Genomic DNA, 109916 nt, shown 5'->3' on the forward strand with positions numbered 1-109916 from the left:
AAGCTCAAACAGCATCCTTTGTTAGTCGCGGGCGTCGTAGCCGCAGCGGTCATTGTCAAACCGCGCAGGCTGTTCTCCATTTTCAACAAGGGATTGATCGCCTGGCGCATCTGGCAGGGCTTGCGGCCCCAGGATAAAGCCGGCACAGATGCAGCGCCGCGGCAGGCCGAAGCGAAGTAGTGCCACGAAAACCTGCTCCAGCCCCACTCCCGATTACTGCTGTCCGAACTCATCCCCCAGCTCTTTGCCGCGCGCCGCGGCGGCCTTGATGGCCTGCACGATTGCCGCTTTGACGCCGCTGGATTCCAGGCTGGTCAGCGCGGCATACGTCGTGCCGCCCTTGGAGGTCACTTTCTCACGCAAGACCGATACCTGGTCCGCCGATTGCGCGGCCAGTTCGGCGGCGCCGGTAAAGGTGGCGATTGCCAGTTGCGTGCCCTGCTCCGCATTCAGCCCCAGTTCGGCGGCCGCCTGCTGCATCGCTTCAATGAAATAAAACACGTAGGCCGGGCCGCTGCCGGACACTGCCGTGACGGAATCGATCAGTGCTTCGTCGTCCAGCCACACCGTGGCGCCGACCGCGCGCATGATATTGTCTGCGGCCTGGCGCTGCTCTGCGCTGACGCCGGCCATCGCCACCATGCCCGTCACGCCCTTGCTAATTAACGCGGGCGTATTCGGCATGCTGCGCACGATGGCATCATAGCCGCCCAGCCAGCGCGAAATGTCCTCAGCCCGGATACCGGCAGCGATCGACAGCAGCAGCTGACCGGACAGATGGGGACGCAGCTGAGTGACCACGTCGCGCAACTGCTGCGGCTTCACCGCCAGGATGATGACATCGCAGGGCGCCAGCGCACCGTCTATCGCCAGTGCGGTGTTCACGCCGAACTGCGCTTCCATCCTGGTCAATGAATCCTGGTTCAGGTCGATGACGTGGATATTGTTCGGGCTGGTCAGCTTTACTGCCAGGCCGCCCACCAGCGCGGTGGCCATATTGCCGCCGCCGATGAAACCTATTTTCAATTCATTTTGCATAAGACCTCTTTCCAAAAATCGCAGTTCCTATCCTGACCATGGTGCTGCCTTCGGCGATGGCTACCGGCATGTCGGCGCTCATGCCCATGGACAGCGTATCGAGCGCAATGCCGTGCGACTGTATCGCGTCCTTCAGTTCCCTCAATTGCCGGAATGCGGCGTGTTGTTCCGCAACATCGTCGGTGTGCTCGGGCACTGCCATCAGGCCGCGTAGCCGCACACCGGGCAGGCCCGCGATTTTCCTGGCAAGTTCAACCGCCTCCGCAGGAGTGGCGCCGCTCTTGCTGGCTTCGCCGCTAATGTTTATTTGCAAACATATGTTCAGCGGCGGCAATCCGGCGGGGCGCTGTTCTGATAATCTTACTGCAATTTTTTCCCTGTCCACCGAGTGCACCCAGGCGAAATTCTCGGCAATAGGACGGGTCTTGTTGCTCTGTATAGGCCCGATAAAATGCCATTCCAGCGCCAGTTCCGGGGCGGAAGCGTGCACTGCTGCCATTTTGTCGGCGGCCTCCTGCAGGTAGTTCTCGCCAAAGGCGCGCTGCCCGGCCTTGGCGGCTTCCAGCACCTGCTCCGGGCTGCAGGTCTTGGATACGGCCAGCAAGCTCACCTCGGCGGGCTCGCGGCCCGCTTCGCGGCAGGCGGCGAATAAGGCAGCCTGTACAGTTTGCAAGTTGTCAGATATTGAGATTGAGGACATAATCAGGTTACTTCCAGTACATTATTTTGGCGGGGGGCTGTTGTGCTTGGAGCGGGATCGGCGCGGTCTGGCCGGCATCCTGCGCACCAGCCCGCCGCCTCGTTTGCTTGCAATCTATCTTCTATCGTTATCGGATTATAAATGGACATTTCAGAACTACTCGCCTTTTCGGTCAAGAACAACGCTTCCGATCTCCATTTATCGTCAGGCCTGCCGCCGATGATACGGGTGCACGGCGATGTGCGCCGCATCAACCTGCCGCCGCTGGAACATAAAGACGTGCATTCGCTGATCTATGACATCATGAATGACTCGCAGCGCAAGGCTTATGAAGAAGTGCTGGAATGCGATTTTTCCTTTTCCATCCCCGGCCTGGCGCGTTTCCGCGTCAACGCGTTCAACCAGGAACGTGGCGCAGCAGCGGTCATGCGGACCATTCCTTCCAAGATCCTGAGCCTGGAACAATTGAATACGCCGAAGATTTTTGCAGAGCTGGCAATGAAGCCGCGCGGACTGGTGCTGGTGACCGGCCCTACCGGCTCCGGCAAATCGACCACGCTGGCGGCGATGGTGAACCACCTGAACGAAAACGAATACGGCCACATCCTGACGGTGGAAGACCCGATTGAATTTGTGCATGAATCGAAAAAATGCCTGATCAACCAGCGCGAAGTCGGCCCGCACACAATGTCTTTCCAGAATGCGCTGCGCTCGGCCTTGCGTGAAGATCCGGATGCGATCCTGGTTGGCGAGCTGCGCGATCTGGAAACGATACGCCTGGCGCTGACAGCGGCGGAAACGGGCCATTTGGTGTTCGGCACGCTGCATACTTCGTCTGCGGCAAAAACCATTGACCGTATCGTCGACGTGTTCCCGGCGGAAGAAAAAGAAATGGTGCGTTCAATGCTGTCCGAATCGCTGCAGGCGGTCATCTCGCAAACCCTGCTGAAGACCAAGGACGGCAGCGGCCGCGTCGCTGCACATGAAATCATGCTCGGCACGCCGGCGATCCGCAACCTGATCCGCGAAGCGAAGATTGCGCAAATGTATTCAGCGATCCAGACCGGCAGCAATATCGGCATGCAGACGCTGGACCAGAACCTGACCGACCTGGTGCGCCGCAACGCCATCTCGGCAGCAACCGCCAGGGCCGCGGCGAAGATCCCCGACAATTTCCCAGGTTAACCCCTGAACAGACAGTTCAACCCGCTTTTAAAAGGCTCTGAGAAATATGGAACGCGATCAGGCAACCAAATTCATGCACGACTTGCTGCGGCTGATGCTGACCAAGAACGGCTCGGATTTGTTCATTACTGCAGAATTCCCTCCCGCCTTCAAGATAGACGGCAAGGTAACCCCCGTATCCAACCAGGCGCTGACGCCGGCGCACACGGTGGACCTTGCCCGGGCCATCATGAACGACAAGCAGGCGGCGGAATTTGAAGCCACCAAGGAATGTAATTTTGCGATCAACCCTGCGGGCATGGGACGCTTCCGCGTTTCTGCATTCATGCAGCAGGGCCGCGTCGGCCTGGTGCTGAGGACCATCACCACCGCGATTCCCAAGTTTGAAGACCTGGGCCTGCCGAGCAATCTGAAAGAAGTGGCGATGACCAAGCGCGGCCTGGTCATCATGGTGGGTGCGACCGGCTCCGGTAAGTCGACGACGCTGGCGGCAATGATAGGCTACCGCAACGCCAACAGCTACGGCCACATCCTGACGGTGGAAGATCCTATCGAATATGTGCATCCGCACGGCAATTGCATTGTCACGCAGCGCGAAGTGGGCATCGATACCGAGGACTGGGGTGCAGCGCTGAAGAATTCGCTGCGGCAGGCGCCGGACGTCATCCAGATCGGCGAGATCCGCGACCGCGAAACCATGGATTTCGCCATCGCGTTTGCCGAAACAGGCCATCTTTGCCTGGCTACCTTGCACGCGAACAGTGCCAACCAGGCCATGGACAGGATGATCAACTTCTTCCCGGAAGAACGCCGCGCGCAGCTGCTGATGGATTTGTCGCTGAATCTGAAGGGCGTGATTTCTCAGCGCCTGCTGCCTATCAAGGGGAAAAAAGGCCGTGTTGCCGCGGTCGAGATCCTGCTCAATACACCGTTGATTTCCGACCTGATCTTCAAGGGCAATGTGCACGAGATCAAGGAAATCATGAAAAAGTCGCGCGAGCTGGGCATGCAGACTTTCGACCAGGCGCTGTTCGATCTGCATGAAGCCGACCTGATCACCTATGAAGATGCGCTGCGCAATGCCGACTCGGTCAATGAGCTGCGGCTGGCCATCATGCTGCAGGGCAAAGACGCCAAAGACCGCGACCTGAGCGCGGGCACCCAACACCTAGGAATTGTATGAGCAACCTGGATTTCACCGCCAACAGCCTGCAAGGCAGCCAAGTCGACCTGAAACAGTATCTGGGCAAGGTGCTGCTGATCGTCAATACCGCCAGCAACTGCGGCTTTACGCCCCAGTACAAAGGCTTGGAAGCGGTCTACCAGCAGTTCAGGGACAAGGGCGTGGAAGTGCTTGGATTTCCGTGTAACCAGTTCGGCCATCAGGAGCCCGGCAACTCTGACGAGATCGGCGCCTTCTGCGAGAAAAACTACGGCGTCAGCTTTCCATTGTTTGAAAAAATCGATGTCAATGGCAGCAATGCACATCCGCTGTACAAGCACCTTAAAGCAAAAGCGCCCGGCCTGCTGGGCAGCGAAGCAATCAAATGGAATTTCACCAAATTCCTGGTGAAGAAGGACGGCACAGTCTTCAAGCGCTATGCACCGGCGACTGCCCCCAAGGAGCTGGTGGAAGATATAGAAAAGCTGCTGGCAGAGTAACACCGCCTGCCTTGGCCCCGTTTAAAAACTGCCTGCGCCGCCAGGCAGTTTTCATATCAGGCCCAGTAATTTCAGCGCAAGCGGCAATAGCAGCGCCGTCAACAGGCCGGAGATGCCCATCGCCAGCCCGGCAAAAGCGCCCATTTCTTCACTGAACTGGAATGCGCGCGCCGTGCCTATGCCATGCGCACTGACACCGAGCGCAAAACCGCGCACGCTATCGTCTTTTATCTTCAGCACATCCAACAGCCCACGCGCCATGGTTGCACCGGCGATCCCGGTCAGCATCACCAGCACCGCCGTCAGCGAAGGCAGGCCGCCTATTTTTTCCGATACACCCATTGCAATCGCCATCGTTACGGATTTAGGTGCAATCGACAGCACCGTCGCCGGCGATGCGTCCAGCGCCCATGCCACACCCATCGCGGTGGCTATCGCCGTAGCGCTGCCGAGCAGCGAGCCCATCAGGAACGCAAACCAGTTACGCCGCAGTTTGCCGACTTGCTGGTACAAGGGAATCGCCAGCGCCACGGTGGCCGGCCCCAGCAGGAAGTGGACGAACTGGGCCCCGGCAAAGTAAGTTTTATAGGAAGTGCCCGTCAGGCTTAACACCAACACCAGCATTGCCACGGCGATGGCGACCGGATTGGCCAGTGAATTGAACCGCGTCTTTGCGTAGATGGCGTAGGCAAGCTGGTAGGCGATCAGTGTGGCGGTGAGTCCCAGCAGCGGCGAGGCAGCCAGATAGACCCAGATATCGGTCAGGCGGCCCGTCATTTCTGCAGCCAGCGCACGACCAGCGCAGTCACGGTAATCGAAACGGCGGTACTGGCCAGCAGCGCGACGGCCAGCGGCAGCCATTCAGCCAGCACCTGCTGTCCCAGCACCATGATGCCGACTCCGGCAGGGATGAACAGCAGCGACAGGTGCTTCAGGAATTCCTGCACCGTGGGGGCCAGCTTCTGGGCCATGTCCTTTTTCAATAACAGGTAACAGAACAACAGCAGCATGCCGATCACCGGCCCGGGAACAGGCAGGCCAAGCAGATACGCCAAGCCTTCGCCCAGGCTCTGGAAGATCAGCAGGATAGTGAATGTCTGTATCATGCGCCCAGCTTAGCGCTAGTCACAGCAGGCGTCCAGCAACCCCGCAAGAATTTTCACGTCAGGACAACGCCTGATCCACCAGTTCTATCCAATGCCGGACCGGCACCTCGGTCCCCGATTGCAAATGCGTCAGGCAGCCGATATTGGCCGACAGGATCATCTCCGGCCCGGTATCCAGCAGGTTGCGCAATTTGTTGTCGCGCAACTGGTAAGACAATTCCGGCTGCAGCACCGAATACGTGCCGGCCGAGCCGCAACACAGGTGGCTGTCGGCGCATAACTGCACATCGACACCGGCGCTGCGCAGCAAGCCCTCTACCTTGCCGCGTATCTGCTGCCCGTGCTGCAGGGTGCAGGGCGGGTGCCAGGCCACGCGCTTGCCGGCCTTGCCCGCGAGCTTGCCGGATAGCTGCGCCTCGAACTGCGGCAGCACTTCACTGAGGTCTTGCGTCAGCGCCGAGATGCGCGCAGCTTTTTCTGCATAGGCGGCGTCATGCGCCAGCAGGTGGCCGTACTCCTTGACGGTGACGCCGCAGCCCGACGCCGTCATCACGATCGCTTCTGCGCCGGCTTCCACATAAGGCCACCAGGCTTCGATATTGCGCCGCATATCATCGAGGCCTGCCTCCTGCTCATTCAGGTGATAGCGTATCGCGCCGCAGCAGCCAGCCTTGGGGGCAACGATCAGCTGCACACCCAGCGCATCCAGCACCCTGGCGGTGGCGGCGTTGATGTTGGGCGACATCGCCGGCTGCACGCAGCCGTCCAGTAGCAGCATCTTGCGCGCGTGCTGGGCCTGCGGCCATGCACCGGCAGGCTGCGCCTGCGCCACCTTGTTCTTCAGCGCCTTGGGCAGCATTGGCCTCAGCATCTGCCCGGCCTTCATTGCAGGCGTAAACAGCCATTTGCGCGGCAGCAGCTCCTGCAAGGCCTTGCGCTTGAGGCTTTGCCCCAATGGCCGCGGCACCTGCTCATCGACGACCTTGCGGCCGATATCCACCAGGCGACCGTATTGCACGCCGGACGGGCAGGTGGTTTCACAGTTGCGGCAGGTCAGGCAGCGGTCTAGGTGCATCTGGGTTTTTGCAGTAGCGGGCTTGCCTTCCAACACCTGCTTGATCAGGTAGATACGGCCGCGCGGGCCATCCAGTTCGTCACCCAGCAATTGGTACGTGGGGCAGGTCGCGGTACAGAAACCGCAATGCACGCACTTGCGCAGGATCTGGTCTGCCTCCTGGCCTTCGCGGGTGTCTTTGATGAAATCGGCGAGATTGGTTTGCATGGTCAGAAGTCTTTATACATCCTGCCGGGATTGAATATCCCTGCCGGATCGAAGGCGCTTTTCAGCTTGTGGTGGATCGCCGCAATGGCCGGCGCCAGCGGCGTGAATACGCCCTGCCCCTTGTCGCCGCCGCGGAACAGTGTGGTATGGCCGCCAGCCCTGGCCACTTCTTCGCGTATCGTTCGTGGCTCCATGTCGCTGTACAGCCAGCGTTGAGCGCCGCCCCACTCTATCAGTGACTTTCCCTTCAGCACCATAGGCGGCGTGGTGGACGGCAGCGACAGGCGCCACAGGCCGCGGTTGTCATCCTGCGTAAAGAAATCGTGAGTCTGCTCGCGCAGCGATGTCCAATAGGCGTCGGCATGGTCCACTACCTCGCCGCCCAGCTTTTGTTTTGCAGCACGCACTGCCGCTTCCGCACCGGACAGGCGCAGCATCAGGCGGCCCACGTGCCAGGCGCTGGCGGAGATAGGCAGCGCCTGGCCGCCCCACTGGTTCAGTCGCGCCAGCGCATCCGTTTCCGACAACGCAAATACCAGGGTGGTTTCAGCAAAAGGTTTCGGCAATACCTTGACCGACACTTCCGTGATCAAACCCAGGCTGCCCAGCGACCCCGTCAGCAGGCGCGACACGTCATAGCCGGCCACATTCTTCATGACCTGGCCGCCGAAATGCAGCAATTCTCCCTTGCCGTCCAGCAGGCTGACGCCCAGCACAAAATCGCGTACTGCTCCCGCAGCAGGACGGCGCGGGCCGGACAGGCCCGCTGCCACCACGCCGCCTATCGTCGCGCCTTCGCCGAAGTGCGGAGGTTCAAATGCCAGCATCTGGTTCTGCTCCGCCAGTGCGGCCTCTATCTTGGCCAAAGGCGTGCCGCAACGCGCCGTGATCACCAGTTCGGTAGGGTCATAGGCAATAATTCCTGCGTAAGCGCGGGTATCCAGCAGCTCGCCGCGCGGCGTCTGCCCATACCATTCCTTGGTACCGCCGCCCTGTATGCGCAGCGCGGACTTCGTTGCACCGGCGGCCAGGATGCGTTGGCGGATGTCTTCCAGTAGTTGATCCATGTCTCGGTTCATTTTTTTAAAAGCGTTCCAGCTCAGGGAACGGCAGTGCGCCACGCTTGACGTGCATGCGGCCGTATTCCGCGCAACGGTGCAGGCTGGGAATAGCCTTGTCCGGGTTCAGCAGGAAGGGCGTATCGAATGCACGCTTGACCGCAAAGAAGGCCTCACGTTCGGTTTCGGAAAACTGCACGCACATGGAATTGATTTTTTCTATACCCACGCCGTGCTCGCCGGTGATCGTCCCTCCCACGGCAACGCATAGCTCCAGGATGTCGGCGCCGAACTGTTCGGCGCGGTGGAATTCGCCCGGCTGATTGGCGTCGAACAAAATCAGCGGATGCAGGTTGCCGTCGCCTGCGTGGAAGACGTTGGCGCAGCGCAGTCCGTATTTTTGCTCCATCTCCGAAATGCTGATCAGCACCTGCGCCAGGTTCTTGCGCGGTATCGTGCCGTCCATGCAGTAGTAATCCGGCGAAATACGGCCTGCCGCCGGAAAAGCGTTCTTGCGGCCGGACCAGAATTTCAGGCGCTCCGCTTCCGACTGCGATACCGCTATCGCCGTTGCACCGGACTCTTGCAGCACCGCCGTCATGCGCTGGATTTCCTCTTCAACTTCGTCGACGGTGCCGTCGGATTCGCACAGCAGGATGGCTTCGGCATCGATGTCGTAGCCCGCCTTCACAAAAGGTTCCACCATGCGCGACGAGGTCTTGTCCATCATCTCCAGCCCGGCAGGAATGATGCCGGCTGCGATCACATTGGCGACTGCATTGCCGCCCTTGACCACGTCGTCAAAGGACGCCATGATGACGCGCGCCGCCTGCGGCTTCGGCACCAGCTTGACGGTCACCTCCGTCACCACGCCCAGCATGCCTTCGGAACCGATGAATACCGACAGCAGGTCCAGGCCCGGCGCATCCAGCGCGCCGCTGCCCAGTTCCACCGCTTCGCCTTCGATAGTAATCATCCGAACCCGCAGCACGTTGTGCACGGTCAGTCCGTATTTGAGGCAATGCACGCCGCCGGAATTTTCGGCAACGTTGCCGCCTATCGTGCAGGCAATCTGCGACGACGGATCCGGAGCGTAATACAGGCCGTGCCGGGCCACCGCATCTGAAATCGCCAGGTTGCGCACACCGGGCTGGACGATGGCGGTGCGGGCATAAGCGTCCACTTTGACGATGCGGTTCAGTTTCGCCGTGGACAGCACTACACCGTCGGCAATCGGCATCGCGCCGCCGGACAAGCCGGTGCCGGCGCCGCGCGGCACGATCTGCACCTGCAACGCGCGGCAAACGTTCAGCACGGCGATGACCTGTTCTTCATTCTCAGGCAACGTCACCACCATCGGCAGCTGACGATAGGCCGCCAGGCCGTCGCATTCGTAGGGACGGGTATCTTCTTCCTGAAACAATACGCACTGCGTGGGAATCGCGGCACGCAGCGCGGCCACTACCTCGCGCTGACGCTGGCGGTACATGTCGCCTGAACTTGTCTGCTCCATAGTCATTCCTTTTTTATCAGGCTTCCAGTTTAATGAATGTCGGACAAGCAGTGGTGAATTGTTGCGGAGATCAGCGCTGAATTAATTTCAGGCCATAAAAAAAGGACGCCGCAGCGTCCTTTTTGCACAACAAGCTACGATCAGGCCGAGAACGAGGAACCGCAGCCGCAGGTAGTTGTCGCATTCGGGTTCTTGATCACGAACTGCGCGCCTTCCAGGTCATCCTTGTAATCGATCTCTGCACCGACCAGATACTGATAGCTCATCGAGTCGATCAGCAATTGCACGCCGTTCTTGGTCATGGCAGTGTCGTCTTCGTTGGTGATTTCATCAAAAGTGAAACCATACTGGAAGCCGGAGCATCCGCCGCCTTGCACGAACACACGCAGTTTCAGGTCGGGGTTACCTTCCTCTTCAATCAATTGCGCGACCTTGGCGGCGGCGCTATCGGTAAAAATAATCGGTGCTGGCATTTCGGCTATGGCGTTCATCTCTTGCTCCTACAATTCAGTCAGGCCTTATTATAGACCCTAATTCGATATCGCATGTTTTGCCGCCCAAAAAACGGGCAGCGGCTTCAGGTTGTTTCAGTATACGATGAAAGGGTTTGTGTTCATTTATTCAACAAACCCCTGCGTACGGACTAGGCTCCGTTGGACGACGCCAGCTTCAGCATCGGCTCGGAAAGCTGGTCATGCGCCAGTTTGCCGGCAACCAGTGCGCCGCTCATCATTTCCAGTGCCTTGTAGTGCACATCTCCAGATATGCGGGCTTTCGGCTGCAATTCAATCAGCTCGGCGGAAAATACCGGGCCATTGATCTCGCCGTTGACAACAATGTGGCCGGCGCGTACTTCGCCGTCTATTTTTGCCTGCTCGGAGATCACCAGCATGCTGGCTTCGCCCGGCTCGGCAATTACATTGCCTTTGACATAACCGTCAATACGCAGGCCACCCTTGAAGTGCAGGTTACCCTCTATGGTCGTGGCGACGCCAATCAGACTATCAATCGTACTCTTGTTTTTGCGGCTGAACATGGACAAGCTTCCTTACAGATTAATCGATTGTTGAGCGCGTACCTGGCCACGATCCACCACTTTTGCCTGCACTGCCTTGACCGTCGCGCCGTCCGGCAAGGGAATCAGTCCTTCCAGGCGCTGATAGTGTTTGAATGACAATTTTAGCTTGGCAGAATCACCAGCCTTGGGATCGGGGAATTGCATCATAACACTTTTGCCTGCCTGCACAAGCGTCAGGTTATATTGCAATTCTCCATTGAAATCATTGCTGCCCTTGCCACCCTGCATGACCAGGATGCGGTAGCGCAACTGATTAGGTGCGGCCATATCCGCCGCCAGTCGCTGCACGGTGATCCCCTCCGGCCCGGTGGCCGACGGCATCAGGCTTTCAAAGAAGGAAAGGTCGTCTTTCAGCTTCAGGTTGTCTGCGGTCAGCGTCTTGATCTGGTCGGTCAGTTGCTTTTGCATGGAGCGGTCGATATTCATCTGGCTTTCCACCGTGTTGGCGGATACGGCCAGCTTGTCGCGCTCGGCAGTCAGGTCGTCGACCTGCTTTTGCAAGACTTGCAATTTTTCCTTGCTGGCCTTGGGTTCGAACCCCGTCAGGCTGCGACCCAGGTCATAGGTCCACATTGCCATTGCCCCTCCCAGACCGACCACCAGCGCTACCATGGCCACCGTCACAGGCCACGGCCGCTGTTGCTTGATCGTCATTTTCGACGCTGCGATGCGCCGCTTCCATGAAGACGTCTTAGCCATGGGCACGGGTTATGGCATCACCGGCACATGCATCAGGCCGGTAGTCTCTTCCAGCCCGAACATCAGGTTCATGCACTGCACTGCCTGGCCGGATGCACCCTTGACCAGATTGTCCTGCACCACCAGCACAACCACGGTATTGCCGTTGTCCGGACGGTGCAGCGCCAGCCTCAGCATATTGGAGGCGCGGGTGGAGCGGGTTTCAGGGTGGGAACCGAACGGCATCACGTCCACGAAAGTTTCATCCTTGTAGGCATCCACAAACAGGGCCTGCAATTCTTCATTGCTGATATCCCGTGCCAGGCGGCCGTACAGCGTCGAGTGCATGCCGCGTATCATGGGCACCAGGTGCGGCGTGAACAACAGGCCGACCTTATCTGCCGTCATGCGCTGCAGCTGCTCTACGGTTTCCGGCGTATGCCGGTGGCCGGATACGCCATACGCCTTGAAGGTATCGCTGGTCTCCGAAAACAGCAGACCCAGCTCGGCTTTGCGGCCTGCGCCGGACACGCCGGATTTGCAATCGGCAATCAGGCTGCCGGCATCAATGACGCCCGCTTTCAGCAGCGGATAGAAACCGAGCTGCATCGTCGTCGGGTAGCAACCCGGATTGCCGACAACGCGTGCCTTTTTGATCGCATCGCGATTCAGTTCCGGCAGGCCGTACACGGCCTCTTCCAGCAAATTGGTGCAGCTGTGCGGCATGCCGTACCATTTTTCAAACTGGCGCACATCCTGCAGGCGGAAATCAGCCGCCAGGTCGATGACCTTGACGCCGGCAGCCAGCAGTTCCGGCGCCTGCGCCATCGCCACGCCGTGCGGTGTCGCAAAGAACACGACATCGCATTCGGTCAGCCTGGCTTTGTCGGGAGAAGAGAAAGCGATATTTACGCGGCCACGCAGCGAAGGATACATGTCAGCGACGGGCAAACCGTCTTCCTTGCGGGAGGTAATGGCCGTTATCTGCACCTCCGGATGCGTCGCCAGGATGCGTAGCAACTCCACGCCGGTATAACCGGTACCGCCAACAATGCCAACCTTGATCATACTATGTCCTTTTCACAATAAGACGATAAGCGCCTAGTGCCTTTTACCCGACCACCCGGTGCCGCGAAATTTTGCAAGCTTTCCGGGCGAGCAACGCAGCCGCAGCCACATTACCTGAAAGAAATTTTGTCCGTATTCTAGCAGGAGTTTATCCCGCCTCAAGCATGCAGACTATTGGTTTTACAAATTGAGATATCGCGCAGGCGAAGACATTACTTTAGTAAGGCAAGACCGCAGCAACGCCGTTATCGCTTCAACTAACAAGTGCAACCCAAAATAAAAAAAGCCGCCAGGTTGTAACCTGACGGCTTTTTGAGCAGATATCCGCAGATTAACGCTTGGAGAACTGTTTCGCGCGACGTGCTTTGCGCAGACCAACTTTTTTACGTTCAACTTCACGTGCATCACGAGTAACGAAACCGGCTTTGGACAGCTCTGGTTTCAGTGTTGCTTCGTAATCGATCAGCGCACGAGTGATACCGTGGCGAACTGCACCAGCCTGGCCGGACTCGCCGCCGCCGTGTACATTGACCATGATGTCGAATGTTTCGAGGTGGTTAGTCAGTTCCAGAGGCTGGCGAATGACCATCAGGCCAGTTTCACGAGAAAAATATTCGTTAGCTGGTTTACCGTTTACAACGATCTTGCCGCTGCCGGATTTCAGGAAGACGCGAGCTACTGCACTCTTGCGACGGCCGGTTCCGTAATTGTAGTTACCGATCATGTCTTATCCTTACAGGTCGAGTACTTTAGGTTGCTGCGCAGCGTGCGGATGGGAACCATCTGCGTACACTTTGAGCTTCTTGATCATCGCGTAGCCGAGTGGGCCTTTAGGCAACATGCCTTTGACTGCCTTCTCGAGTGCGCGACCTGGAAAACGCTGTTGCATTTTCTGGAAATTGGTTTCATAGATACCGCCTGGATAGCCAGTGTGACGGTAGTATGTTTTGTTCAGGGCTTTAGTGCCCGTCACGCGCAGTTTGCCTGCATTGACAACAACGATAAAATCGCCCGTGTCGACGTGAGGAGTAAATTCCGGTTTGTGTTTGCCGCGCAAACGGAGTGCCACTTCGCTGGCAACACGTCCGAGTACTTTATCTGTCGCGTCAATCACGAACCAGTCGCGCTGCACTTCGTGTGCTTTAGCGGAAAAGGTTTTCATGATGAATCCTAAATTAAAAGTAAAAACGCTCTTTCGGTGGTTCCGGCACTTACCGCCTGCCGGACTCGCCCTTTTATTACCTCTCCCCTGAGCGTACAGGAGAGCCCTAAATTATAGTATTTTCAAAGACTTACTGTCAAGGCCTGTATAAATATTAGGCACACGGCAGGTTTTGAGGGCGGAGGGGGGCAAAAAAAACCCGAAGCGGTTGGCTTCGGGTTCAATCCACTTCATAGGAGGAGGTGGAGGAGACAAACTGCGTGGCTAGCCCGGAAACCGGGAGACAATTAACCGATAGGTCAATAATAGGATACAAAATTGTGCAGTGCAAGATAATTTCCTAGTCGGCTGTCACTAAAAAGCGGCAATTCCCGGGGCAAACGTTTCACCTTGCGCCGCAACGCCGGCGGTCTACGTCCCGCGACTGGGCTACAATATAAAAACGACTGTTAATTACATATTGTTTTATAAGGAAAAGCATGGAAGCTACCGTACGCTGGACCGGATCATCCGGCATGACCTTTCTAGCCGAGACCGGTTCAGGCCATATTGTCACGATGGATGGCGCGCCAGATGGCGGCGGCCGTGATCTGGCGCCGCGGCCCATGGAAATGGTGCTGGTCGGCACCGGCGGCTGCACCGCCTATGATGTCGTGCTGATTTTACGCAAGGGCAAGCAGGACGTGCGCGGCTGCGACGTCAAGCTGACGGCAGAGCGTGCCGACACGGAACCCAAGGTATTCACCAAGATCAACTTCCACTTTACGGTACGGGGCCGCAACCTGAAACCTGCGTCGGTGGAGCGCGCCATCAAGCTATCGCATGAAAAATACTGCTCGGCGTCGATCATGCTGGAAAAGACCGCGGAAATGACGCACAGCTTCGAAATCATTGAAGATCTCGATCTGCCCTCAGAGCATGCTGCCTGATTAAACAGGTAGCCAAGACGGCAGCCTGGGGCAGCGATCAGACGCTGTCGTCAGGCGTGCCGAATATTTCCGTGTAAGTCGGATAAAAAGACAGGTACATGACGACCGTCAGCACCAGGGTGATAGGGATAACGATCATCACCACCACAATCGCCTGCCCGACTATCACCGCCACCAGCACGCTTAGCAAGGTCGGCAGCAGCACGCTCAGCACCGCCCAGGCCAGGCCGTAGACGGTAAAGGCGCTGCCTGCGCCGCGTACGGCGAAGAAGCTGTAGAACACAGCCTTGCCGACCGGCATCTTGTTCCATGCGATCAGCGGCGCGGCATACCAGAAAGCCATCATCGCAGGCAGGTAGGCCAGCGCCGCCACCAGCATGCCGGTAAACAGGCTGGATTCCCGCATTGTCTTGTTGTCCATCGGCTTTTGCCCGAGGATGAAATCCCATAACGCACCGCCGTCCACCAGGCTGGAAATCGCAATCGCCGCGACAGCTGCCACGATGTACAGCAAGCCGAGCTGCAATAGTTTCAGGAATGCAGGGGAACGGAAACCCGTCAGCAACAGGTTGGGATAGACGCGCTTGCCCTGCTCTACGTGCCTGCAGGCCTGCATGAAACTCATGGCAAATACCGGGATCAGCATCAGCGGCAAGAATTGCCCTACTACGGGCAGGATCCCTATCGCCATGCTGAGAAACATATAGGCAAAAAACAGGGTTAATAATTCCGCCGGCTGCTTGAGGAAGAGCTTAAAGCCCTGTTTGACCCACAGCCAGCCGGTTTTTGCATTCGGCTTGTTCATACTAAATCATCAATTCCCAGGTAAAGCAGGCGCAGGCAAGGAGACACGCAGGCGTAGTATGCGCTCAAAATGGCCGGGATCGTGCGGCGTCAGCATCTCTGCGTCGCGCGGCAAATGGTAGTCGTACAGGCGTGACAGCCAGAAACGCAGCGCCGCGGCGCGCAGCATGGCCTGCCAGCCGCTGCGCTCGGCGCCGGTGAAAGGACGCACCGTGTGGTAGGCCAGCAGCATCGCCTCCACTCTCGCTAGGTCCAGCGCGCCGCTGGAGACGTCAATGCACCAGTCATTGACGGTGACGGCTACGTCGAACAGCCAGGTATCACAGCCGGCAAAGTAAAAATCGAAAAATCCGGTCAGCCGGTCGCCGTCGAACATCACGTTGTTGCGGAACAGGTCGGCGTGCACTGGGCCGCGTGCAAACGCGGCGTATTCCGGCCCCGCGGCAAAAGCTTGCTGATATTGCATTTCGTCGCGCAGCAATTGCTGATTAGACCCAGACAGGAAGGGCAGCACCACCGGCGTAGTCGCCTGCCACCAGTCCAGTGCGCGCAAATTCGGCTGGTGGAGTGGAAAGTCCTGCCCTGCCAGATGCATGCGCGCCAGCATGGCGCCGACTTCAGCGCAATGCGCAGGCTGCGGCGACATTTGCGAAGAACCTTCCAGCTTGCTGACAATCGCCGCAGGCTTGCCGTGCAGCGATGCCACCAGCTCGCCCTGCGCATTGGCAATCGGCGCAGGCACCAGCACGCCACGGTCTGCCAGGTGGCGCATCAGCTTCAGGTAAAACGGCAATTGCTCGAAACTCAGGTTTTCGAAGATGGTCAGTACGTATTCGCCTGCGTCAGTCCGGATGAAGAAATTGCTGTTTTCGATACCGGAAGCAATTCCCTTGATCGCCAGCGCTTTGCCTAGCGGGAATTGCGTCATCCATGGCCCCAGGTCGTCCAGGCTAACCGATGTAAATACTGCCATATCTATAAAAACGTCTTAAAGCGGGTGAAAGGAAGGCTGGCCAAACACTGCAGGCGGCCATGCATTTATGCGGGGTGCCAGGAAGCGGCCCGCATAAAGGCCGCGCCAGGCCTGGCGTTGTTTATTTTTTTGTCGCTGCCGTGCTGGATGCCGGCGCAACGGCGGCCGGGTTGGGCGGCAAGGTATCGATAGGGTCTGCGGCTTCCTTGGTTTCCTTCGGTCCGCCGAATTCCTTGATGGTCCACATGGCGGGCCGGTTGGCATCGCCGTTGGCCGTGCCCTTGGCGGTATTGCCTATCGAAGGGTCGCCGCGCAGCGTGTAGGTGCTTTTACCTGATTTAACTTCCACCTCGTTGACTTTGCCCTTTTCGCGCTTCTCGGTAATCTTGTTGCGCGGCTCAGGCTTGACGATAGTGACGCCGGTATCCGGGCCTTCATCCAGTCTTTCCAGTTCGGGAGGGGGAGGTGCTTTGGCTTTTTCCTGTGCCAGCGCCAGCGCCGGGGTAAAAATGGATGCCAGACCTGCAAGCATCCACAGCGCAAGCATCTTTTTGGACATTGTTTTCATGATAATTCACTTTAAGTTTGCTGACAGTCTTGCGAGCATTGTAACAAATGCCGGGGTGACTCCCAGAAATATCATTGATAAAACCGCGAGCGGCATAGCCTGCAACACACTATCCCGCACTCTTGCCACTGTACTATCATGCCGTGGAGCCGATAAACTCTGCGATAATCATTATTGGTCAATATATGCGATGATTCGCGCGCTTTCAGTGTGGTAACACGCTCATGCCTGGCAATCGCGGCGCCTATCTATATCCACGCACATCCACTCTTTCCTGCCTTCACTCTTATGCAAAAAACCCTGTTACTCGTCGATGGCTCCAGCTACCTGTACCGCGCATTCCACGCCCTGCCGGATCTGCGCAACCCGCAAGGAGAGCCGACCGGTGCCATCTACGGCATGATTAACATGTTACGCCGTTTGCGCACTGATTACCCTGCTGCCTACATAGCTTGTGTCTTCGACGCCAAAGGCAAGACCTTCCGTGATGATTTGTATCCGGAATACAAGGCGCAGCGCGCGTCGATGCCGGAAGACCTCGCCAAGCAGGTGGAACCCATCCATGAAGCAGTACGCCACATGGGCTGGCCCATCCTGATGGTGGACGGCGTGGAGGCCGACGACGTGATCGGTACGCTCACAGTCGAAGCGGTAAAGCGGGGATTGAACGCCATCGTCTCCACCGGCGACAAGGACCTGGCGCAACTGGTCAACGACAAGGTCATGCTGATCAATACGATGAGCAATGAAAAACTGGACGAACCCGGTGTACTGGCCAAATTCGGCGTGCCGCCCAACCGCATCATCGACTACCTGACGCTGATAGGCGACACCGTGGACAACATCCCCGGCGTCTCCAAGGTCGGCCCGAAGACTGCGGTCAAATGGCTGGCGCAATACGACTCGCTGGATGGCGTCATTGCCAACGCAGACAAGATCACCGGCGCAGTAGGCGAGAACCTGCGCCAGGCGCTGGACTGGCTGCCGCAAGGCCGCGTGCTGATCACAGTCAAGACCGATTGCGACCTGTCCGCCCACATGAAATCCATCGTCGAATCGCTGGTGTCCGTTCCGGAAAACAAGGACGGCATGATTGCGTTTTATTCCCGCTACGGTTTCAAGACCTGGCTCAGGGAATTGAGTGGCAATCCTACCGCCAATGCCACGCCGCTGGCAGGGGCAGGACCGGCGCAAGGCGGCCTGTTCGGCGATGACAGCACTGGCGCAGCATCAGGAGCCACACCACAGACACCGCAGATACCGGCGGCGCCGGCAGTCACGCGCTATGAAGCCGTCTTGACTGAGGCGGAACTGGACGCCTGGATAGAAAAAATTTCCGCCGCTGCGCTGACGGCCGTCGATACAGAGACCACGTCGCTGGAACCAATGACAGCGCAGATGGTGGGCATCTCGCTATGTTGCGAGCCCGGCATCGCTGCGTATATCCCGGTCGCCCACAATTACCCGGATGCGCCGCAGCAGCTGTCGCGCGAACTGGTGCTGGCAAAAATGAAGGCATGGCTGGAAGACCCCGCCAAACCCAAGGTCGGCCAGAACCTGAAATACGACAGCCACATCTTCCAGAACCATGGCGTGCGCCTGCAAGGCATCGTGCACGACACGTTGCTGGAATCCTATGTGTTTGAATCGCACAAGTCGCACGACATGGACAGCCTGGCGCTACGCCATCTGGCGCACAAGACCATCAGCTTCGCTGAAGTGTGCGGCAAGGGTGCATCGCAGATCTGCTTCGACCAGGTCGCGGTTGACAAGGCCACTGCCTATGCCGCAGAGGATGCAGACATCACGCTGCAGCTGCATAACGCCATGTGGCCGCAGATAGACGGCAACGACAAGCTGATGCACATCTATGGCAAGATAGAATTGCCAACCTCCGTTGTCCTGCAAAAAATAGAACGCAACGGCGTGCTGGTGGACAAGGACCTGCTGGCCAAGCAATCGAATGAACTCGGCATACGGCTGCTGGACCTGGAACAGAAAGCCTATGAGCTGGCGGGCCAGCCCTTCAATTTGAATTCACCGAAACAGCTGGGTGAAATTTTCTTTGAAAAACTGCAACTGCCGGTCGTCAAAAAAACCCCGTCCGGCTCGCCGTCCACCGACGAAGAGGTTCTACAGAAGCTGGCGGAAGATTATCCGCTGCCGAAGATATTGCTGGAATACCGCGGCCTGGCCAAGCTGAAATCCACCTACACCGACAAGCTGCCGAAGATGGTCAACACAGAGACCGGCCGTGTGCATACCAACTATGCACAGGCGGTGGCCGTTACCGGCCGCCTGGCGTCCAACGACCCCAACCTGCAGAATATTCCTATCCGCTCCACCGAAGGCCGGCGCATCCGCGAAGCCTTTGTCGCCGGGCCGGGCAATGCCATCATTTCCGCCGACTATTCGCAGATCGAGCTGCGCATCATGGCGCACATTTCGGGCGACGCCAGCCTGCTGCGCGCATTTGAACAGGGCGAAGATATTCACCGCGCCACTGCGGCAGAGATTTTCGGCGTACCGACCACCGAAGTCAGCAGCGAGCAGCGGCGCTATGCGAAGGTGATCAACTTCGGGCTGATCTACGGCATGAGCGCATTCGGGCTGGCCGGCAACCTGGGCATAGAGCGCAGCGCCGCACAAAGCTATATCGACAAATATTTCATGCGCTATCCGGGCGTGGCGCAATATATGGCCGACACGCGCACGCAGGCCAAGGCGCAGGGCTACGTGGAAACCGTATTCGGCCGCCGCCTGTGGCTGCCGGAAATCAATTCTCCGAACGGCCCGCGCCGGCAGGGCGCGGAACGCGCGGCGATCAATGCACCTATGCAGGGCACTGCCGCCGACCTCATCAAGCTGGCGATGATCGCCGTGCAGGGCTGGCTGGAAAGCACGCAGATGCAAACCCGGATGATCATGCAGGTGCATGATGAACTGGTGCTGGAAGTGCCCGATGCCGAGCTGGAACTGGTCAAACAGAAGCTGCCGGAACTGATGGCGAATGTCGCGCAGTTGAAGGTGCCCTTACTGGCCGAAGTCGGCATGGGCAAGAACTGGGATGAGGCGCATTAAGGAAAATCAATTCCGTGCGCTGCGCATATCGCCTGGCCCCAGGCTATATGCGCAGCTTTCCGAACAAAAACATGAAGAAGACAATACGATGATGACAATCTTTGCCGCGCCGGTGTTCGACGCAACGGTGATATTCGAGGGACAGGAATTATTCAAGGGCAAAGGCTCCGCCAGCCTCTGGAGTGAAAAACTGGCGGCCGAACTCGGCATCGCTGTGGGCGTGCAGAAAGTCGGCACCGGCTGGGCACTGTGCGGCGCCGTCGACGGCGAGGATTGCCTGTGGGGCATACACGGGCAGCGGCTCAAACGCATCAGCACCAACCCGGCCGGATAAGACGGCATGACTAGCCGCTCTCATCCCCTATAAAGGCGGCTTGTTCACCATCAGGAAATACACGCCCAGCATCGCAATGAATGCCGGATAACCGAGACGCTCCCAGTATCTCGCATAGCGCCAATAAACATCCGGCAAGGCGTTGCCGCTGGCATAGGCCAGTTCAGCCAGCCTGCGCATGCGGATTTGCAGCCAGACCACCGGCAGCCAGCACAGCCCCGCCACCACATACAGCAGGATGGACCAGCCCAGCCAGCCGCTGGCCAGAGGCCAGCCTGCCATGTGCGCCATTGCGATGCCACTGGCGGGTTGCACAATGACCGCGGGCGTTGTAAATATCCAGTCCGCCAGCACCACGAGGCGTGCAACGACGACCTGCGCTTCCAGGCTCTTGCTGCGATTGACAAAGAACATGTAAAACGCGGATCCGAAACCTGTGCCTACCAGCAGCACGGAAGACAGGATATGTACGGTTTTAAGCAACAGGTAGGTGTTCATGCTTTCCCCTTTCAAGCGGCGGGTGCAGTCGCCAGCCTGGGGCGGGCCCGCTCGCCCGCATACAGCACCACCAGGATCGCAAGGACCGGAATGTTTTTGAGGATGGGGCCAAACGGGTGCAGCCAGAACTGCGGCAGGTAGACAGTGATCAACGCCGTGTAGGCAAGTATTACTGCCATTTGCAGCAGCCACAGACCGCGCCGCGGGTAGAACAGGCAAGCGGCTCCCATGAGGATGTCAAACCCCGCGGCGGCGTATAAAGCGGCAACCGCAATGTTCCCGTGCAAGCCCAGAGGCGCCAGCAATTCCAGGCTGGACGGCACAGGATACACGCCCAGCGACAGGATGCCGGTTGCCAGCCACAGCACTGCAAGCGCGATGCGGAATACCGCGTTGTTCCAGTCCGCCATCGCCTGCGCGCGCAGGCTTTCTGCCGAGGCAACCGCAAACCAGGTGTCACCCGCTATTGGCGCATGCTTCAGCAATGCAGCAAACCGGCCGGCATCGGCAACGTTATTGTCTTGCAGCATGCGCAGTGTATCGGGCGTAAATACTTTTTGCGGCAGCAGCCTGGCAAGCCATGCGCCCGCGCGCATCATCGGCATGGGAATGGGAAAGTAGGCGGCGGGCGGCAAGCCCATCAGCTGGCGGTATGTTTCCAGCATTGCCTTGTAGCTGATCGCGGCGGGTCCAACCGCATTGACGACGGCGCTGTCGCCATCCTCCGCCAGCCACTGGACCACGGCCCCGCACAGGTCGTCGATATGCACGGGCTGCAGCATCTGTCCGCCATTGCCGGGCAAACCCATGGCCGGCAGGCTGGACAGGCTGCGGAACAGCCGGCTGCTGGCGCCATCCACGCCTATCAGCAGCGATGGCCGCAGCACCAGCCACCGACCTGGCCCGGATACCAGCGCGGCATCGGCCTCGCGCTTGCTGCGCATATACGGCGTGAGCGCCGCCGGGTCCGCTGCTTCGTCCGCACCGCCCAGCGCGGATATCTGGATCACACGCACGCCGGCGATGGCGGCGGCGGCAAACAGCGCTTTCGGAGCGTCACGGTGTACTGCATTAAAACTGGCGGCTTCGCTCTCGCCGAGTATTCCCACGGCGTTGATGACTGCGTCCATATCGCGCAGGCGCGGCAGCCAGGCCTGGACATCATGGTCGCGCATATAGTCGATGGCGATGTCGGGGCTTTTGTTGATGACGCGGACGCCGCTGACCACCTGGTGTCCCGCCATCGACAACATTTGCACCATGTGCCTGCCGACGAAGCCGTTGGCGCCGCATACGAGGATACGCATCTGTTTTTCCTTATTATTTTTTTCAGGATTTTTTCTGTTATTTCAGTCACGACAGAAATGTTCTGTTTTAAAAATAGAGGCATGCAATACCCCCTTTTTTTCGTTCTTTTTTTTACTCTTACTTCTTCTCACCCCGCACAAACTTCTGCACGCTTGCCCCCATCTTCAGCAGCTTCATCAGCGTCGACGGCTCCAGCCTCAGCATTTCGTCGGTCCAGGTCGTCACGGTCTTCATCAGCGCCAGGGTTTCGGCGATACGGGCCTGGGTTTCCTTGTCTTCCTGCCTGATGTCCGGACTATCCAGGCACTGCTGCAAGGTGTCTATAGTCGGACTGAATTCCCTTTCCTTGCGCTCGCGCACAACGGTGCGGAAGAGCTCCCAGACATCCAGCGAAGTCTCAAAATGCGCCCTGCGGTCGCCCATGATATGGGCCAGCTTGACCAGCTTCCAGTTCTGCAGCTCTTTCAGGGAATTGGACACATTAGAGCGGGCCACGCCCAGCGTGTCTGCAATTTCTTCTGCCTGCATGGGTTTGCCGACGATATACAGCAGTGCGTGAATCTGGCTGACAGTGCGGTTCACACCCCACAGCGTGCCCATTTCGCCCCAGTGCAGGATAAATTTCTGTTTGACAGGTGTAAGTTCCATGACCTCATCTTAGGTAATTCTCTAATTTCAGTCAAGACAGAAATTAAAGAATTCAAAGACATTCCGTGGCCGATAAAATCACTTGCCCATGACAATTTTCAATTTGCTCACTTTTCGCCAATTTCCGTTATGCTATTGCGGTATTTTCAACGCGGTGCGGCCATGGAATGCAATCCGGGGCGCACTCAAGTAAACCACCATGAGGAGACAGGCATGCAACAGCAAGATTTCGACAGTCTGGTAGGCAAATCCGGCACGGACGAGGGCATAGACCGCCGCAGCTTTATCAAGGTCGCCATGGGTACGGGCTTTGCTGCTGCGGCCATGCCCATCTGCGCGCAGACTGTTGTCAAGACCGATACCGTGGGACTGACCGCGGGCGAAGTCAACGTGGTCGTCAACGGCCAGAACGTGCCTGTGTACCGCGCGCAGCCGGAAGGCAAGACCAACCTGCCGGTCGTGCTGGTGATTTCCGAAATCTTTGGTGTGCACGAGCATATCGCCGACATGGCGCGCCGTTTCGCCAAGCAAGGCTACCTGGCGCTGGCGCCGGAACTGTTCATCCGCCAGGGCGATCCCAGCAAATACGGCACTATCGCCGAACTGATGAAAGAAGTGGTATCCAAAGTGCCCGACGCGCAGGTCATGGGCGATCTGGACGCCGTAGTGGCGTGGGCCAAGGCGAATGGCGGCAATACCGACAAACTGGCCATTACCGGCTTTTGCTGGGGCGGCCGCGTCACATGGCTGTATGCTGCGCACAATCCGCAGATCAAGGCCGGCGCCGCGTGGTATGGCCGCATCGTCGGCGAGCCTTCCGCCTTATCGCCGACCAATCCCATCGATATCGCACCGACGCTGAAGGCGCCAGTACTGGGGCTATACGGCGGCAAGGATACCGGTATCCCGGTCGACACCGTGGAAAAAATGAAGGCCGCGCTGGCCAAGACCGGCAACAAGTCGGAGTTTGTCATTTATCCGAATTCGGGCCATGCATTCAATGCCGATTACCGCGCCAGCTATGTGGAAGCGGATGCCAAGGATGGCTGGAACCGCGTGCTGGCCTGGTTCAAATCGCACGGCGTAGCCTGACGCTGAAACGCCCGGGGTGAGCCGGAAAAGCTGGGTAACGGCTACCCTGGATTTTGTCGTTGAAGCGGATTGGATTTGCTCAAATCCTCGCTCTGTGTTCTAATTTGCAACCGAGTTGCATTTCGTTTGCATTGATTGATCAAATAGAGGTTTAAAATTCATTCCACGCTGCTATCCATCCTGCTGGCAACCACCATTGCCGGCGTGCTGAGCATTAGTGCTGCAGCCATTTTTTCTTTTTCGCTGCTGTCCAAGGTGGTGGAACGCATGGTCAGCCTGTCGGTCGGCATCATGCTGTCCACATCGCTGCTGCATGCACTGCCGGAGGCCTTTGAATCCGGCGCCGATCCGCGCACGCTGTTCGGCTGCCTGATGGGCGGCCTGCTGGCCTTTTTCCTGTTGGAGAAATTTGCGATCCTGCGCCACTCCCACCATCATGAAGGCGACGGCCACCATCATGAGCACGGCCATGACGCGCACGAGGCCGGTAAAGCCGGCTGGATGATTCTGGTCGGCGACGGCCTGCACAACTTCACCGACGGCATCCTGATCGCCGCCGCCTTTCTGGCTGATCCCAAGCTGGGCCTGGTTACCGGACTGGCAATCATCGCGCACGAAATCCCGCAGGAAATAGGCGATTTCATCGTGCTGCTGAATGCCGGCTTCAGCCGCGCGCGCGCCTATATGTACAACCTGATCTGCAGCCTGATGGCGGTGATCGGCGGCCTGCTCGGCTACTTCACTTTGGGCAATGCCAGCAACCTGATACCCTATGTATTGGTGTTGGCGTCTTCCGGTTTCATCTACATCGCCTTAAGCGACCTGATGCCGCAGATGCAGCGCCGGGCCACTATGCGAGAAACCATACCGCAAGTCATCCTGATCGCGGTGGGCGTCGCGCTGGTGCTGTTTGTCACCCGTCACAACCACTAGGAAAAAAGACGTGCAAAACAAAGTCGCAGGCTATGGCTGGGTTCCGGATCTGCCGGACCACAGGGATCACGGTTTTATTGCTTTGCCCGGCGCGGCGCTGCCTGCCAAGGTTAACCTGCGGCCCTTCTGCCCGCCGGTGCTGAACCAGGGCCAGAAAATCGGCAGCTGCACGTCGCACGCAGTCTGCAATGCGCACCGCTACGACCAGATGAAACAGGGCGGCACGCACTTCCTGCCTTCGCGCCTGTTTGTTCACTACAATGCGCGCGCAATGATAGGCACTGAAAGGCAAAACCACGGCGCGCAGATCCGGGACGCCATCAAGAGCATTGCCAAACAGGGCGTGTGCCGCGAAAACGCCTGGCCGTATGTCGCCAAAAAGTATGCGACAAAGCCATCCAAGGCTGCCTATGCGGAAGCGCTGCAGCATCAGGCAGTGGCTTACCAGCGGCTGAAGCAGGACCTGGAGCATTTGCGCGCCTGCCTGGCCGGCGGCCACCCTTTTGTATTCGGACTGACCGTGTACGACAGCTTTGAGTCCGATGCAGTGGCAGCCAGCGGCAACCTGAAAATGCCGGGCAAGAAAGAAGGCCTGGTGGGCGGCCATGCAGTGCTGGCGGTCGGCTATAACGACAAGACGCAGCGTTTCACCGTCATGAATTCCTGGGGCGATGCCTGGGGCAAGAAGGGCTACTTTACCGTGCCGTATGACTACGTGCTGGAATCCAACCTGGCGGCGGATTTCTGGACCATACGAACGGTAGAACTCTGAAAGCATCAGGGCGGCCATTGCCGCCCTGATGCTTTATGGGGATAGGACTGTCGCCTGGCCGCTCAGCTTTCGCTGCCTGTCGCCACCGGCCGCGCCGGCTCGGAACTCCATTCGCTCCACGAACCGGGGTACAACGCGGCTCCCGGTAAACCCGCCACTTCCAGCGCCAGCAGGTTATGACAAGCCGTCACCCCCGACCCGCACTGCATGATGGATTTGGCTGAATCCGGCAGGAAAACACTCCACTCGGAACGCAACTGCTCTGCGGACTTGAAGCGGCCGTCCGCCTGCAAATTGTCCTTGAAAAAACGGTTCTTGGCGCCGGGAATATGCCCCCCGACCGGATCTATCGTCTCGTTTTCGCCGCGGAAGCGGTCAGGCGCGCGCGCGTCGATCAGCGTGCGTGAAGACGTCGCAAGGTTGCCCAGCACGTCGGCGACGTTGACTTGCGGCACCAGGCTGGTCTTGGCGTTGATGCCGCCGCGTACCGGCCCCGGCACCTTGTCCGTCAGCGGCAGCTTCTCAGCGGTCCATGCTGCGATGCCGCCGTCCAGCACTGCCACGCCCTTGTGCCCGACCCAGCGCAGCATCCACCACAGCCGCGCGGCAAACATGCCGCCGTGCGCATCATAGGCAACGACCTGGGAAGAATCGTCCACCCCCCAGGAACGCAACGTATGGATGAACTCCTGCTTGTCGGGCAACGGATGGCGGCCGTGAAAAATACCGTTGGACGCGGCCTTGGCGCCGGACAGCTTGTTGTCCAGATGGGCAAACCGCGCATTGGGCAGGTGGCCGGCATCGTAGGCTTTCTGGCCGGCATTGGTATCGGCCAGGTCATGCCTGCAGTCCAGCACTACCCATTGCAGTTTTTCTATATTTTTTGCGAGGTCTGCTGCTGAAATCAGTGTGGTGTACATCTGTTCTCCTCATACTCACGTTACAGGCTTTCCCTGAGCATAACGAAGCAAGTGGCCTCATTCCGAACTGATGGGGTCCGAGGCTATTGCCGGCTTATTATTTTTAGAATTGTAAAATGTTGCTGTCAATCCACTTGCTAAAATGACCGCAATTCCCAGCCAGCTGGTCCACGTAAGGACATCATGCCATAACAATACATCCCAGGCACTGGAAAACACAATCCCCACGTATTGCAGGTTGGCTGTTACCAACGTATTGCCCAGCCGGTAGGCACGCGTCATCGCCACTTGCGCCGAGGCGCCGGTAAAGCCGATAACCAGCAACAGCAGGAAGCCTTTCATGCCGTGATGATGCCAGACAGACACACTTTCGGGCGCGGTAAAAGCGCCTGCCAGCAGCGACCCCAGCAGGCCGGCGGCCAGACATGAGGCGGAGAAATAAAAAACCACGCGGTATTCCGGCTCGCCCATCAGGCCCATCTGGCGTACCTGCATATAAGCCAGCGCCGCCAGCATGCCGGACGCGAGCCCGACGATGCCTCCCAGCATCTGGTCCTCGTGCATGCTCGGACGCAACAGCAGCACCACACCGGTAAACCCGAGCACGATCGCCACGACCAGCCCCATGTCCACCTTCTTTTTACCGTGCCACCAGGCACCCGCAAACAGGATGGCGGCGATCCAGACCGGCGACATGTAGTTCAGCGTCACCGCCATCGCCAGCGGCAGCTTGGTGATGGCAAAAAACCACATCCATAGCGCCACCACGCCGATAAACCCGCGCCACAAGTGATGGAAAGGCAGGCTGGTGCGCAGCGTGCCGCCCTGCAGCCGGATCAGCACATAGATCATTGCCATGCCGATGACCCCGCGGTAGGCGACGATCTCGGCGGTGGAATAGTAGTCGGACGCCAGCTTGACGCAAACGCCCATGATGGAAAACAGGAAACTGGCTACGAGCATCCACAGCGATTGCATGATTCTGGGGCCTGAGTTCGTCAACGGGGAACACGCAAAAATAAAGGGAAGACCAGCTTCCCCGAATTCCTGCGCAAAAAATTAAAACTGGATGTTACTTCGGTACCACTCGTGGAAATGCTGCATGCCGTCTTCCATCGGCGACTGGTAAGGGCCGACTTCGCTGACGCCGCGGTCCAGCAGGATGCGGCGGCCGGCGTCCATCCTTTGCGCGATCTCGTCGTCTTCAATGCAGGTTTCCATGTAGGCGGCGCGCTCGGCTTCGATGAACTCGCGCTCGAACAGCACGATCTCTTCCGGGTAGTAAAACTCGACCACATTTTTGGTCTTTCCGGTTTCCTGCGGCCACAGCGTGGACACCACCAGCACGTGCGGATACCACTCCACCATAATGTTGGGATACAGCGTAAGCCAGATCGCACCATAGGGAGGCGCCTCGCCATTGCGGAACTTCAGCACCTGTTCCTGCCAGGCTTTGTACTTGGGCGAGCCGGATTTCAGCAGGCCGCTGTTGACGCCTACGGTCTGTACACTGTAGTCGGCGCCGAATTCCCAGCGCAGGTCTTCGCAGGCGACAAAACTGCCGAGGCCCGGATGAAATGGTTCGACGTGGTAGTCCTCCAGGTAGACTTCAATGAAAGTCTTCCAGTTATAGTCGCACTCATGCACTTCGACGTGGTCCAGCATGTAGCCGCTGAAATCCAGGTCTTTGGTGACGCTGAGCTGCCCCATTTTTTCCATCACGTTATAACCGTTCTGTTCGAACAGCAGGCCGTTCCAGTTTTGCAGCGGCGTGCGGGACAGGTTCAGGCAGGGCGTGTCGGCAAAATGCGGCGCGCCTATCAGCTCGCCCTTCAGGTCGTAGGTCCAGCGGTGCAGCGGGCAGACGATATTATTCGTATTGCCGCGGCCATTGAACATCAGCGCCTGCCGGTGGCGGCATACGTTGGACATCAGTTCTATCCCGTCCGCGTTCCGGACCAGCATGCGGCCTTCGTTCTCGGCAACAAGCGTGGCAAAATCGCCGACATTGGGCACCATCAGCTCATGGCCGACGTAATGCGGACCTGACTGGAATAGCTGCTTGATCTCGCGCTGCAACAGGGCTTGATCAAAATAGACGTTTACTGGAAGTTGCGCGTTTGAGCGCGCGAGTTTGGAAAAAGAAGCCAGATCGGACATCCCCACCCCCCAAATTAATTTGCACCAACCTAAAGGAGAAAGAATCCGCAAAAACCTGTTTTCAAACGAAAATTCAAACGAAAAACGAAATGAAGAGGAAATTTTGGACAGAGCGGGCGATTATACCCGAATTGGGGAAGGAGGGCCATACCGGATTTTAGCGAACTGATAAGGCCAGAAAAGCCTTTATCCGCGACTATACGCAGATCGACGGGCTTAGTTGGCCACTTCGGCGACAACTTCTTGCTGCGGCTCTTCCAGCGCATCCATCAGCGCCCGATCCACCAGCTTGTCGAGCACCAGCACCTGCGCGCGTTTCTCGCGGAATGCCTGCTCCAGTTCTTCGGCCGAGACGGAAAAGGATTTCTCTTTCTGGCTGCTGGTAAAGATATACAGGCTGCGCATAGGGCTTACCCACGCCAGCTTGACCCTGGCAGTTTCGCCGGTCTTGCGGGTAAATTCCAGCCAGATGCCCCGCTCCAGATTGGCGACGGCATCAGTAAACTCGTCCACCTCGGGCTCGGGTGCCGGCGGCTCCTGCTCAGCCTTGGCGCGTTTTTCCAGCCTGCGTTCCGCTGCTTTCTGCGCGACTTCCACTGCGATTTCCAGTTGCCGCTCGGGGGAAATATCCAGCGGCGCGCGTACGATGGACGCATGGCATTCGGCCAGCTCGGCAAAAAATTGCAGGCGGTCGGCGTCATTCCATTTAATGACGTTAAGCCACTTGTTCAGCGTTACCAGTATCGAAGGCAGGCGATTGATCAGTTCCTGACGCTGCTGCGCGGTAATCTTGGGCTTGGTGCTCCAGATCAGGTCGTCCATGGTCTTCAATGCATCTTCCACGGCCTGCGGCTTTTCTTCCTTGACGGTATAAGCGAGCGTCAATACCTTGACCCAGCGGTCTTCCAGGAAGGTTTCGACAAACGCGACTACCTCGCCGGTACCGACGCGCATCGCCACTTCGCTGTTGGCGGCAATGTTGGCCTGCTTGACCTTTTCCTTGCGCAGCGCACGTACGATAGGCTCCTGCAACGCCGTGGCGGCAGCAGCCTCTTCCTTTTCGACGAAGCTTTCGATATCGGAAGCGACTTCGTCGAACAGTTCCAGTTTCTGGTCGAATTCCTGCTGCACGCGGTTGACGTTGCGCCGCAGCGTCTGGTAAAGCGGGTCTTCCTGGCCTTTTTTCTGGTCCCAGGCGACGCTATGCTTGGTCAGCAGGTCGATCAGCCGGCGTGCAGGATGGGCTTCCTTGAAGAAGAATTCCTTGTCGATCAGCGCAGCCTTCAGTACCGGTATCTGCAGAACCCCGATCAATTCCTTGATTTCATTCGGGATCGTCTGGTTGCGGAAGACGGTATCGAAAATCTTGGACAGCAGGTCCAGCGTGTTCCGCTCTACGCCTGACGTCGCCAGTTCCGGCATCTGGTCTTTCAGCTGCGACAGGCGCATCACACCCTGCGCGCCCGCCACCAGCTGGCGTATCGCCATGCCTTTTTGCAAATCCGCCAGGTAATTGAATAGCTGGGTATCGACTACGCCGGACTGGCCAAACCCGCCCATGGCACCCGCAGCCTGGCTACCGGCGCCCACATGCGGCTGGCCGAAACCTCCACCGCCCTGCTGGGTGCCTTCCTGTACCGCACGGGCAAGATCGTTTTGCAGGCTATCGAACAGGTTGCTGGCGATGCTGGCAGCGCTGGACGAAGCGTCCTGCTGGTGCAATGGCGCCGCAGCCTCGGCGGGCTGGTTCTGGGCCGCGGAAAAATAATTCTTCAGCTTCTGTTCCAGCTCTTCCTTTATCGGCTCCGGCTTTCTGGCCGAGGCGCCGGCACTGTCCATTTTTTTGACGCGATAGGATTCGTGCAGATCGGGCAGGATGCCGCGTTCTATCATTGTCTGGTTCAAGGACTGCAGCAGCGGCGACAAGTCAAACAATATATCGGTGCGCAACAGCGGTAGCACCAGATGATGCGCTTCCTGGTCCGGATTGAACTCGCACCAGGCTGCATTGATCACCTTCAGAAAAACCTCGGGACGGAATGGGTTCTGCGGCACGCTGATGCTGTCATAGTCCATCAGCGTGGCCAGGCGCATGTTCAGCGCTGCCAGTTGCTCGGCGCTCGCCAGTTCCAGCGAACGGCTGACCCGGCCTATCGCCAGCTTTTTGTCCATCTCTTCATAAGAGACTAGTGACAGCGCCACATCCTGCGGTATCGCTTCGGGCTTTTGCCCTTGTTGCAATATCTGCACTTCTTTGCGAAAAGCATTCTCCAGGCCGCTGGATGCAAGGTAGTAAAAAGCATACCCGTTATTTTTCAGCAACTGCGCTGCATTGAAACTGAGGTTAGCCTGTTTCGGATCCGCCTGCTGTTCCGACGCGGCAAACAGCGCGTTTGCCAGGCGTGCGGAAAATGCATCTATCTGCGCTACCGCCAGATGCGATGCCTGCGTTACCAGCGCGCGCAGGATCTCGCTGCGCAGGGAGAGCGCGGGCGATTTCTGTAAGGCCTGGTTTTCGGGCAGCGATGGCATGGTGCTATCAGTTTAGCGTAGGTTTAACTTGGGTTAAATCAGGACAGGCCTGAATCATATAAAAAAATTGCCGCTTTCTGCAGTCCGGTTACGAAACATTACATCTCGTTAAGATTCAGTCACTTAGCAAAGAAACTGCTGAAAAATTATTCCGGCTGGAGAAGCGGGCGCCAGGATAATTTCGCAACGGACTTGGCAGGGGCTTTTTAACCAAGTACAGCTAATATATACGAATAATTTCCACATGGAAATGTTTGAAACGCAATTTAGGCTCTTTTTTTGCATTATTTTTTGGCACAGCCCCGAACGACCGTGCTAAAACTTTCAGCAAATTTGCTCAAATGCCAGTGTATTCAAGTGGTTTGCTCTAAAATACAGGGTTAGATTTCATTTTTAGCTTGCCGTTTTAGGACTTTAGGCCCATGCCGAAAAAAATACCAAGCACCAGCCAGCCGGACTCCTTCGAGGCCGCCATGCAAGAACTGGCCGACCTCGTTTCCCAGATGGAAGCAGGGGAATTGCCGCTGGAAGCGTCTGTCACTGCCTATAAGCGCGGCTCTGAACTGATCAAATACTGCGCCGGGCAACTGGACAAGGTGGAAACCCAGGTCAAAATCCTGGAAGCCGACATGTTGAAACCGTTTTCCGCCGACACCGACAATCACCGCAGCCAGGATGGCGACGAGGTCGATGCATGAGCGACAGCTTCCGTAGTTGGATGAAAGCAACACAGGCAGATTTTGAATTGACGCTGGAGCGCTTGCTGCCCTCCGCTGTAACCGTTCCGGAGCGGCTGCATCAGGCAATGCGCTACGCCGCGCTGGATGGCGGCAAGAGGGTGCGCCCGCTGCTAGTCTATGCTGCCGGCCGGCTGTTCGATGCGCCGGCGGAATTGCTGGCCAGGGCCGCCGCCGCACTGGAAATGATCCATGCCTATTCGCTGGTGCACGACGACATGCCCTGCATGGACGATGATGCGCTCAGACGCGGCAAACCCACGGTACACGTGCAATATGACGAAGCCACCGCACTGCTGGTCGGCGACGCATTGCAGGCGCAGGCATTCGTGGTGCTGGCTGGCGGCGATGAAGAAAATACGGACAACGCGGCGCGCGGGCTGGCGATGGTCAGGCTGCTGGCGCATGCCGCAGGCTCCGTCGGCATGTGCGGCGGCCAAGCGATCGACCTTGCCAGCGTCGGCGTGGCGCTGACGCAGGACCAGCTGGAGCAGATGCACAGGCTGAAGACCGGCGCGCTGCTGCGTGCTTCGGTGCTGATGGGCGCCATGGCAGGCAAGACGCTGACAACGGCGGAAGTGGCCGCGCTTGACGTGTACGCCGGCGCAATCGGACTGGCCTTCCAGGTAGTGGATGACGTGCTTGATGCAACCGCCGATTCGGCGACGCTGGGCAAGACGGCCGGCAAGGATGCCGCCGACAACAAGCCTACCTATGTATCGATCCTGGGACTGGATGCCTCCCGGCAGCTGGCAGAAAAATTATGCAGCGACGCCCATGCAGCGTTGTTGCCGTTTGGCGAAAAAGCCCAACAACTACACGATCTTGCCGACCTGATCGTGCAGCGGAAAGCGTAATATGAATTTACTCAACACCATCGACTCCCCTACCGACCTGCGCAAGCTGACACGTACGCAGCTCGGCCCGCTGGCAGATGAGCTACGCCAGTTCGTCATCGACTCCGTCTCCAAGACGGGCGGCCACCTGTCGTCCAACCTGGGCACGGTAGAGCTGACGATTGCGCTGCACTACGTGTTCAACACGCCGGAAGACCGGATAGTATGGGATGTGGGCCACCAGACCTATCCGCACAAGATCCTGACCGGCCGCCGCGAACAGATGCATACGCTGCGCCAGCTGAACGGCATCTCGGGCTTTCCGCGCCGCGTGGAGAGCGAATACGACACCTTCGGCACCGCCCATTCGTCGACATCGATTTCCGCTGCACTGGGCATGGCGATGGCGGCCAAAACCAAGGGTGAGGACCGCCATGCGATTGCCGTCATCGGCGATGGCTCGATGACGGCCGGCATGGCCTTTGAAGCAATGAACAACGCCGGCATCCATGAAGATGCCAGACTGCTGGTGATCCTGAACGACAACGACATGTCGATCTCGCCGCCGGTGGGGGCGCTGAACCGCCACCTGGCCAAGCTCATGTCCGGCAAGTTCTATGCTGCTGCCCGCAATGTCGGAAAATCCGTGCTGCCGCCGCCGATGCTGGAACTGGCCAAGCGCCTGGAAGAACATGCAAAAGGCATGGTCGTTCCCGCCACGATGTTCGAGGAATTCGGCTTCAACTACATAGGCCCCATCGACGGCCACGACCTGGATTCGCTGATCCCCACGCTGCAGAATATCCGCAACCTGAAGGGCCCGCAATTCCTGCATGTGGTGACCAAGAAGGGCCAGGGCTACAAGCTGGCGGAAGCCGATCCTGTGCTGTACCACGGCCCGGGCAAGTTCAACCCTGCCGAAGGCATCAAACCTGCAAGCAAGCCTGCCAAGCTGAACTATATGCATGTGTTCGGCAACTGGCTGTGCGACATGGCAGCGGTGGATAAGCGCCTGGTCGCCATCACTCCCGCCATGCGCGAGGGCTCCGGCATGGTCGAGTTCGACCAGCAATTCCCGGACCGCTATTACGACGTCGGCATTGCCGAACAGCATTCGGTAACTTTCGCCGCCGGCCTGGCCTGCGAAGGATTGAAACCGGTGGTCGCCATCTATTCCACCTTCCTGCAGCGTGCTTACGACCAGTTGATCCATGACGTGGCGCTGCAAAATCTGGACGTCACCTTTGCGCTGGACCGTGCCGGCCTGGTGGGGGCAGACGGCGCGACGCACGCGGGTAATTACGACATGGCCTTCCTGCGCTGCATCCCGAATATGGTCGTCATGGCGCCGGCCGATGAGAACGAATGCCGCCAGATGCTGACCACCGGCTACCACTACCCCGGCCCGGCGGCAGTGCGCTATCCGCGCGGCGCCGGCACAGGTGCCGAGATCCAGCAGGAACTGACATCGCTGCCGATAGGCAAAGGCGAAATCAGGCGCGAGGGCAAGGGCATTGCGATCCTGGCTTTCGGTTCCATGGTCCATCCTGCATTGCAGGCAGCCGGCAAGCTGGACGCCACGGTTGCCAATATGCGTTTCATCAAGCCGCTGGATGTGGAACTGGTCAAGAGCCTGGCCGCATCGCACGATGCGCTGGTTACCGTGGAAGAAGGCACGATCATGGGCGGCGCCGGTTCTGCCGTGGCCGAAGCGCTGGCGGCAGCAGGCATCAGCAAGCCGCTGCTGATCCTGGGCCTGCCGGACCAGTTCATCGACCATGGCGACCCCGCGCTGCTGCTGGCGCAATGCGGACTCGATGCGGACGGCATAGAGGCGTCGATCAAAAAACGGTTTATCACCGAAAAACCGAAGCTGGCAGTCAATAATTGAACTGCCGCCAAATAAAAAAGCGAAGCTCTCCGGCTTCGCTTTTTTTCTTTTTGCCGCGGGTAGAATAAGCGCTCCACCAGTACCAGTAGATCAACCAGGAATCCACGATGACCAAGAAGAACTTTCCCGCACTGAAGCTGAGCGCCATCGCCGCGCTGGGCTTGCTGGCATGCACCGGCGTGCAGGCTGCCGATCGCGGCGCACCGCCAACCCGCGTTGCCGCCGTGACCGATACCTATGGCGATATTACCGTCAAAGATCCTTACCGCTGGCTGGAAAAACAGGGAGACCCCAAAGTCCATCAATGGAGCGTGGCGCAGGACAAGCGCACCCGCAACTACTTCGACAAGCTGCCTTTCCGCAAACCCATCTTCGACAATCTGATGACGCAGATTTCGGCGACGTCCAGTTCGTATTACGATCTGCACCCCGCCGGTGACAAACTATTTGCAATGTACAACCAGCCGCCCAAGCAGCAGCCAATGATCGCCGTGCTGGGCAATGCCGCCGATCCGGCGCAAGCCAAGATCGTGCTGGACCCGAACGTGCTGAACAGCAAGGGCACCACGGCAATAGACTGGTTCGTGCCTTCGCATGACGGCAGCAAGGTCGCCGTATCGATGTCGGACAACGGCAGTGAAGACGGCTCGGTGCACATCATCGACGCGGTTACCGGCAAACAGATAGACAAGACCATTCCGCTGGTCCAATACCCTACCGGCGGCGGCAGCGTCGCATGGAAGGCGGACGGCACCGGCTTCTGGTACACCCGCTACCCCGGTGCAGACCAGCCGGCGGACCGCCAGCATTTTTACGAGCAGATCTATTTCCACAAGCTGGGCGACGATCCCGCGAAGGATACCTATGTGCTCGGCAAGGATTTCCCCAAGGTCGCTGAAATCGCGCTGGATAGCCATCAGAATCCGAACTATGTAGTGGCCTCTGTGGCCAACGGCGACGGCGGCGAGTTTGCCCACTATGTGATCGGCCAGGACGGCAGCGTCAAGCAGGTCAGCCGCTTTGAAGACAAGATCGTCGCCGCTACCATAGGCGAAGACAATGCCATGTACCTGGTGTCGCGCAAGGATGCGCCGCGCGGCAAGCTGCTGAAACTGAAGCTGGAGTCGAAACTGGATGCGCTTGATCTGGCGCAGGCAAAAGTGATTGTTGCAGAATCGGACGCTGTCATCCAGCCGGGCGGCGAATTCGGCGGCTCGCCGGTGATCGTCACCAAAGATGCATTGTATGTGCGCGAGATCGTCGGCGGCCCTTCGCGTGTGGCAATTTACGACCACGAAGGCAAGGCGCGCGGCACGCTGCCGCTGCCTGACGTAGCAGCAGTGGATGAAGTGGAAGCATTGAGCGACGGCAGCCTGCTGTATTCGGTAAAAACGTATCTGAACCCACCCTACTATTCCCGCTACGATGAAAAATCCGGCAAGGCCGCAGCGACGAAACTCGCGCAGACCAGCGCTACCTCGTATGGTGACACGGAAGTGGTCAGGGAATTTGCCACCTCCAAGGACGGCACCAAAATACCGTTGAACATCGTGCGCCGCAAGGGCATCAAGCTGGACGGCAGCAATCCTGTACTGCTGAACGGCTACGGCGGCTATAGCGTGAACCAGACGCCGCGCTTCCTGGCGCCTGCAACGCGCCTGTGGCTGGATGCGGGCGGTGTGTTCGTCATCGCCAACCTGCGAGGCGGCGGCGAATTCGGCGAAGAATGGCATAGCCAGGGCGCCCTGGTGAACAAGCAGAATGTATTCGACGACTTCACCGCAGCAGCACAATACCTGATCGCCCAGAAGTACACGACGAGCGAGCACATGGCGGCAATAGGCGGCAGCAACGGCGGCCTGCTGATGGGCGCAGTCTTCACCCAGCATCCTGAGCTGTTCAAGGCGGTCGTATCCCAGGTGGGCATCTATGACATGCTGCGCGTGGAACTGGATCCGAACGGCGCTTTCAACACCACCGAGTTCGGCAGCGTCAAGAATCCCGACCAGCTGAAAGCACTGTATGCGTATTCGCCTTACCACCATGTGCAGGACGGCGCCAAATATCCGGCAATCTTCATGGCGACCGGCGAGACCGACGGCCGTGTCAACCCCATGCATTCGCGCAAGATGATTGCACGCCTGCAGGCGGCGACTGCCGGCAAGCCGGTGTACCTGAGTATCAACTCGCATGCAGGCCACGGCATAGGCAGCTCGCTGTCGATCAAAGCCAACCAGACGGCAGACGTGTATGCCTTCCTGTTTGACCAGCTGGGCATGAAATTTCCGGCAAAATAGTCCGCCCCAGCATCCAGCATCATCAAAAAAAAGGAAGCCTCGGCTTCCTTTTTTATTCTGCACTAACGAGAAAACACTAGCGCTGCCTTTCCTTCTCCCACAGTACATCGCTGCCGCCGGCATAGCGGTTCAGTACGCGCGACAACACAAACATCAGGTCGGACAGGCGGTTCATATACTGGCGCGGATGATCGTTGATGGTTTCGGCCTTGCCGACACTGACGATGGCGCGCTCGGCGCGGCGGCACACGGTGCGGCACACATGCGCAATCGCCGCGGCGCGCGAACCGCCGGGCAAGATGAAATCCTTCAGCGGCTCCAGGCCGGCATTGTAGTGTTCCAGCATGGCATCCAGGCGCGCTACCTGGGCATCGGTGATCAGCGTATAGCCGGGAATGCACAGCTCTCCCCCCATATCGAACAGGTCGTGCTGGATGGAAACAAGCTCGTGCTGCATCTGCTCCGGCAGGTCTTCGCACAGCAGCACGCCGATGTGGGAATTCAGTTCATCCACATCGCCCATTGCATGTACGCGCAGCGCGTCCTTGTCTACCCGGCTGCCGTCGCCCAGGCCGGTCGTGCCCTTGTCTCCGGTGCGCGTGGCAATTTTTGAAAGTCGGTTTCCCATGGCAAATATCCGTAAAATTGGAGATGGCCAGAGGATACGGCAAAACCCCGGAAAGTGCATCCCTGCGCGTCAGGGTGCATAATATGCCCATAGAACAATAAATCCGGAGATTGCAATGAACCACCCTGCCTCACTCGCCGCGATCAGGAAACCGTTGCCGGAAGAATTGCTGCTGGCGCTGCAAAACCTGCTGGAAGACCGCTGCAGCACCAGTCTGGCGATGCGCGAGCACCACGGCAGCGACGAATCCTCGTATGACCCTATGCTGCCGGACGCCGTGGTGTTCGCACAAACCACCGAAGAAGTCTCCAGCATCGTGCGGCTGTGCAACCACTATGAAGTGCCGGTCATTGCCTATGGCGCCGGCTCTTCGCTGGAAGGCCACATCCTGGCCTTGCGCGGCGGCGTCTCGCTGGACCTGTCGCAAATGAATAACATGGTCGCCGTGCATGCGGAAGACCTGACAGCCACCGTGCAGGCCGGCGTCACCCGCAAGCAGCTGAACCTGGAGATCAAGGATACCGGCCTGTTCTTTCCGATAGACCCGGGCGCGGACGCGTCGCTGGGCGGCATGGCAGCCACCCGGGCCTCCGGCACCAATGCCGTGCGCTACGGCACCATGCGGGAAAACGTGCTGGCGCTGACGGTCGTGACTGCCGATGGCCGCATCATCAAGACCGGCACCCGCGCCAAGAAGTCCTCCGCCGGCTACGACCTGACACGCGTGTTCGTCGGCAGCGAGGGCACGCTGGGCATCATCACCGAAGTCACGGTCAGGCTGTATCCATTGCCGGAAGCAATTTCCGCAGCGGTCTGCACCTTCCCTAGCATTGCCGACGCCGTCAACACAGTCATCCAGACAATACAGATGGGTGTGCCGGTTGCGCGCGTGGAGTTCCTGGATGAAAACGGCGTCAAGGCGATCAACGCCTACGACAAGATGCAGCTACCGGAGAAATCGCTGCTGCTGTTTGAATTCCACGGCAGCGAACACGGCGTGCAGGAACAGGCAGAACTGGTGCAGGAAATAGCCGCCGCCCACGACGGCGGCGACTTTGAATGGGCCACGCGGCCGGAAGACCGCTCGCGCCTGTGGGCCGCCCGCCACAATGCTTACTTTGCATTGCTGCAGATGCGCCCCGGCGCACGCTCCATTTCCACCGACTGCTGCGTGCCCATTTCCATGCTGGCGGAATGCATAGGCGAAACCCAGCTCGACTGCGAACGCTGCGGCATCGTCTATTCGATCATCGGCCACGTCGGCGACGGCAATTTCCATGTCATCATGATGATAGATCCGGAAGACGCGGAAGATATCGCCAAAGCGGAAGGCGTGAATGCCCGCATGGTCGCGCGCGCCATTGCCATGGACGGCACCTGCACCGGCGAGCACGGCGTAGGCCTGCACAAAATGGATTTCCTGATCCAGGAGCACGGCGAAAACGCCATCGACATGATGCGCGCGCTGAAGCACGCGTTTGATCCCAAGAATATTATGAACCCAGGGAAAATCATCTCCTGGGATAAAAACTGAACATGGCCACAAGACTCCCTCCGGTACACGCCCTCTCCGCCTTTGAAGCCGCCGCCCGGCACGGATCCTTTGCCGTCGCAGCAGAAGAACTCTGCATCACGCCCTCCGCGCTATCGCACCGCATTCGCTTGCTTGAAGAGCACCTGTGCGAACGCGTATTCCTGCGTGAAGGGCGCAGCGTCACGCTGACCGAATTCGGTCGCCGCTACCTGGACGTCGTGCGCGCGGCCTTGCGTACGCTGGCGGAATTTCCATTACCGAACAAGGCTGCTCCCAACCAGCTGCGCGTCAAGGTCACTCTGCCGCCGACCTTTGCCCGCTATATGTTCCTGCCGCGTCTCGCCAGCTTCACCAGGCGCCATCCCGACATTGAAATCGAGATCTTCCTGTTCGTGCCGCTGTACGACCTGAGCCTTTCCGAAAGCGACGTCGAAGTCAGGTTCGGCGGCGGCGAATATCCGAACCTGGTCACGAAAAAACTGTTCATTGAACCAGCTTTTGTGGTCGCCAGCCCGGACTACCTCAAAACCATCCCCCCTATCACTACCCCGGCCGACCTGAAGCATGCGGCTTTGCTGCGCTCCGCGCTGGAGCCCTGGCAACCGTGGTTTGAAGTGGCGGGGCTGGACTGGCCGGAACCTGGCACCGGCCTGCGTCTGGATGACCTGGGCCTGCTGCTGGAAGCCGTCAAGCATGGCCATGGCGTGGGCCTGACCCGCCGCCATTTTGCGCAGGAAATGATAGACAAGGGCGAGGTAGTGCGGCTGTTCGACATACAGTTGGCCACGCCGCCGCACGCCTACTATCTAGCGCACGAAGCGCAGCCGACGATGCGGCCGGAAGTGGCGACTTTCATCGCGTGGATGCTGGAAACCTTCCAGAACGGCGCCTAGCGCCGGCAATCAAACGCATAGGAATGTAGCCTGCACAGAGCGCAGCGCAATCCGGAAATTATACGATGGCCGGAGGAGCACATCCCGGGTTGCGCTACGCTCCACCCGGGCTACGTAATTGTTGAATAGCCCCGCGAACCATCAGGCGACGTTATGTCCCGCCGATGCAATCCAGATAGAAAACCACTGTTCCCGCGACAGTGTAATGGCAGTGGCGGCAACCGCCTCGCGCACCGCCTCCAGGCGGCCGGAACCTGTCAATGCCAATGGCCTGGACGGATGCTGCAATATCCATGCTATCGCCACCGTGCTCACGGACACCTCCAGCTCAGCGGCAATTGTTTCCAGCGCCTTGCGTACGCGCACGGCCTGCTCCGTCTGCTCATTAAACAGGCGGCCGCCGGCCAGCGCGGACCAGATCATCGGTGACATCCCCAACCGCTGGCACTGGTCCAGCGTGCCGTCCTTCAGCGGCGCCATGTGCAGCACCGACAACTCCACCTGGTTGGTCACCAGCGGAAAGCGCGAGGCCAGCAGCTCAAACTGGGAAGGCGTGAAGTTGGATACGCCAAAGTATTTGACCTTGCCGCTCTGCTGCAGGCTTGTGAAGGCCTCTGCAATTTCATCGGCATCCATCAAGGGATCCGGCCTGTGGATCAGCAGCAGATCCAGGTAGGCTGTACGCAGGTTGAGCAGCGAACGCTCTGCGGAAGCGATAATGTGCGCGCGGCTGGTATCGTAATGCTGCACCGTGTGTGCAGGCCGGCCCGGCGACACCAGCTTGATGCCGCATTTGCTGACGATTTCTATCTTGTCGCGCAGCGAGGGCTGCAGCGTCAGGGCTTCCCCGAACAAAGCCTCTGCCTGGTAGTCGCCGTAGATGTCGGCATGGTCGGTCGTTGTAATGCCTAGTTCCAGGCTTTGCTGCAGAAAAGCCAGCCTTTGCTGAGGCGACATATTCCATGATCCCAGCCGCCACAGGCCAAGCACAATACGCGAAAATTCAGGCCCCGGTACGGAAGGGGCACGGGAAAGGGACAAGCGGGGAGTTTGCATGGAGCGTCAATTCAGGAGGTCGTATGAACGGAAAGCGCATGATACCCGAGCGACAACAGATTTGCATCCACCCACAAGCCAAAGTGCACCGGGCATGCAAATAGCCCCGCGGCTGGCCGTATAACCGGCCAGCCGGATTCCGCTCAATTGCCGGTTTTTTTGTAATTGGAATAGCTCAGTTCGTATTCTGTATCCGACTTGGCCAGCAGCTTGCGCGCCAGTATGCGGCGCTTCTCATTGGCGGCGATCCGCACTTCGTCGTTGACCAGCGTGGTGTCTATCACCAGCAAGGAACCGACATCGAGTTCACCGGCAACACCGCCCAGTACTTTCAAGGCGGTAGCCACCTTGGCATCGATATGCATCATATCGCCGCTTTCTTCATCGACAATCATCTTGCCGGACAAGTGCGAAAACAGCTGCTCCGCCTTGTCCCTGGAAGAAAATCCTTCACGCGGTTCAAACTCCAGCGACAGCGCCTTGACGTTCTTGTAGGTAATACGCTTCACGTCGGTAATCCTGGTTGCCGTCAGCACATTCTCCACCGTGCTGGCAGGTACGGGAGTACGGCCCGCCTCGTCCAGCAGCTTTTGCACCCGCGCATCTTCGCTGGCCTGCTCATCGGTATTCAGTGCTTCGCCGTTTTTCTTCAGCATGCGGCTGATCGTATGGTCTTTCACATAGCGTATTTCATAATCGGTCTTGTCTTCGCGCGTGACTTTTCCGCTGCTATCGCGTTCCCGCACTATTTCATGCTCCATATACGTGTATTTGTGCCGCAGCGCCGTCAGGTTCTTTTGCTTTTCCGCCAGAGTCCTGGTCAGCACGTCGACGGATGGCACAGCATCGGCGGACGCCGCATCTGCCGCCGATACCGTATGCGTGGCAGACGCCAGCGCCATGCTTGCAAACATGCAGGAAAGGAATATTTTTTTCATAGCGCAGCCAGTCATATAGGAGTATTCGGGAGCGGTGGAAAATAGCCGGGCCTTCACAGCGCGGCGGAAAAAGCCATATTACATTGAATTGCAACATCTGATCAGGCGTTGCAAATCCATCGGACGATTCCTACACAAAAACGCGAAATTTTCCTGTTTGCGAACCAATTCGTCAAAACTATGATGAAGTTCCTCTCACGCGAATGGCCGGGCCCTGATCATGAAAAACCTGTTACACCAACGTATGGACAGCGAAGAAACCAGCTTTACCGAAAGCTATGTACCCATCAGGAAACAGCACGGTGAAAACCGCGATCCAGACATGGGCGGCTATGACGGCAAAGGCAGGACTTCCCGTAAACAGGAGAAGACCGCAAAGGCCAAGGGCGGCGGTACAGATTCTTACGCAAGATAGAACTCTCGCCGGTTTTATCCGGCTCAGCAGCAATTGCGAGCAACTGCGGCCAAGCCGGAATATGACGAAACCTGAAACGGCGCCAGGCTAGGCAATCAGCTTGTCTTCCTTAAACATGTTCTTGATGCCGCGCAATGCCTGGCGGATACGCGCCTCGTTTTCTATCAATGCAAAACGCACGTATTCATCGCCGTACTCGCCAAAACCTATGCCGGGCGACACGCATAGCCGTGCCTTCTCCAGCACCTGCTTGGCAAATTCCAGCGAGCCCAGGTGGCGATAGGCTTCCGGTATGTGGGCCCAGATATACATGGACGCCTTGGGATTGTCCACCATCCAGCCCAGCTCGTGCAGGCCCTTGACCAGCACGTCGCGGCGGCGCTGGTATTTGTCGCGGATTTCATTCACGCAGCTCTGGTCGCCTTCCAGTGCCGCGATTGCGGCCACCTGCACCGGCGTGAAGCTGCCATAGTCATGGTAGCTCTTGATGCGTGCCAGCGCCGCCACCAGTTCCTTGTTGCCGACCATGAAGCCTATGCGCCAGCCCGCCATGTTGTAGCTCTTGGACAGCGTAAAAAATTCCACCGCCACGTCGCGAGCACCCGGCACCTGCATGATGGATGGCGCTTTCCAGCCGTCATACACGATGTCGGCATACGCCAGGTCATGCACCACGAGAATATTGTTTTCCTTGGCCAGTTTGACCACGCGCTCGAAAAAATCCAGTTCCACGCATTGTGCCGTGGGGTTGGACGGGAAACCGAAGATCATCATCTTTGGCTTTGGATAGCTTTCGCGGATGGCGCGTTCCAGCTCGGCAAAGAAATCGACGCCCGGGCTCATGCGGATGGAGCGGATATCGGCGCCGGCAATCACCGCGCCGTAAATATGGATGGGATAGCTGGGGTTGGGCACTAGCACGGTGTCGCCCTTGTCCAGCGTCGCCAGCATCAGATGCGCCAGCCCTTCCTTGGAGCCTATCGTGACGATGGCTTCCGAATCGGGGTCGAAATCGACGTCGTAGCGCGACTTGTACCAATGCGCAATCGCCCGTCTCAGGCGCGGTATGCCTTTGGAGGCGGAATAGCCGTGCGTATCGGGGCGCCTGGCGACTTCAACCAGCTTGTCGACGATATGCGCCGGCGTGGCGCCATCGGGATTGCCCATCGACATGTCGATGATGTCTTCGCCGCGGCGGCGTGCCGCCATCTTCAGCTCGGCGGTGATATTGAAAACGTAGGGAGGGAGGCGGTTGATACGCGAGAAGGTATAACCCCGGCCCGGCGGAGTAGTAGAGTTTGTCATGATCAATTGTACGTAAGCGCCCGGAACCGTCCGAGCGACGTTGAAGCTGATGCTTCGTGATTGATTCTATACAAGCTGCCGCCAGGCGGCAAACATTTCATTCAGCCTTGTTGTACCTGCCGCAAAGACTCCAGCAGATCCGCCGTTCTGGTATAGCCTGAGGCTATCATGTGCAGCGCACCTTCATGTACCAGCAGCAGTGCGGGAAAACCGCGTATACCCCAGCGCTGGGTCTGCTCGAAATCTTCGCGGGTTTCTGCCGATGTCGAATAGGCCGTCAGGGTTTCCTGAAAACTGTCCACGTCGTAATCATCCCCGCCGTCGGCAGCGTTCAACGCAGCCACACAGACGTCGGACAGCACTTTCGGCTTGGTGACATCCAGGCCTTCGGCATAAAACGCATGCTGTATCGCGCGAAAGACAGCGAGCTTTGCACGCGGCGCCAGATCGTCGGCCAGTATGCGCGTTGCTACCACGGCGCGGCAGGCGGGCTCGGTGTCGTACACAAAGCCCGGTTGCGACATGCCGTCATTGGAAAACGGCAGGCCGCTGGCCTCGGCCACATGCTTCCAGTGGCCCAGTATCGTCGCCTTTTTCTGCTCATCCATCAGCTCGGTGTTATAGGCGCGCAGGCCGCCGACGATGATGTCCATCTGCGCTTCCGGCATCCCGGCGAGCAAGGCGTCCAGTTCTGGGCCGAAACCGTAGCACCAGGAACACATGGGGTCGGCGATGTAGATAAGCTGGGTCATGCGGATGCCTGAAAAAGGTTAAAGCGCTATTGTAGCCAAACTCCGCATTGCGCATGCCATGCCATATCGGGCACGCATCAGGCCGGGTACAGGGCGCCCAGTATCCGCAAGCCCTTTGCGCCGGTAACTTCCGGCAGATTGCCGGGCAGCCTTTGCGTGAAGCTTTGCGCCAGCCACGCAAATGCCAACGCTTCGACATGGCTGGGCGAAACGCCCAGCTCATCCGTCGTCGTCACGCAGGCATGGCAGCCGCGCTGCGCCAGATAGCTACCTATCATGCCGAGCAGGCAAGCGTTATAAGCGCCGCCGCCGCAGACATACACGCTGCCGGCATCCGCTGCATGATGCGCGATGTCGTCAGCGATTGTCCGCGCGGTAAAGGCGCACAGCGTGGCTTGCACGTCCACCGCGGCAAGCTGCGCGAACGGCGCCAGCTTGTCCGCCATCCAGTCGGGCCGGAACAGGTCACGGCCGGTACTTTTGGGTGGCGCCTGGCGCAGATAGGGCTCGTCGCTCAGCGCATCAAGCAGTGCCACATTAATCTGCCCCTGTGCAGCCCAGCCGCCGTTGTCGTCGTAGGTCTTGCCCTGGTGCTGCGCGATCCACGCATCCATCAGCACGTTGCCGGGACCGGTATCAAAGCCGGTGGTCGTGCCGTCGGCCCGCAGAATGCTGACGTTGCCTATGCCGCCGATATTGACCACCACACGGCAGACGCCAGGAGCGCCAAAGACCGCGCGGTGGAATGCCGGCACCAGAGGAGCGCCCTGCCCGCCCGCGGCTACGTCGCGGCTGCGCAGGTCGGCGATGACGTCGATACCGGTCAGCTCCGCCAGCAGCGCAGGGTTATTGGTTTGCCGCGTGTAACCCAGTTCAGGCCTGTGCCGTATCGTCTGTCCATGCGCGCCGATGGCGCGGACTTTTGCATCGGGATGTTCTTCCAGCAGCGACGCCACACAAGCCGCATAGCGCTCCACGACGGCGTTCGCCGCCAGCGCCTCCATGTGGATCTCGTTCATTCCGGGCTGCTGCAAGGCCATCAGCTGTTCGCGCAATTCGGGCGGGAAAGGCACGTAGCTGCTGGCCAGCATTTGCATGCCCAGTCCGCTGCCTGCCGCGTCGGGCAAGGCCACCAGCACCCCATCGACGCCGTCAAGGCTGGTGCCGGACATCAGGCCTATGTAGAGGTCGGGATTGCGATCGGAAGTCGTGTTCATTTGCGAAAAAAATAAGTGGAATGGACAAAAAAATGGCCGAACATCTGTTCGGCCATTTTAGCGTGTTTTTCGGCTTACCTCGATGCCAGCCGCATGCTGGAGTTCAGCACCGGATCGGGACGCAGCAGTGCAAAACGGTGCGCCATGTCTGCGGCAACGTTTTTGAAATGCGCCATCTCATTAGCTGCCAGCGGGGCTGCATTCGGGATGTTGACTGTCAGCGGATCACGCGGTTCATTGTTGATGCGGAACTCATAGTGCAGGTGAGGCCCGGTCGCCCAGCCTGTGGAGCCGACATAGCCGATGATGTCGCCTTGATTGACCTTGCTGCCTTTATGGATGCCCGTAGCAAAGCGGCTCATGTGCGCATAGGCAGTGCTGTAGTTATTCCAGTGCTTCAGCACGACAACGTTGCCGTAGCCGTTTTGCGTGCCGGAAAAATCGACAACGCCGTCACCGGCTGCACGGATCGGCGTGCCAGTGACTGCTGCAAAATCCACGCCTTTATGCGCTTTCCACAAACCCGAGATAGGGTGGACGCGCATCGAGAAACCGGAAGAAATACGGGTGAATTCGATAGGCGATTTCAGGAAGGCTTTTTTCAGCGACTTGCCGTCGAAGGTATAGTAGCCGCCGTGGTCGGCGCCGGATTCGTCAAACCAAACCGACTGGTAGAGCTTGCCTGCATTGTTAAACTCGCCTGCCAGCACGCGGCCGGTCTTCAGCAGTTCGCCATCCTGGTAAAAGGTTTCGTAGACGACGTTGAAATGGTCCCCCTTACGCAAATCGGATGCAAAATCGATATTGGTCGAAAACATATCGACGATCTGCGAAGAGATATTGTCGGGGATATTGGCTTCGTCGGTCGCGGCAAACAGCGAAGAGGAAATTGTTCCGGATGCCATTTCGACACGCCTTTCCAGCTTGGCGGTGGAATCTGTCGCAATGAACTTGCCGTCTTTATCACGGCTGACCAGGATAGTGTGGGCAGGCTTGTCATTGTTGGCCATCAACGTGGCTTGCAACCACTCCAGCTCGCCTTCGTCATTGGTCTGCGCACGTACGGATTTGCCAGCCTTGACCTGCATCACATTGCGGGCGACAGGGTCGGATTTGATGAAATTGGTAGCATCGTTGTCGTCCACACCCAAGCGTATCAGCAGGGCGCCAAGGCTGTCGCCGCGCAGTACTTTTTCCTGGCTGACGAAATGCTGCTCTGCTTCTTCCAGTGCTTCGACCTGCTGATCCAGCTGCGGCAATGCCAGCTGCTGGGTAATTTTCTTGACAGGCAGGTCGGCTGCGTCGGGCGCCATAGGGGCGACAGCGACAGCGCCAAATGCACAAATTGCAAGAAAAAGGGCGGAGAAAGAAACCAGGCGCGAGGTGCGGGTTGTTCCGAACAACAGTCTGCTGCCAGAAGCTAAACGAATGAATTTATCTGATGGACGCATGCAATAAGTTAAAATTGACTGTTTTTATCGATTTATTTCGCCAGCCTGGACTCGTCCGGCTGCCAAAATAAGCGGCAAGTTTATTACAAACTCGGGCTAACGCAAAGCGCTGATTATGGGTTCCCAAAAAGGATTCGACCAGCGGTGTTACAAAATAAGTTTTAGATCATTATGACCACTGAACAGACCACGCCACCGACCATTCCAAAAACGCTAGACAACAAGCCATTACCCTTATCCGACGCCGTGCAGCACGCACTGGCAGTCGCTAAACGAGGCGTGGACGAACTGCTCATCGAATCCGAATTTGCACAAAAACTGGCACGCAGCGAACAAAGCGGCAAACCCCTGCGCATCAAGCTGGGCCTGGACCCGACTGCACCGGATTTGCACCTGGGGCATACCGTTGTACTGAACAAGATGCGTCAGTTGCAAGATCTGGGCCATACTGTGATCTTCCTGATCGGCGACTTCACGTCGATGATAGGCGACCCGTCCGGCCGCAATGCCACCCGCCCCCCGCTGACCCGCGAACAGATCGAAGCCAACGCGATGACCTACTTCAAGCAGGCCAGCCTGGTGCTGGATGCAGCGAAGACCGAGATCCGCTACAACTCCGAATGGTCGGACCCGCTGGGTGCGCGCGGCATGATACAGCTGGCATCCAAATACACGGTTGCCAGGATGATGGAACGTGACGATTTTACAAAACGCTTCAAGGCAGGCACGCCCATTTCGGTGCATGAATTCCTGTACCCGCTGATGCAGGGTTACGATTCGGTCGCGCTGCACTCGGACCTGGAACTCGGCGGTACGGACCAGAAGTTCAACCTGCTGGTTGGCCGCGAATTGCAAAAAGATTATGGACAGGAGCCGCAATGCATCCTGACCATGCCTCTGCTGGAAGGCCTGGACGGAGTGGACAAGATGTCCAAGTCCAAGAACAACTATATAGGCATCACTGAGCCGGGCAATATGATGTTCGCCAAGATCATGAGCATTTCCGACACGATGATGTGGCGCTATTACGAGCTGCTGTCTTTCTGCTCGCTGGAGCAGATCGTGCATTACAGGAAAGCCGTCGCCGAAGGCCAGAACCCGCGCGACATCAAGGTGGCGCTGGCACAGGAAATCGTCACCCGTTTCCACAGCAGGCAGGCAGCAGACGATGCGCTGAACGATTTTGTCAACCGCTCCAAAGGCGGCATCCCGGACGACGTACCTGAGCTCAGCCTGAGCGGCGCACCGATCGGCATCGCCCAATTGCTGAAGCAGGCCAACCTGTGCGCCTCCACGTCGGAAGCGATGCGCATGGTGGATCAGGGCGGCGTGCGCATAGACAGCGCGGTCGTCAGCGACAAGAACCTGCAGGTGCAGGCAGGCACGCTGGTGGTGCAAGTCGGCAAACGTAAGTTTGCCAAGATCACGCTGAGCGCATGATTGCACTCCTGCAAAGGGTAAGTCAGGCCGGCGTGGTCGTGGATGGCGAGACAGTAGGCGCCATCGGGGCCGGCTTGATGGTGCTGATCTGCGCCGAACGCGGCGACACCGAAAAGCAGGCAGATACATTGCTCAACAAGCTGCTGGGCTACCGTGTCTTTACCGATGATGCCGGCAAGATGAACCGTAGCGTCGCAGACGTCGCCGGCGGCCTGCTGCTGGTGCCGCAATTCACGCTGGCCGCCGATACCAATTCCGGCACCCGCCCGTCATTCACGCCGGCCGCGCCGCCGGAAGAAGGCAAAAAGCTGTTCGACCATTTCGTCGCACAGGCCCGCAACCGGCATGCTGATGTACACACCGGCCAGTTCGGCGCCGACATGAAAGTGTCGCTGACCAATGACGGCCCCGTCACCTTCTGGCTGCAAATCAAACCCGAAACGAAAACCCCATGACAGAAATCCTGCTGATACGGCACGGCGAAACCGCATGGAACGCCGTGCGCCGCCTGCAAGGCCACCTGGACATCCCGCTGAACGAAGAAGGCACGCGTCAGGCCAAGGCACTGGCCTGGGCGTTGAAGAATGAAAAACTGGATGCCATCTTCTCCAGCGACCTGCAACGCGCACTGCAAACCGCCGGCGAAATCGCCACGCTGCAAAACCTGGACATACAGGTAGACGCCGCACTGCGCGAACGCTGCTTCGGGGGCTTTGAAGGCGTACTGTACAGCGATATCCCGCACCAGTTCCCCGAGGCCTACGTCACCTGGCAATCCCGCGACCCGGATGCCTTATTCCCGCCCGGCGAACGAACAGGCGAAAGCATACGCCAGTTCCACACCCGCACCATGGAAGCCATACTGCGTCACGCCAGGCAGCACGAAGGCAAAAAAATAGCCCTGGTCGCCCACGGCGGGGTCCTCGAATGCGCCTACCGCGCCGCCCAATCCCTGCCGCTGCACGCCCCACGCGACGTCACCATCTACAACGCCAGCATCAACCGCTTTGCTTTCGACGGTGAAACACTGAAGCTGGTGCAGTGGGGGGACGTCACCCATCTGGATGCGGATGCGATGGATGAGATTAACCAAAGCACGGCGAAGCCGTAATTTTCCCTGCTTCGATTCGTTTTTTTGCCAGTACGCAGGCATGCACTTTTAAATAAAGAGCGGTCTGGTTGCCGTTGTTTTTGAATTTGTCGTTGTTTTTGACCTTCAACCGCTGGGAACCTCGCCGATTGTGTGGTGCGGAAAATGGATCAGAAACGGGTGTGTTTGAGCGAAGCGAGTTTCGCCCGTTTCCCATTTTTTGTACCGCACAATCGGGCACCCCGAAGGGGCGAGGTTTGCGGTCGCCTTCTTTGTGCTTACTATTTCTTGGCGACGCAAGAAATAGTAAGTGGCCGCCGGGCCACTCCCGGCCTGTGCCCACGAAGTACGATTTGAAGATTTAGTACCGCCCTGGTGAGCACTGCGCATGTCACGACCTAATGCAACTTGATCCTGGGATTCCTCACCCGATCAATCACCTCAGCCCAGGTAGCCAGCCAGGTATAAAACAAGCCATTCACCGCTATCTGGTGATTCTTGTGCAGCCACCAGTACATCCACTTCGCAATCGTACCTTCGATGAATATCGACCCGCTGGCCAACGCCCCCATCAGGCTGCCGACCGTCGTGTAATTCCCCAGCGACACCAGCGACCCATAATCCTTGTATGTAAATTCCAGCAAGGACTTACCCTGCAGCAGGCGTACCAGTGATTTGGCCAATGTGCTGGCCTGCTGGTGGGCCGACTGCGCGCGTGGCGGCACGATGCCCTGGCCCTCGCCTTGCGGACAGGCGGCGCAGTCGCCCATGGCGAAAATGGCCGGGTCGCGCGTGGTTTGCATGGTCCGGCTCACCACCAGCTGGTTGATGCGGTTGCTCTCCAGGCCGCCGATATCCTTCAGGAAATCCGGCGCCTTGATGCCGGCCGCCCAGACCACGATGCCGCTGGGGATGAACTTGCCGCTGGCCATGCGCACGCCCTCTTTCGACACTTCGACCACTTTTTCATTGGTATGGATTTCCACGGCAATCTGGCGCAGCTCCTGCGCTGCGGCATCGGACAGGCGTTCGGGCAAAGCCTGCAGCAACCGCGTGGCGGCATCGACGATGACGATCTTCAGGTCTTTTTCCGGATGAAAGTTGATCAGGCCGTAGCTGGACAATATCTTTGTCGTCATGTGCAGTTCCGCCGCCAGCTCCACGCCGGTGGCGCCGCCACCGATGATGGTGACGGTGAAGCGCCCCTCGCCCTTGGCGCGCGCTTCCGCCTGCGCTTTCAGGCAGAAGTTGATCAGCCGTTGATGGAAACGCTCTGCCGCGACCGGCGTATCCAGCATGATGCTGTTTTCGCTGGCGCCCGGCGTGCCGAAATCATTGGTCTGGCTGCCTAGCGCCAGTACCAGCGTATCGTAGCCGACAGTCTGCCGCGGCAGCAGCTCGCTGCCGTCGCCGTCATAGGCGGGTGCCAGGTAGATTTCTTTCCTGTCGCGATCCAGCCCGTCCATGCGGCCAAGGCGGAAGTTGAAATGGTTCAGCCGCGCCAACGCAAAATACTCGCGTTCATCGGCGTGGCTATCCAGCGTGCCGGCCGCTACCTGGTGTAGCAGCGGCTTCCACAGATGGGTGCGGTTCGCATCGATCAGCGTGACCAGGGCCTTGTGTTTTTTACCCAGCTTTTTGCCCAGTCGCACTGCCAGTTCCAGGCCGCCTGCGCCGCCGCCGATTATCGTAATTCTGTGCAGTGTTTCTCCATGATGTGATTCCAAGTGTTACTCCCGATAATTAAAAAAGCGGTACGCCGTGCATCATTTTTTATTTAATCGTTGTATGCATATAACTTCGGTGATGTCGGTAACAGAGTAGCATCGAATCTCGTAAATTTATCAGGCTATTGCGATACTCGGTATCATAGCTGTGCAATTTTTGTATTGAAAACCTGCTGCAATTTGCTTATTAATTAGGCAGTTTTTCAGGTAGAATAGCGCTTCCCCGAATTTTCCCTCCCGCTCATCGTGCAAATCGGCCCTCATGTGCTGCGTAATAATATTTTTGTCGCTCCTATGGCAGGCGTGACGGATAGGCCATTCCGCCAATTGTGCAAGGAACTGGGCGCGGGTTATGCCGTCTCCGAAATGGCTGCCTCCAACCGCAAGCTATGGGACACGGAAAAATCCGCGCGCCGCACCAACCATGAAGGCGAGATGGAACCCAAGGCGGTCCAGATCGCCGGCGCCGATCCACAAATGCTGGCCGACTGCGCCAGGCACAATGTGGACAGGGGCGCGCAGATCATCGACATCAATATGGGCTGCCCGGTGAAGAAGGTCTGCAATGCCTGGTGCGGTTCAGCGCTGTTGCAGCATGAAGAGCTGGTAGGACAGATACTGGATGCAGTGGTGTCCGCAGTCGACGTGCCGGTCACGCTGAAATTCCGTACTGGCTGGGACAGGGCCAACAAGAATGCGCTGAATATCGCCCGCATGGCGGAGTCCGCCGGGATCGCCATGTTGACGTTGCATGGCCGTACGCGCGCCGACGGCTACAAGGGCGATGCCGAATACGAAACGATTGCAGCGGTCAAGGCTGCGGTATCGATTCCCGTGGTCGCCAATGGCGACATCACCACGCCGGAAAAAGCCCGTTACGTGCTGCAGGTAACCGGCGCCGACGCCATCATGATCGGCCGTGCCGCCCAGGGTCGCCCGTGGATATTCCGCGAGATCGACCATTTCCTGCGCACCGGCAGCTACCTGCCCCCGCCGCTGATTTCCGAAGTCAGCCGCCTGATGGACGAGCATTTACGAGCGCATTACGCGTTCTACGGCGAGTTCCTCGGCGTACGAACGGCGCGCAAGCATATAGGCTGGTATGTGCAGGATCTGGTGGGTGGCGAAGTTTTCAGGCAGCAGATGAATGTACTGACCTCATGCGAAGAGCAACTGGATGCAGTAAAAATGTTTTTTGATTCGCAAGCCGGTGAACGGTTACAATACCGCCCCGCTGAAGAAAAAATGGCGGCGTAGCGCAACACCGAAGCAGCACTGAATTAGCCCGAAGCCAAAAATAAATCGCGGATGCCGCACCTGGTGCAGAAATCCGCTAGCACGAATCAAACAATAGAAAAAAAGCATGAGCAAAGACAGTATCCAAGAAGCGGTCCATAAGAACCTGGAAAAATATTTCAGGGACCTGGGGGAACAACCGGCCTCCAACATCTACGACATGGTTGTCCTGGCAGTGGAAAAACCGATGCTGGAAATGGTCATGGCGCGCGCTGAAAGCAACCAGTCGCAGGCGGCAGACATGCTGGGCATCAACCGCAATACCTTGCGCAAGAAATTGCAGCAGCACGGGCTGTTGTAATCCGGGTGGCGCGAGGCCAAGGGTAGCCCGGCAGGCAGCCCGGTAGCAAATAAAGCAAGATGAACATAACGCAACCGCACAACATCCTTCACTCTCGTCATTCACCACCATGATCAAACAAGCCCTCATCTCCGTATCCGACAAGACCGGCGTCCTTGAATTTGCGCGCGCGCTTTCCGGCATGGGAGTCAAGCTGCTGTCCACCGGCGGCACCGCCAAATTATTGGCCGACAACGGCCTGCCCGTGACCGAAGTCGCCGATTACACCGGCTTCCCGGAAATGCTGGACGGCCGCGTGAAAACGCTGCACCCAAAAGTGCATGGCGGCATCCTGGCCCGCCGCGATTTTCCTGAGCATGTGGCCGCACTGGACAAGCATGGCATCCCGACGATAGACATGGTCGTGGTCAACCTCTATCCTTTCCAGCAGACTGTCGCCAAGGAAGAGTGCTCGCTGGAAGACGCGATAGAAAACATCGACATCGGCGGCCCGACCATGCTGCGTTCATCCGCCAAGAACCACAAGGACGTGGTTGTCATCTGCGACCCGGCGGATTACCAGCTGGTGCTGGATGAGATGAAGGCAAGCCAGAACACGGTCAGCTACGGCACCAAATTCACGCTGGCGAAAAAAGTGTTTGCGCATACCGCGCAATACGACGGCGCCATCACCAATTACCTGACCAGCCTGGGCGAAGACAAGTCGCATGCGACCCGCAGCAGCTATCCGCAAACCCTGAACCTGCATTTTGAAAAAGTGCAGGAAATGCGCTACGGCGAAAACCCGCACCAGTCCGCGTCCTTCTACCGTGAGCTGAATCCGGCCAAGGGCGCACTGGCCAACTATACGCAGCTGCAGGGCAAGGAACTGTCATATAACAATATCGCCGATGCCGATGCGGCATGGGAATGTGTGAAGTCCTTCGACGTGTCCGCCTGCGTGATCGTCAAGCATGCCAATCCTTGCGGCGTGGCGCTGGGCGAAACGCCTTTTGAAGCCTACTCCAAGGCCCTGCAGACCGACCCGACCTCCGCTTTCGGCGGCATCATCGCCTTCAATCGCGAGCTGGACGGCAAGGCCGCCGAGATCGTTGCCAAGCAGTTTGTCGAAGTGCTGATCGCGCCTTCGTTCACCGCGGAGGCAAAGCAGATTTTCGCTGCCAAGCAGAACGTGCGCCTGCTGGAAATCAGCCTCGGTGATGCCGTCAATGCCTACGACTTCAAACGCGTGGGCGGCGGCCTGCTGGTGCAGGCGCCGGATGCAAAGAACATCGCAGTGGGTGAATTGAAAGTGGTGTCCAAACTGCAGCCGACTCCGCAACAGCTGCAAGACCTGATGTTTGCATGGCGCGTCGCCAAGTTCGTCAAATCGAATGCGATCGTATTCTGCGGCAACGGCATGACGCTGGGCGTCGGCGCCGGCCAGATGAGCCGCATCGATTCAGCCCGCATTGCATCAATCAAGGCGCAGAATGCCGGCCTGAGCCTGGCGGGTTCTGCAGTCGCTTCCGATGCCTTCTTCCCGTTCCGCGATGGTCTGGATGTCGTCGTCGATGCCGGCGCTACCTGCGTGATCCATCCGGGCGGCTCCATGCGCGACCAGGAAGTGATCGATGCTGCCGATGAACGCGGCGTGGTCATGGTATACACTGGCATACGCCACTTCAGGCATTAAACCTATTTCATCTCTCTCCCGCGCAAGCGGGAGAGAATGGGAATTTCTTCATCAATGATCATCCTCGGCATCGACCCCGGTCTGCGCACTACAGGTTTCGGCCTTATCCAAAAGCAGGGCAGCAAGCTCGGCTATATCGCCTCCGGCACGATTAAGACGCAGGATGCCTCCTTGCCGGAACGCTTGAAGACCATCCTGGCTGGCGTTTCCGAAATTATCCGCACCTATAACCCCGATTGTTCGGCGATAGAAAAAGTCTTCGTCAACGTCAACCCCCAATCCACCCTCCTGCTAGGCCAGGCCCGTGGCGCGGCAATCTGTGCGCTAGTAAGCGCTGACCTCTCCGTCGCGGAGTACACCGCCCTGCAGGTCAAACAGGGCGTCGTCGGACATGGCAAGGCAAAAAAAGAACAGGTGCAGGACATGGTGCAGCGCCTGCTGTCCTTGCCCGGCCTGCCGGGAAGCGATGCGGCCGATGCATTGGGCGTGGCCATCTGCCATGCGCATAGCGGCGATACGCTGGCTACCCTGGGCGCGATTGCACCGGAACTGGCCAAACGCGGCTTACGCGTGCGCGCCGGGCGGCTGATAGGTTGATAAGCTGAGGCTTGCCAGATACCGTCAAATGTTGTCAGGCGCGGCTGCGGTACCAGTAGCGGTAGGCTGCCACAAATCCCAGCGACTCATATAAGCGGATGGCGGGCATATTGCTCGCGACGACCTGCAGGTAAGCAGTGTCGGCGCCGCCCTGCTTCGCAGCCTGCAAGATACCTATTGTCAATGCGCGTCCATGGCCCTGCCTTCGCACGAGGGGATCGGTCGCAATATCGAAAATGCCGGCATACTTGCCATCGATGACACCCAGACCCGCCGCAGCGCCGCCCTCTACGCTGCCGTAAATCGCGGGCAAGGCCAGCATTTTCAGCAATTCGACATGCTTGGCTTTTCTTGCCGGCGACGCGTTGTCCAGCCTTTGCATCTGAGCGAACCAGGCGTCCGCATCGAGTTCGCGGTAGATGGCTGGAGCGGGCGGCAGGTCGCCGAGGCTGCTTGTCATCACTAGGCTGTCGTCTATCCGCGCCAACCCTTTTTGTTCCAGGAATATATCCAGCACGTCGTTGTGCGCATGCCCGGTCAACCGGAAGGTCAGCGGGATGTCCTGCCGCGCAAACAGCGCTTCGCAGTAGCGGAATTTCTGCTCCAAAGGGAGGCTGGATGGCGCCAGCGGATTGACTGAGTTCGCCCGCTTTGGCCCTCCGCGCGCCATGCGGACGAGCCAGCCGTCATGCAGCAGCGTTTGCGACGCGGGTAAGGCGCTGAAGCTGGATTCTTCTATTCTTTGGTGCAAGGGAAGCAAAGGCATTTCAGTTTGAGCCCACAAATTAAGGTTAAAAGCGCAGCAAGCCGGCGCTCAGTGCTATCGGCTTACTTTAAAAGCAATAGTCGAGAGCCGGATACGGTTTTTAAACAGCCTAAAGCCTGATTAAATTTCCAGTAGTATCGCAAATAACGGACTTCTATCCTGTATCATTCTAAGCATTATTTTTAGGATGAGCTCGCAATGATAGGTCGTATCTCTGGTCTGTTGCTGGAAAAGAATCCCCCTCAGCTGGTGGTTGATTGCCAGGGCGTCGGGTATGAGATCGATGTGCCGATGAGCACTTTCTATAATTTGCCGGGCCTGGGCGAAAAAGTGGTGCTGCTGACCCACCTGACGATACGAGAAGACGCCCACATCCTGTTCGGCTTCGGCACGGCAGAAGAGCGCAGCGTGTTCCGCCAGTTGATCAAGATCAGCGGTGTGGGGGCGCGGACTGCGCTTTCCATCTTGTCCGGCATGTCGGTGGCAGATCTGGCGCAGGCAATCACGCTGCAGGAAGCAGGACGGCTGACCAGGGTGCCTGGCATAGGCAAGAAAACTGCTGAGCGCCTGCTGCTGGAGCTAAAAGGCAAGCTGGGCGCCGACCTGGGTGCGGTCAGCGGCGGCGCCATCGCCAGCGACCATAGTTCCGACGTGTTGAACGCACTGCTGGCGCTGGGCTACTCAGATAAGGAAGCACTGATGGCCGTCAAGAAAATCCCGGACGGCACCGGTGTGTCCGAGGGGATTAAGCTGGCATTGAAATCTCTTTCAAAGGGATAATGGCGCATGAGCATCCAGACCGATAATTTCTCCGAACAGCGCATCATAGCGCCCACGCCCTCTTCTCCGCAGGAAGAGGCGATAGAGCGCGCGCTGCGCCCCAAGCAGCTGGAGGAATATGTAGGCCAGGAAAAGATTCGAGGCCAGCTGGAGATTTTTATCGCCGCCGCGCGCAACCGCGGCGAGGCGCTGGACCATACCTTGCTGTTCGGCCCGCCGGGCCTGGGCAAGACCACGCTGGCACATATCATTGCGCGTGAAATGGGCGTCAACCTGCGCCAGACTTCCGGTCCGGTCCTGGAACGCGCCGGTGATTTGGCAGCGCTGCTGACGAACCTTGAGGCCAATGACGTACTGTTCATTGACGAGATCCATCGCCTGTCGCCGGTCGTTGAAGAAATCCTGTATCCGGCGCTGGAAGACTACCAGATCGATATCATGATAGGCGAAGGACCTGCTGCGCGTTCGGTAAAGCTGGACCTGCAGCCGTTCACGCTGGTGGGCGCCACCACGCGTGCCGGCATGCTGACCAATCCGCTGCGCGACCGCTTCGGCATCGTGGCACGGCTGGAATTTTACACGGCAGCAGAGCTGACCAAGATCGTCACCCGTTCCGCTTCGCTGCTGCATGCACCGATACAGCCGGATGGCGCGCGCGAGATCGCACAAAGGGCACGCGGCACACCGCGGATTGCCAACCGCCTGTTGCGCCGTGTGAGGGACTATGCCGAAGTGAAAGGCAACGGCGAGATCACAAAAGCCATCGCCGATGCGGCGCTGATCATGCTGGATGTAGACCCGGTCGGCTTCGACCTGATGGACAGGAAACTACTGGAAGCGGTGCTGTTCAAATTCGGCGGAGGGCCGGTGGGTCTGGATAATCTGGCCGCAGCCATAGGCGAAGAACGCGACACGATAGAAGACGTGCTGGAACCCTACCTGATACAGCAGGGCTATCTGCAACGCACACCGCGCGGCCGCATTGCAACGCCGAGCGCCTACCAGCATTTCGGCGTTACCGCACCAAAGACCGGCGCCAACGGCGAACTGTGGGGTGGATAGGTCCGAACTGTTTTAATAGCCGCAAGCAAAGAATGCCTGCTGGCAAACGGAGCTTCCTACGCGCAGTTTGCCCCTGAAGTATTCGCACAACCGTGCCATTTTTTTGCGCGCGTTTTGTTCAAGGTTTGCAACGTTATCGCTGAAAATTTGTAACGGATTGTGCAAATATTTTTTGCCGCGCCTCGTTTTTTTGAACCTCTTCTCACTTTCCCATCATCTACCTTGATGGCGAAAAATTGCACCGAAAAGAATGACATGTCCGCCAATGTGCCCGAAACAAAACCGGAAGCCATGCAAATCTGGGTCGATGCGGACGCCTGTCCCAATCCCATTAAACAGATATTGTTTCACGCGGCGGAGCGCTGGAAGATTCATGTCACCCTGGTAGCAAATCGTCTGCTGCCGGTGCCGCCCTCCCGATATATCAAGGCGATGCAGGTAGCTGCTGGGTTTGACGTCGCGGACAATGAGATTGTGCGCAGGATGCAGGCCGGCGACCTCGTGGTGACCGGCGATATCCCGCTAGCATCCGACGTATTGCAGAAAGGCGGACATGCATTGAATCCGCGCGGTTCTTTTTATACCGCGGACAACATCCGCGAATATCTGAGCATGCGGCAATTCATGGAAGAGCTGCGCAGCAGCGGCGTGGAGACCGGCGGGCCGGCGGCATTCAGCAATGCCGACCGGCAGGCGTTTGCCAATCAGCTTGATAAATTCCTAACGAAAGCTTATAGCGATGACAGCCGATAAAATTTCCGCCGCTGCTTTGGGCTTGCACATTATGCATGCGTCGCACACAATGGCACTTCACTTAAAATTCTAAGCTAAGCGTTCCGCCATGCTCATGTCCTCCCTCGCAGACCGCTATGCCTACCAGTTCCTGGAGGCAAGGGCACATTCACGGTCGCTGAACCTTATTACGTCCGAGACCAATCTGAGTATCGCCGATGCTTATGATATTGCCAAAAGCCTGGACACCATACGCACCGCCGAAGGCGAGATAGCAGTCGGGCGCAAACTGGGCTTTACCAACAGTACGCTGTGGCCGAAGTATGGCGAAAAAGATCCGATTACGGCGCCCATGTGGTCCACGCTGTTTGACAGCACGGTGCGCTATCTTGATCAGGCCTTTACCGTACAGAGCCTGGCTGGCGCCATGCGGCCGAGGATAGAGCCGGAAGTCGTCGTCAAGCTCGGCCATACGCCTTCGCCCGATGCCAGTTTCGAAGAGCTGGCGGAATGCCTGGAATGGATGGCGCACGGTGTGGAAATTGTGGTGTGCCCTTTTCCCGACTGGAAGTTTGAAGCAGCCGACGCCATCGCTGCCTTTGGTTTGCATGGCACGCTACTGATAGGCGAACCGCGCCTGCTGTCCAGTGCTACCCGCCATCACCTTGCCGATGTCATGGCGAATGCCAGCGTTTCCCTTTCGTGCGACGGCCAGTTGCTGGGTGCCGGTTACGGCAGCAATGTCATGGAGAGCCCGCTGCACGCAATCTGGCACCTGCATCAATTGCTGAAGACCCAGCCGCAATTTCCCGGCCTGCTGGCAGGCGAGATCATCACGACGGGCACCTGGACCGATGCCTATCCCGTGGCGGCGGGGCAAACCTGGTCCACGGCATTTTCAGGCGTAACGCTGCCCGGCCTGAACATCTCTTTCGTTTAAGCTTTTCTCATTTCCAGGATACGCATGATCATCGTCCACCACCTGAACAATTCCCGCTCGCAACGCATACTATGGTTGTTGGAAGAACTGGGCATCCCCTACGAGATCAAATTCCATGAACGCGATCCCAAGACCATGCTGGCGCCTGCCTCGTTAAAGGCCGTGCATCCGCTGGGGAAATCACCGGTCATTGTTGATGGCGACGTGACGGTGGCTGAATCCGGCGCCATCGTCGAATATCTGCTGGAACGTTATGGCCAGGGCCCGCTGATTCCGGCAGCCGGTACACCGGAAAGGCTGAAGTATACGTACTGGCTGCATTTCGCCGAAGGCTCGGCGATGCCGCCGCTGCTGCTGAAGCTGATCTTCGACCGCATAGAAACCGGCCCCATGCCTTTTTTCATCCGCCCGATTGCGCGCGGCATCGCGCAAAAAGTCAAAGGTGCATTTATCCAGCCTCAAATTACGCGCCAGCTCGATTATATGGAAGCAGAGATCGCAAAAACCGGATGGTTCACCGGCAGCCAATTTTCCGCAGCCGACATACAGATGAGTTTTCCGCTGGAAGCAGCGGCGGCACGCGGCGGCCTGGATGCCAGCCGCCCTCAGCTGATGGCCTGGCTAAAACGCATCCACGCACTGCCTGCTTACCAGCGCGCGCTGGAAAAAGGCGGCGCCTACGAGTTGCTGAACTGACACCAGGCTCCCTTCTATGGCGACCTGAATAAAATGCCATAGCCCGGAAAATAAAAAAAAGCACCCGAGGGTGCTTTTTTTATAGCTGGTACCGGCAGGCCTGAGCCTGCCGCTATCCGAACCGTCAATTAGAACTTGTGACGGATACCGAAGTTGACCAGTTTGTCATTTACGCCAGGAGCATAAGCCAGATTGCCTGCGTTGGAGTTCGCATCATTCTTGGTGTAAGCGTAGTTGGTGTAAAAGTTAGTACGCTTGGACAAAGCATAAGTACCGCCGATTGCATACTGGTCGCCTTTGTTTTCATTGGCTTTAGTATTGTCTTTGACGTGTGTGTACGTTGCGATGAATGTCGCTGCACCGAAAGGAACTGTAGTACCCAGCATCCAGGCTTTAGTATCGACTGTGTTCAGGTCAGTTGTCGTTTTGCCATAAGCAGCGTGCAATTTAGCGACTGTGAAGTCATAGATACCACCGACAAACAGGATTTTCTTGGCGAAACCTGCTGCGTCATTTGCTTTGTGGTAAGCAACAGTACCAACGATCGGGCCAGCAGCGTATGTGCCGGACAAACCGATTTGACGGGAAGCGGAATTGTCGCCAGCAACTTCGCCGAAGCTGTAAGCTGCGGAACCTGTGAAGCCGCTCAGGTCGTTAGTTGTGTAGTTGACTGTGTTGTTAGTACGGAACGGTGTACCGAACATACCCAGCAAGCCGCCAGTGGATGTACCTACGCCAGCTTGTGGGCCGCCGCCGGTGCTGTTGAAACCAGCATCCCATGGATCGATAGTGTCAGTTGCGATAAAGATAGGAGCGTATTGACGGCCCATAGTCACGGAACCGAATGCACCAGCCAGACCTACCCATGCTTGACGGCCGAAAGCCAGACCACCTTGGGAGGATGTACCGTTATCTGCATTGATACCCATTTCCAAATCAAAGATGGCTTTCAAACCGCCGCCCAGATCTTCAGTACCTTTAAAGCCCAGACGGGAACCAGATTGTTCGCCGCTGTCCAGCGCTGTAGTAGCACCGTTTTTACTTGCGCCGCTTTCGTGCTGGATAGCCATATCCACAACACCGTAGATTGTTACGGAGGATTGTGCGTGAGCAACGCCTGCGAATGCAGCCAGTACTGACAGAGCTAGTAGTGATTTTTTCATTGATATTTCTCCAAAGGTTTTCATGTTGACATGAACTACAGTAAGCGAAGGCTCTGCGAAAAGCTTATTTGTTTAATACGTTGCAAAACCCAGCTCATACTTCAAAACGAACAAGACTGCTAAACAGAAGTTAACGTATTTGACCAAAGATACGGTTTTGCAGCAAAGCTAATTTGGCTTTTGCACCGTTTGGAGGGAGGGTATGTCTCTAAATCACAACGTAAAATTACGATTATGACAAGAATATGACATATTATTGCTGCGTCGCAATGGAAGGAATACGCGAGAAAATCGCGAAATTTAATCGAAATTAAAGAACTAATTTATTATTTCGACAACTCAATGCCAGCTGGCTGGTGCCGCTTGATGACACGTACTGAAAGCACATTCGGTTTCCATAGGGCAACATTGTGTCAGCAATAAACAAGCCCCGCGAACGCGAGGCTTTGCTGTTCATGACATTCGCTTGAACCCGGCAAGGGTTCAAGCGAGGCTCAGCTTAGAACAGGTGGGTGATACCTGTGGAGATACCTGTTTGTGAAGTTTTTGTTCCCAATTGGAACAATGGACCAGTGATTTTCTTGTTGTCCGCTTCCAGATACAGGTTGGTGCGTTTGGACAAGGCATAAGTACCGGCGATCACCAGATTTTTACGCTTGCTGTCGACTACGCCTGCAGCAGGAGACACAAAAGTATGTGCATCTGTTACATAGTAAGCACCAGTCAATTCGATTTGCGGAGTGACTACGTAGCTGACGCCGCCCCAGTAGGATTTTTGTTCTGCATCGATATTGACGACAGTTTCCTGTTTCTCTTTGACGTAACCGGCAGAAACGCGGAAGCCATTCAGCGAATAAGCACCGCCGAGGGTCCAGTATTTATTTTTCAGGCCGGCGATGTCGGTATTCATGTACAGGCCGCCAACGTTGAAAGGTCCGGTTGTGTAGCCAACGGAAATCGCTTTGACTGCATTGCGGTTAGTGTCGCCTGCGACTTCACCCAGAGCGTATTCGATGCTTGTCCTCAAGCCGCCAAATACAGCCGTGTATTGAGCATCGTTGTTGAAACGTGTCGCACCGCCGCCGCTGAACGTTGCAGGGTAGAACAATGCTACGCCGGCAACAGGGGAAGTAATGGCTGGGAATTTATAGTTAAACGGTTCATAAGTACCGATAATTTTAAACGCCAGTGAGTATTGGCGACCGAGGTCAAGGTTGCCGAAATCGCCGGTGACACCGACAAATGCAGAACGGTTAAACGCAGTGGTAGGGGTGTCATAAGAACCGGTAGCCGTATTAAAACCGGATTCCAGAACAAAGTGGGCGTTCATGCCGCTACCCAGGTCTTCTATACCTTTGAAACCCAGACGATTGGAGTTGTAGGTACCGTTAGAGCCCATGGACAGCTTGCTGTTGCCTGCCGCATCGACGTTAGTCTGATTGCGGACACCTGCATCGATGGAACCGTAGATAGTGACTGAGGACTGTGCAGATGCTGTAGCAGCGAATGCACTAAGGATTGCAAATGCCAATAGCGATTTCTTCATTGAAATTGTCTCCAAAATTATAATATTGTCAATTGATTGCATACTATCTACATCAATTTACTTATGCAGCATTCAGTCTTGCCAGGACCCCGGTACCGGCTGATAAAGAAGCTGATTCCATTGAAACAAATTAAGTGAATTAGGGCAAAGAGAATTTGTTGCCATTCAAAATGAGGCGAATTTTATGTGGCGTTATCGCAACAAACAACACTTTTACCATTATCTTTTTAATAATTTTATATCAAAAAACATGCTAATTTCATTAGCTTCAATGCAATTTAAAGCACATCGGTGCGATTTTTTTGACCATATCTCAGAACATGGTTTGTTTTCCCATACTGTGGAAAGTAGATGCCGGGCAGCAGCAAAGCAGCGGCTTAACTTACAATACGCTCTTCGTCTTCACGCCTGACACATCATGCTGCCATTCAATCTGGATCAACTGGTACTGGGATTTGACCGCGCCTTGCGCGTGGTGTCCGGCCAGGCCGCCGCGAGCCGCGCCAACCCTGCCGCTGATATATCGCATGATGCGCTGTCGGACGAGGACAAGCGGCATAGCGCCGGACTGATGCGGATCAACCATGTGGGAGAAGTGTGCGCACAAGCTTTGTACGATGCACAGAGCCTGTTTTCAAACTCCGAAGAAGTGAAGCGCCAGTTTATGCACTCAGGCATGGAAGAAGAAGACCATCTGGCATGGACTGCACAGCGCCTGCAGGAACTGGGTTCGCGCCCCAGCCTGCTGAACCCCTTGTGGTATACAGGGGCATTCGCCTGCGGCGCAATTGCCGCGCGCTGCGGCGACCAGGCCAGCCTCGGCTTTGTGGTTGAAACCGAACGCCAGGTGGAAGCACACCTGGAAAGCCACCTGGAAAAACTGCCGGCAGACGATGCCAAATCGCGCGCGATTGTCGATAAAATGCGCACCGATGAAATTGCGCACGGCGCTGCGGCAGCAGCGCTGGGTGCGAGCAGCATGCCGCCGCCGGTGCACGCAGTGATGAAGGCAATGGCCAGGGTAATGACTGCTACTGCATATTACGTGTGATTACAGGTAATTCCTGTAGTCGTATTACGTCATAACAGCCACATATATCAGCGACCAACGCAGCAATCAAAGCAGCAGAAAACAGGATGCAGCCACGGCAGTAGGCAGAAGCGCAGCCAGCAGCAAACCCAGCGGACTGATGCCTTCGCCTTCAAAATAATCCTTGAGAATGGCAAAGCCTGCCGGATTGGGCGCATTGGCGATCACCGTCAGGCCGCCACCGGCAACCGCGCCGGCCACCAGCGCATATTTGGCGGCATCCGACATGCCCTCCACCAGCGACCCCAGATAGGTAAGCGCCGCATTATCGGTAATCGCGGTCAGCCCCATCGACCCGAAGAACAGCACTGTGGAATCCATGCCGGCCAGGATAGGCTGCAGCCACCATTGCTGCTTGCCGCCCAGAACCACGAGGCCGGCCAGGAAGAACGCCACCAGCAGGCCTTCGCGCAGCATCAGCTTGTCCTGGTAGCGCTTGTAGGCATCGGTGAATCCCAGGAAGAACAGGAACAAGCCCATGAACACGACCGGATAGTGGGCAAACACCACCGTCGCGGCAAGAAACAGGTAATGCACCGCGATGACGGTCAATGGCATGCGCTCGCCTTGTGCCGCGCCGCTTACGTCGGGAACATTTGCCAGATCCCTGCGGAACGCCAGCGTGATCGCCAGTGCATTAACGATCACCGCGCAAGCCGCTTTCCAGCCGAACACGCTCGACATGAACGCGATGTTCCAGCCCCACTTGTCCGCTACCATCAGCACCGGCGGTGCGGCAAATGGCGTCAGCACGCCGCCGATCGAGATGTTCACAAACAATACACCCAGCGTCGCATATTTAAGCCGCGGCGAAATGTCCTGCGTGTAAAAACGGTCACGCAGCATCAGAGCGGCCAGCGTCATGGCCGCCGGCTCGGTAATGAAGGAGCCCAGTAAAGGCACCAGCGACAGGCAAAGGAAATAAGAGCTGACTGACTGCTGCAACGGCAGCACCCTGCCTATCCAGCTGACCAGCGCCTGCACCGAATGCAGGATGGGTCGCGTGCCGGCAATGGTCAGGATCGCAAATACGAACAGCGGCTCGGTGAAATTCTGCGCCTCCAGGTAGCCGATGGCAGCCTTGGGCGTGGCCGCTACGGCGATGAAGCCCACCAGGATAAAGGCCCAGAATCCGAATACCACCTCCACCTCGCCCAGCAGGTGCCAGAGACCGGCATGGTTCTGGCTGGTATGCGCCAGATGCAAAAATTTCTTGGTAGAGAAGGTATGCAATACCGCCAGCGCAAAGATTGCAGCGCCGGCGTATTCGATAAGGCGGGCACTATCCATTTCTTTCCTTAGGTGTCATCTGCCGGGTTCAGCAGATTTTATATCAACGCTCTCCCCGATGCCCCAACAAAGCCGCATGCACCTAGCCGGGAATCTTGTCCAGCTTGGCGATGCTCAGATCCAGCAGCTTCATGCCATGGCGGCCGAAATTGATGTGCGCGCGCGAATTGGTGCCGCTGCCTTCAATATTCACAATGACGCCTTCGCCAAACTTCGCATGGAATACCGATTCTCCTATGCGCCAGGCATTCTTGTTGAAACTCTGCGCAATCGTATTGGCGCCGGTGCTGGGCGACTCGTCCCATGCCGATTTCGGATTGGCAAACCAGTGCGGCTGGATTTTAGGCGACAGCCACTTCAGCGTCTCTTCCGGCAATTCGTCAAAGAAGCGCGAACGCATGTTGTAGCGGGTCTGGCCATGCAGCATGCGGGTTTGCGAGAAACTCATATACAGCCGTTTCCTTGCCCGCGTGATCGCCACATACATCAGCCGGCGTTCTTCTTCAACGCCGCCCTCTTCCTTGGCGCTATTCTCATGCGGGAACAGGCCCTCTTCCAGGCCGCTGATGAATACCGCATCAAACTCCAGCCCCTTGGCGGAGTGCACCGTCATCAGTTGCAAGGCATCCTGGCCCGCTTGTGCCTGGTTATCACCGGCCTCCAGCGATGCATGCGACAGGAACGCAGACAGCGGCGACATCACCGCGGGCAATGCGGCGTCCGCATCAATGATTTCCACACCGTCGGCGATGGTCACGATATTCGGCGTGGCCTGAGAGGCTGGCCCTGCCAGCGCCGGCGCATCCAGGCCGAAGCCTTCCTCGGACACGAACAGCGTGGCCGCATTGATCAGCTGCTCCAGGTTTTCTATGCGGTCGGCGCCCTCTTTTTCGTTCTGGTAATGCTCGATCAGGCTGCTGACTTCGAGTACGATCTGCACCATTTCAGGCAAAGGCAATTGCTGGGTCTCGAAACGCGCGCCCTCTATCAGCTTGACAAAGGCAGACAACGACGATCCCGCCTTGCCCGCCACATAAGGCACTGCCGCATAGAGCGAAATGCCATACTGTTTCGCCGCATCCTGCAATTGCTCCAGCGAACGCGCGCCTATGCCGCGCGCCGGGAAGTTGACGACACGCAGGAAAGCAGAATCATTATGCGGATTGTCCATCAGTTGCAGATAGGCGATCGCATGCTTGATCTCGGCCCGCTCAAAATAGCGCTGCCCACCGTACACACGGTAAGGAATACCGGACGTGAACAGCGAGTGCTCGATAACGCGTGACTGCGCATTGGAACGGTACAGTATCGCGATCTCGCTGCGCAGCGAACCCTCGCGTATCAGGTTCTTGGCTTCCTCCACGATCCATTGCGCTTCCTGGATATCGCTGGTGGATTCGTAGACCCGCACCTGTTCGCCATGGCCGGCGTCGGTGCGCAGGTTCTTGCCGAGCCGCTTGCTATTGTTGGCGATCAGCGTGTTGGCCGCATCCAGGATATGGCCGTGCGAGCGGTAGTTCTGCTCCAGCTTGATCAGGTTCTGCACACGGAATTCACGCTCGAAAGAGGACATATTGCCGACATTGGCGCCGCGGAAGGCGTAAATGCTCTGGTCGTCATCCCCCACCGCGAAAACTGCGCCATGTTCGCCTGCCAGCAGTTTCAGCCACTTGTATTGCAGGTCATTGGTATCCTGGAATTCGTCCACCAGGATATGCCGGAAACGGGACTGGTAGTGCTCCCGTAGCGGCTGGTTGCGACTCAGCAGTTCATAACAGCGCAGCAGCAGTTCGGCGAAATCGACGACGCCTTCGCGCTGGCATTGCTGGTCGTACAGGTCATACAGCGCCACCATCTTGCGCTCTATCTCGTCGTAGGCCTCCACCTCGCCGGCACGCAGGCCGCGGTCCTTGGCGCCGTTGATGAAATACATCAGCGTGCGCGGCGGATATTTTTCATCATCGACATTGTTCGCTTTCAGCAGGCGCTTGATGAAGGACAACTGATCGGCAGAATCGAGTATCTGGAAAGTCTGCGGCAAACCGGCGTCGCGATGGTGCGCGCGCAGCAATCTGTTGCACAGGCCGTGGAAAGTGCCTATCCACAGGCCCCGGGTATTGATCGGCAGCATGGCCGACAGCCGCATCAGCATTTCCTTGGCGGCCTTATTGGTAAAGGTCACCGCCAGGATGCCGTTGGCCGATACCTGTCCTGTCTGCACCAGCCAGGCGATGCGGGTGGTCAGGACGCGGGTCTTGCCGGATCCGGCGCCGGCCAGGATCAGCGCGGACTGCGCAGGCAGCGTCACAGCGGCAAGCTGTTCCGGGTTCAGGTTATGGAGAAGATTTTGCATTCCAAGATTATACGGGAGTGCGGCACGGTCGGCAGTTTATGTGCTCGTTCCCGGGGGCGCTGGGCTGACGCATGAAGGGACAGGGCCGCTACATGCCCGTGCAGCCCAGCAGGCCCATCCACGTTTATACTGTGGCCTGACCCGATTTTTATATTGCTCCCGCCATGCTTTCCAGCCGCCAACCCCTTGCAACAGCACTGTTTGCACTGTCCATCGCCCTCCTGCTGCAACTCGGCGCCTGCACCTGCACATCGGCCTCTACGCTTCCCGGCGCCGACGCGGAGGAAGCCGCGATCCGGCATCTGGCGCTGCTGATGGACGAAAGACTGGCCGTGGCGCCGCTGGTGGCAAAAAGCAAGTGGAATTCCGGCGCCGCCATTGACGACCCGCAGCGGGAGAAGCAGATACTCAACGATATAGGCCTGAGGGCGCGGCAGGAAGGCCTCGACCCCAGCCTGGCCGGTGATTTTTTCCAGTCCCAATTCGATGCAGGCAAGATCGTGCAAAACCGGCTGCATGCGCAATGGCGGTCTCAGCAGCGGGAGCCATTCGTCAATCCTCCCAACCTGGTCCGCGACGTGCGCCCGGTGCTGGACCGGCTGACGCCGGAGCTGATCCTTGCGCTGAAAGACGTGCAGCCGCATTTATGCGATGCCGGCGTGCAGGATTTTCTAGCCCACCGTGCCGAGGCCTTGTTCAGCAAGGATTGGGATCAGGACACGGTCACCCGTGCGCTGAGTCCCTTGCGATGCCGCCGCTAATGCATTACAGATGCGCTGTACGCAATAAACACAAGGACCACAAGGGATTGACGCCGGCGGCACCGGCAGCGATAATCAAAGACACTAATCCGCAAGACAATTTACTTTTTGCCGCATACAACAATGATTCTTCTTTCCAAAGACCGTACCGCCAACTTGGGCTGCCATAGTCCGGTGCCGGTTTTCGTCTTTGGCAAGGCAAAGAAACAGACGCTCATCTGACCGGGGCGTGCTGTCCTGTCAGATGGGCTGACAGGACACGCAAGGAACGGCAATCCACGGATACTCCCTTAGCAAAAATCTTGTCAGACTCTTCTGCAGCGACTTAGTCGGTCAATCTGGAGAATAAGATGGCAAGTTTTACAGGCATTTGGGTAGCGCTGGCGACCCCTTTTATAACAACAGCAGCAACGGCAGCAGCAACAACGACTGCAGCAATAGATATCCCCGCCTTGCAGGAGATGGCCTGCTCACTGATGGAGGCCGGCGTTTCAGGCCTCGTCGTTTGCGGCTCCACCGGGGAAGCGGCGGCACTGAGCGCTGAGGAGCAGTTGCAGGTGCTGGATGCCGTGCTGGCAGTCGTACCCGCAGACAACATAGTCATGGGCCTGTCGTGCAACAACCTGCAGCAGGTTCTGCAGCGCCTGCAGTTGCTACAGCAGCGCCCCGTCGCCGGCCTGCTGGTGACGCCGCCCTACTACATACGTCCTTCGCAAGCCGGCATCATCGAGTATTTCCATGCAATAGCAAACGCCTCCCGCATCCCAATCGTCCTTTACAATATTCCCTATCGGACCGGCGTCGATATGGAGCTGGATACGATACGCGTGCTGGCAGGGCATGAACGCATCGTTGCGATCAAGGATTGTGGCGGCAGCCTGCAGGCGACGATGCAATTGATCGCCGACCGCCAGCTCTATGTACTCACTGGCGAAGACCACCAGTTGCTGAGCCATCTGAGTCTGGGCGGCGCCGGCGCCATTATTGCCTCCGCCCATCTGTGTCCGGAACTGTTTGTGCGCGTAGCCCGGCTCATGGAAAGCGGCGACATCATCCAGGCCCGGGAAATTTTTTACCATCTGCTGCCTCTCATTTGCACACTGTTCGAAGAACCCAATCCGGCGCCCCTGAAAGCGGCACTGGCGGCACAAGGCCGCATCGAGGATGTACTGCGTTCACCGATGCAGCAGACAACGCCTGCATTGAAGGAGAAAATACTTCTGCAGCTAGCCTTGCTGCAAGCCGTTTAGGCTAGGCGGGGGCAAACAGATCGGCAAACGCCCGCGCCGCCGCTTGCGGATCTTCCGCCATGTAGACGCTGCTGATCGCGGCGACCATGTCCGCGCCTGCCGTCACCAGCGGCCGCGCGTTTTCCGCCGTCATGCCGCCGATAACGACATTCGGCAGGGCGATCTCGGAACCGGCCAGTGCAATAATGCTGACCGGTGTCGTCACCGCGTATTTCTTCACTCTCGAAGGATAAAAACCGCCGAAAGCAACGTAGCTGGCGCCGGTGTCGCGGGCCAGGTGCGCCAGCTGCATGTCGCCATAACAGGAGGCGCCGACAATCTTATCCTTGCCGGCACGCATGCGCACCTCGGCTACCGATGCATCGGTGCCGCCCACGTGGATGCCGTCCGCATCCAGCTCCAGGCAGAGATTGACATGGTCGTTGACGATGAAGCTGCGCCCGTAGCGCCGGCAAAGCTCCAGCAAGCCGCCGGCTTGCTGCCGCCTGAGCATTTCGTCCGCAAACTTGTGGCGGTATTGCACCACCGCCGCGCCTCCCAGCAGTGCCTGCTCGGTGACTGCCAGTAGTTTTTCGGTATCATCCCAGTCAGGAGTGACGATGTACAAGCCTCTGAGTATATGTTCCATATCCATTCCGTTCATGTCCTCGCCGGCATCCACTGTCCGCCGGCGATAGGGTAAGCCTTGGCCAGCGCCAGCTGGCAATATGCCTGCGCAGCATGCAGCGCCTCTTCGATGCTGCGGCCCATTGCCAACTGGCCCGCCACTGCCGACGCCAGCGTGCAGCCGCTACCGTGGAACTCCCCCGGCAGCCGCGGCCATTGCCACTCCCTGCGCCAGTCCCCGGCCTGGCTCCCATGCAGCCACAAATTGCTGACCGCGGGGCCACTGCCATGCCCGCCCTTGATCAGCACATCTTCGCATCCATACTGCAGCAGCAGTTGTGCTTGCCGCAGCGGCGTGCCGGCTTGCGCGCACAGCCGCGCGGCCTCGGGCAGATTCGGCAGAATCAGCGTTGCCACCTCCAGCAGCGGAGCGACCGTATGCAAAGCATCATCCACAGCCAGCGCATCGCCATTGCCGCTGCCCAGCACCGGGTCCAGCACCACTGGCAGGCCAGGTTGTTCCAATTTCAGCCCACGGATGAATTCCGCGATAGCCTGAGCATTGGCACGGTTGCCGGCAATACCAAGCTTGACCGCGGCGATGGGAATAGCCGCGCGCAGCGTCTGAGCCTGTGCGATAACAAGTGCCGTTTCGACCGCGTGTATGGCATACACGCGGTTGTTATCCTGCACCGTCAACGCCGTGACCACAGTCAGCGCATGCGCACCCTGCGCAGCGACCGCCTGCACGTCAGCCTGTATGCCGGCGCCGCCGCTGGGATCGCTACCGGCGAACACCAGCACACAAGCTCGCTGCGGCGGCGGCAAGGCCTGCATCAGACCACGCGCCCTGCCATCGGCGACGACGGCGATGCGCTGAAGCGTTTCGCCATGCGGCCCGCCAGCCAGGCCTCGCGCCCGGCCTCCACGGCCAGCCCCATTGCGCGCGCCATGCGCACCGGGTCCTGTGCCCCGGCGATTGCCGTGTTCATCAGCACGCCGTCGCAACCCAGTTCCATTGCAATCGCCGCATCCGATGCGGTACCGACGCCGGCATCCACCAGCACCGGCACGCGAGCCTGCTGGATGATCAGCGACAGGTTCCACGGATTCAATATGCCCATGCCGGAGCCGATCAGCGACGCCAGCGGCATCACGGCGACACAGCCTATGTCTTCCAGCATGCGCGCCTGGATGGGATCATCGCTGCAATACACCATGACCTCGAAACCTTCGCTGACCAGCGTCTTTGCCGCCTTCAGTGTTTCCGGCATATTCGGAAATAAGGTCTTTTCATCGCCCAGTACCTCAAGCTTGCACAGCTTCTGCCCACCCAGCAGTTCACGCCCCAGTTGCAGCGTATATACCGCATCCTCGGCGTTGTAGCAGCCGGCCGAGTTCGGCAGGATCGTGTAATTGCTGGGCGGCACCGCATCCAGCAGGCTGGGCGCGTTCGGGTCCTGGCCGATGTTGACGCGGCGGATCGCCACGGTGATGATCTCCGCGCCGCTGGCTTCGGTGGCGAGCCTGGTTTGATCCAGGTCCTTGTATTTTCCGCTGCCTACCAGCAGGCGGGATTTGTAGGTTTTTCCAGCGATTGTCAGGCCGGATGCTTGTATATCATTTGGCATAATTTTTCCTGTTGATTCTTTAGGGCTTTCGAAGGGATGGTTTAATAACCAGGTTCCACTTCGTCGATACAGGCCGGGGATGGCCCGGCAGCCACTCACTTTTTCTTGCTTCGTCACCTAGGCGTTCCCAGCGGATTAAGGTCAAAACCGACAACAACCAGGCTGCCAGGTCTTTAAGGGCCGGATTTTTTAACCGCCCCCGATAGCACGCACTACATCCACCTTGTCCTTGCTCTGCAAAATATGCACCTGCCACAATGACCTCGCAACGATGGAGCGATTTACCGCCACCGCTATTGCCTGGCCGGATAAACTCAGCGCCGTCACCAGCTCGGATAAACTCTGCCCCTCGGGTATCTGATGGGCTGCACCGTTCAGTTCAATCTCCATATCCGCCTCGCTATTGCTTGCGATACAGTTCAGCACCGGACTTGATGAACTCAACGGCCTTCACTTCCATCCCCTGCTTCAATGCAGCGATTTCGGAGATGCCCTGCTTGGCTGCGTAGTCGCGTACTTCCTGCGTGATCTTCATCGAACAGAAATGCGGGCCGCACATCGAGCAGAAGTGGGCAACCTTGGCGGAATCCTTCGGTAGCGTCTCGTCATGAAATTCGCGTGCCTTGTCCGGATCCAGGCCGATGTTGAACTGGTCATCCCAGCGGAATTCAAACCTGGCTTTGGACAGCGCGTTGTCCCGTATCTGCGCGCCGGGGTGGCCTTTGGCCAGGTCAGCGGCGTGGGCAGCAATCTTATAGGTGATGATGCCGTCCTTGACGTCGGCCTTGTTTGGCAAACCCAGATGCTCTTTCGGCGTGACATAGCACAGCATTGCCGTGCCATACCAGCCTATCTGCGCAGCGCCTATGCCGGAAGTGATATGGTCGTAGCCGGGAGCGATGTCGGTCGTCAGCGGCCCCAGCGTATAAAAAGGCGCTTCGTGGCAGGCTTCCAGCTGCAGATCCATGTTTTCCTTGATCAGATGCATGGGCACGTGGCCGGGGCCTTCTATCATGACCTGCACGTCATGCTTCCATGCGATCTGCGTCAGCTCGCCCAAAGTCTTCAGCTCACCCAGTTGCGCTTCGTCATTCGCATCGTAGATGGACCCGGGGCGCAGGCCGTCGCCGAGACTGAAGGACACGTCATAGGCCTTCATGATCTGGCAAATATCTTCAAAATGCTCATACAGGAAGCTTTCCCTATGGTGTGCGAGACACCATTTGGCCATGATGGAACCGCCGCGCGACACAATGCCGGTCATGCGTTTGGCCGTCAGCGGCACATACTGCAGCCGCACGCCGGCATGGATAGTGAAGTAGTCGACCCCCTGCTCTGCCTGCTCGATCAGCGTGTCGCGATAAATCTCCCAGGTCAGGTCTTCAGCCTTGCCGTTGACCTTTTCCAGTGCCTGGTAAATCGGCACCGTGCCGATAGGCACCGGCGAATTGCGCACTATCCACTCGCGGGTTTCATGGATGTGCTTGCCGGTGGACAGGTCCATCACATTGTCGCCGCCCCAGCGTATCGCCCAGGTCATTTTTTCCACTTCTTCGCCTATCGACGAAGTCACTGCGGAGTTGCCGATGTTGGCATTGATCTTGACCAGGAAATTGCGGCCGATGATCATCGGCTCCACTTCCGGGTGGTTGATATTGGCAGGGATGATTGCACGGCCACGTGCGATCTCGTCGCGCACGAATTCGGGTGTGATTTCCGCCGGGATGGAGGCGCCGAAAGACTGGCCGGGGTGCTGGCGGCCCATCATGTCGGCCAGCTTGTGGCCCATGGGGCCCGAGGCTTTCAGGTTTTCCAGGTATTCCCTGCGGCGCAGGTTCTCGCGTATCGCCACATATTCCATTTCCGGCGTGACGATGCCTCGTCTGGCATAGTGCATTTGCGTGACATTTCTGCCATCCAGCGCTCGGCGCGGCTTGCGTTTCAGGTTGAAACGCAGTTCGGCAAGCCTGGCGTCGTTCAGGCGCTCCATGCCGTATTCGGAAGAAGGCCCGGGCAGTTCTTCGGTATCGTTTCTTTCGGCAATCCACGCGCCGCGCACCGACGCCAGGCCGGAGCGGATATCAACCTGCGCATCGGGGTCGGTGTAAGGCCCGGAAGTATCGTACACGTAGATGGGCGGGTTCTTTTCCGCCCCGAACGAGGCAGGCGTATCGGACTGGCTGATCTCGCGCATGGGCACGCGGATGTCAGGCCGACTGCCTTGTACATAGATTTTTCGGGAATTCGGCAGCGGTTGTACTGCGGCGGCATCCACCTCGGCGGTGGCAGACAAAAATTTCGGATTGGCGTTCATAGCGCTCCCAAGTGTGAGCAGCTTGGGAGGCGACCATGGCGGACGGATGGCCGCGCACAGTCTTGCTTCCCTTCGCTGGCATTATCCAGATCAGGTTCAAGGGTATTTCTCACCCGGCCAAACACGTATGTGTTCGCCAGGACCCCTAGCATTTTTTCGCGATGTGAGATGAACCATCGCGAAGTCCGAATTATAAAGTCTTTTGGCGCGGCGCGATAAGAAAATGTCGGATGAGCTCCATCAGCAGATACGTAAGTAAAAAGTTTCTTGCAGGGCAAGCCGGCTGCCTGTAAATAGCCGTTTATGACTATTTAGCATATATAATCAATGGTTTAGCCTATACCTCATCACCAACGACACATTATGGAATTAGCCAAGTCTTTCGAGCCTGCAGAAATAGAACAATACTGGCGCAGCGAGTGGGAAAAGCGCGGATATTTCACCGCCACCATGGACGCCGCCAAACCGTCTTTCAGCATACAGTTGCCGCCGCCGAACGTCACCGGTACGCTGCACATGGGCCATGCGTTCAACCAGACCATCATGGATGGCCTGACGCGCTACTACCGCATGCGCGGTCATAACACGGCATGGATACCCGGCACCGACCATGCGGGCATCGCGACCCAGATCGTCGTCGAGCGCCAACTGGATGCGCAAAAAATCTCGCGCCATGACCTGGGCCGTGAAAAATTCCTGGAAAAAGTGTGGGAATGGAAGGAAAAATCAGGCTCCACGATCACCGGCCAGATGCGTCGCATGGGCGCCTCCGCCGACTGGCAGCGTGAATATTTCACGATGGATGCGCCGCGCTCCAAGGTGGTGACCGAAGTATTCGTCCGCCTCGCAGAGCAGGGCCTGATCTACCGCGGCAAGCGGCTCGTGAACTGGGACCCGGTGCTGGGCACTGCGGTATCCGACCTGGAAGTGCAGTCGGAAGAAGAAGATGGTTCGATGTGGTTCATCCGCTATCCGCTGGCGGATGGCAGCGGTAGCATCACCGTCGCCACCACGCGTCCTGAAACCATGCTGGGCGACGTTGCCGTGGCGGTGGACCCGACCGATGAGCGCTATGCGCACCTGGTTGGCAAGATGCTCAAGCTGCCTTTGTCCGACCGCGAAATTCCCATCATCAAGGATGAATACGTCGACAAGGAATTCGGCACCGGCTGCGTGAAGATCACGCCTGCGCATGACTTTAACGATTATGCGATAGGCCAGCGCCATAACCTGGAAAAAATCAGCATCCTGACGCTGGAAGCGAAGATCAGCGACCAGGCCCCGGCCAAGTATCAGGGCCTGGACCGCTTCGTTGCCCGCAAACAGATCGTGGCCGACCTCGATGCACTGGGCCTGCTGGAACAGGTCAAGCCGCACAAGCTACAAGTGCCGCGAGGCGACCGCACCGGTGTCGTGCTGGAACCGATGCTGACGGATCAGTGGTTCATGGCAATGAGCAAGCCGGCGCCGGAAGGTACTTTTTCCCCCGGCAAATCCATCGCCGAAGTGGCGCTGGAAAAAGTCGCCAGCGGCGAAATCAAATTTGTCCCTGAAAACTGGAGCACCACCTACAATCAGTGGCTCAACAATATCCAGGACTGGTGCGTGTCGCGCCAGCTGTGGTGGGGTCACCAGATCCCGGCATGGTACGGCGATGACGGTCAGGTATTCGTGGCGCGCAATGCAGAGGAAGCAAAAGCCAAGGCTGCCGCGCAAGGCTACAACGGCGAACTGAAACGCGATGACGACGTACTGGACACCTGGTTCTCCTCCGCGCTGGTGCCTTTCTCCACGCTGGGCTGGCCCGATGAAACGCCGGACCTGAAGCTGTTCATGCCGTCTTCGGTGCTGGTTACCGGTTTCGACATCATTTTCTTCTGGGTAGCGCGCATGGTCATGATGACTGCGCACTTCACCGGCAAGGTGCCGTTCGATACCGTGTATGTGCACGGGCTGGTGCGCGATTCCAGCGGCCAGAAGATGTCCAAGTCCAAAGGCAATACGCTGGACCCTATCGACCTGATCGACGGCATCACCGTGGACGAACTGGTTGCCAAGCGCACCACCGGCCTGATGAACCCGAAAGACGCGACGAAGATAGAAAAAGCCACGCGCAAGGAATTTGCCGACGGCATTACCGCCTACGGCACCGACGCGCTGCGCTTCACGATGGCGAGTTATGCATCACTGGGCCGCAACATCAACTTCGACCTGGGCCGCTGCGAAGGCTACCGCAACTTCTGCAACAAGCTGTGGAATGCGACCCGCTTCGTGCTGATGAATACCGAAGGCAAGGATTGCGGACTGGAAGAGCATTCGGCAGAAGTATGCGCCGCCGGCACCTACCTGGATTTCTCGCAGGCAGACCGCTGGATAGTCTCTACGCTGCAGCGCACGGAAGCCGATATCGCCAAGGGTTTTGCCGACTACCGCTTCGACAATATCGCCTCCAGCATCTACAAGTTTGTCTGGGATGAATATTGCGACTGGTACCTGGAAGTAGCCAAGGTACAGATACAGCACGGCAGCGAAGCACAGCAGCGCGCCACACGCCGCACCTTGCTGCGCGTACTTGAAACCACGCTGCGTCTGGCGCATCCGGTGATCCCTTTCATCACGGAAGCACTGTGGCAAACCGTCGCGCCGCTGTCTGGCCGCAAGATCGACCCGGCCGGCGACTCCATCATGCGCCAGGCGTATCCGGTGTCGCAACCGGAGAAAATCGACGAGCAGGCAGAAGGCTGGATGTCTGCATTGAAAGCGATGACGGACGCTTGCCGCAACCTGCGCGGCGAGATGCAGTTGTCGCCTGCCGTACGCGTGCCTTTGCTGCTGCAGGCCGCCAATGCGGAAGACAAGCTGAGGATGCAGGCCTTTGCCCCTTATCTGCAGGCGCTGGCTAAATTGTCCGAAGTACAGGTGCTGGATGCCTTGCCGGAATCTCCGGCGCCGGTATCGGTGGTCGGCGATGCAAAGATGATGCTGAAGGTGGAAATCGACGTTGCCGCGGAGCGCGAGCGCCTGAGCAAGGAAATTGCCCGCCTGGACGCCGAAATTGCCAAGGCGCAAGCGAAGCTGGGCAACGAGGGGTTTGTCGCTCGTGCTCCGGCTGCCGTAGTCGCTCAAGAGAAAGAACGTGTGGCAGGCTTCTCTGCAACGCTGGAAAAATTGCGCGAGCAGTTTGCCAAGCTGCCCGCAGCCTGAATGCCGGCAGGCTGAGCTCCTGATCCGCACCGCTTATTAAAGCAGGTACTCTAAAAAATTGTACGCGGCATAAGTTTCTGCCGCGTACAATCGTTTTCAGGATCAATAAAAGAAGGAGACACCATGAAACGACTAGCAAAAAAATGCGCATTCTTCACCTTATCCGCGCTGACGCTGTGCGCCTACGTCGCCCATGCGGAAGATGCTGCTTCTACTCCAGTGGGCCTGTGGAAGAGCATAGACGACAAATCGGGTAAGCCGAAAGCGCTGATACGCATTACCGAATCCGGCGGCGAACTGCAGGGCAAGATAGAGAAGCTGTTCACCGAACCCGATGCAGACAAGAATCCGAAATGCGATCAGTGCAGCGGCGCCAACAAGGATCAGCCCATCATCGGCATGACCATTCTGTCCGGCCTGAAAAAAGACGGCGATGAATATTCCGGCGGCAAGATTCTCGACCCCTCCAACGGCAAGCTATATAACAGCAAGCTGAGCGTCATTGAAAACAACAAGAAATTGAATGTGCGCGGCTACATAGGCGCACCTTTGTTTGGCCGCACGCAGACCTGGGTGCGGGAACAATAAGCGGAAGCAATAAGCGGAAGCAAACTGGGGAGCCTCAGGCTCCCTTTTTTTACGTCCTGGCGGCTGTATCCCGCGCGCCTCGCCGAGGCCTGAAAACCTGCGTATCGGCATAGAATACTTCATCCTGCTGCGGCCACCAGCCCGGTACGCCTAGTACCGGCAGGGGCGTGTAATCGGCCGTAGTCAGGCTACGCGAAGCCAGTTGCCGCGCCACCAGGCAATCCACATGGTCGCGCCGGTCCTGCTCTCCCATATCGAAATATTCCTGCCCGACGCTGACAACCCAGGCATGCGCAGTAATTGCCTTATAGGGCTGCACCAGCTTTTCCATCAATGCATGGCCAAACGCCCAGACCTCGCACTGCGTACCAAACAAGCCGCGCTGCCCAATGAAAGCCTGCTGCCACTGATGATTGCGCAAGGAAGCAACCAGCCCCAATCCCTGATCGCTGCCGCGCACTACCAGCAAGGCGGCATTCTCATCGAAGATCGTGGCGGCATCCCGCGCCGCGCCGCGTGACTTACCTATGCCCAGACTGGCAATCTGCGCCGCCTGCAAGGCATTCAGCTGCGCCTTGATCCGTGGAAAACTCAGCCAGACCAGCGCATTGAAAAAATCATGCAGGTTTTCCCGCGTGGGCACCTGGCCGGTTTCACTGATGAAGGCTTCGTAGGCGGCGCCTTCCGGCAAGGCTTCTTGCGCGACAAAACGGATCGCCTGCTGCCGGTGATTCAACAGCGGCAGTGTACCGGCCTCGGCGTTGATCTGCGCGCGCCAGCCGTCAGTTGCAGTGATGACGCGGCGCGCAGCAGGCAACACCGGCGCATACCAGCCTTGCTGCCAGGCTATGCCGTCGTAGAACATGGGGCTTTGCCCGGCACGGAAAGTAACGAAGACATCGGCATCAGGCCTGGCTGGAAATGAATTTCCAGTCTATGCTCTCGCCGCCATTCAAAGGCACGATGGTCGTGTCCGCCAGCGGTAATTCGGCCGGCAGCGTCCAGGTCTCGCGCCTCAGCGTAATCGTTCCCGTATTACGCGGCAGGCTATAAAATGCCGGGCCGTTCAGGCTGGCAAACGCTTCCAGCTTGTGCAGTGCATCAGCCTGGTCGAACGCCTGTGCATACAGCTCCATCGCATGCAGCGCGGTGTAGCAGCCGGCACAGCCGCATGCGTGCTCTTTCAAGCCCTTGGGATGCGGCGCCGAATCGGTGCCAAGGAAGAAACGGGTACTGTCGGAGGTGGCCGCCTTGACCAGCGCCTGCCTGTGGGTTTCACGCTTCAATACCGGCAGGCAGTAGTAGTGCGGACGTATGCCGCCCTTGAAGATTTCGTTGCGGTTGTACAGCAGATGGTGCGCAGTAATCGTCGCGGCAACCGGGCCTTCTGCTTCGGCCACATACTGTGCTGCATCACTGGTCGTGATGTGCTCAAACACGACTTTCAGTTCCGGCATGTCGCGGCGCAGCGGCTTCATCACCTTGTCGATGAAAACCGCTTCGCGGTCGAAAATATCGATTGCTGAATCGGTTACCTCGCCGTGGACCAGGAAAGGCATGCCCACTTCCTGCATCGCTTCCAGCGTCTTGTAACACTTCGTCAGGTCTGTCACGCCGGCATCGGAATTGGTGGTGGCGCCGGCCGGATAAAGCTTTACCGCGTGTACAAAGCCGCTGGCCTTGGCGCGGCGTATTTCTTCCGGCGGTGTGTTGTCGGTCAGATACAGCGTCATCAGCGGTTCAAACGTGGAACCTTGCGGCAAGGCCGCCAGGATGCGCTGGCGGTAAGCGGCGGCCTGCTCGGTTGTCGTCACCGGCGGCTTCAGGTTGGGCATGATGATCGCGCGCGCGAACTGGTGCGCGGTATGCGGCAGCACGCTGGCCAGCGCGGCGCCATCGCGCACATGCAGGTGCCAGTCGTCCGGGCGGATGAGGGTGAGTTCTTGTTTGGCGGTATCGGTCATGGCGGCTATCGTTTCTGTTCTCAATGGCGAATAGCCGACATTTTACCTTTACTGCCGCGGAAGGCGCGAATTCCCGTGCCGTCGATGCTGCGCTTGCCCTATATCACGCTGGATTCAGCTGGATATCGGCCAATATTGCATAAAAAACTCCCGCCACTCTGCAGCGGCGGGAGTTTTTGAAAACAGCGTCCGAAAACCCGTTTAGTGGATGATCTTGGCGAGGAAATCTTTTGCACGGTCTGAGCGGGTCGCATTAAAGAATTCGTCCTTGGCGCAATCTTCGACGATGAGGCCCTTGTCCATGAACACAATACGGTTGGCAACCTTTTTCGCAAACCCCATTTCATGCGTAACGACCATCATCGTCATGCCTTCTTGTGCAAGGCCAACCATGACGTCCAGCACTTCATTGATCATTTCCGGATCAAGCGCCGAAGTCGGTTCGTCGAACAGCATGGCGATCGGATCCATCGACAGGGCGCGGGCAATTGCCACGCGCTGCTGCTGGCCGCCGGACAACTGGCCGGGGAATTTATCTTTCTGCGCGATCAGGCCGACGCGGTCCAGATATTTAAGGCCCCTTTCAGTCGCCTCATCCTCACTGCGTCCCAATACCTTGACCTGGCCTATCGTCAGGTTCTGGCGGATAGACAGATGCGGGAACAGCTCAAAATTCTGGAACACCATGCCAATGCGCGCGCGCAGTTTGGACAGGTTGGTCTTAGGGTCGCCGACCGAAACGCCGTCCACGCTAATATCGCCCTTCTGGAACGGCTCCAGGCCGTTGACAGTCTTGATCAGTGTCGACTTACCGGAACCGGAAGGCCCGCACACCACCACCACCTCACCTTTGGACACCTGTGTAGTGCAATCCGTCAATACTTGAAACTGGCCGTACCATTTGCTGACATTATTAATTTTGATCATGTAATTCTCCAGAATACTTTATAGGTATGCATGCCTGCGGCGCCGGAGGCAAGCCGCAAGACGTATGGATTCATCAGCGAATAATCGCCACTTTTTGCTGTAATTTTTTCACCAGTGAAGACAGGCTGAAACACAGGATGAAATACACCACCGCGACAAATAAATACATTTCCACCAGCCTGTTGTCACGCTGCGCGATCTTGACGGCAGCACCGAAGAAATCGGTGATCGACAGTACCGACACCAGCGAAACGTCCTGGAACAGCACGATGGTCTGCGTCAGCAGCACCGGTATCATATTGCGGAAAGCCTGCGGCAATACTACATTGCCCATGGTCTGCCAGTAATTCATGCCCAGTGCATAACCGGCCGAAACCTGCCCGCGTGGGATGGACTGGATGCCGGAACGCATGATCTCGCAGTAATAGGCTGCTTCAAACATGACGAAAGTAATCAGGCAGGAAAACAGCGCGCCAACCTGTATGGGCTCATTGGCTCCTATCACCCAGGCGCCAATATACGGCACCAGGAAATAAAACCAGAAAATAACCAGCAGCAGCGGTACGGAACGCATCAGGTTGACGTAGGCCGTCGCAATAAAGGAAATGTATTTATTGCTGGACAGGCGCATCATTGCCAGAAGCGTGCCGAGCACAATGCCGCCTGCCATGGAAATCAGCGTCAGCTTGACGGTGAATGCAAGGCCGACCGTAAACAGGTAGTACCAGGTCCGCTGAATGACATCAAAATCAAAATTGGCAAACATGATTAGTGGCCTCCGGTATTGGTAGTGCCGGAAGTAATGAATCCGGGAACGGCGGTTTTCTTCTCAAGCAGGTTGGACATCAGGATCGCAAATGCAGACACGACCAGATAAATCAGCGTGGCAGCGGAAAATGCCTCAAATACCTGGAATGAAAATTCCTGCATTGAGCGAGCGCGAGCCATCAGTTCCAGCAAGCCTATACTCAAGGCTACCGAGCTGTTCTTGATGATCGCCGCAACTTCATTGGTCAATGAAGGGATGATGATGCGGAAGGCCATCGGCAGCAGTACATAGCGGTAAGTCTGCGGCAAGGTCAGCCCCAGTGCAGTGCCGGCCATCCTCTGGCCGCGCGGTATCGCATTGATACCGGTAGAAACCTGCACCGCAACGCGGGCGGAAGTAAAAAAGCCCAGGCTCAGCACGGCAGTGATGAAGGAGACATTCGGCGCGGCCTTGAGCCAGTCGCCCATCGCTGTCGGCAGGATCTCGGGCAGTACGTAGTACCACAAGAACATCTGCACAATCAGCGGGATATTGCGGAATAATTCGATATAAGCGTTGGACAGGCGCACGCCCCATTTATTCGGTGCGGTGCGCACGGTGCCGATAATACCGCCCAGTATCAGCGCCATGATCCATGCCAGGATCGCTGTTGCGAGCGTCCATTCTATCCCCGAGATCAGGGTGTCCATATAAGTGCCGCCGCCATCCGGCGCACTTTCCCAGAAAATCTGCCAATTCCAATGGTAATTCATAGCTTCCCTCTCCATAACCAGTCCGTCATCAGCGAACTTACCTTCAGGCTGGCATTTTTTTGGCCCTGCTGCACTGCTGTTACCGAGCCTAAGAAGTTTCTATGACAGAAAACCCCGTGCCCAAAAATTGTGCAACGCAGCAAATCTAAGTCTATAAAACAAAACGGGAGGCCAGGAGCCCCCCGTTTCATCATCGTTCTATGAATTATTTCTTTTTCTTCAATACCGCTTTTTGTGCCTCAGGCACTGCGGCATAAGCGGAAGGCTCGCCGGAGTCGGTAGGCTTGGCAATCACTGCCTTGAACTGGTCGGAAATAGGCCAGTTCAGCGCAATGCCTTTTGGAGGAATCGGCTGCAGGAACCATTTATGGTAGATGCGGTTGATGTCGCCGGAGGTCAGGACATTGCCGATTGCGGTATCGACCGCTTTCTTGAATGCAGGATCATCCTTGCGCAGCATGATGCCGTACGGTTCTACCGACAACGCTTCCTTGCTGATTTCATATTCAGCAGGGTTTTTGGAGTTCGCTGCCAGCGAAGCCAGCAGGATATCGTCCATCACAAAGGCGGCAGCGCGGCCGGTTTCCACCATCAGGAAAGCTTCAGCATGATCTTTGGCCGGCATGATGTTGATACCCAGGTTCTGGTCGGCATTCAGTGTTGTCAGCTGCTTCAGGTTCGATGTACCGGAAGTGGAAACAACCGTCTTGCCTTTCAGGTCCGTCAAGGTTTTGATGTTGGACGATTTTTTCGACAGGATACGGTTGGCAGTAACGAAAGTAGTCGGCGCAAAAGCAACTTGCTTCTGGCGCTCTACGTTATTGGTTGTGGAGCCGCATTCCAGATCCACGGTGCCGTTCGCCATCAGCGGGATACGGGTCGCGGAAGTAACCGGGTTCATCACCACTTTCAGGCTGGACAGGCCCAGCTGTTTTTGCACCGCTGTCACAATCTTCAGGCACAGGTCGATGGAATAGCCTTGATAGGATTGCTTATCATCGAGATAAGAAAAAGGAATGGAGGAATCACGCACACCGAGCGTGATCGTGCCTGTTTCCTTGATCTTTTTCAGCGTGCCGGTTTCCTGCGCCTGCGCTGCACCTGCGAGAACGCCGGCGCTGACCAGAACGGCTAATACTTTCGATAATTTCATACAATCTCCAAAAATTGAACCAAAAAAGGGAATGTCCCAAGTTTACCAAAACATCTAAGCTATAAATGATTTTTTTTGCTTATTTGATACGTGTTACTACTTACAAAAAACCCTAAAATCCGGCATTTACCGATCAAAATAATCACAAAATGACAATATCACCCAAACTCAGTCGGCCACCTTGTCTGACGGGAAACGTACTGTGTCGCGCAACAGGAAGCCCATGGGCATATTCAGGTTGACGCCCTTCGGCGGAATCGGGCTCCTGAACCATTTGTCATACAGCTTGACGAACTCGCCTTCATTCATCATCCGGGCAATTTCCTTGTCTGCAATCGCCTTGAAAGCGGGATCGTCCTTGCGCACGATCATTGCATAAGGCTCCGTCGACAAGCCGTCGCCGACGATAGCAAACTTGCTGGGGTCCTTGGCGTTTGCCCTCTGCCCGTACAGCAGCACATCATCCATGGGAAAGGCATCGGCCTGGAAAGACTCCACCATCGCGAATGAAGAATCATGGTCGCCCGCCTCTGTCAGCTTCAGTCCCAGTGCACGGACTTTGTCCCTGTCGTTGAGCAGCTTGACGCTGGTGGTGCCCTTGGTAGTGACGACCTTCTTGTCTTTCAGGTCGGGCCAGTTCTTGATGCCGGAATCGGTGCGCACCAGCATGCGCGCGGTGGCAAAAAAGTGGGGAATGGTAAACGCAACCTGCTTGCGGCGGTCGGCATTATTGGTGGTGGAGCCACATTCTATGTCGGCCTTGCCGTCGATGATCGCAGGCAGGCGGGTAGAGCCGTTGACCTGCAGGTAGTTGATCGTCAACTGCGGCAATTTCAATTCTTTTTTAACCGCTTCGGCGATCTTCAGGCAGATATCGACCGCATAGCCGATAGGTTTTTTATTTTCGGACAAATACGAAAACGGCACCGAGGCTTCGCGGTGTGCAATGGTGATGGTCTGGGTTTCCCTGATGTGACTCAGCGTATCGGCGAAAGACGACGAAGCCCCCATGCCAAGCAGGCACAATACACTTGCATTGAGCGTCGATTGTAATCGCTTCATTTCGTCTCCTCGTTCCAGCGGTCAGCTGGTAAAAATTTACCAGCGATCAAACATAACATCATTAGAACCCATTTAGTGCTGCGATGAATTCAAAAATTACTTTCTTTTGCAAGAGATTCTTCGGAAGTCCTTCGCTTCCCTCATGCAGATTCAATATAGGACAGCCTGTTTGCCAAGACCCCGATGATGGTCCTTGCAAGAAACAAGCCAACATAGCACCGCTATCAAAGCCGTCATCGCAAACGACCACCCGTAGCGGAATAAGCCACGGGTGGTCTTCGTTTTTGACTGCTACCTGAAAACAGTCTGATCGCAGTCCGGAGGCGGCGGTTTCAGCTCCCGGGCTGCCTGTGCATCAGGGGTACAGCCCACGCACTTCGCGCGCCTGCAGCACCCGTGAACAGCCTACAATAAATGCCGCAGTGCGCAGGGATACCTTTTTCTCTTCGGTGATCTGCCATACCGCGTTGAATGCTTCTTTCATGATGCGTGTCAGGCGCAGGTTGATTTCGTCTTCGGTCCAGAAATAGCTGGAAAAATCCTGCACCCACTCAAAATAACTGACCGTCACGCCGCCGGCATTGGCGATCACGTCAGGCACGACCAGCGCGCCCCTGTCGCGCAAAATATCATCTGCCTTCGGCGTCGTCGGCCCGTTTGCACCTTCCAGAATAATGCTTGCACGGATTTTGTGCGCATTTTTCTCGGTGATCTGCTGCTCCAGCGCGGCAGGAATCAGGATATCGCAATCCACGCCCCAGAAATCGTCACCGACCAACACCGCTTCCGAGCCGGCAAAGCCGGCTACGCTGCCGGTTTCGGCGACGTGCGCCAGCAGCTGGTTAACGTCCAGGCCGTTCGGATGGTAGACAGAACTCAGGTGATCCTGCACCGCAACCACTTTGGCGCCGGCGTCTGCAAACAGGCGGGCTGCTATGCCGCCCACGTTGCCGAAACCCTGTACCGCGATTTTCGCGCCCTCTATCCGCAGGCCGCGCTTGGCAGCTGCCTCGCAGCCGACCACGAACACGCCGCGGCCGGTGGCTTCACGGCGTCCCAGGCTACCGCCCAGAGAAATCGGCTTGCCGGTGACCACGCCGGTTGCAGTGCGGCCTTCGTTCATGGAATAGGTATCCATCATCCAGGCCATCGTCTGTTCGTTGGTGTTGACGTCCGGCGCCGGAATATCTTTGTCCGGCCCGATGATGATGCCGATTTCGCTGGTATAACGACGCGTCATGCGCATCAGCTCGCCGCGCGACAAGGTCTTGGGATCGACGCGGATGCCGCCCTTGGCGCCGCCGTAGGGAACGTTGACTGCGGAATTTTTGATCGTCATCCAGGCAGACAGGGCCATCACTTCCGACAATGTCACATCCTGGTGGAAACGCACGCCGCCCTTACCCGGGCCACGCGACGTGTTGTGCTGTACGCGGTAGCCTTCAAAGTGGGAAATGCTGCCGTCATCACGCTCGATGGGCACGTCGACGACGAGGATGCGCTTGGGGCGCTTCAGGGTTTCAACCCAGCGCGACAAATGCCCGAGGTAGGGGGTAACGCGATCGATCTGCTCCAGGTAAACTGCCCAGGGACCGACCTCATTCTGGGTAAGATAAGACGGTATCTCGTGTTGGGTGGACATGGTATGGCCTCCTTTTCGTTTCAGTTAAGGGAGCGCCGAGAAAATGCCGCGATGGTCAGACCAGGCTTGATGCGGCCACCGCTTTTTTGCTGACATCTTTTGCAAAATACACTGCTTGCTTTGCGGCCCGCCTCAATCCCGTCGATCCGCTGCTACCTTGCTCAGTGCCCCGAAGATGCAATGCAAAAAAATAGTCAAAAGTGCGAATTACCGGTCAGGTGACGCATAGTAGCCAACAGCTATTTTTGCCGCTAATGCTTTGTTTGCATGTATCTATGCAATAAAAACATAACATTGAAAATTTATTTACTGATTCAAATGCAGCAGTAAAAGTCATTTACAGACAGATTTACCTGCTCTTTTTTTACCTCCGTTTCCCTCTTCTCATGCGCCTGCTACACACCCGTTTTATAGCTTCCGTGCAGCATAGACACTGCATGTCTCGGTCCCGCTCCAGAAGTAACAAACTATAGATCTTGCATTTTTTGGTGACTGCCTTTTTATCGCTCGAAAGCCAAAATTATAAGCCGCGGCGGCGCCTGCATTATAGTGACGCCCCGCGTGTGCAGTATTTAGAAGTGATATTCCGCGTGGATCATTGGTGTCTTGGCCAGTGAGCCAGGGACGTTAGATGGATTGCCGAATTTGTTTCGCCAGTACTGATATTCCAGACCTACGCGAAAAACATTCTTCCCCATGGCCAGTTGCGGACCTAGGTCATACATCACCTGGCCATCGAAGTTGAGTTCAGGGCTTGTCGGGCCGCCGAATTCATTGGTGCCGCGGGACCCGATGTAATTCAAGTATCCTTCAAAGGCCAGAGGGGTCGCTCCTAACGGAATACCCCATACCAGGTTCAGCATGGCGTGCGTTTTATAGGTGTATCTGCTGGTCACGCCGATAGGCTGATTACTCTCCTGTACAGCAAATACGCTGACATTGAGGAAGCCCGGCACGTCCATCATCAATGTGGGGCCGATGGCCAGCAACCGTTTTTTGGAGGCGTAGCTGAGATCGTTCTTGGTATTCCAGTCAAAACCGAAACTCAATCCAAGATCGCGCACCGGGCCGAATTTGAAATCCCTGCCTGCAATCTTGGCAAAGTCCAGCGTATGGCGGTAGACCACATATGCTTCCTGCGCGCTATCGTCCTTGCGGTCTGACATCAGAAGATCGACGTCGAAATAATTACTGCCGTATTTGTAGCCGCTCACATGGGTGAAATTAATAACGTTCTTTGTAATGTCCTGGCTATTGTACGGCTCAGCGAACTTGGTACCGTAGCGGTAGCCGATGGAATCGTCGCTCCAGTCGGCAGCGCCTGCCTGCTGCATGCAGGCAAGCGCCGACCACGCAATGATGCCGCACGCAACGCGGAAGATTTTTGAATTCTGATGAATGCCACCTGTTGTTGCCAGATGTTGGACGAATGTCCGAACGATTTTATGCATGGGGTCTCCTCTATTTATTATGTCCATCCTTTCATAGGGTGGATGTCAGATTCGTGGAACCGCCACGCCGGTTAAATTGTTTAAATCAATCAAAATCCGGGACCACAAGGCAGGCCTTCCCTTGAAATAAATCTCAACGAAATACCGGGTGAAAAATTACGGGGTTCATCCGCTGTACGGTGGATACCAGTTAAGTTGCGAGCGCCGTAAGAGTCTTTCGTCTCGCGGCAGGCTGCGGCTCATTCAGAACAATTTTGATTTTTCTTCTTATTCCTGATCCCGCCCTATCGCTGTAACGTGGAACAATCATAAGGAGGACAAGGGATATCTGACAAACGACTATGCTTCATTGGAGGTATGAACGACTCTCATTGGCTTTTTTCAGCCTATTAAGGTATAAATTTCGCCTCCTAATAGGTTGCGCAGACAGGAGTCACCCTCAACTTTTGAAAAGCTTGCAGGAAAAAATGGAAGGAAGGATATGGATTGCACGATCTGCAATCAAAGGTGAAGATGGTCGCAGAACACTACAGGCAAACCTGGTAGGTGACGGTACTGGGCACGCCCTCTAGTGCGTATGTCGAAGCCTGCTGTTCGATCCTATGCTCAAGCGGCTGAAACACCAGCGTACAGACTATCCAGCCTGATCGCTACGAATTTCTTCGGCCACCGCCGCGATCTCATTGCGTAACCAACGGTGTGCCTGGTCGGCGTGATGGCGTTCGTGCCACACCGACGACACGGTAAAGCTGGCCTCCTCCACCGGCGGCTCAAGTACCTGTAACGGTAGTTCCTTAGCAATGCGGCGCGCTGTCAGCTCGGCAATTGTGCCTATCAGATTGGATTCTGCAACAAGCCGATACGCCAGCAGGAAATGTGGAACAGTCACTGAGGTCTTGCTACGGATGCCGTATTTTTCATACAGACCATCCACCGCCTCTTTTACCGCGCCATGATTGCTGCTAATCCGTAAGTGCCTGCCGCTGCGGAACTGTTCAAGCGACAGGCTACCGTTGATATCCGGATGTCCAATGCGCACAATTGCCTTGAGCTTATCGGTAAAAAGTTGGCGGACGTGGAAGTTCGGCGGCGCCGTCTCTTCGTTCCACAGGATCAGATCGATCTCACCGTTTCTCAGCAATGCAAGATCGTCCTGGGGTCGCAGCGGACGGATATTCAACTCAAGCTCAGGGGCGACTTCGCTCAGGCGCTTGACCAGAGCCGGCAGCAATATAAAGCCGATGTAATCCGTGGTAGCGATGCGAAACATGCCATCGAATCGGGCAGGATCAAACGCATCGGCAGGCCGCATCAGCGCCACCATGGCGTCCAGCGTTTCCTGCAATGGAGAGGCTAGTTCCAATGCGCGCGGCGTCGGCATCACGCCTCGCCCGGCCAATACGAATAAAGGATCGCGAAACATCTCCCGCAGCCGGCTGAGCGTGTGGCTGACTGCAGACTGCGTCATGTTAAGCTCATGTGCCGCGCGCGTTACATTGCACTCCTTGAGCAGAGTAGCAAACACCTGTAGCGACTTCAGATCGACATTCTGCATCCGACTCCTTCCTTCGCTCGACGGCCCCGCTACCGGACTAAGCCTGGCGGCGAAACAACCTTCAGTAAAGATCAATATAAATAATAATACCCCCTATCGAAGCGAAGAAGAGACCGAGCAATCGTTTCAACTCAGAATTTGATATCTGGTACTCAAAAAACCGCCTGGAGAGGATAATTCACAACAATCGGAGCTAGCCCTCGACAGCTCAGACCGGCCAGACAAAACAATACAGCCGCCGGGCCAAGCCTGGCCCCGGCGGCTAAAACAACGAAAAACGAATCGGCAATCCAATCTCGCTTGACGCACGCCGATAAAATCCTTGTGTCCCACCAAAGGAAGCGTGCTCGCTGATCAGCTACATTCAGTAAATCACCACCGAACGGATCGACTCTCCGCTTTTCATCAGATCAAATCCCTCGTTGATTCGCTCCAGCGACAAGCGATGCGTGATCAGATCATCGATGTTCAACTTGCCTTCCATATACCAGTCAACAATCTTGGGTACATCGGTGCGGCCTCGCGCTCCGCCAAATGCCGATCCTTTCCAGACCCGGCCAGTCACCAGTTGGAACGGCCGGGTGCTGATTTCCTGGCCCCCGGCAGCAACACCGATCACAATTGACTGCCCCCAGCCCTTGTGGCAGCACTCAAGCGCCTGGCGCATGGTACGAACATTGCCTATACATTCAAAGCTGTAGTCAGCACCGCCGTCGGTGAGGCCGACAATGGCATCGACGACATTGTCCACTTCTTTTGCATTGATGAAGTCGGTCATACCGAACTTGCGTGCCATGTCCTCGCGCGCCGGATTGATGTCAACGCCGATGATCTTGTTGGCACCGACCATGCGCGCGGCCTGGATCACGTTCAGGCCGATGCCACCCAAACCGAATACGACTACATTGGCGCCCGCCTCCACCTTGGCGGTAAACAGTACAGCACCGACACCGGTGGTCACTCCGCAACCGATGTAGCAGACCTTGTCGAACGGCGCATCTTCGCGAATCTTGGCCAGAGCTATTTCCGGAACAACGATGTAGTTGGAAAAAGTCGACGTACCCATGTAATGCAATATTGGTTGGCCGTTGATGGAAAAACGACTCGTGGCATCCGGCATCAGCCCACGCCCTTGGGTGGAGCGAATGGACTGACAGAGATTGGTTTTCTGCGACAGGCAAAATTTGCACTGGCGACATTCCGGCGTATAAAGCGGGATTACATGATCGTCCTTCTTCAGGCTCTTGACGCCGGGACCGACATCAACCACCACACCGGCCCCCTCGTGACCCAGAATGGCGGGAAACAGGCCTTCAGGGTCAGCTCCCGACAGCGTGTAGTAATCGGTGTGGCAGATGCCGGTTGCTTTCAGCTCCACTAGCACTTCCCCCTCTTTAGGGCCAAGGATATCGACCATTTCTATGGTCAGCGGGGCGCCGGCTTTCCAAGCGACTGCGGCTTTTGTTTTCATACTTTTACTCCGGAGAATCAGTTAAATAAATCGGTTTAGATAATTCAGTTTAATGACGCCAGGCGCCTGTCAATGAACCGCAGGGATGGCAGCAGCATTCCGTGATGCTTTCTGGTCCTGCTGCAAGCTGTCGCCATGCTGCTTCTGATCCTGCTCCTGATTCTGATCCTGCTGCAAGCCGTTGAACAGGATATTCAGCAATACGGCGGAGATTGCCGCCAGCACAATGCCGCTTTGCAGTAATGGCGCAAGTTCGGTAGGAAATTTATCAAAATACGTTTTGGAGAAAGCGGGAATCATCCCTATCCCGACGCTGATGGCCACAGTAAATCCGTTGAGTGGATTATTAGTGAAATCAACATGGCTGAGCATCTTGATGCCGCTGACGGCGATCATTCCAAACATGATCATGCCGACCCCGCCCAATACAAATACAGGCACAGATGCCACGACCGCCGACAGTTTGGGAATGAGCGCCAGCAAGATCAGGAACACGCCACCCATCCCGCAGACCCAGCGGCTGCGTACACCGGTCACTTCGAGCAAACCCACATTTTCCGAATACGAGCTATAAGGGAAAATATTGAAAATCGCACCGACTACAGAACCCAGGCCATCAGCCCGGAAGCCGCGTACGAGATCCTGGTGCGTCATTTTCTTGTCGGTCATCTTTCCCACGGCCATGAATACGCCCGCGGTCTCGATCACGTTGACCAGCATCACGATGGTCATACTGAGAATAGACCAGAAGTCGAATTTGAAAGCGCCGAAATGAAAGGGGGTGACAAGGCCGAACCATGGCGCTTCACTCACGCCGCTGAAGCCCACCTTGCCTAGTATCAAGCTGACCGCCACTCCAAAACCGATGCCCAGCAGTACGGAAACGTTATTCAGAAAACCGCGTGTATATTTTGCCGCCAGCAAAATAAATATCAGTACCGCAAACGCCACCCCGATGAACAGGGGGCTACCAAATTCAGGATTGCCGAATCCCCCGCCTGACCAGACCACACTGATTTCCATCAGCGACACACCGATAGACAGCAGTATCGTTCCGACAACCACTTCGGGGAAAAAGCGCAGCATCTTCGCAATAATGGGTGCGATCAAAATGACGATAATGCCCGCCACCAGCATGGCACCGAATACCCCGGGCAATCCCAAGCCGGGCTTGACGCCGATAGCGATCATTGCGCCGATACCGGTAAACGATACGCCCATCACGATCGGCAGCTTGACTCCGAACCAGCGTATGCCCACAGTCTGCACAATCGTAATCAGACCGGAAACGAACAGATCCGCGCTGATCAGGAAAGCGATCTCGCTTTTGGATAAATTCAGTGCGCCGCCGATGATCAGCGGCACCGCAATTGCCGCCGCATACATCACCAGCACGTGCTGAAAACCCAGGATGGCGAGACGCCCCATGGGTGGCACTTCATCCGCGGAACTGCGGGACCCGCTAGGGCTATAACGTTTGTTACCCATCGTACGTCTCCAGTATAGTTTTATTTCTTTTATATTTAGGCAGCCTGATCGGCCGCTGTCTCAAAAATGCCGGACATGACAATGAAACCCGGCAAGCGTTTTACCCGGTCGGTCCAACGCCGTATTGCCGGGTAGTCCATCAACGAGATGCCACCCTCGTCTGATAGCATCACATAGGGAAAGCAGGCAATATCGGCAATGGTCGGGTGATCTCCCCGGCAGATCCAGCCGCTTTCTTCGCGTTCGGAAAACCATAACTGCTCATCGAGAATATGGAAAAGCGCATGCGCGCCGGCACGCGCCTGGTCTCCATTCAAGTCATAGCGCATCAGGTCGTGCAGGCGCGCCGCTGAGGCAGTGCCTGTGATGCCGTCGGCGAACGCCAGCCACATATTGACCTCCGCCAATGCGTGCGGATCGTCGGTAGGGTACCAGCGCCCTTCCGAGTCGTACCGAGCTGCCAGGTAGGTCAGGATGGCCTGTGCATCACGCATGACGAAGCCATCATCGTCAAGAGCAGGTAGCTGGCCGAGTGGATTGATTGCGAGAAATGCATCGCTCTTGTGCTCCTTGCCTGGAAAGAATTCGACCCCGATCTTCTTGTAGGTCAGGCCCAGGATATTCATAAATAAACGTAATTTGTAGCAATTTCCCGACAGTTCATAGTCGTACAGCGTGATCATGTATAAATCCCTTACAGGTCGAGAACAAGAAGCTCAGAACGGCTACGCGATACGCAAGGCATCAGACAACGGCGGCTATTTTTTTCTTCATCATTGAGATAGACGTCGCGATGTTCAGGGTCACCTTCCAGTACCTCGATTCGACAGGTGCCACATACACCCTGCTCGCACGAGGTATTGATTGCCACGCCACGGACTTTCAGCGCGTCGGACAAACTAAGGCCGGGTGGCACAGAAAATTCGATACCGTTCGATTGCAACCTGACGCGGAACGCTTTATCCGAGTCATGCGAAACTTCGTTGGCGAATAATTCAAAGTGAATGCGCGTTTTCGAAATACCACGTTGATCTGCACGAGCAGTCACCAGATCAATCAAAGGACGCGGCCCGCACACATAAATATGATGTTCCGCTCCCGCATCGATAAGCGCAGCGTCTATCGCATCCGCTACCGCGCCAGCCTCAAGGCCAGTGTGCAGCTTTACTTCATCAAGATCAGCAAGACGATCAGTGAAAGCGACATGCTCGCTACCTCTGACGAAATAGTGAAGCACGCAAGGCAGATCTGCGCTTTTTAACGCGGCCCCCATTGCCAGGATGGGTGTAATGCCGATACCCCCTGCAATCAACACGCCGCCCTCGCCGGATATCAGAGAAAAGTGATTTTTCGGCCTCGATACCGTGAGGCTGTCTCCGACCCGCAGCGATTCATGCAAAGAGCGCGACCCGCCGCGCGAAGCTGGTTCCAGCTTTACGCCGATGACGAGATGATTTCTCTCGGAGGGAGTATTGATCAGCGAATACTGGCGGACAAAACCGCTTGGCGTATAGACATCAATATGCGCGCCGGCCTCAAAGTTCAGTTCTGCGCCTTCCGGCACTGCGAGCTCAAACGCGACAATACCCTCGGCGGCCTGCCAGCGTTTGGCCACTGTTGTACGTAGTACGGACTCCTTGCCTCCAGGTGCATTCTGTACGGTATGTTGAAGAATGGGGATAACCCTTGGTTTAGCCGTGGATTCTGGCAGCGCCATGCGTATGGCTTGTTCTTGATGGCTTTCCGCACGGCGACGTACTATCGTCAGAAGACGGTTACACCAACGCAGCGCATCACGCTCTTTCATTCCTTCCAGGTTCGTAGAGCCATGCACGATAGTTTTGGCCTGATCTGCAGGCTGCAGCCAAAAGCGCAACTCTCGCTTGCCTGATTCAGCGCGCCAGGAAATATCCATTCCTTCATCGCTGCGCGACAAGACGCTTGAACCTGGAACGGCGTCTACGTCGTGGTCCGCAAAGCGCCCCAATTCTTCGGCCACGACATCAATGCAGGCATTGACAACCAGGCTTCGCAAGGGCAGCGGCAAGGGTTCAATTACCGCTGCGGCCCCAACCAAGGCCTCCGCATCTGGCACATTTGATGCGTCTATCTTGGCCCATACGTAACCGTTCTCCTCCCTCACCGCAAATGTCCGTGCACAAAGGCTTGCGGGCGGTGCCATGTCGCTCATGGCAGGAATGAAAATGCATCGTCCGTCGCCGCTCTGGTATTGCCAGCCGTGATATTGGCACCGCAATTTCTTCCCCGTGTTCACACCCAGCGTGAAACGAACACTGCGATGCGGGCAACGGTTTTCCCAAGCGTTGACACGGTCGTCGTCCGCGCGCCACAACGCCAGTTCGATCCCATGCAACTGGCTTTGAAAGACGTGGCGCATCGGCAGCTCGTCGGAGCGCGCCAACGGATACCATCTATTTTCCATCCTATTCATCAAGTCATCCTATTGTGTATTTTTTGCGTGCTCAGGCCGTGCGATAGGTGCCGTAAGCGATTCCTTTGTCACTCAGCCAGCGGCGATACGCGGCCGACATTGCATCGGCACGGGTCGGCACCTCGAACTTTTGATCGAGCGGCAAGGTCCGCGGCAAGTGATTGGACAATATCGTCAGGTCCTGGCCGACGATGGTCTGCTGGAACAGGCGCAGTTCGCTATCGCTATTGAGCTCGTCTATGCATGCCAGCAGTAGATGAGCAACGCACCAATCCTCGCTTATGGGCTGAGAGAACAGACAAATGACATCGCGCCGTGACGAGTCGGAGACACTTGTCTTGTAAAGTATGGACGACAGTGGACGAACGACTCGGTATGTGTACTGCGCATCTATTCCTCCTATGGCGGCGGCGCCTGCCATGGGCTGATAAAAGGAGCAGTCTTTCGCAAAGATTTCATCATTCTCCTTGTCGTGCACTACCCGATATGGCTTTACATCCGTATTTGGCACCTCACCCAGCAGGCCGCTGTGCACGAAGGGGAAATGTGCCATATCAAGGAAGTTCTCGACCACGCGAAGACCGGAGGCATGAATCTGGACCGATCCGAGGCCAAGCACCCGTCGATCGGCTTCTTCAAATTCAGGCAAGGCGAAAAAGCCTTCGGCCGGCTCACCCAGCGACACCCAATACGTGTGATAGCAGGTCTGCGTACGGCAAGCTGTAGCGCTGCCGTCTGCCAGGCTGGCGCTGAACACGCCGTCCTTGTCGCGACCGTAGGTAATCTGCCGATCTAAAATGCGTGTCCGATACTGCCTGCCATCCGCTATATCTTCCATTATCGCCACCGGATACCATTCGTTCCAAACTGCTGCCTCGATCTCCATCTGCTTCTCCTCTTCGCCTGGATTCGGCGTGATCGCCTTCATGTGGGTCAATATTAAGGAGGACGCAGCAATCAAACAAACGACTATGTTTCATTGCAGGTATGAACAACAGTCATTGGTTATTTCTGCAGTTGTATGGGCTGCGGTGTTTCATCCCGCTTTCTATCCAGATGTACGTACTGGCGGAACAGGCCGGTCACTTGCATAAGTAACTTACACATTCACTTAAGTGACCGTTTAGAGGTAAGGCAAACGAAGGGGAAAAGCGAGGGAAAAAGAGAATTGTAAAAACAGAAAAGGCCGCACCGGGGCGGTGCTTTATCAAGATTTACTTTGATAGATCTTGCCATCTGCTTGCCGCAGGCTACCAAGTCCGTGTTGCATCTCACAAACAGAAGCACGATCGCAATGTCAGCGCCGTACTCTACAATGGCGAGCTATCGAAACCGCGCCTTTCCTTTGAGGTATTTCACTGCATGTGATACAGAAAACTTTGGCGATATGCTTATGCACATATGGTCAATCATCAGATAGCCTTCGGCCACCTTACCATCCCGCCATTGCGCCGGTTCATGAGATGTTTCCCCAAGATTCAAAAAGCTTGTTCGGGTATCGTTCAATAAAAAAATAACACTGAAAATCAATTTCCCATCCGACCTTGGGTGGGAAAAATAATGTTCGACAGATTTAAGTATCCTTCTTTTTACGTCCTTTTGCGGCTTTGCCGGATGCCGGCTGTATGCCCGCCTTTGCGTTTCCGTGCAGCTGCTCCAGGTAATCCCACAGGCGCGATACGATCAGCTTGCCGGGACGCTGTACCGTAGGCCGCTCACGGTAAAGCCGGATTTCCATTTCGATTTCCCATTCCTTGACACCGCCGTCGGCACGCGCCAGTTGCTTTTGCTTGAGCTCGCGGGTTACTGAAGATTCCGGCAGGAAGACAACGCCATGGCCTTCCAGCGCCATCATTTTCAGCCCCTCGGCCATATCGGTTTCATAACATTTTTCAAAATGCAGCGGTATCCGCGCGTCATTGAGAATCAGATCCACCAGCCGTCCGAGATAGGCATTGCTCGCATAGGTCAGAAAAGGCAACGGGGCCTGCGCAGTGCCCGGCAGCACATAGTCCGGCACGCCGGCCTTGTCGCAGCGCGCGTACGCCCTCAAGGTTTCGTAGCCCATTGTGATCATGTCGTACTGGCTGGAATCCAGCAGCATGGGCTGGCGCGGATGGTGATAGCACAGCATCAGGTCGCAGCCGCTCTCCACCAGTGTCATCACTGCGTCGTGCACGTTCAGCGCGAGCAGGCGGCTGTTGATTTCGCCGAAGGCGGTGCCCAGTTCGGTCAGCCATTTCGGCACGAAAGTCAGCGACAGCGTATGCGGCACCGCGAAATCCACCGTGGTCTGCGTCGCGGTGCGCTTGCCGCGCAGCAGCGCGCGCGCATTGTTGATCTGCCCCAGCATTTCTATCGCCTGCTCATAGAACACATCACCCGCATGCGTCAGCCTGGTCGGATATGAAGTTCGGTCTATCAGGTCCGTGCCCAGCCACGCTTCCAGCGACTGTATCCTGCGCGAAAAAGCCGGCTGCGTCACATGGCGCAGCTCGGCGGAACGGCTGAAACTATTGGTTTCTGCCAGTGACACAAAATCTTCCAGCCATTTGGTTTCCATGGAATATCGTGGTCGTATGACTCTTTAAATTAAGTATCTTAAAAAAGGAAGGCCACATCAGTTGATGAGTTCGCGCGGGCTATCCTGCAACTCGTCCATGCCCAGATCCGACAGGTCCGACAGCTCCCCTTGCTCTTGCCGGTTCTGCTGGCGCTGCCACATTTGCGCATAGGACCCGTCCAGCAAAAGCAACTGCGTATGCGTCCCGCGCTCTATGATGCGGCCCTTGTCCAGCACCAGAATCTGCTGCGCATCGACGACGGTGGACAGGCGATGCGCGATAACGAGCGTGGTGCGGCTCTTGGCAATTTCCTTCAGCTGCGCCTGTATCATCTGCTCCGACCTGGAATCCAGCGCCGACGTGGCCTCGTCGAAAATCATTATCGCCGGATTCTTCAGCAAGGTGCGGGCTATCGCCACCCTTTGCTTTTCTCCGCCTGATAATTTCAGGCCGCGCTCGCCGACCATCGTTGCATAGCCGTCCGGCAGGGTTTCGATGAAGTCGTGGATATACGCTGCCTTTGCAGCGGCAATCACTTCCTCCTTGCCGGCGCCCTGCTTGCCATAGGCGATATTGTACTCAATCGTGTCGTTGAATAGCACCGTATCCTGCGGCACGATGCCGATCGCGCGGCGCAGCGAATGCTGGGTAACGTCGCGCAGATCCTGGCCATCGATGGCGATGCAGCCGGACTGGATGTCATAGAAGCGGAACAGCAGACGGGACAGCGTCGATTTGCCGGAGCCGCTATGCCCAACGACTGCCGTCGTAGTTCCCGCCGGAATCGTGAAATCCACGTCAAACAGGATTTGCCGCTTGCTTTCATAACTGAAATCGACATGGCGGAAATGGACTTCTCCTCCCTCCTGATGATCGATGTGCAGGTCGCGCGCGCCGTCGCTGTCGGCGATCTCGCGGTTCTGGTCCAGCAGGGAAAACAGCCTCTCCATGTCCGCCAGGCTTTGCTTGATTTCGCGGTACAGCACACCGAGGAAGTTCAGCGGAATATACAGCTGGATCATGAAGGTATTCACCAGCACGAGGTCGCCCAAGCTCATCTTTCCGGCAATGACACCCTGCGTCGCGCGCCATAGTATCAGCGTGACAGCGGTCGCGATGATCAGTGATTGCCCGGTATTGAGCAGCGACAGAGATGTCTGCGATTTGACTGCAGCCAGCTCATACCGGCGCAGGCCTTCATCGTAGCGCTGCGCCTCATAGTCTTCGTTGCCGAAATACTTGACTGTCTCGTAGTTGATCAGCGAATCGATGGCCTTGGTATTGGCCTTGGAATCCAGCTCATTCATGGTGCGGCGGAAATGCGTGCGCCATTCGGTTACGCTGATGGTGAACACGATATAGGTGACCAGCGCGCCGCCGGTAATCACGGTAAACCAGACATCGTAATGCGTAACCAGGTAAATCAGCACCAGCGAAATTTCTATCAGCGTCGGCAGGATGCTGAACAGCGCATACGATACCAGCGAGGAAATGCCGCGCGTGCCGCGTTCGATGTCGCGCGTCATGCCGCCGGTTTGCCGGTTCAGGTGGAAGCGCAGAGACAGTGCATGCAAGTGGCGGAAGACTTTCAGCGCGATCGTGCGCACCGCGCGTTGCGTCACCTTGGCAAACACGAATTCCCGCAATTCGGTAAACATCGTCGTGGAAAGCCGCAGGGCGCCATATGCCACCAGCAGGCCCAGCGGCAGCACCATCAGCGCCGCGGGATGCGCAGGTGTGATGGTCATGCGGTCCACCAGTTGCTTCAATATCAGAGGCACTCCGACATTGGCGACTTTGGCGCCGACCATGAAGCCCAGCGCCAGCAGCACACGCCATTTATAAGCCCACAGATAGGGCAACAGAGTTTTCAGTGTGGCCCAGTCGTCACGCGACTTGGGGGCGGCAGGCGGGTCGGGAAGCTTGGAGAATTTACTGCTCATATACAAGGATTCTGGAAATAATGGTTTATGCTTACGGGAAGCATCATCTGCACGGCAATCACAGCGCTGCCGATAACAAAAATGAGTTGATTAGCGAGTAAGCTAAGCGAACTACGGAGACAATCGCGGCGGCTCCGGTGATTTTTAAACAAGCCTGGGGCCTGCCGCAATAAGCTTTTAATTCTAATGATTGTAACTGTTTAGGAGTAACCAGATGTCAGAACCGGCCAAAACCTCGCTCCCTTCGGGAATGCCCCAACTGCGGGTCATGCCCATGCCCGCCGACGCCAACGTCCACGGCGACGTTTTCGGCGGCTGGATCATGTCGCAAGTGGATATCGCCGGCGCCATTCCCGCCGCGCGGCGCGCCAATGGCCGCGTTGCCACGATCGCAGTGAATTCCTTCTTATTCAAGCAACCGGTGTTTGTTGGTGATTTACTATCTTTTTACGCCGAAGTGGTCAAAGTCGGCAATACATCGGTGACGGTGTCGGTCGAAGTGTATGCGGAACGCAACCGGCTGCAGGCCAGCACCGTCAAGGTGACAGAAGCAATACTGACCTATGTCGCCACCGGCGAAGACAGGAAACCGCGCCAGATTCCGCCGCTGGAAAGCATTACCAATTACAACGTCGAATCAGGTCCCTGCTGATATGGAGTCGGGCCGGCGTATTTTCCTGGAAAGGGCCGGCCGGCTGGCCGGCTTCGCAGCGCTGGCCAATGCCTTCCCAGCAACGGCCCTGGCCCGCACCGCCGGTTACCCTTTCACACTGGGGGTTGCATCGGGCTCTCCCCGGCCTGACAGCATCGTGCTGTGGACCCGCCTGCTGCCTGATCCCCTGAACGCTCAGGCCCTGCCGCCGCTGGCTTACAACGTCCGCTGGGAGCTGGCCTACGACGACGGCTTCCGGCACATTGCCGCCAAGGGAGAGGCGGCAGCACTGCCTGAACTCGCGCACAGCGTGCATGCAGACGTCACCGGGCTGCAGCCGGACAGATGGTACTGGTACCGCTTCATGCTGGGCGATGCGATCAGCCCCACCGGGCGTACCCGCACGGCTCCCGCACCTGACAGCATGCCGCTGGGGTTACGCATGGCCGTAGCGTCTTGCCAGCACTGGGAGTTCGGCGAATATGCGGCGCACCGGCATATTGCCGCCGCCAATCCCGATGTGGTGGCCTTCCTCGGCGATTATATTTATGAGTGGGGTCCTCTGGAGCTGGCCCACCCGGTCAAACCACGGCGCAAGCTGGAGAGCGTGGATCTCGCCTCCTACCGCAGCCGCTATGCGCAGTACAAGAGTGACATCCATCTGCAGGCCGCTCACCACGCCGCGCCTTGGATAGTGACCTGGGACGACCATGAAGTTTGCAATGACTACGCCAACGACAGGGATGAAAGCGCCGACCCGAATTTCCTGCAAAGACGGGCAGCGGCCTACCAGGCTTTTTATGAACACATGCCGGTGCGCCTGCCGCCGCTTTCCACAGACCCGCTGCGCTTTGCCAACATGCGCATCTATGACCGCTACGACTGGGGCAGGCTGGGCCGCCTGCACGTGCTGGACGACCGGCAGTACCGCGCCTATCAGGTATGCCCCAAAGGTGGCGGAGGGTCGACTTCGCTGACGACTGCAGAATGCACGGAGAGGATCAATCCTTCCCGCACCATGCTGGGCGCGGAACAGGAGAGGTGGCTGGCGCAGGGCTTTGCAGGCTCGGGCGCGAAATGGAACATCCTGGCACAGCAGACACTGATGGCACAATGCAGCCAGACGCCGGTGGTGGCGGAGGGTGAAGGCAAATTCTGGACCGACGGCTGGGATGGCTATCCGGTCGCCAGGCAGCGCCTGTTTGACGACCTGCAGAAACACAAGCCGTCCAATCCGGTGGTCATTTCAGGCGACGTGCATACTTTCTACGCAGCCAACCTGAAGCGGGATTTCTACAGCAAGGCATCGCCGTCCAATCCCATTTTGGCGACCGAATTCTGCGGCACATCTGTCACATCCAGCTCACGCCCGCAGGAACGTACCGACCAGTATGTGGCGCAGAACCCACATATCAAGTTCGGCCGCAGCGACAAGCGCGGCTTCATGCTACTGGATGTGTCGGCCAAGCAGATGAATACCTATTTCCTGGCGCTCGACAATGTCGCACGCGCGGATTCCGGCATCTCGACACTGGCCAGCTTTGCCGTGGAAGACGGCAGGCCCGGCGTGGTTCAGCGCGGCTGAAAACCATACCGGCCCACGACAGAAATGGAAAAAGGGAAGGCGCTGCCTTCCCTTTTTCTTTGGACTCCTGCGATGCCGCAACGGAGTTTTATGCCAGCCTAGGCTGCCTTTTTTTCATCCCGCAACTCGCGGCGCAAAATCTTGCCGACGTTGGTCTTCGGCAGTTCCAGGCGGAACTCAATGTACTTCGGTTTTTTGTACGCAGTGAACTGTTCCTTGCAATAGGCCATCAGCGTATCGACCGTCAGCGAAGGATCCTTGCGCACGACAAACAGCTTGACCGCTTCGCCGGAATTGGCATCGGGCACGCCGATGCACGCGCATTCCAGCACGCCCGGGTGCATGGCCACGACGCCCTCGATTTCGTTCGGATACACGTTGAAGCCGGACACCAGGATCATATCCTTCTTGCGATCCACAATGGTTGTATAACCGCGCGCGTCCATGATGCCGACGTCGCCGGACTTGAAGAAGCCGTCCGCCGTCATGACCTTGGCTGTCTCGTCCGGACGGTTCCAGTAGCCGGACATGACCTGCGGCCCGCGTATCGCGATTTCACCTGGCTGGCCCAGCGGTACGGGATTGCCGTCATCGTCCAGGATGGCGATTTCCGTCGATGGCACCGGCAAACCTATCGTGCCCGAAAATTCCTTGGTGTTGACCGGATTGCCGGTCGCGACGGGAGAGGTTTCCGACAAGCCGTAGCCTTCAGCGATAGGGCAGCCTGTAATCTTCAGCCATTTGTCGGCAACTGCTTTTTGCACTGCCATGCCGCCGCCGCTGCAGATGCGGTAGCCGGAGAAATCCAGTTTGGAAAAGTCGGGATTGTTCAACAGGCCGTTGTACAGCGTGTTGACAGCCGGGAACAGATTGACCTTGTATTTGGACAGCTCTTTCACGAAGCCGGGGATGTCGCGCGGATTGGGGATCAGCAGATTCAGCGAGCCCTTGCGCATGCCCAGCAGGCTGCATACCGTCAGCGCGAAGATATGGTACAGCGGCAAGGCGCAGACGATGGTCATCTGCTGTTTTTCCAGTTCCGGTGTCAAGGCCGGCTGCAGCCAGGCTTCGTTTTGCAGGATGTTGGCCAGCACATTGCGCTGTGTCAGCGTCGCCCCCTTGGAGACGCCGGTAGTGCCGCCGGTGTATTGCAGGAAAGCGATATCGTCGTGGCCAATGCTCACTGGTTTCAGGCTCAATTGCGAAGCCTCGGACAGCATCTGCTTGAAACGCACGGCGTTCGGCAGTGAAAACGCCGGCACCATTTTCTTGACGTTGCGAACGACGAAATTGACGATACTGCCTTTCAGGCCGCCGAGCATATCGCCCATGCTGGCAACGATCACGTGCTTGACGGCGGTCTTGTCGATGACCTGTGCCAGCGTATGCGCAAAATTTTCCAGGATGAAAATGGCTTCCGCGCCGGAATCCTTCAACTGGTGTTCCAGTTCTCGCGGCGTGTACAGCGGGTTCACGTTGACGACGGTATAGCCGGCGCGCAGAATGGCGGCCATGGCAACCGGATATTGCAGCACGTTGGGCATCATGATGGCGATACGCGCGCCTTTGGCGAGGCCCTTGTTCTGCAGCCACGCACCGACTTTGCGGGAGAGTTCATCCAGCTCGCCATAAGTCAGGAACTTGTCCATGCAGACATAGGCATTGCGCGCCGCATAGTCGCGGAAGGCCTGCTCCAGCAACTGGACCAGCGATTGATATTGCATGAAATCGATTTCCGCCGGCACACCCGGCGGATAAGACTGCAGCCAAATTTTGTCCATATGTTCTCCTCGTCTCTGATTCTTATTGTGAGCTGGCCTGAGCACGCTACGGAATCGGCAGGTGCGCGGACAGTGTATTGGGGTTGGCCGTTGTTGGCGCCTTCCATTGTCGCCCACAGGATAACAGGACAACAATACCGCCGATACTGAATGCTATCGGCTGCAATGCGCTTCGGCAAGTCTTTTGCGTTCTATCTGAACAGATACTCTAGCAAAATGCTGCTTTGCACCATTTTGCGGCGAGCGTACCGCATCAGTTCTATTGCTGGTTTCCGGCTTTTTGCTGCTGCGCCATTTGCTCCAGTTCCGCGGTTCTGGCCTTCTTGTCGAGCTCCGAGAGTTTCTTTACGCCGCGATAAAATTCTTTGAAATTAGTGCTCTTGGCAAGCATGCCCTGAAAAGCGGGAACCAGGTCGTGATACGTCGCAATCGATACGAAATGGGCATTGGTCAACGGCTCTGCGAACCAGCGGTCATACCCGGTGTAGCCGCCCCAGGATATCTTGACTGCCTGGTAATCCTGTTGCAAGGCCTGGAAAATATCGGCTTTGCGCCGTAGCTTTTCCTGGTCATCCGCACCGCTTTTATACAGATCTTCCAGTTTGCCACGGTATTTTTGCAGCAGCGCCAGGAAATCACGCCGACGGCCTTCGTCCTTTTCATAATTGCCGCGCATCACATCATTGCCGTACTGGTCCAGCCAGCGCTGTACGCCTGCCTGCTCCACCGTCGTGGCAAAGGATTCATTGAAGGCCGAATCGTCCTTCACATAGACGATCTGGTGCGCCAGTTCGTGAAAGATGAGCCGCGCCAGCGATGCATCCGGCGCATTGATGAAGGTGGAAATCAAAGGGTCGTTGAACCAGCCCAGTGTGGAATACGCAGGTACCCCTTCCACCCTGACGTCATAGCCTTCGCTGCGCAATTGCAGCGCAAATTCCAGCGCCGAATCATATTTGTAGTAACCGCGATAGGTAACGCAGCCTGCCACCGGAAAACACCATCTGAGCGGCGTCAGCGACAGCTTGCGGGTCGCGACTACGTTCCACAGCACATAAGGCCGGCCCAATTGGGCGTAGTTACGATAGCTGCTGTTGTCGGGCAGGCTCAGCGCATCAACGGCGAACTGCCGCATCTGCCGCGCCGCTACCAAACGGGTCTTCAACTGCTGCGGCGTTTCAGGGCTGTCTATCAGGCTGTCGATGGAACGGGCAGCTTGCAGCAGCGACAATTGCCCCTGCACGGCCTGGCCATAATAGTCAAGTTGCTGGCAGCCGGAAAGAAACACAGACAGCATCAGGAACATCCACAATAGTGATCCGCGTTTCAGCATGGAATTCTCACTGTGCCAGTTTTTCGACCTGCACCAGCACGTCGTAGAAAGTGGGGGCGCGGCCCATGTCCGTCAGGCGCTGGCTAGTGACTTCATTGGCATTCTTGTTGTCAGCCGCAAATTTCTTCCACCAGATCGACAACCCCACGACTAGGCCCGCACGCGCCTTGTCCGTTACCCTGGCCATCGCATGAAAAGAACCGCGCGCATTAAAAATGCGCACCGTGTCGCCTTGCGCTATGCCGCGCGCGGCCGCATCATCCGGATGGATGTCCAGGTGCGGCTCGCCTTCGGTCGCTCGCAGGCTTTGTACATTGACAAAGGAAGAATTCAGGAAGTTCCTGGCTGGCGGCGAAATCATCGCCAGCGGATAGTCTTTTGCCAGCTCCGGGTTGCTTGCGGCGGACTCATACGGCGGGGTATAACCGGGCAAAGGATCCAATCCGTCTTTCTGCATGGCTGCGCTATAAAATTCGCATTTGCCCGAGGGTGTGGGAAACCCGCCTTTGGCGAAAGGTGCATCGGGCACCGTGAGCTTGGCCCAGCCGGTTTTCTTCAGCGAAGACCAGTCGAAATGGATCAAGCGCTCGTCGTTGCGTTTGACCGCTTTGGCGGCGATCTCATCATCGGTTTCAGAAAAGCAGGGATCGGTAAATCCCATCCTCTGTGCGAGGAGCCGGAAAATTTCCGTGTTCGGCCTGGATTCACCCAGCGGGGCAATTGCCGGGTTGTTCGCCATCAGGTATAAATGACCGTAAGCGCCATGGATATCGGTATGCTCCAACTGCGTCGTCGCAGGCAACAGGATATCGGCATAGTCCGCAGTATCGGTCTGAAAATGCTCCAGCACGACGGTGAACAGATCCTCGCGCGCAAAACCTCGCGCCACAACGCCAGACTCGGGTGCCACCGCAACCGGATTGGAATTGTAGACGACCAACGCGTCGATCTTCGGGCCAAACTCCGGCGAGCTTTCGCGCAGCAGGTCGTCTCCTATGGTGCTCATATTAATGGTGCGCGGATATTTACCGGAAGGCATCAGATCCGGCCTCTGTAAAGCCTGGTTATCCTTGGGGAAGGAGTCAGACACCGACAACTGCACGCCGCCCGCCGCATGCCGCCATGCGCCCGTCAGCGCCGGCAGGCAGGCGATATTGCGCGCGGCCATGCCGCCGCCGCGCACCCTTTGCATTCCATAATTGAGGCGTATCATCGCCGGTTCGCCGCGCTGCCCGGCAGCGCCGTATTCACGCGCCAGCGCTGTCACCTCCCCGGCCGTAATGCCGCAGGTCGCTGCCGTTTTTTCCGGCGTCCACTCGCGCACCCTTTGCTTCAGCAGATCGAAACCCAGCGTGTACTGCGCGATATAGTCATGGTCCAGCAGGTTTTCCTCGATCAGCACATGCATGATCCCCAGTGCCAGCGCCGCATCGGTACCGGGCAGCAAGGCGATATGCTGGTGGCATTTCTCGGCGGTCAGCGAACGGTAAGGATCAATCGCGATCAGCCGCGCCCCCTTGCGCTTGGCTTCCTGCGCGCGCGTCCACAAATGCAGGTTGGATGCGATAGGATTGCCGCCCCAGATGATGATCAGCCTGGCATTTTGCACCTGTTCGGTGTCGGTGCCGACCTTGGCGCCTATCGTGTATTTATAGCCGGTGCCGCCGGCCATTGCGCAGATGGTGCGATCCAGCAGCGAGGCGCCCAGCTTATGAAAGAAGCGTGGCGCCATCGATTCACCTTGCAGCCAGCCCATGGTGCCGGCATAGCTGTAGGGAAGAATGGCTTCCGGATCCCTGGCCGCAATCGCGCCCAGCTTGCCGGCGATGATATCCAGCGCCTCGTCCCAGCTGATGCGCTCAAACCGGCCTTCGCCTTTGCGGCCCACACGTTTTTGCGGAAACAGCAACCTGTCCTTGTGGTAGGTGCGCTCGGCATAGCGTGACACCTTCGTGCATAGCACGCCTGCAGTGGTCGGATGTTCGGGATCGCCTTTTACCTCGGTAGCAACGCCATCCTTGACGGTCACGTGCAGCGCACAGGTATCGGGGCAATCGTGCGGGCATACCGCACGGACGATGGTACTGGTCATATCTGTTTCCTAAACCCGCTCTGCGGCCGGTAAATCAGGGTCTAGCGATTGCTGACAAGGCGCTGCATGAAGGTTTCGCATTGCGCCAACTGCTCCAGTGCGACAAACTCGTTCGGTGTATGCGCCTGTTCTATGCTGCCCGGACCGCATATCACGGTAGGAATGCCGGCTTTCTGGAATAGTCCGGCTTCGGTGCCGTAAGAAACTGCGCCATTTGGCGCATTGCCGGCCAGCAGCGCCGCCAGTTTCACGATCTCATGATCTTCCTGCATCTGCAATCCGGGCGCCGACGCCAGCCATTCGAAATCGATGGCAGCCAGCGGCTCCACTTTTTGCATTTCGGGCAGCAAGGTAGCAGCAAAATCCCTGATCTCCTGGTACAGCGCAGCGGCATCCATATCCGGCAGCGTGCGCGCCTCGAACTGGAATTCGCATTCTTTCGGCACGATATTGGTCGCCAGGCCGCCCCGGATCAGGCCGGTCTGCATCGTCGAATACGGCACGGTATACGAATCGTCGCGCTTTTCTATGCGCGCCAGCCTGTCAGCGATTTCTCGGATATAAACGATGACGCGCGACGCATATTCGATGGCGTTGACGCCATGGGTGGTATAGCTGGAATGCGCCTCGCGTCCGGTAATGCAGCAGCGGAAACGATGTGTACCCTTGTGCGCAATGATGGGTTCCATGAGCGTCGGCTCGCCGACGATACAGCCTGCAGGCTTCAAGCCAATTTCCTCCAGATCCTGTATCAGCCCGCGTACGCCTATGCAGCCTATCTCTTCATCGTATGAAAACGCCAGGTGCAGCGGCGCCTGTTGGTCCGCCGCCAGGAATTCCGGCACCTTGGATAGCGCTGTGGCGATAAAACCCTTCATGTCCGCCGAGCCGCGCGCAAACAGCTGGTCGCCTTTGACCGTCATTGTAAAAGGGTCGGTATCCCATTTCTGTCCTTCCACCGGCACGACGTCCGTATGCCCGGACAGGATGATGCCGGGCTTTTTGCCCTCGCCCAGCGTCGCGAACAGGTTGGCTTTCTGCCCTGTGCTGTCATACGTGAGGCGGGACTGCACGCCGTAACCGGCCAGGTAATCCCTGACCCAATGAATCAACTGTAGATTGGAGTTGCGGGATACGGTCTGGAAGGAAATCAGCTGCTCCAGTATTTCCAGCACTTTAGAGGAAGGTCGCGACATAGATTTGCTTTTGGTAAATGATATCGATGGCCTGCTCGCAAGCGCTCAGGCATAACATTGCCGGACCCGTAAGACGGGACCGGCAAAATCTCCAGCCTCTACTATAACTGCGCCTGCACGAGTCTGCTCATCGATTCTTGCTTATCCATATACATTCACTGAGGTAATGTGTCCGGGGCGCTTCCCAGGCGTATGCCCGGGTTCAATTGTTCCAGGCCTAGCAGCGCGGCCGACTGGTCCGCTTTGGGAGCGACGCTTAATAGATCACGGTACGCCTGCGTCACCAGTTCTGCAACGGGCAAGCGCATACCGGCTTCGGCAGCGGCGATCAAGACATTTTCCATATCCTTGGCCTGGCTCTTGACCTGTCCACCCGGCAAAAAATTCCTGTCCAGCATGCGCTGCCCGTGCACCTCCAGGATACGGCTCTCGGCGAAACCACCGCGCAATGCCGTCCTGACTGCAGCCGGATCGGCGCCGCCGGCTTGTGCCAGCAACAGTGCCTCCGCAATGATGCTCAGCGTGCCGCCGACAATCAGCTGGTTGCACAGCTTGGCCAACTGGCCGGAACCCGGCTCACCAACACGGATGGGTCTACCGAATATGTTCAATATCGTTTCGACCTTTGCATAGTCGCCTGCACGGGCACCGGCCATCACTGCCAGGGTGCCTGCCTCTGCCCCCAGCACACCGCCGGAAACCGGCGCATCGACGAAACCTATGCCCTGGTTCGAGAGCAAAGTGTGGAAGGCCAGTGCCTCCGACTGCCTGGTGGAACTCATGTCGATAAAAATACTTCCCGCAGCGATTGCCGGCAGCGCCGCCAGCATGACTTGCTCAACGATATGGCCTGCCTCCAGCATCGTGATAACGAAGTCGACCGGCTGCCCTCGGTACCTGACCGCATCCATAGGGGAAGCGGCAACCAATGCCCCCAAGGGTAGCAATTCTTCCGCTTTGCTGATGGTGCGGTTCCAGACGATGACTTCATGTCCGGCCTGCAGCAAGCGGGCCGCCATGGGCTTGCCCATCAAGCCGGTTCCCAGGAATGCGATACGCTGTGGTGTTGCCATCTGGTGCTCTCTTAATTTTGCGTGAAAATTGGGCAGGATCATGCATGCGGCCCGCCAACCCGGTGTGCCATTTTGTCACCAGAGTTTTCAATGGTAAAGATGCGAAAAGCGCATTTGCGATATCATGTCAGCCTTATCGCTCTTTTTATCTAATACTGGATGGGTTTTCGATTATGTTGAACAAAAAAATTCTGGCCGCAAGCGTTGCCTTGCTCTTGGTTCAGGCATCTTCCTTTGCCGCCGATACCTTTTTGGGTGCAAACTCCGTGTCCGGTGAATTCGGCACAGGCAATAAATCCAAATTGACACGCCTCGGCCTGCAATACGACTGGGGCACAGAATGGTTCAAATCCAACGGCACCCACCTCGGCGGCTACTGGGACGCCACCATCGCCCAATGGCATAACACGGCCTATCAGGGCGTGCAGGGCGCAACGCAAAACCTGGTCGATATCGGCCTGACTCCGGTGTTCCGCTTTGAATCCGACAGCAAAAAAGGCTTTTATGGCGAGGCTGCAATCGGCTTCCACCTGATGTCCCATATCTACAATAACAATGGCCGTCCGTTCTCGACAGCCTTCCAGTTCGGCGACCATGTCGGCGTCGGCTATGTATTCGCCAGCGGCTGGGATGTCAGCCTGAAGGCGCAGCACTTTTCCAATGGCGCTATCAAGCACCCGAATCCGGGCGCCAACCTGGCCGTGCTGAAAGTGGGCCATTCGTTCTAAGAGATGTAGTAGAAACTAGTATCCTCAAAGGGCGCTGCGGCGCCCTTTTTCACATCTGCAGAAACGTAAAGCGATGAGACAAGCCAAAGCAGGTGGCGTTAGGTAGTTGCAGGTCAATAAGGGGAAAGGGCATTGGAAATACGGAGGAGGACAGAAACCCGAAGGCAGGCAGCAGAGCATGCCCAGGAACTGAAGGCGCAAGGCCCTTGTGTGAATGGGGAATTACAAAGCAAAAACCCCTCCGTCTTGCGAGGGAGGGGTTTTCTGGATAAAAGCCTGACGATAACCTACTTTCACACTGGTTGCAGCACTATCATTGGCGCAGAGTCGTTTCACGGTCCTGTTCGGGATGG

General features: G+C 57.2%; 100 protein-coding genes and 1 riboswitch (1 of these 101 running past the window's edge). Of the genes, 37 read left to right on the forward strand and 63 right to left on the reverse strand.

The features are described from left to right. Positions 1 to 180, forward strand: partial view of a YqjK family protein gene (locus ACO0LO_RS25240; protein ID WP_422968625.1) — the 3' portion only. Its footprint begins 150 nt before the window's first position; only the last 180 of its 330 coding nucleotides appear in the window; the start codon falls outside the window, past its left edge; the stop codon is at positions 178 to 180. A 33-nt stretch (positions 181 to 213) separates the two neighbouring features. On the opposite strand, the gene proC is transcribed toward ACO0LO_RS25240, so the two are convergent. Together proC and ACO0LO_RS25250 are read right to left on the reverse strand one after the other, a co-directional pair. Next, complete coding sequence (proC, locus tag ACO0LO_RS25245; protein ID WP_422968627.1) at positions 214 to 1038, reverse strand: pyrroline-5-carboxylate reductase; 825 nt, start codon at positions 1036 to 1038, stop codon at positions 214 to 216. Continuing rightward, a complete protein-coding gene (locus tag ACO0LO_RS25250) occupies positions 1028 to 1738 on the reverse strand; it encodes a YggS family pyridoxal phosphate-dependent enzyme (protein ID WP_422968629.1) in 711 nt (236 codons plus the stop codon). The genes proC and ACO0LO_RS25250 overlap by 11 nt, the downstream gene beginning before the upstream one ends. Positions 1739 to 1879: 141 nt before the next feature. Between ACO0LO_RS25250 and ACO0LO_RS25255 the strand changes: the two genes are divergently transcribed. The 3 genes from ACO0LO_RS25255 to ACO0LO_RS25265 are packed head-to-tail and all read left to right on the forward strand — an operon-like array spanning position 1880 to position 4585. Beyond that, positions 1880 to 2923, forward strand: a complete 1044-nt coding sequence (locus ACO0LO_RS25255; protein WP_422968631.1) for a type IV pilus twitching motility protein PilT — start codon at positions 1880 to 1882, stop codon at positions 2921 to 2923. A 46-nt stretch (positions 2924 to 2969) separates the two neighbouring features. After that, positions 2970 to 4106, forward strand: coding sequence for a PilT/PilU family type 4a pilus ATPase (locus ACO0LO_RS25260; RefSeq protein ID WP_422968633.1), 1137 nt, complete (start codon positions 2970 to 2972; stop codon positions 4104 to 4106). Further along, positions 4103 to 4585, forward strand: a complete 483-nt coding sequence (locus ACO0LO_RS25265; RefSeq protein ID WP_422968635.1) for a glutathione peroxidase — start codon at positions 4103 to 4105, stop codon at positions 4583 to 4585. Before ACO0LO_RS25260 ends, ACO0LO_RS25265 begins: the two co-directional genes overlap by 4 nt. Before the next feature lie 51 nt (positions 4586 to 4636). On the opposite strand, the gene ACO0LO_RS25270 is transcribed toward ACO0LO_RS25265, so the two are convergent. The 11 genes from ACO0LO_RS25270 to rplM form a co-directional block, all read right to left on the reverse strand. Then, positions 4637 to 5362 carry an LrgB family protein gene (locus ACO0LO_RS25270; protein WP_422968637.1) on the reverse strand — a complete coding sequence of 242 codons (726 nt, stop codon included), beginning with the start codon at positions 5360 to 5362 and terminating at the stop codon, positions 4637 to 4639. Further along, the gene (locus tag ACO0LO_RS25275) at positions 5359 to 5691 is read right to left on the reverse strand and encodes a CidA/LrgA family protein (protein WP_422968639.1); all 333 of its coding nucleotides are present in this window, start codon (positions 5689 to 5691) and stop codon (positions 5359 to 5361) included. Before ACO0LO_RS25275 ends, ACO0LO_RS25270 begins: the two co-directional genes overlap by 4 nt. Positions 5692 to 5749: 58 nt before the next feature. Further along, entirely contained in the window at positions 5750 to 6973 is a 1224-nt protein-coding gene (glcF, locus tag ACO0LO_RS25280) for a glycolate oxidase subunit GlcF (protein WP_422968641.1), read from the reverse strand. 2 nt (positions 6974 to 6975) lie between these two features. Continuing rightward, positions 6976 to 8040: a glycolate oxidase subunit GlcE gene (gene glcE / locus ACO0LO_RS25285; RefSeq protein ID WP_422968643.1), complete on the reverse strand. Its 1065-nt coding sequence runs from the start codon at positions 8038 to 8040 to the stop codon at positions 6976 to 6978. 16 nt (positions 8041 to 8056) lie between these two features. Beyond that, the gene (locus ACO0LO_RS25290; protein ID WP_422968645.1) at positions 8057 to 9544 is read right to left on the reverse strand and encodes an FAD-linked oxidase C-terminal domain-containing protein; all 1488 of its coding nucleotides are present in this window, start codon (positions 9542 to 9544) and stop codon (positions 8057 to 8059) included. A 140-nt stretch (positions 9545 to 9684) separates the two neighbouring features. Next, entirely contained in the window at positions 9685 to 10035 is a 351-nt protein-coding gene (gene erpA, locus ACO0LO_RS25295) for an iron-sulfur cluster insertion protein ErpA (RefSeq protein WP_422968647.1), read from the reverse strand. Positions 10036 to 10187: 152 nt separating this feature from the next. After that, positions 10188 to 10580, reverse strand: a complete 393-nt coding sequence (locus ACO0LO_RS25300) for a bactofilin family protein (RefSeq protein ID WP_422968649.1) — start codon at positions 10578 to 10580, stop codon at positions 10188 to 10190. A gap of 12 nt (positions 10581 to 10592) precedes the next feature. Then, on the reverse strand, positions 10593 to 11276 hold the full coding sequence (locus tag ACO0LO_RS25305; RefSeq protein WP_422968651.1) for a DUF6776 family protein: 684 nt from the start codon (positions 11274 to 11276) through the stop codon (positions 10593 to 10595). Between the two features lie 54 nt (positions 11277 to 11330). Next, entirely contained in the window at positions 11331 to 12368 is a 1038-nt protein-coding gene (gene argC / locus ACO0LO_RS25310; protein ID WP_422968653.1) for an N-acetyl-gamma-glutamyl-phosphate reductase, read from the reverse strand. 331 nt (positions 12369 to 12699) lie between these two features. Continuing rightward, positions 12700 to 13092: a 30S ribosomal protein S9 gene (gene rpsI / locus ACO0LO_RS25315; RefSeq protein WP_188566679.1), complete on the reverse strand. Its 393-nt coding sequence runs from the start codon at positions 13090 to 13092 to the stop codon at positions 12700 to 12702. Between the two features lie 9 nt (positions 13093 to 13101). After that, the gene (gene rplM, locus ACO0LO_RS25320) at positions 13102 to 13530 is read right to left on the reverse strand and encodes a 50S ribosomal protein L13 (protein WP_188566680.1); all 429 of its coding nucleotides are present in this window, start codon (positions 13528 to 13530) and stop codon (positions 13102 to 13104) included. A gap of 479 nt (positions 13531 to 14009) precedes the next feature. Between rplM and ACO0LO_RS25325 the strand changes: the two genes are divergently transcribed. Further along, positions 14010 to 14459 (forward strand): OsmC family protein, encoded by a 450-nt coding sequence (locus ACO0LO_RS25325; RefSeq protein WP_422968655.1) that lies wholly within the window; start codon positions 14010 to 14012, stop codon positions 14457 to 14459. A 37-nt stretch (positions 14460 to 14496) separates the two neighbouring features. Here the strand turns inward: ACO0LO_RS25325 and ACO0LO_RS25330 are convergent, their stop codons facing one another. The 3 genes from ACO0LO_RS25330 to ACO0LO_RS25340 all read right to left on the reverse strand — a co-directional run bounded on the left by ACO0LO_RS25330 (position 14497) and on the right by ACO0LO_RS25340 (position 16804). Then, positions 14497 to 15264, reverse strand: a complete 768-nt coding sequence (locus ACO0LO_RS25330) for a BPSS1780 family membrane protein (protein ID WP_422968657.1) — start codon at positions 15262 to 15264, stop codon at positions 14497 to 14499. A 9-nt stretch (positions 15265 to 15273) separates the two neighbouring features. Beyond that, positions 15274 to 16236, reverse strand: coding sequence for a homoserine kinase (locus ACO0LO_RS25335; RefSeq protein ID WP_422968659.1), 963 nt, complete (start codon positions 16234 to 16236; stop codon positions 15274 to 15276). A gap of 121 nt (positions 16237 to 16357) precedes the next feature. Beyond that, the gene (locus ACO0LO_RS25340) at positions 16358 to 16804 is read right to left on the reverse strand and encodes a DUF2782 domain-containing protein (protein ID WP_422968661.1); all 447 of its coding nucleotides are present in this window, start codon (positions 16802 to 16804) and stop codon (positions 16358 to 16360) included. A gap of 288 nt (positions 16805 to 17092) precedes the next feature. Here ACO0LO_RS25340 and polA point away from each other — a divergent pair, with 288 nt between their 5' ends. Then, positions 17093 to 19885 (forward strand): DNA polymerase I, encoded by a 2793-nt coding sequence (gene polA / locus ACO0LO_RS25345; protein ID WP_422968663.1) that lies wholly within the window; start codon positions 17093 to 17095, stop codon positions 19883 to 19885. Between the two features lie 88 nt (positions 19886 to 19973). Then, on the forward strand, positions 19974 to 20219 hold the full coding sequence (locus tag ACO0LO_RS25350; RefSeq protein ID WP_422968665.1) for a hypothetical protein: 246 nt from the start codon (positions 19974 to 19976) through the stop codon (positions 20217 to 20219). 27 nt (positions 20220 to 20246) lie between these two features. Here ACO0LO_RS25350 and ACO0LO_RS25355 read toward each other — a convergent pair whose 3' ends face one another. The 3 genes from ACO0LO_RS25355 to ACO0LO_RS25365 all read right to left on the reverse strand — a co-directional run bounded on the left by ACO0LO_RS25355 (position 20247) and on the right by ACO0LO_RS25365 (position 22673). Next, complete coding sequence (locus tag ACO0LO_RS25355) at positions 20247 to 20717, reverse strand: DUF2269 family protein (RefSeq protein ID WP_422968667.1); 471 nt, start codon at positions 20715 to 20717, stop codon at positions 20247 to 20249. A gap of 11 nt (positions 20718 to 20728) precedes the next feature. Continuing rightward, on the reverse strand, positions 20729 to 22024 hold the full coding sequence (locus ACO0LO_RS25360) for an SDR family oxidoreductase (protein WP_422968669.1): 1296 nt from the start codon (positions 22022 to 22024) through the stop codon (positions 20729 to 20731). A gap of 118 nt (positions 22025 to 22142) precedes the next feature. Then, complete coding sequence (locus tag ACO0LO_RS25365; RefSeq protein WP_422968671.1) at positions 22143 to 22673, reverse strand: GbsR/MarR family transcriptional regulator; 531 nt, start codon at positions 22671 to 22673, stop codon at positions 22143 to 22145. A gap of 213 nt (positions 22674 to 22886) precedes the next feature. Between ACO0LO_RS25365 and ACO0LO_RS25370 the strand changes: the two genes are divergently transcribed. The 3 genes from ACO0LO_RS25370 (at position 22887) to ACO0LO_RS25380 (ending at position 25470) form a co-directional block, all read left to right on the forward strand. Then, on the forward strand, positions 22887 to 23765 hold the full coding sequence (locus ACO0LO_RS25370; RefSeq protein ID WP_422968673.1) for a dienelactone hydrolase family protein: 879 nt from the start codon (positions 22887 to 22889) through the stop codon (positions 23763 to 23765). A gap of 204 nt (positions 23766 to 23969) precedes the next feature. Further along, positions 23970 to 24698: a ZIP family metal transporter gene (locus ACO0LO_RS25375; protein WP_422968675.1), complete on the forward strand. Its 729-nt coding sequence runs from the start codon at positions 23970 to 23972 to the stop codon at positions 24696 to 24698. Positions 24699 to 24708: 10 nt separating this feature from the next. After that, a complete protein-coding gene (locus tag ACO0LO_RS25380) occupies positions 24709 to 25470 on the forward strand; it encodes a C1 family peptidase (protein WP_422968677.1) in 762 nt (253 codons plus the stop codon). Positions 25471 to 25532: 62 nt separating this feature from the next. Here the strand turns inward: ACO0LO_RS25380 and ACO0LO_RS25385 are convergent, their stop codons facing one another. The 4 genes from ACO0LO_RS25385 to ACO0LO_RS25400 all read right to left on the reverse strand — a co-directional run bounded on the left by ACO0LO_RS25385 (position 25533) and on the right by ACO0LO_RS25400 (position 31082). Then, positions 25533 to 26390: a sulfurtransferase gene (locus ACO0LO_RS25385; protein ID WP_422968679.1), complete on the reverse strand. Its 858-nt coding sequence runs from the start codon at positions 26388 to 26390 to the stop codon at positions 25533 to 25535. Positions 26391 to 26447: 57 nt separating this feature from the next. Further along, positions 26448 to 27368 carry a DMT family transporter gene (locus ACO0LO_RS25390; protein WP_422968681.1) on the reverse strand — a complete coding sequence of 307 codons (921 nt, stop codon included), beginning with the start codon at positions 27366 to 27368 and terminating at the stop codon, positions 26448 to 26450. An 81-nt stretch (positions 27369 to 27449) separates the two neighbouring features. After that, positions 27450 to 28550: an aromatic ring-hydroxylating oxygenase subunit alpha gene (locus tag ACO0LO_RS25395; RefSeq protein ID WP_422968683.1), complete on the reverse strand. Its 1101-nt coding sequence runs from the start codon at positions 28548 to 28550 to the stop codon at positions 27450 to 27452. 216 nt (positions 28551 to 28766) lie between these two features. After that, positions 28767 to 31082 (reverse strand): DUF1631 family protein, encoded by a 2316-nt coding sequence (locus tag ACO0LO_RS25400; RefSeq protein ID WP_422968685.1) that lies wholly within the window; start codon positions 31080 to 31082, stop codon positions 28767 to 28769. Between the two features lie 422 nt (positions 31083 to 31504). Here ACO0LO_RS25400 and ACO0LO_RS25405 point away from each other — a divergent pair, with 422 nt between their 5' ends. The 4 genes from ACO0LO_RS25405 to ACO0LO_RS25420 all read left to right on the forward strand — a co-directional run bounded on the left by ACO0LO_RS25405 (position 31505) and on the right by ACO0LO_RS25420 (position 36843). Further along, on the forward strand, positions 31505 to 31780 hold the full coding sequence (locus ACO0LO_RS25405; RefSeq protein WP_422968687.1) for an exodeoxyribonuclease VII small subunit: 276 nt from the start codon (positions 31505 to 31507) through the stop codon (positions 31778 to 31780). After that, positions 31777 to 32676, forward strand: a complete 900-nt coding sequence (locus ACO0LO_RS25410) for a polyprenyl synthetase family protein (protein WP_422968689.1) — start codon at positions 31777 to 31779, stop codon at positions 32674 to 32676. Before ACO0LO_RS25405 ends, ACO0LO_RS25410 begins: the two co-directional genes overlap by 4 nt. A 1-nt stretch (position 32677) precedes the next feature. Beyond that, positions 32678 to 34546, forward strand: a complete 1869-nt coding sequence (gene dxs, locus ACO0LO_RS25415) for a 1-deoxy-D-xylulose-5-phosphate synthase (RefSeq protein ID WP_422968691.1) — start codon at positions 32678 to 32680, stop codon at positions 34544 to 34546. Positions 34547 to 34653: 107 nt separating this feature from the next. Next, positions 34654 to 36843, forward strand: coding sequence for a prolyl oligopeptidase family serine peptidase (locus ACO0LO_RS25420; RefSeq protein ID WP_422968693.1), 2190 nt, complete (start codon positions 34654 to 34656; stop codon positions 36841 to 36843). A gap of 76 nt (positions 36844 to 36919) precedes the next feature. Here ACO0LO_RS25420 and ACO0LO_RS25425 read toward each other — a convergent pair whose 3' ends face one another. Further along, entirely contained in the window at positions 36920 to 37471 is a 552-nt protein-coding gene (locus ACO0LO_RS25425) for a cob(I)yrinic acid a,c-diamide adenosyltransferase (RefSeq protein ID WP_422968695.1), read from the reverse strand. A gap of 115 nt (positions 37472 to 37586) precedes the next feature. On the opposite strand from ACO0LO_RS25425, the gene ACO0LO_RS25430 reads away from it, so the two are divergent. Beyond that, positions 37587 to 39005 (forward strand): FAD-binding oxidoreductase, encoded by a 1419-nt coding sequence (locus ACO0LO_RS25430; protein ID WP_422968697.1) that lies wholly within the window; start codon positions 37587 to 37589, stop codon positions 39003 to 39005. A 2-nt stretch (positions 39006 to 39007) separates the two neighbouring features. Further along, positions 39008 to 39898, forward strand: a complete 891-nt coding sequence (locus ACO0LO_RS25435; RefSeq protein WP_422968699.1) for a LysR substrate-binding domain-containing protein — start codon at positions 39008 to 39010, stop codon at positions 39896 to 39898. Positions 39899 to 40039: 141 nt separating this feature from the next. Here ACO0LO_RS25435 and ACO0LO_RS25440 read toward each other — a convergent pair whose 3' ends face one another. Further along, on the reverse strand, positions 40040 to 40954 hold the full coding sequence (locus ACO0LO_RS25440) for an aldo/keto reductase (RefSeq protein ID WP_422968701.1): 915 nt from the start codon (positions 40952 to 40954) through the stop codon (positions 40040 to 40042). A gap of 143 nt (positions 40955 to 41097) precedes the next feature. Beyond that, complete coding sequence (locus tag ACO0LO_RS25445; RefSeq protein WP_422968703.1) at positions 41098 to 41892, reverse strand: hypothetical protein; 795 nt, start codon at positions 41890 to 41892, stop codon at positions 41098 to 41100. A gap of 220 nt (positions 41893 to 42112) precedes the next feature. On the opposite strand from ACO0LO_RS25445, the gene ACO0LO_RS25450 reads away from it, so the two are divergent. Further along, complete coding sequence (locus tag ACO0LO_RS25450) at positions 42113 to 42307, forward strand: hypothetical protein (protein WP_422968705.1); 195 nt, start codon at positions 42113 to 42115, stop codon at positions 42305 to 42307. An 87-nt stretch (positions 42308 to 42394) separates the two neighbouring features. Here ACO0LO_RS25450 and alaC read toward each other — a convergent pair whose 3' ends face one another. The 4 genes from alaC to ACO0LO_RS25470 all read right to left on the reverse strand — a co-directional run bounded on the left by alaC (position 42395) and on the right by ACO0LO_RS25470 (position 47032). After that, positions 42395 to 43612, reverse strand: coding sequence for an alanine transaminase (gene alaC / locus ACO0LO_RS25455; protein WP_422968707.1), 1218 nt, complete (start codon positions 43610 to 43612; stop codon positions 42395 to 42397). Between the two features lie 101 nt (positions 43613 to 43713). Next, entirely contained in the window at positions 43714 to 44364 is a 651-nt protein-coding gene (locus tag ACO0LO_RS25460) for a DsbA family protein (RefSeq protein WP_422968709.1), read from the reverse strand. Between the two features lie 77 nt (positions 44365 to 44441). Continuing rightward, entirely contained in the window at positions 44442 to 45581 is a 1140-nt protein-coding gene (locus ACO0LO_RS25465) for an anhydro-N-acetylmuramic acid kinase (protein WP_422968711.1), read from the reverse strand. A gap of 74 nt (positions 45582 to 45655) precedes the next feature. Continuing rightward, complete coding sequence (locus ACO0LO_RS25470; protein ID WP_422968713.1) at positions 45656 to 47032, reverse strand: peptidoglycan DD-metalloendopeptidase family protein; 1377 nt, start codon at positions 47030 to 47032, stop codon at positions 45656 to 45658. Between the two features lie 171 nt (positions 47033 to 47203). On the opposite strand from ACO0LO_RS25470, the gene tyrS reads away from it, so the two are divergent. From tyrS to ACO0LO_RS25485, 3 genes are read left to right on the forward strand one after another with little or no spacing between them, the layout of a single operon-like run. Beyond that, complete coding sequence (tyrS, locus tag ACO0LO_RS25475; protein WP_422968715.1) at positions 47204 to 48472, forward strand: tyrosine--tRNA ligase; 1269 nt, start codon at positions 47204 to 47206, stop codon at positions 48470 to 48472. After that, on the forward strand, positions 48469 to 48927 hold the full coding sequence (gene dtd, locus ACO0LO_RS25480) for a D-aminoacyl-tRNA deacylase (RefSeq protein WP_422968717.1): 459 nt from the start codon (positions 48469 to 48471) through the stop codon (positions 48925 to 48927). Before tyrS ends, dtd begins: the two co-directional genes overlap by 4 nt. Continuing rightward, the gene (locus ACO0LO_RS25485; protein ID WP_422968719.1) at positions 48924 to 49583 is read left to right on the forward strand and encodes a histidine phosphatase family protein; all 660 of its coding nucleotides are present in this window, start codon (positions 48924 to 48926) and stop codon (positions 49581 to 49583) included. The genes dtd and ACO0LO_RS25485 overlap by 4 nt, the downstream gene beginning before the upstream one ends. A 377-nt stretch (positions 49584 to 49960) precedes the next feature. Here the strand turns inward: ACO0LO_RS25485 and ACO0LO_RS25490 are convergent, their stop codons facing one another. After that, positions 49961 to 51289, reverse strand: a complete 1329-nt coding sequence (locus ACO0LO_RS25490; RefSeq protein ID WP_422968721.1) for an NAD(P)/FAD-dependent oxidoreductase — start codon at positions 51287 to 51289, stop codon at positions 49961 to 49963. Between the two features lie 246 nt (positions 51290 to 51535). On the opposite strand from ACO0LO_RS25490, the gene dusB reads away from it, so the two are divergent. The 4 genes from dusB to ruvC all read left to right on the forward strand — a co-directional run bounded on the left by dusB (position 51536) and on the right by ruvC (position 55158). After that, a complete protein-coding gene (gene dusB, locus ACO0LO_RS25495; protein ID WP_422968723.1) occupies positions 51536 to 52546 on the forward strand; it encodes a tRNA dihydrouridine synthase DusB in 1011 nt (336 codons plus the stop codon). A gap of 106 nt (positions 52547 to 52652) precedes the next feature. Further along, complete coding sequence (locus ACO0LO_RS25500) at positions 52653 to 52886, forward strand: helix-turn-helix domain-containing protein (protein WP_325392452.1); 234 nt, start codon at positions 52653 to 52655, stop codon at positions 52884 to 52886. 109 nt (positions 52887 to 52995) lie between these two features. Further along, positions 52996 to 54561 (forward strand): bifunctional phosphoribosylaminoimidazolecarboxamide formyltransferase/IMP cyclohydrolase, encoded by a 1566-nt coding sequence (purH, locus tag ACO0LO_RS25505; RefSeq protein WP_422968725.1) that lies wholly within the window; start codon positions 52996 to 52998, stop codon positions 54559 to 54561. Positions 54562 to 54615: 54 nt separating this feature from the next. Further along, positions 54616 to 55158 carry a crossover junction endodeoxyribonuclease RuvC gene (gene ruvC, locus ACO0LO_RS25510; protein ID WP_422968816.1) on the forward strand — a complete coding sequence of 181 codons (543 nt, stop codon included), beginning with the start codon at positions 54616 to 54618 and terminating at the stop codon, positions 55156 to 55158. Positions 55159 to 55192: 34 nt separating this feature from the next. Here the strand turns inward: ruvC and ACO0LO_RS25515 are convergent, their stop codons facing one another. After that, on the reverse strand, positions 55193 to 55924 hold the full coding sequence (locus ACO0LO_RS25515) for a GNAT family N-acetyltransferase (protein WP_422968727.1): 732 nt from the start codon (positions 55922 to 55924) through the stop codon (positions 55193 to 55195). A gap of 198 nt (positions 55925 to 56122) precedes the next feature. On the opposite strand from ACO0LO_RS25515, the gene ruvA reads away from it, so the two are divergent. From ruvA to ACO0LO_RS25540, 5 genes are all read left to right on the forward strand, one after another. After that, positions 56123 to 56704: a Holliday junction branch migration protein RuvA gene (ruvA, locus tag ACO0LO_RS25520; RefSeq protein WP_422968729.1), complete on the forward strand. Its 582-nt coding sequence runs from the start codon at positions 56123 to 56125 to the stop codon at positions 56702 to 56704. 6 nt (positions 56705 to 56710) lie between these two features. After that, positions 56711 to 57766, forward strand: a complete 1056-nt coding sequence (gene ruvB / locus ACO0LO_RS25525; protein ID WP_422968731.1) for a Holliday junction branch migration DNA helicase RuvB — start codon at positions 56711 to 56713, stop codon at positions 57764 to 57766. Between the two features lie 291 nt (positions 57767 to 58057). Further along, positions 58058 to 58519 (forward strand): YaiI/YqxD family protein, encoded by a 462-nt coding sequence (locus tag ACO0LO_RS25530; protein WP_422968818.1) that lies wholly within the window; start codon positions 58058 to 58060, stop codon positions 58517 to 58519. Positions 58520 to 58607: 88 nt separating this feature from the next. Continuing rightward, positions 58608 to 59438, forward strand: coding sequence for a 2-keto-4-pentenoate hydratase (locus tag ACO0LO_RS25535; RefSeq protein ID WP_422968733.1), 831 nt, complete (start codon positions 58608 to 58610; stop codon positions 59436 to 59438). Positions 59439 to 59462: 24 nt separating this feature from the next. Further along, positions 59463 to 60134, forward strand: a complete 672-nt coding sequence (locus tag ACO0LO_RS25540) for a glutathione S-transferase family protein (RefSeq protein WP_422968735.1) — start codon at positions 59463 to 59465, stop codon at positions 60132 to 60134. Between the two features lie 128 nt (positions 60135 to 60262). Here the strand turns inward: ACO0LO_RS25540 and ACO0LO_RS25545 are convergent, their stop codons facing one another. Together ACO0LO_RS25545 and ACO0LO_RS25550 are read right to left on the reverse strand one after the other, a co-directional pair. Next, positions 60263 to 61297, reverse strand: a complete 1035-nt coding sequence (locus tag ACO0LO_RS25545; RefSeq protein ID WP_422968737.1) for a porin — start codon at positions 61295 to 61297, stop codon at positions 60263 to 60265. A gap of 499 nt (positions 61298 to 61796) precedes the next feature. After that, positions 61797 to 62843, reverse strand: coding sequence for a porin (locus tag ACO0LO_RS25550; protein WP_422968739.1), 1047 nt, complete (start codon positions 62841 to 62843; stop codon positions 61797 to 61799). 418 nt (positions 62844 to 63261) lie between these two features. On the opposite strand from ACO0LO_RS25550, the gene coq7 reads away from it, so the two are divergent. Next, the gene (coq7, locus tag ACO0LO_RS25555) at positions 63262 to 63894 is read left to right on the forward strand and encodes a 2-polyprenyl-3-methyl-6-methoxy-1,4-benzoquinone monooxygenase (RefSeq protein WP_422968741.1); all 633 of its coding nucleotides are present in this window, start codon (positions 63262 to 63264) and stop codon (positions 63892 to 63894) included. A 66-nt stretch (positions 63895 to 63960) separates the two neighbouring features. Here coq7 and ACO0LO_RS25560 read toward each other — a convergent pair whose 3' ends face one another. Together ACO0LO_RS25560 and ACO0LO_RS25565 are read right to left on the reverse strand one after the other, a co-directional pair. Continuing rightward, positions 63961 to 65223: a putative Na+/H+ antiporter gene (locus ACO0LO_RS25560; protein ID WP_422968743.1), complete on the reverse strand. Its 1263-nt coding sequence runs from the start codon at positions 65221 to 65223 to the stop codon at positions 63961 to 63963. A gap of 82 nt (positions 65224 to 65305) precedes the next feature. Continuing rightward, positions 65306 to 67576 (reverse strand): UvrD-helicase domain-containing protein, encoded by a 2271-nt coding sequence (locus tag ACO0LO_RS25565; RefSeq protein ID WP_422968745.1) that lies wholly within the window; start codon positions 67574 to 67576, stop codon positions 65306 to 65308. A gap of 164 nt (positions 67577 to 67740) precedes the next feature. Here ACO0LO_RS25565 and aroQ point away from each other — a divergent pair, with 164 nt between their 5' ends. Both aroQ and dapA read left to right on the forward strand, forming a co-directional pair. Further along, positions 67741 to 68337 (forward strand): gamma subclass chorismate mutase AroQ, encoded by a 597-nt coding sequence (gene aroQ / locus ACO0LO_RS25570; protein ID WP_422968747.1) that lies wholly within the window; start codon positions 67741 to 67743, stop codon positions 68335 to 68337. Positions 68338 to 68687: 350 nt separating this feature from the next. Next, positions 68688 to 69587, forward strand: a complete 900-nt coding sequence (gene dapA / locus ACO0LO_RS25575; protein WP_422968749.1) for a 4-hydroxy-tetrahydrodipicolinate synthase — start codon at positions 68688 to 68690, stop codon at positions 69585 to 69587. Position 69588: 1 nt separating this feature from the next. Here the strand turns inward: dapA and thiE are convergent, their stop codons facing one another. The 5 genes from thiE to thiC all read right to left on the reverse strand — a co-directional run bounded on the left by thiE (position 69589) and on the right by thiC (position 74138). Then, on the reverse strand, positions 69589 to 70215 hold the full coding sequence (thiE, locus tag ACO0LO_RS25580; protein WP_422968751.1) for a thiamine phosphate synthase: 627 nt from the start codon (positions 70213 to 70215) through the stop codon (positions 69589 to 69591). Between the two features lie 11 nt (positions 70216 to 70226). Next, a complete protein-coding gene (thiD, locus tag ACO0LO_RS25585) occupies positions 70227 to 71030 on the reverse strand; it encodes a bifunctional hydroxymethylpyrimidine kinase/phosphomethylpyrimidine kinase (RefSeq protein ID WP_422968753.1) in 804 nt (267 codons plus the stop codon). Further along, positions 71030 to 71824, reverse strand: a complete 795-nt coding sequence (locus tag ACO0LO_RS25590) for a thiazole synthase (RefSeq protein WP_422968755.1) — start codon at positions 71822 to 71824, stop codon at positions 71030 to 71032. The genes thiD and ACO0LO_RS25590 overlap by 1 nt, the downstream gene beginning before the upstream one ends. A gap of 189 nt (positions 71825 to 72013) precedes the next feature. Beyond that, positions 72014 to 72214 carry a sulfur carrier protein ThiS gene (gene thiS / locus ACO0LO_RS25595; RefSeq protein ID WP_422968757.1) on the reverse strand — a complete coding sequence of 67 codons (201 nt, stop codon included), beginning with the start codon at positions 72212 to 72214 and terminating at the stop codon, positions 72014 to 72016. Positions 72215 to 72224: 10 nt separating this feature from the next. After that, on the reverse strand, positions 72225 to 74138 hold the full coding sequence (gene thiC / locus ACO0LO_RS25600) for a phosphomethylpyrimidine synthase ThiC (protein WP_422968759.1): 1914 nt from the start codon (positions 74136 to 74138) through the stop codon (positions 72225 to 72227). Positions 74139 to 74188: 50 nt separating this feature from the next. Continuing rightward, positions 74189 to 74295, reverse strand: a riboswitch (TPP riboswitch). A 206-nt stretch (positions 74296 to 74501) separates the two neighbouring features. On the opposite strand from thiC, the gene ACO0LO_RS25605 reads away from it, so the two are divergent. Then, positions 74502 to 77342: a valine--tRNA ligase gene (locus ACO0LO_RS25605; RefSeq protein WP_422968762.1), complete on the forward strand. Its 2841-nt coding sequence runs from the start codon at positions 74502 to 74504 to the stop codon at positions 77340 to 77342. Between the two features lie 123 nt (positions 77343 to 77465). After that, a complete protein-coding gene (locus ACO0LO_RS25610) occupies positions 77466 to 77930 on the forward strand; it encodes a DUF2147 domain-containing protein (RefSeq protein ID WP_422968764.1) in 465 nt (154 codons plus the stop codon). Between the two features lie 49 nt (positions 77931 to 77979). Here the strand turns inward: ACO0LO_RS25610 and ACO0LO_RS25615 are convergent, their stop codons facing one another. From ACO0LO_RS25615 to ACO0LO_RS25695, 17 genes are all read right to left on the reverse strand, one after another. Then, positions 77980 to 78795: a DUF3025 domain-containing protein gene (locus ACO0LO_RS25615; protein ID WP_422968766.1), complete on the reverse strand. Its 816-nt coding sequence runs from the start codon at positions 78793 to 78795 to the stop codon at positions 77980 to 77982. 40 nt (positions 78796 to 78835) lie between these two features. After that, positions 78836 to 79894, reverse strand: coding sequence for a dihydroorotase (gene pyrC, locus ACO0LO_RS25620; RefSeq protein ID WP_422968768.1), 1059 nt, complete (start codon positions 79892 to 79894; stop codon positions 78836 to 78838). Between the two features lie 201 nt (positions 79895 to 80095). Then, positions 80096 to 80821 (reverse strand): amino acid ABC transporter ATP-binding protein, encoded by a 726-nt coding sequence (locus ACO0LO_RS25625; protein ID WP_422968770.1) that lies wholly within the window; start codon positions 80819 to 80821, stop codon positions 80096 to 80098. A 73-nt stretch (positions 80822 to 80894) separates the two neighbouring features. Continuing rightward, positions 80895 to 81587 carry an amino acid ABC transporter permease gene (locus tag ACO0LO_RS25630; RefSeq protein WP_422968772.1) on the reverse strand — a complete coding sequence of 231 codons (693 nt, stop codon included), beginning with the start codon at positions 81585 to 81587 and terminating at the stop codon, positions 80895 to 80897. Between the two features lie 2 nt (positions 81588 to 81589). Next, complete coding sequence (locus tag ACO0LO_RS25635; protein WP_422968774.1) at positions 81590 to 82342, reverse strand: amino acid ABC transporter permease; 753 nt, start codon at positions 82340 to 82342, stop codon at positions 81590 to 81592. 205 nt (positions 82343 to 82547) lie between these two features. Continuing rightward, on the reverse strand, positions 82548 to 83495 hold the full coding sequence (locus ACO0LO_RS25640) for an amino acid ABC transporter substrate-binding protein (RefSeq protein ID WP_422968776.1): 948 nt from the start codon (positions 83493 to 83495) through the stop codon (positions 82548 to 82550). A gap of 168 nt (positions 83496 to 83663) precedes the next feature. Beyond that, a complete protein-coding gene (locus tag ACO0LO_RS25645) occupies positions 83664 to 84557 on the reverse strand; it encodes an amino acid ABC transporter substrate-binding protein (protein WP_422968778.1) in 894 nt (297 codons plus the stop codon). 355 nt (positions 84558 to 84912) lie between these two features. Beyond that, a complete protein-coding gene (locus ACO0LO_RS25650; RefSeq protein ID WP_422968780.1) occupies positions 84913 to 86199 on the reverse strand; it encodes a Glu/Leu/Phe/Val family dehydrogenase in 1287 nt (428 codons plus the stop codon). A gap of 572 nt (positions 86200 to 86771) precedes the next feature. Further along, positions 86772 to 87533: an outer envelope protein gene (locus ACO0LO_RS25655; RefSeq protein ID WP_422968820.1), complete on the reverse strand. Its 762-nt coding sequence runs from the start codon at positions 87531 to 87533 to the stop codon at positions 86772 to 86774. A gap of 751 nt (positions 87534 to 88284) precedes the next feature. Further along, entirely contained in the window at positions 88285 to 89205 is a 921-nt protein-coding gene (locus tag ACO0LO_RS25660) for a LysR family transcriptional regulator (protein ID WP_422968782.1), read from the reverse strand. A 364-nt stretch (positions 89206 to 89569) separates the two neighbouring features. Next, positions 89570 to 90676, reverse strand: coding sequence for an S-(hydroxymethyl)glutathione dehydrogenase/class III alcohol dehydrogenase (locus tag ACO0LO_RS25665; protein ID WP_422968784.1), 1107 nt, complete (start codon positions 90674 to 90676; stop codon positions 89570 to 89572). A 69-nt stretch (positions 90677 to 90745) separates the two neighbouring features. Further along, the gene (locus ACO0LO_RS25670) at positions 90746 to 92164 is read right to left on the reverse strand and encodes a nucleobase:cation symporter-2 family protein (RefSeq protein WP_422968786.1); all 1419 of its coding nucleotides are present in this window, start codon (positions 92162 to 92164) and stop codon (positions 90746 to 90748) included. A gap of 35 nt (positions 92165 to 92199) precedes the next feature. After that, positions 92200 to 92847 carry a glutathione S-transferase family protein gene (locus tag ACO0LO_RS25675; RefSeq protein WP_422968788.1) on the reverse strand — a complete coding sequence of 216 codons (648 nt, stop codon included), beginning with the start codon at positions 92845 to 92847 and terminating at the stop codon, positions 92200 to 92202. Between the two features lie 11 nt (positions 92848 to 92858). Further along, positions 92859 to 94616 (reverse strand): Rieske 2Fe-2S domain-containing protein, encoded by a 1758-nt coding sequence (locus tag ACO0LO_RS25680; RefSeq protein ID WP_422968790.1) that lies wholly within the window; start codon positions 94614 to 94616, stop codon positions 92859 to 92861. Between the two features lie 31 nt (positions 94617 to 94647). Further along, on the reverse strand, positions 94648 to 95544 hold the full coding sequence (locus tag ACO0LO_RS25685; protein ID WP_422968792.1) for an aromatic ring-hydroxylating dioxygenase subunit alpha: 897 nt from the start codon (positions 95542 to 95544) through the stop codon (positions 94648 to 94650). Positions 95545 to 96189: 645 nt separating this feature from the next. Then, complete coding sequence (locus tag ACO0LO_RS25690) at positions 96190 to 97179, reverse strand: LysR family transcriptional regulator (RefSeq protein WP_422968794.1); 990 nt, start codon at positions 97177 to 97179, stop codon at positions 96190 to 96192. 57 nt (positions 97180 to 97236) lie between these two features. Beyond that, positions 97237 to 99123 carry an ABCB family ABC transporter ATP-binding protein/permease gene (locus ACO0LO_RS25695; protein ID WP_422968796.1) on the reverse strand — a complete coding sequence of 629 codons (1887 nt, stop codon included), beginning with the start codon at positions 99121 to 99123 and terminating at the stop codon, positions 97237 to 97239. A 214-nt stretch (positions 99124 to 99337) separates the two neighbouring features. Here ACO0LO_RS25695 and ACO0LO_RS25700 point away from each other — a divergent pair, with 214 nt between their 5' ends. Together ACO0LO_RS25700 and ACO0LO_RS25705 are read left to right on the forward strand one after the other, a co-directional pair. Continuing rightward, positions 99338 to 99775 (forward strand): acyl-CoA thioesterase, encoded by a 438-nt coding sequence (locus tag ACO0LO_RS25700; RefSeq protein WP_422968798.1) that lies wholly within the window; start codon positions 99338 to 99340, stop codon positions 99773 to 99775. A gap of 1 nt (position 99776) precedes the next feature. Then, positions 99777 to 101360: an alkaline phosphatase D family protein gene (locus ACO0LO_RS25705; protein ID WP_422968799.1), complete on the forward strand. Its 1584-nt coding sequence runs from the start codon at positions 99777 to 99779 to the stop codon at positions 101358 to 101360. A gap of 98 nt (positions 101361 to 101458) precedes the next feature. On the opposite strand, the gene ACO0LO_RS25710 is transcribed toward ACO0LO_RS25705, so the two are convergent. The 5 genes from ACO0LO_RS25710 to ACO0LO_RS25730 all read right to left on the reverse strand — a co-directional run bounded on the left by ACO0LO_RS25710 (position 101459) and on the right by ACO0LO_RS25730 (position 108835). Next, positions 101459 to 103141, reverse strand: coding sequence for a long-chain fatty acid--CoA ligase (locus ACO0LO_RS25710; RefSeq protein WP_422968801.1), 1683 nt, complete (start codon positions 103139 to 103141; stop codon positions 101459 to 101461). A 259-nt stretch (positions 103142 to 103400) separates the two neighbouring features. Next, a complete protein-coding gene (locus tag ACO0LO_RS25715) occupies positions 103401 to 104474 on the reverse strand; it encodes an aminopeptidase (RefSeq protein WP_422968803.1) in 1074 nt (357 codons plus the stop codon). Between the two features lie 7 nt (positions 104475 to 104481). Continuing rightward, positions 104482 to 106566, reverse strand: coding sequence for a molybdopterin-containing oxidoreductase family protein (locus tag ACO0LO_RS25720; protein ID WP_422968805.1), 2085 nt, complete (start codon positions 106564 to 106566; stop codon positions 104482 to 104484). 41 nt (positions 106567 to 106607) lie between these two features. Then, positions 106608 to 107762 (reverse strand): acetylornithine deacetylase, encoded by a 1155-nt coding sequence (gene argE / locus ACO0LO_RS25725; protein ID WP_422968807.1) that lies wholly within the window; start codon positions 107760 to 107762, stop codon positions 106608 to 106610. A 155-nt stretch (positions 107763 to 107917) separates the two neighbouring features. Next, the gene (locus tag ACO0LO_RS25730) at positions 107918 to 108835 is read right to left on the reverse strand and encodes an NAD(P)-dependent oxidoreductase (protein WP_422968809.1); all 918 of its coding nucleotides are present in this window, start codon (positions 108833 to 108835) and stop codon (positions 107918 to 107920) included. A 173-nt stretch (positions 108836 to 109008) separates the two neighbouring features. Here ACO0LO_RS25730 and ACO0LO_RS25735 point away from each other — a divergent pair, with 173 nt between their 5' ends. Further along, positions 109009 to 109563 (forward strand): acyloxyacyl hydrolase, encoded by a 555-nt coding sequence (locus ACO0LO_RS25735; RefSeq protein WP_422968811.1) that lies wholly within the window; start codon positions 109009 to 109011, stop codon positions 109561 to 109563. Positions 109564 to 109916: the final 353 nt, after the last annotated feature.

The sequence above is a fragment of the Undibacterium sp. TJN25 genome, assembly GCF_049339885.1.
Lineage (GTDB): Bacteria > Pseudomonadota > Gammaproteobacteria > Burkholderiales > Burkholderiaceae_D > Undibacterium.

Bases quoted from the DNA above. Each gene is read 5' to 3' on its own strand.
- proC (WP_422968627.1), bottom strand. From the start codon at position 1,038: ATGCAAAATGAATTGAAAATAGGTTTCATCGGCGGCGGCAATATGGCC.
- ACO0LO_RS25250 (WP_422968629.1), bottom strand. From the start codon at position 1,738: ATGTCCTCAATCTCAATATCTGACAACTTGCAAACTGTACAGGCTGCC.
- ACO0LO_RS25255 (WP_422968631.1), top strand. From the start codon at position 1,880: ATGGACATTTCAGAACTACTCGCCTTTTCGGTCAAGAACAACGCTTCC.
- ACO0LO_RS25260 (WP_422968633.1), top strand. From the start codon at position 2,970: ATGGAACGCGATCAGGCAACCAAATTCATGCACGACTTGCTGCGGCTG.
- ACO0LO_RS25265 (WP_422968635.1), top strand. From the start codon at position 4,103: ATGAGCAACCTGGATTTCACCGCCAACAGCCTGCAAGGCAGCCAAGTC.
- ACO0LO_RS25270 (WP_422968637.1), bottom strand. From the start codon at position 5,362: ATGACGGGCCGCCTGACCGATATCTGGGTCTATCTGGCTGCCTCGCCG.
- ACO0LO_RS25275 (WP_422968639.1), bottom strand. From the start codon at position 5,691: ATGATACAGACATTCACTATCCTGCTGATCTTCCAGAGCCTGGGCGAA.
- glcF (WP_422968641.1), bottom strand. From the start codon at position 6,973: ATGCAAACCAATCTCGCCGATTTCATCAAAGACACCCGCGAAGGCCAG.
- glcE (WP_422968643.1), bottom strand. From the start codon at position 8,040: ATGGATCAACTACTGGAAGACATCCGCCAACGCATCCTGGCCGCCGGT.
- ACO0LO_RS25290 (WP_422968645.1), bottom strand. From the start codon at position 9,544: ATGGAGCAGACAAGTTCAGGCGACATGTACCGCCAGCGTCAGCGCGAG.
- erpA (WP_422968647.1), bottom strand. From the start codon at position 10,035: ATGAACGCCATAGCCGAAATGCCAGCACCGATTATTTTTACCGATAGC.
- ACO0LO_RS25300 (WP_422968649.1), bottom strand. From the start codon at position 10,580: ATGTTCAGCCGCAAAAACAAGAGTACGATTGATAGTCTGATTGGCGTC.
- ACO0LO_RS25305 (WP_422968651.1), bottom strand. From the start codon at position 11,276: ATGACGATCAAGCAACAGCGGCCGTGGCCTGTGACGGTGGCCATGGTA.
- argC (WP_422968653.1), bottom strand. From the start codon at position 12,368: ATGATCAAGGTTGGCATTGTTGGCGGTACCGGTTATACCGGCGTGGAG.
- rpsI (WP_188566679.1), bottom strand. From the start codon at position 13,092: ATGATCGGTAACTACAATTACGGAACCGGCCGTCGCAAGAGTGCAGTA.
- rplM (WP_188566680.1), bottom strand. From the start codon at position 13,530: ATGAAAACCTTTTCCGCTAAAGCACACGAAGTGCAGCGCGACTGGTTC.
- ACO0LO_RS25325 (WP_422968655.1), top strand. From the start codon at position 14,010: ATGGAAGCTACCGTACGCTGGACCGGATCATCCGGCATGACCTTTCTA.
- ACO0LO_RS25330 (WP_422968657.1), bottom strand. From the start codon at position 15,264: ATGAACAAGCCGAATGCAAAAACCGGCTGGCTGTGGGTCAAACAGGGC.
- ACO0LO_RS25335 (WP_422968659.1), bottom strand. From the start codon at position 16,236: ATGGCAGTATTTACATCGGTTAGCCTGGACGACCTGGGGCCATGGATG.
- ACO0LO_RS25340 (WP_422968661.1), bottom strand. From the start codon at position 16,804: ATGAAAACAATGTCCAAAAAGATGCTTGCGCTGTGGATGCTTGCAGGT.
- polA (WP_422968663.1), top strand. From the start codon at position 17,093: ATGCAAAAAACCCTGTTACTCGTCGATGGCTCCAGCTACCTGTACCGC.
- ACO0LO_RS25350 (WP_422968665.1), top strand. From the start codon at position 19,974: ATGATGACAATCTTTGCCGCGCCGGTGTTCGACGCAACGGTGATATTC.
- ACO0LO_RS25355 (WP_422968667.1), bottom strand. From the start codon at position 20,717: ATGAACACCTACCTGTTGCTTAAAACCGTACATATCCTGTCTTCCGTG.
- ACO0LO_RS25360 (WP_422968669.1), bottom strand. From the start codon at position 22,024: ATGCGTATCCTCGTATGCGGCGCCAACGGCTTCGTCGGCAGGCACATG.
- ACO0LO_RS25365 (WP_422968671.1), bottom strand. From the start codon at position 22,673: ATGGAACTTACACCTGTCAAACAGAAATTTATCCTGCACTGGGGCGAA.
- ACO0LO_RS25370 (WP_422968673.1), top strand. From the start codon at position 22,887: ATGCAACAGCAAGATTTCGACAGTCTGGTAGGCAAATCCGGCACGGAC.
- ACO0LO_RS25385 (WP_422968679.1), bottom strand. From the start codon at position 26,390: ATGTACACCACACTGATTTCAGCAGCAGACCTCGCAAAAAATATAGAA.
- ACO0LO_RS25390 (WP_422968681.1), bottom strand. From the start codon at position 27,368: ATGCAATCGCTGTGGATGCTCGTAGCCAGTTTCCTGTTTTCCATCATG.
- ACO0LO_RS25395 (WP_422968683.1), bottom strand. From the start codon at position 28,550: ATGTCCGATCTGGCTTCTTTTTCCAAACTCGCGCGCTCAAACGCGCAA.
- ACO0LO_RS25400 (WP_422968685.1), bottom strand. From the start codon at position 31,082: ATGCCATCGCTGCCCGAAAACCAGGCCTTACAGAAATCGCCCGCGCTC.
- ACO0LO_RS25405 (WP_422968687.1), top strand. From the start codon at position 31,505: ATGCCGAAAAAAATACCAAGCACCAGCCAGCCGGACTCCTTCGAGGCC.
- ACO0LO_RS25410 (WP_422968689.1), top strand. From the start codon at position 31,777: ATGAGCGACAGCTTCCGTAGTTGGATGAAAGCAACACAGGCAGATTTT.
- dxs (WP_422968691.1), top strand. From the start codon at position 32,678: ATGAATTTACTCAACACCATCGACTCCCCTACCGACCTGCGCAAGCTG.
- ACO0LO_RS25420 (WP_422968693.1), top strand. From the start codon at position 34,654: ATGACCAAGAAGAACTTTCCCGCACTGAAGCTGAGCGCCATCGCCGCG.
- ACO0LO_RS25425 (WP_422968695.1), bottom strand. From the start codon at position 37,471: ATGGGAAACCGACTTTCAAAAATTGCCACGCGCACCGGAGACAAGGGC.
- ACO0LO_RS25430 (WP_422968697.1), top strand. From the start codon at position 37,587: ATGAACCACCCTGCCTCACTCGCCGCGATCAGGAAACCGTTGCCGGAA.
- ACO0LO_RS25435 (WP_422968699.1), top strand. From the start codon at position 39,008: ATGGCCACAAGACTCCCTCCGGTACACGCCCTCTCCGCCTTTGAAGCC.
- ACO0LO_RS25440 (WP_422968701.1), bottom strand. From the start codon at position 40,954: ATGCAAACTCCCCGCTTGTCCCTTTCCCGTGCCCCTTCCGTACCGGGG.
- ACO0LO_RS25445 (WP_422968703.1), bottom strand. From the start codon at position 41,892: ATGAAAAAAATATTCCTTTCCTGCATGTTTGCAAGCATGGCGCTGGCG.
- ACO0LO_RS25450 (WP_422968705.1), top strand. From the start codon at position 42,113: ATGAAAAACCTGTTACACCAACGTATGGACAGCGAAGAAACCAGCTTT.
- alaC (WP_422968707.1), bottom strand. From the start codon at position 43,612: ATGACAAACTCTACTACTCCGCCGGGCCGGGGTTATACCTTCTCGCGT.
- ACO0LO_RS25460 (WP_422968709.1), bottom strand. From the start codon at position 44,364: ATGACCCAGCTTATCTACATCGCCGACCCCATGTGTTCCTGGTGCTAC.
- ACO0LO_RS25465 (WP_422968711.1), bottom strand. From the start codon at position 45,581: ATGAACACGACTTCCGATCGCAATCCCGACCTCTACATAGGCCTGATG.
- ACO0LO_RS25470 (WP_422968713.1), bottom strand. From the start codon at position 47,032: ATGCGTCCATCAGATAAATTCATTCGTTTAGCTTCTGGCAGCAGACTG.
- tyrS (WP_422968715.1), top strand. From the start codon at position 47,204: ATGACCACTGAACAGACCACGCCACCGACCATTCCAAAAACGCTAGAC.
- dtd (WP_422968717.1), top strand. From the start codon at position 48,469: ATGATTGCACTCCTGCAAAGGGTAAGTCAGGCCGGCGTGGTCGTGGAT.
- ACO0LO_RS25485 (WP_422968719.1), top strand. From the start codon at position 48,924: ATGACAGAAATCCTGCTGATACGGCACGGCGAAACCGCATGGAACGCC.
- ACO0LO_RS25500 (WP_325392452.1), top strand. From the start codon at position 52,653: ATGAGCAAAGACAGTATCCAAGAAGCGGTCCATAAGAACCTGGAAAAA.
- purH (WP_422968725.1), top strand. From the start codon at position 52,996: ATGATCAAACAAGCCCTCATCTCCGTATCCGACAAGACCGGCGTCCTT.
- ruvC (WP_422968816.1), top strand. From the start codon at position 54,616: ATGATCATCCTCGGCATCGACCCCGGTCTGCGCACTACAGGTTTCGGC.
- ACO0LO_RS25515 (WP_422968727.1), bottom strand. From the start codon at position 55,924: ATGCCTTTGCTTCCCTTGCACCAAAGAATAGAAGAATCCAGCTTCAGC.
- ruvA (WP_422968729.1), top strand. From the start codon at position 56,123: ATGATAGGTCGTATCTCTGGTCTGTTGCTGGAAAAGAATCCCCCTCAG.
- ruvB (WP_422968731.1), top strand. From the start codon at position 56,711: ATGAGCATCCAGACCGATAATTTCTCCGAACAGCGCATCATAGCGCCC.
- ACO0LO_RS25530 (WP_422968818.1), top strand. From the start codon at position 58,058: ATGCAAATCTGGGTCGATGCGGACGCCTGTCCCAATCCCATTAAACAG.
- ACO0LO_RS25535 (WP_422968733.1), top strand. From the start codon at position 58,608: ATGCTCATGTCCTCCCTCGCAGACCGCTATGCCTACCAGTTCCTGGAG.
- ACO0LO_RS25540 (WP_422968735.1), top strand. From the start codon at position 59,463: ATGATCATCGTCCACCACCTGAACAATTCCCGCTCGCAACGCATACTA.
- ACO0LO_RS25545 (WP_422968737.1), bottom strand. From the start codon at position 61,297: ATGAAAAAATCACTACTAGCTCTGTCAGTACTGGCTGCATTCGCAGGC.
- ACO0LO_RS25550 (WP_422968739.1), bottom strand. From the start codon at position 62,843: ATGAAGAAATCGCTATTGGCATTTGCAATCCTTAGTGCATTCGCTGCT.
- coq7 (WP_422968741.1), top strand. From the start codon at position 63,262: ATGCTGCCATTCAATCTGGATCAACTGGTACTGGGATTTGACCGCGCC.
- ACO0LO_RS25560 (WP_422968743.1), bottom strand. From the start codon at position 65,223: ATGGATAGTGCCCGCCTTATCGAATACGCCGGCGCTGCAATCTTTGCG.
- ACO0LO_RS25565 (WP_422968745.1), bottom strand. From the start codon at position 67,576: ATGCAAAATCTTCTCCATAACCTGAACCCGGAACAGCTTGCCGCTGTG.
- aroQ (WP_422968747.1), top strand. From the start codon at position 67,741: ATGCTTTCCAGCCGCCAACCCCTTGCAACAGCACTGTTTGCACTGTCC.
- dapA (WP_422968749.1), top strand. From the start codon at position 68,688: ATGGCAAGTTTTACAGGCATTTGGGTAGCGCTGGCGACCCCTTTTATA.
- thiE (WP_422968751.1), bottom strand. From the start codon at position 70,215: ATGGAACATATACTCAGAGGCTTGTACATCGTCACTCCTGACTGGGAT.
- thiD (WP_422968753.1), bottom strand. From the start codon at position 71,030: ATGCAGGCCTTGCCGCCGCCGCAGCGAGCTTGTGTGCTGGTGTTCGCC.
- ACO0LO_RS25590 (WP_422968755.1), bottom strand. From the start codon at position 71,824: ATGCCAAATGATATACAAGCATCCGGCCTGACAATCGCTGGAAAAACC.
- thiS (WP_422968757.1), bottom strand. From the start codon at position 72,214: ATGGAGATTGAACTGAACGGTGCAGCCCATCAGATACCCGAGGGGCAG.
- thiC (WP_422968759.1), bottom strand. From the start codon at position 74,138: ATGAACGCCAATCCGAAATTTTTGTCTGCCACCGCCGAGGTGGATGCC.
- ACO0LO_RS25605 (WP_422968762.1), top strand. From the start codon at position 74,502: ATGGAATTAGCCAAGTCTTTCGAGCCTGCAGAAATAGAACAATACTGG.
- ACO0LO_RS25610 (WP_422968764.1), top strand. From the start codon at position 77,466: ATGAAACGACTAGCAAAAAAATGCGCATTCTTCACCTTATCCGCGCTG.
- ACO0LO_RS25615 (WP_422968766.1), bottom strand. From the start codon at position 78,795: ATGTTCTACGACGGCATAGCCTGGCAGCAAGGCTGGTATGCGCCGGTG.
- pyrC (WP_422968768.1), bottom strand. From the start codon at position 79,894: ATGACCGATACCGCCAAACAAGAACTCACCCTCATCCGCCCGGACGAC.
- ACO0LO_RS25625 (WP_422968770.1), bottom strand. From the start codon at position 80,821: ATGATCAAAATTAATAATGTCAGCAAATGGTACGGCCAGTTTCAAGTA.
- ACO0LO_RS25630 (WP_422968772.1), bottom strand. From the start codon at position 81,587: ATGTTTGCCAATTTTGATTTTGATGTCATTCAGCGGACCTGGTACTAC.
- ACO0LO_RS25635 (WP_422968774.1), bottom strand. From the start codon at position 82,342: ATGAATTACCATTGGAATTGGCAGATTTTCTGGGAAAGTGCGCCGGAT.
- ACO0LO_RS25640 (WP_422968776.1), bottom strand. From the start codon at position 83,495: ATGAAATTATCGAAAGTATTAGCCGTTCTGGTCAGCGCCGGCGTTCTC.
- ACO0LO_RS25645 (WP_422968778.1), bottom strand. From the start codon at position 84,557: ATGAAGCGATTACAATCGACGCTCAATGCAAGTGTATTGTGCCTGCTT.
- ACO0LO_RS25650 (WP_422968780.1), bottom strand. From the start codon at position 86,199: ATGTCCACCCAACACGAGATACCGTCTTATCTTACCCAGAATGAGGTC.
- ACO0LO_RS25655 (WP_422968820.1), bottom strand. From the start codon at position 87,533: ATGCAGCAGGCAGGCGCTGCCGACTGGAGCGACGATTCCATCGGCTAC.
- ACO0LO_RS25660 (WP_422968782.1), bottom strand. From the start codon at position 89,205: ATGCAGAATGTCGATCTGAAGTCGCTACAGGTGTTTGCTACTCTGCTC.
- ACO0LO_RS25665 (WP_422968784.1), bottom strand. From the start codon at position 90,676: ATGAAAACAAAAGCCGCAGTCGCTTGGAAAGCCGGCGCCCCGCTGACC.
- ACO0LO_RS25670 (WP_422968786.1), bottom strand. From the start codon at position 92,164: ATGGGTAACAAACGTTATAGCCCTAGCGGGTCCCGCAGTTCCGCGGAT.
- ACO0LO_RS25675 (WP_422968788.1), bottom strand. From the start codon at position 92,847: ATGATCACGCTGTACGACTATGAACTGTCGGGAAATTGCTACAAATTA.
- ACO0LO_RS25680 (WP_422968790.1), bottom strand. From the start codon at position 94,616: ATGAATAGGATGGAAAATAGATGGTATCCGTTGGCGCGCTCCGACGAG.
- ACO0LO_RS25685 (WP_422968792.1), bottom strand. From the start codon at position 95,544: ATGAAGGCGATCACGCCGAATCCAGGCGAAGAGGAGAAGCAGATGGAG.
- ACO0LO_RS25690 (WP_422968794.1), bottom strand. From the start codon at position 97,179: ATGGAAACCAAATGGCTGGAAGATTTTGTGTCACTGGCAGAAACCAAT.
- ACO0LO_RS25695 (WP_422968796.1), bottom strand. From the start codon at position 99,123: ATGAGCAGTAAATTCTCCAAGCTTCCCGACCCGCCTGCCGCCCCCAAG.
- ACO0LO_RS25700 (WP_422968798.1), top strand. From the start codon at position 99,338: ATGTCAGAACCGGCCAAAACCTCGCTCCCTTCGGGAATGCCCCAACTG.
- ACO0LO_RS25705 (WP_422968799.1), top strand. From the start codon at position 99,777: ATGGAGTCGGGCCGGCGTATTTTCCTGGAAAGGGCCGGCCGGCTGGCC.
- ACO0LO_RS25710 (WP_422968801.1), bottom strand. From the start codon at position 103,141: ATGGACAAAATTTGGCTGCAGTCTTATCCGCCGGGTGTGCCGGCGGAA.
- ACO0LO_RS25715 (WP_422968803.1), bottom strand. From the start codon at position 104,474: ATGCTGAAACGCGGATCACTATTGTGGATGTTCCTGATGCTGTCTGTG.
- ACO0LO_RS25720 (WP_422968805.1), bottom strand. From the start codon at position 106,566: ATGACCAGTACCATCGTCCGTGCGGTATGCCCGCACGATTGCCCCGAT.
- argE (WP_422968807.1), bottom strand. From the start codon at position 107,762: ATGTCGCGACCTTCCTCTAAAGTGCTGGAAATACTGGAGCAGCTGATT.
- ACO0LO_RS25730 (WP_422968809.1), bottom strand. From the start codon at position 108,835: ATGGCAACACCACAGCGTATCGCATTCCTGGGAACCGGCTTGATGGGC.
- ACO0LO_RS25735 (WP_422968811.1), top strand. From the start codon at position 109,009: ATGTTGAACAAAAAAATTCTGGCCGCAAGCGTTGCCTTGCTCTTGGTT.